This is a genomic window from Candidatus Wallbacteria bacterium (genome assembly GCA_028687545.1).
In the GTDB taxonomy this organism is placed as follows: Bacteria; Muiribacteriota; JAQTZZ01; order JAQTZZ01; family JAQTZZ01; genus JAQTZZ01.
Genome location: JAQTZZ010000013.1, coordinates 1 through 85,634 on the forward strand (window position 1 = coordinate 1; position 85,634 = coordinate 85,634).

Genomic DNA, 85,634 nt, shown 5'->3' on the forward strand with positions numbered 1-85,634 from the left:
TACGGGATGTCTGGAACAGCGCAGACGGAAAGAACTGGACCCAGGTAACTAACCAGGGCCCGTTCAGCGCAAGATTTGGGACCTGCGCAGCTTATGACGGCAGATTGTGGCTCTCCTGCGGGAAAACGACAGGTGGAGGAACAGTTGCCGATGTATGGTATACAAAGGATGGGGTCAGCTGGACCCAGGCTGTGTCTACTGGACTCACCTCTCGATATTGCCATTCTATGACTGCTTTCAATGGCTCATTGTGGATCATTGCCGGATCTACCGGATCTGCTCCTTACCTGAATGACACCTGGAATTATTATGACGCGCCTGTCTTCGGGCAACTGACAGTGCAATTGAACCCAGAAGAAGCAGTGTCATCCGGAGCAGGGTGGAGGCTGGTTGGAGAAACTGGTTGGCGCGATTCCGGAACCAATGCACAGGTGCAGGAAGGAGATGGCTACAAGCTGGAATTCAGACAGACCGGAGGGTATTGCACACCAAATGTTCTGAAAGGCGTGATGCCGATTGACGGCACTGCCGAAAATGTGACGTATGCTGAATACAATCAGATCCTGAGCCATAACCTGACAGTAACGATCCTGCCGTCTGGTGCAGTTTTTTCAGGAGCAGGATGGAGATTATCAGGAGAAAATCTGTGGAGAGGTAGCGGCTCAAGCGTCAGCTTGATTGAAGGCAGTACCTGTACTGTGGAATATCGTGATGTGATCGGCTATAGCCAGCCTGAATCCGTGCATGGAACCATGGAGGCTGGAGATATATCTGTACCCTGCATCTATCAGGCTGTCCCGTGGACCCAGGGCCAGACAGCAGGATTCGGCGGACGCTACGGTCATGGGAACATTGTCCTGAACGGGAAAATGTTCGTGATTGGCGGATACGACGGAACGTACAGACATGATGTCTGGAGCACAATCGATGGTTTGACCTGGACCAAGGAATGCGATGCTCCTTTTAGTTCCAGATACCTATTCGGCTGCACAGTTCATGAAGGTAAGATCTGGATTGCAGGCGGGAATGCTAACACCGTCCTCAAGTCAGATGTCTGGCAGAGCGCTGACGGCAAGAACTGGACTCAAGTAACTGCTGACGGAGGATTCACAGCCAGGAGTGCTGCAGGGCTTGTGTCATTTGACGGCAAACTCTGGCTGATTGGCGGATGCATAACCGGAGGTGCTAGCAGAAATGATGTCTGGAGCAGTGTAGATGGAATTACCTGGACCAAAGAATGTGACGCTCCTTTCACAAGTCGTTTCTGCCATGGCACAGAAGTGTATGCCAATAAAATCTGGGTGGTTGGCGGATATACAACAACCAATAACACTTATTTGAAAGACGTCTGGAACAGTTCAGACGGGAAGATCTGGACTCAGGTGAGCAGCCAGAATCCTTTCAGTGTCAGGTACGGGACCTGTTCCTCATACAATGGAAGATTGTGGCTCTCCTGCGGGAAGACCTATGGAGACACGACAGTTGCAGACATCTGGTACACGAAAGATGGAGTGAACTGGACCCAGGCTTATTCAACAGGCCTTTCTCCAAGATACTGCCATTCCATGACACCATTCAACGGATCTCTCTGGATCATTGCCGGATCTACCGGTACTACTCCATACCTAAACGACACCTGGAGTTATTACGAAGCTCCTGTGCTCGGACAATTGACAGTGCAATTGAATCCTGCTGATGCGGTGGCTTCAGGCGCAGGATGGAGGCTGACGGGTGAAAGCGGGTGGCGTAATTCCGGCACAAGCGCATCAGTGCAGGAAAGCGATGGCTACAGGCTGGAATTCAGACAGACCGGAGGATATTGCACTCCAAATGTTCTGAAAGGCGTGATGCCGATCAACGGCACTACCGAAAATGTGACTTATATTGAATACAATCAGAACCTGAGCCACAACTTGACAGTAGCGATCCTGCCGTCTGGTGCAGTTTCTTCAGGAGCAGGCTGGAAGCTGTCCGGCGAAAACCTATGGAGAAGCAGCGGAGCAAGCGTCAGTCTGAATGAAGGCAGCAGCTATATTGTGGAATATAGAGACATTGTCGGATACAGCCAGCCGGAAATTACTTATGGAACTATGGAAGCTGGAGATGTGACGGTAACTTGCACATATCAACCTGTATCCTGGACCCAGGGCCAGACCGCAGGGTTTGGTGGACGCTACGGGCACGGAAGCGTGGTACTGAACGGGAAGCTGTTCGTAATCGGCGGATATGATGGAACATACAGGCGCGATATCTGGAGTACCGGTGACGGCATTGCATGGACCAAAGAATGTGATGCACCTTTTACAGCTCGATATTCTTTTGGTTGCACTGTGCATAATGGCAAGATCTGGATTGCAGGTGGAGGTGTAAGCACTGGGGTCAAGGCTGATGTCTGGCAGAGCGCTGACGGCAAGAACTGGACACAGGTAACTGCAGACGGAGGATACGGAGCAAGGAATGCAGTAGGGCTGGAATCGTTTGGAGGTAAGCTGTGGCTGATCGGCGGATGCATAACAGGTGGTGCAAGCAAGAATGATATCTGGAGCAGTGTCAACGGAGTCACCTGGACCAAGGAGTGCGATGCTCCATTCATTAGCCGCTATTGCATGGGCACTGCAGTGTATGCCAACAAAATCTGGGTGGTAGGCGGATATACTACAACCAATAACACTTATTTGAAAGACGCCTGGAACAGCTCTGATGGAATGAATTGGACCCAGGTGAGCGGCAGTCAGAATCCGTTCAGTGTCAGATTTGGAACCTGCACAGCATACGACGGAAGATTATGGCTCTCCTGCGGGAAGACCACAGGTGGAACAACAGTAGCAGATGTCTGGTACACAAAGGATGGAGTGAACTGGATTCAGGCTCCTACCACAGGTCTTTCTCCAAGGTATTGCCACACCATGACGGCATTCAACAACTCTTTGTGGATAATCGCAGGATCGACCGGGACCACACCATACCTGAATGATACCTGGTGCTATTTTGATGATCCGGATAAGTATTTGCTGTCAGTAACAATCACACCAAGTGCTGCAATTACTGCAGGTGCGGGATGGAGCATTGACGGCGGAAACACCTGGAAGAACAGCGGAGAATCCCCACAGGTTGCTGCTGACACCACTTTTGAGATTACATTCAAAAATGTTACAAACTACGTCACACCTGCCGGCATTGCAGCGACAATGGAGAACGATATCCAGGAAACAGGCAACTACCTGCCTGTTTATGGAGCACTGTGGCACCAGATCAATGGCAATGCAGAATTCTCACCACGGTATGGTGCAGGTGCAGCTGCCTTTATAAATGAACTCTGGGTCACAGGAGGATTCAATGGCACAGCTTATTACTCGGACGTCTGGCATTCTGTTGACGGCATCAGCTGGAACCAGGCTACTGAATCTGCAGGCTTTACTCCGAGATACGGACACAGCTGCCTCTCATACAACGGCATGCTCTGGGTGATCGCAGGTTTTTCCAGTACAGGCTTGAAGAATGATGTCTGGTGTTCAGCTGACGGCATAACCTGGACTCAGGCTATAGCAAACGCCGGATTCACTTCAAGATACGGCCAGGCCGGTTTCATCTTCAACGGCAAAATGTGGGTGACTGCGGGCTACGACTACACCGGATCATTCAAGAATGATGTCTGGTATACAACTGACGGGACTAATTGGACCCAGGCAGCAGGCAGTGCAGCTTTTGCGGCCCGCGCTTCACTCTCCGGCACAGTCTTTGCCAACCGTGCCTGGCTGATCGGAGGCATGCTGAGCCTCAATTCCAGCGCAGATGACGTCTGGAGTTCAATTGATGGCATCAACTGGTTGGAAGCTGTAAGTTCAGCCAGTATTGGCGCAAGAAGCGCATACTCTCTGGCCAGCTTTAACAGGAAGCTCTGGATTGTCGGTGGCATCAGGCCTGATCACACGATGCTGAGCGACATCTGGGAATCTGAAAATGGCTTGAACTGGATCAGGGCATCTGAATTCTCAGGCATGTCAGCCAGATGCTCACATCAGCTGCTTTATTTCAATAACAAGATGTGGATCATTGCAGGAAACGATGGCATTCCGAGAAATGATGTCTGGTATTCTGAGCTTGAATCTCCGGCCTTCCCGGTGAATCTCTACCTTGATTCCACTGAAATCCTCGTACCTCTGGAAAGTGAATACCAGCTGCCTTGTACTGCAGAGGTTCTATACAACGGCGGCACAAATGAAGCGCACGACATCACCTGGTCTCTGACCACAGGCGGAGGGACTTTAAATGGGAATGTCTATACTGCGCCTGCTGTAGCCGATACAGCTGAACTTACTGCAACATACTCTGAGTATGATACGACGTTGACCACAGAAGTAAGAGTGATAAGCCAGGAGTAGTAACCTTGTGATAGCTACCAAAATATTGAAGAGGTGAAAGTCATGATAACTGGAGCAATCCTATGAAAAAATTTGTGGTGACAGGCGGGGCCGGATTCATCGGGTCCGCACTGGTAAAATTCCTGAAAAAGCAGGAACCTGACAGCAAAATCGTGGTCGTGGACAATCTGAGCACAGGCAGAATCGACAATCTTTTCGAGATCACCGGGCAGTATGACATGGAGCGCCTTGACATCCGGGAGTTTGAAAAGCTGGGCCGGGTGTTTTACGGCGCTGAGGCAGTCTTCCATCTGGCGGCCCTGCCGTCCGTGCAGATGAGCATCGAGGATCCTGTGCTCACTCAGGCCGTGAATCTCGGAGGAACCCTCAATGTGCTTGAAGCTTCGCGGAGGAACAAGGTGAAGAAAGTCGTGTTTTCCTCCTCCTGCGCAATCTACGGAGACGGCGAAAACCTGAGCGAAACGGCTCCGGACAGGCCGCTGTCGCCATATGCGCTTCAGAAGCTGGCCTCCGAGAAGTACTGTCAGCTCTATCATGAATTATTTAAACTGCCTACTGTCTGCCTGAGATACTTCAATGTCTTTGGTCCGGGCCAGGACCCCAAGTCCGACTATGCGGCAGTGATCCCCAGATTCATTACTGCAGCCAAGGTCGGAGAACAGCTGCGGATTTTCGGGGATGGAGAACAGACCAGAGATTTCATCTATCTGAAAGACATATTGCGGGCGAATATCACGGCTTTGAAAAAGGAAGCTGACGGAGGGATTTTCAATGTAGGCAGCGGCACAGCTGTCTCGATCAATACACTCGCTCAGACGATTCTTTCGCTGACAGGCAGTAAGTCGGAAATCAAGCATGAGCGCCCGCGCCCTGGAGATATCAGGCATTCTCTCGCCAGAGTGGAAAAAGCCGCAGCCGCGCTTTCATTTAAAACAGAAGTCTCCCTCAGCGAGGGACTGAAGCGCATGATCGAGAGATTTTGAAGAAAACCTTAAAATATCAGCAGACTAAGTGAGAAGAACAGAAATACACTTGCCAGTATCAGATTCGCTAGTATCGGATTTTGTTTCAACATGTTTTTCCACACCAGCTTTCAAAAAGCTTAAATTGATCAATTCTGCATAATTTATGCCAAGACATTTCATCTGTCAAGACAAAAAATGGACCGCAGACCTGAACTTGTTTTGATATTTTACGATAACTATTAAGAGAGTTAAAAAATCGGACTGAAACGAGGAGACAATATGAATTTTAAAATGTGGGTTCTGATATTTTTCGCAGTTCCGGCTCTTTTGGGATTTACCTCACAGAAACCGGCTGATACCGGCAATTCGCAGCCTCAGGTAAATCAGAAAGTCAGAAAATCCACCCAGACGGTCGAAATCGGAGTCATACGGGGGAAAACTTTTTCAACTCTGGATGAACTTCTGCAGGGAGTTCTGAAGAAGCATCATGCCTATATCAAATCCCTGAAGAAAGATAAATCCGGAAGATATCAGCTGGATGCCATAGCCTGCTCATCAACGATCAAGAGCGTGAGCGGTTTTTATACTGATCTTTCAGATTCGAAGCAGGTCAGCGAGATTTTTCTCAGGCAGGCCAGCAAGCTTTCTGATCACAGCTGGGAGTTCTGGCTGGAATTCAGGAGTGAGCTTCCGGCAGTGAAGATCTGCACAAAATAATGTACAATATCTTTTGTGGCTAAGAAAGTCAGTTTCCTAGATAAATTCCAGTTCGTATTCGGTACCGCTCTTTTCTGTTTCTGCATTTTTCTACTGGTGCGGTCTCTGGGACATTTCCGTTACCGTGACATCATGCGGGAGATCGGCAATCTCCCGCTTGAAAATATTCTGCTGGCAGTTATTTTAACATTCGCCAACTTCATGGAATTTATCGTTTATGATTTCCTGGCGATCAGGAATTTTCAGCACAAGGTAGGGACCCGCAGCCTGGTTTTCGGGACTTTCGTAAGTTTTTCGGTGGTGAACACAGCCGGTTATTCGTTGATCACAGGCTCAACCCTGCGCCGCTTCCTGTATCGTGATGCGCAGCTGACTTATCTTGACTGCCTGAAAATAGTGGTTTTCAACGGTATCACATTATTATTGGGCTTGATCCTGATGAACGGGATCGGATTTTTGTTAAACGGAGGTTATATAGCCGGCAGGCTGCAGATCCCGAAATCCAATGTCCAGGTCGCTGGTTTCGTATTTTTGCTGATGATCTGCCTGTATGTTCTGGCAACAATATTCTATAAGAAGCCTTTAATCATCAAGACTGCTGAATTCAGACTGCCTTCACCGGCAGTGACTCTCGGGCAGTTCCTGCTGGGTGCGCTTGATCTACTGCTGATCGGTTCGGTCCTCTACTGCTTGCTGCCCGCCAGATTCAATCCCTCATTTTTTCAGTACTTCAGTGTTTTCCTGCTTTCCTTCCTCTCCGGAATCATCAGCACTGTTCCCGGGGGTCTGGGAGTGTTCGAACTGTGCATGGTTTATTTCCTTTCCCCGCATTTGTCGCAATCGGCGATTCTGGGTTCTTTACTCGCTTTCAGGGGGATCTATTACCTGTTTCCCCTGCTGCTGGGGCTGGCCACTTTCACGATCCACGTGCTTGTGACAAAAAAGTGAAGTGATTTAATGGGTTTCAGATCCTGGATCAGAGAAAAGTCCGCTCAGTTGAAGACACGGATCAGGGTCATTTCCGTCGCTGCCCGCGATCCGAGGACTCCATGGTATGCCAGGATGCTGGCGCTGACCGCAATCGGTTACGCTCTCTCCCCGATCGACCTGATACCGGATTTCATACCTGTGCTTGGACAGCTTGATGATCTGATCATAGTCCCGCTGCTTCTTTATTTTGCAGTGAGGCTGATTCCACGGGAAGTGATGGCAGAGGCCGAAAAAATGGTCTCAGAACCTGCTCCATAAGTCTGCTTCAGTCTGACAATTTTGCACTGGATTTTTTATAAATATCTGATACATTATTACAAATTATAAAAATACAGAAATTGAGGAGGGCAGGTGCAGGCGATTTTCCGCACTAAGAGTGTTGATCAGCTGGTCAGCGATACCCGGGAAAAAGGGCAGATTCTGAAGAAGGTTCTGGGTCCGATGGATGTCACAATGATTGGAATTGGTGCCATTATCGGAGCAGGAATATTCACGATGGTGGGCCGCGCAGCAGTCGGATCCGCCGATGGATCCGTGACTGGTGCCGGACCTGCATTGATTATTTCATTTATCATCACTGCAATTGCCTGTGGCTTTACGGCATTCTGCTACGCAGAATTTGCCTCGATGGTACCTGTTTCAGGAAGCGCATACACATATTCCTATGCCACAATGGGAGAACTGGTAGCCTGGATCATCGGCTGGGACCTGATCATCGAATACGCGATAGGCAATGTGGCTGTCGCCATAAGCTGGGCAGGATATTTCAACGATTTCATCAAGAGCATCTTCGGCATGGAGATTCCGATCTGGCTCAGGATAGATTACAGGACTTTCATGCAGAAAGGGTTAGATATCAATACGGTACCTCACATCGGCGGGATTCCGATCATTTTCAATCTGGCGGCAGTTGGCATCATAGTGCTTCTGACCATTATCCTGGTGCGCGGGATTAAGGAAAGCACTCGCTTTAACGATTTCATGGTGCTGATCAAGCTTGCGGTTCTTGCGCTCTTTGTAGGTATCGGTATTTATTACTTCAAGATTGAAAACTGGCAGCCGTTCGCTCCAGGTGGCTTTACCGGCATTCAGGTCGGTGCGGCGACAATCTTCTTTGCCTATATCGGGTTTGACGCTGTGTCAACTGTTGCGGAAGAATGCAAGGATCCGGCCAAAGATATGCCGATCGGTATCATCGGCTCTCTGGTGGTCTGTACTATTGTCTATATCCTGGTCACCATGGCCCTGACCGGCATGGTGCCTTTTGCCGAACTGCGCAACAAAATCGCCGAACCTCTGGTAGCAGGACTTGAATATAATCATGTGAGTTACAAGCTGATAGCCTTGGTTTCACTGGGCGCGATTGTGGCTCAGACTGCGGTACTGCTCGTCTTTCAGATGGGCCAGCCGCGTATCTTCTTTTCCATGAGTCGCGACGGCCTACTGCCTGAATTTTTTGGCCGTGTACACAAGAAATTTCAGACCCCGCATGTTGCCACAATCATTACCGGAGTGGTTGTCGCCATTCTTTCGGCGTTCTGCAATATTGATGAAATGGCAGATCTATGCAATATCGGCACACTTTTTGCCTTTATTCTGGTTTGTGCAGGTGTGATGATCCTGAGGATCAAGGATCCGGATCGGCACAGGCCCTTCAAGGCTCCAGGCGGACTTTTGTTTCCGATTCTGGGCATTCTGTTCTGCGTCTATCTCATGTTCGGGCTACCCTGGATTACTTGGAAGAGATTCATAATCTGGCTGGTGATAGGGCTGTTGATTTACTATTCATATGGTCAGCATCACAGCAAGCTTAGAAAAAATCCAGCTGATAACTAATTGATTTAGAATTTCAGGTTTGAAGTTCAGGTTCATGGGAGGATGCGAAAAACTGCCGCTTTGATCTGTTTTTCAGATGAAGTACATGTTAAGTTTGAACTTAGAGGAGCTTCCATCTGCAGAATCAGATGCCTAGACTTTTTTTAGATATGCGGTCAGTTCCAGCGCTTGGGTTTTATACCAGCGGCGCAGGTTGAACAAGTCGCGGTTTTTGTCTATATTGAATTGATTCTCAGTGCATTTAAGATGGCGGTAAACCCACCACTCCAGTTGATTCACGACTGATTTTGTGTCTGAGTCGATCAGCGGAAAATTGAAATTCTGGCCTGAACCTTCGAGCATGTAATTGATCTGATAGAGTTCCGGCCTGAGTTCCGGATAATTCGGAAAAACAGCCAGAAATTCATTCTTCATTTTCAACAGCAGGGTACCATATCCGAAGCGGAGATTGACGTCCTTTTCCATGAAACGGGTTTTAATTTCATTATATGGGGAATAATCGCCCTTGATCATCCTGTCGATGATCCGGGAGGCGAGATTGTCGGTTTCCCTGTCAATCTCTGCAGCTGTCAGGGAGTATCCTGCCTGAACCCTGGCTGTCTCTGCCGGTATTTTCTGCTCCAGCAGTAAGAGATGCGCAGAGATCTGAATCAGGCTTTCAGTGAGATCCATTTTGTTACGGATGTCCAGCGCTCCGTTATCATCCTGCACCGGCTTTGTGTAGCGGTAATTTTTAATGTCAGAGAAAAAGGGCCGGCCCGGAGGGTCGGCGGAAGACTGGAGAATAGAGACAATTAACCAAAAAAATAAAACCGCACCCTTCATGGCGCCTCCAATGCAGGCTTTTATATGTTATCGCATGAATATCCGGCGTAATCAAATAGGGGTGAACAGTTGAAAATCCACTGTGTTTCCGCTACCATCCAGGATATGAAATTGCACCGGCTGTTCAGCGTATTTCTCTTTTCCACCCTGCTCTGGAATTCCCTGGCAGTTTCAGCACTTACCGGCACCATCCCCTTACAGACAGGCTGGAATCTGATCAGCCTGGGCCTTGAACCATCCAGTCCGTCAATTGAAGTGATCTTTGCCGGTGTCCCAGCCATGAAATATGTAATGGGTTTTTTCAGGAGTCCTTCGGACTCAGGGGTAGAAGGGTTCAGAACCTACATGAACATTGACGGGTTGCGGGATTTTTCCACACTTACTGTGATGGATGCATTTCATGGCTACTGGGTCTATCAGACTGCCTGCGGAACCCTGGAAATTACAGGCTTAGCAATTTCTAATTCCACGGAAATCATTTTATCCCCTGGCTGGAATCTGGCAGGTTACTGGCTCCAGTCCGACAGCAGGCTGCCGCTCACGCAGGAGGAAACCGGAACTGTGATTGATTCCGTCTTCAACCAGACTGCAGCGAACGGGACTGTTAAATACATCATGGGATTTTACAGGACAGACCTGGGCGCAGGAGATGGATTCCATACTTTCATGAACAATCAGGCGATCTCATTTTCCACGCTTTTCTCCCTGGACCCTTGGCATGGTTACTGGTTTTACATGAATGATCAGGCTGATCTGAAATACGGCCCTGACCTGGCCTGGGAATTAAAGATCCTGGACTGGATTGCTGTCTCGCCTGATTCGATCAGCGTCGGGACTGATGATGTGCTTGACCTTCAGAATCTTTCCGTAACCGCGCATTATACTGATGAATCTCAGAATCCTGCCTTTGGTTCGAGCTGGACAGTGAAGAGCGGAAGCGGTGCTATAAATGGAAGAAATTATCTTGCTCCTTCGACAGCCGGTTCTGCAATCCTGCTGTGCAGTTATACAAAAGGCGGGATCACTGAAACCGCCGAATTATCGGTGTCAGTGTTTGAAAAAAAACGCAGCCTGACAGTCAATCTCAGCCCTGAAGACGCCATCCTGGCCGGCGGCAGGTGGAGCATCAATGGAGGAGGCACCTGGCTTTCCAGCGGATCAGTTGAAAACCTGGCCAAAGGGACAGAGTATCTGATCACTTTTAAAAATGTCGGTTATTTTACTACCCCTCAATCTATCTCAGGCACAATTACAGCAGACACGGTTGTTACGGGAGCATACATCTTTCAGGATCCGTATCCGAGCGTTGCAGTCACGGACATCAACGGCACTGCAGTCACAATGAGCACCCCTGCCGGCGATGCCTCAGCTATTGACAGCATCCCTGCTTTTGAGATTCCACAATATTCAAGCTCAGTCACACAGCTTTTCTCAACCACATTTGACACTTCAGGCAACACGAAGAGCTTTTCCACAGCGATCCAGTATGTAATCACAGGCTCGGTCAGCAGAGCCACAGTTGAGCTTTCGAGCCTGAATTACAACGTGCAGACAGGGATGTTCAGTATTCCGAATGATGCTAAGGTCTATGTCTCTATCAACCAGAACGGGACAGTGGGAGCCGTTAATTATGACAATCTGTACGAAAAAATCTTTACCATCTCAGAGCACAAACTGAATCTGAATCTGACTCAGCCCTTGCTCAATTCTCTCAATTCCATGATCAACGGGACTGTCCAGAGCGGGCGGATCTATAATTTTTCGCTGATTATCAAGAACACATATTTTTATGCCAGAGGCGGCCGTTACAACCGCGTCAACGGTTCAATCCAGTATTTACCGCAATAAAAACAGAATGAATATGATCCCACTTAAAAACTTACCAACATACTAACTTACCAACTTCTTGCAGGAAACAAGGAGTATCAGAGTTTCGTTACCACCATTATTTCACATTCCTTTTCCAGAAAAATATTGCTTCCCGCTGGTATTTCGGGTCGGCCTCAAATCCGTTATAGCGTTCCGGAGCGAGCCGCACAGCGTCGATCCTGCCGCCCAGTTCCATGATTTTCCGCTTGGCCTGATGCAGGTTGTCCACTGCAGTGGAATCCCTGACGCCTGCGAAAAGATAAAAATTCTTCAGGGAAAGCGGCAGGTCGCCATGCAGGGGGTTGTTCAATTCAGGCATCACTGTTCCTTCCTCATAACCGTAAGCTGAGATGAAAAGCTTGTATAGCCCGGTCTGCTTTTTCGTGTCGAGCAGGGCCAGCGCAGGGCAGATGGTGGCTGCGCGTCCCGGGCAGTAAAGAGCAGAGCTTTTCAGATCCCCATACTCACTTTCCATCAGATAAGAGAGAGCATGTTCTGCCGCTTTGTAGACTGTTTCATAACCAAGATAATCGAAGTAATCCAGACTGTCGTGGCTTTCATTCACCAGATCAGCTTCGGGATCGGTGTTCTGCTTTTCGGATTGCCGGATATCGGAGAAAAGGCGTTCTGTGCTGCTTTTTTTACTCTTTTTACTGGTCTTGGTCAGAGAGGATTTCGGCCATCCCCACTGAAGGGAAATCAGAGCGAAATTCTCCAGCCTGGCAGTATCAAGCAGATCCAGGATGGTCTTATAAGCGCTGCCGTTCGCCCCATGCAATGCCACCATCATCAATCTGTCCGGAAGATTCTTGAAATCCGGGGGCAGCCAGTATACGAAAAAGGTTTTCTCAGAAGGCAGATTGACGATTCTGCAGCCATTGAGTTTAGCCTGCCGATAGTTGGCCGGATCCCCTTTGCAGATTTTCAGGCCGTCTTCCTTGGTTTCATATGGAAGCGGGACTTTAGGCGCAGGCGCGACTTTATGGCGCTTCGATTTCGCAGCGCAAGGTGCTATCAAAATCATGATTAAAAAGTACAGCAGGTATCTCATTTTCCCTCCAGGAAAGATCTATGATAATTTTTCACGCTACCTGAAAAATCTGAACAGCCAGTCAGTCAGCAGGCCCAAATGGTCTACTTTTCCGGGAGTTTTTTCAGTGTAAGGTTTTTTCAGGAAAGTGATGGCGATCAGCGCGAACGGAATCAAAACCAGCACTACCAGAAGTTTTAATAAAAGAGCCATTATATGCTTGGGAATACTTTCTTCAGATCTTTTTCGACATCTTCAGGCTTGCCGTACTGGCCGTATTTTTCCACCAGTCCGTCGATCTTTTCAAGTTTCTGCTGGTCGATCTTGAAATAGTCGGCTACGAAATAAATAAAGTCTTCCTCACCTTCTGCCAGTTCCTCGTCAGCTCCTGTCAAAGAGAGCAGTTCGTACATCAGTTTGACCTGCGATCCCAAGTTGCCGAAAGGCTTCAGAGCCTGGCCGAAGTCGAAATCCCCATTATCCAGATTGGATATGCCTGTTTCCTTTTTGATCCTGGACAGGTTTTTTTCTTCCTCTTCAGTCAGGATATTGTCGGACTGGGCGATCCGCTTCGAAAGTGCCAGAAGCGATTTTTTCTGCTCAGGGTTGAAAGATTTTTCAAACATTTGCACCACCTGGAAAAAATAAGATTTTTCTAATGATAAACGGGAAACAGGGAAGATTCAATCCCCGCAGTTTACAGTGAGCTGCATGAGAAGTAGAATATCAGAATCAAATTTGATACCTGAACCCATCGGCTTTGGAGGAGGATTTGTGAGCCATGCTGTTGTGACGATAGTGGAGGGGATTCCGAAAATCCTGCCCAAGATTATCCATTATCAGGCGGCTCCCAGCCAGGTCGACATCATGTCCAAACTGCTTTATTCGCATACAGGCGCGCTGGGGGCTTTCGCCTTTCTGGCAGCCGGTGCAGGTGCAGCACTTGCCAAGGGGTACATTGAAAAAGAAATTCTCAAGCGGGAGCTTGCGCGGCTGCAGGTGCAGCTGAACGGCAGGGCAGCCTGCCTGGAAGAGGAAGACCGCGCCAAGCTGAAGCTGGAACTTGGCGAACTGGAGAGATTCGGTTCAGAGCTGCTCTCAGAATGCGACTGCTGCATGCTGGAACTGAAACAGGCAGCTGATTCATTGAAACTGATTATCAAACAGTATCAGTTGACCAAACAGAAAATTGAATTTCTGAAGCTTGAAGAGCTGGAACATGGAGTCCTCGTTAAGGCGTCTGAAGCGGAAGTGGACGCTCTGTTCCTGGCGGCTGAAAACCTGCCTGAACTCAATCAAAAGAAGGAAATCCAGCAGCTGAAGAAAATCCGGACTGAAAAAAGCACTGACAAAGCAAAAGAATGTGTTAAGCTCGACCGAATCCGGCAAAAGCTTCAAGAACTGATCAGTATCAATCAAGTGCAGAAAGAAACGGCTGGAATCGGCTTCGCTGAAGCCGCAGCCCTTGCTGTGAGCCGCAAGTCCGGTAAGATCAGGAAACTGAAAGCCGATTTCCGTAAGTTTTACGGGCGGATCGGGGAACTGGACCCGGATACCCAGGCTTTATTATCAGAACTGGCCGCAGAAGCCGAGGGAACAGAATCCCACGAGCGTCTGCAGATGATCAGGGATGAAGCGCAGTTGAAATATGGAAAGCTCAAGGAAGATCTGGCCTGGGACAAGGTCTGCAGGGAAGAGCTGGAATGGCTGGTGGAGCAGTTGATTGAAGTTCCGCAGGCCGGGGCGGTCCTGGAGAAAGTGCGGAAGTTACTCGCATCCAGAATCGTCACCAGGCAGGAAACTGCCGGAATCTCCAAGCTGGTAAGCGAATTTCTGGCAGAGCAGGCAATGCGGGAAGCCAAAGAACAGGAGCGGGTAGCTGATTCAGTCCGCCAGGCATTGGAAGCGCTGGGCTATGAAGTGCTGAAGGATTTTCCAGGCGATGATCTGGCTGCTAGATTAAGTCGGGGTGAGGCGGTTTATCTGGATTCGAAATGGAGCGGATATAAAGTGCTGCTGAAAATGAGCCGGAATGGAGAGCTGATCACCAGGCTGGTGCGGGTGGTAGGAACACCGGATGAGCAGAAAAGGATCAGTGCGGATCAGCGGCAGAAGGACAGGGAAATCTCCCTGGAATGGTGCAGGGACTATGACAGATTCAAAGCGAAACTTTCTGAACTTGGCTTCAAGCTGGAAACAAAACTGAGACTTGAACCCGAGGAAAATGAAATCCAATACATAGTGGATGAAAAGATTGCCAGCCGGGACAAGAGAGCCGTCAGTCAGAATGAAAAAAAGGAAATTTGAACTGAATTATTATGGCTAAACTGGAAGACTTGTCTGATCGTACGATTGCTGAAGAGCGGACTTTGAATGAATCCGAACGCACCCTCTCAGATCCGCAGACACAGCCGGATAAAAAAATCAGTGCATTCCGCAGCTACAGGGTGCTGGAACTCCTGCCTGCCTCCGGGGCTGAGGCTGATATTTACAAAGTCACGAAATCAGGCCGGGATTTCATCCTCAAATTATACAGATACGGTAACACTCCCAATACAGAGGCTCTCAGGAAAATCATGGAAATCAGCCGGAAATTTCCCGGGGACGTGATCCATGTTTTTGAATCTGAATTCGACGAGGAATCCAGGCGTTATTTCGAGATAATGGAATATGTCCGTTTCGGATCCCTGAAAGATCTCATGGCTGACCGGGATTATTTCACCCATGACAGGATGCTCGAATTGGTCCCTGCATTGATGAAAGGATTGAAAACCCTTCATTCCAACAATCTCCTGCACCTTGACCTCAAGCCCTCCAATATTCTGGTGAGAAACCGTTCCCCGCTTGAATTGATTTACACGGACTTCGGAGTTTCTTCGGTGATTGACGACGAGATCTCCCGGAAAATGACCATGAATCTGAAGGGTACACCTATGTACTGGTCGCCTGAGGCTTTTACGCAGGTGGTGGGAAGGGAATCAGATTTCTGGTCAGTCGGAGTAATCATTCTGGAAATCCTGAAAGGCAGGCATCCGCTGCATGGGCTGGACATGCGGAACATCATGTACAGCCTGTCCACGAAAGGGCTGGAGGTCCCTGGAGACCTGCCCAAAGCCTATCAGCAGCTTCTGAAAGGTCTATTGACGAGAAACCCGGGCCGAAGATGGTCTTTCGCAGAGGTCGAACGCTGGCTTTCCGGCGGGACTGAAATACCGGTGTTTTTCGATTTCAAGCCTGAATTCAGAGAGTTCCAGAGTCCGATTTCATTCAACGGCAAGGATTTCAGTTCCCTGGAGGAACTGCTGCATGCTTTCATTCTGGACGAGGAGAGCTGGATAGAAGGCAGGGAACTCATAGCCGGCGGCAGTCTTGAGGAATGGCTCAGACGAAACGGAGAGTATGATTACTGCATCACGATTGAGAAACTCAGAAAAATGGCCAGGAACGACAAGGATTACATGCTGGTGAAGATCACGCTGGCCTATCTTAAAGGAACTGGATTTGTTTTCTACGGGAAATTGATATCTTTTGAAAACGTTTTTCTCTTTGCCTCCAGGGTGCTCTCCGGAAATTTTTCCCACGGGGAGCTTTGCATAGTCAAGGCCCTGATGAGCGGAGCGCTTCTCAACTATTACAAGGATTATCTGAGGGCGATCCAGAAAGATGAAGACAGGGACGAGTTTCATCAGCTGCTCTCCGTGATGCGCTCCGAGCATGCGAAAGAATCCTTTGAAAGCAGTCTGGCCGGACTGCTGCAGATTTTCGATTTCTGGTGGAAACCAGAGGAATATTATTTCCCTGCTGACTGCTCCATTCATGAGAAGGTTGTTTTCCTGCGCGAGCACGCCGGTTGCATGATGAAGAAAAAAGACTTCCTGCTCCTCAGGGAGCAGTATTTTATCCCTATGGAAATGGTGGAAGGGCTGCAGAGCGGGGAACTCCAGCTGGTCCATAATTATCTGCAGGAGTTGAAGAGGCTCAGGGAGGAACGGCTTCTGGTGGAGCGTGAGAAAGTCGGGCCGAATGTGGTCACGCTCAAGGAATATCAGGAATTCGGAAAACTCTGCAAGAACAGGGTCGACATTTCTCTATACCTGATCATTCCATCGCTTCTGAAATCTCTTTCCAGTCCGAGATTTTTCAGGTATGAATTCTGCAAGTTGAGCCAGTATCTGAAGAGCCTCAGGCAGGCAGAGATAGAATGGAGCAAATATGACAAGCGGCTGCTGCGGGAACTGGAAGACGTTCTTCAGGCTCCCCGCTTTGCGGATGTAAAACTGCATGAATTGCTGATTACGGGTTTGATGAGCGCATTTCTATTTCTGGAACTGCAGTATCTGCTGAAACCGTTGTTCCCGGAGTCGATCCAGGCAGAATCAGGTCTGAATGCAGGATTGATACTTCTCGCGGCTGGAATCGGGCTGTTTTCCGGAGCTTACAAATGGGTGGATTCCCTGGAAGGCGAGAGAATGGTTTCGTTCGGCAAAGGCTTTTTCCTCGGTGCATCTTTGTCACTTTTATTTTTATTCCTGTTGAAATGGACCGTGCCCGGCACAAGCATGTTTGTCACTGCAGCCAGCGGTTTTGTTTTCGGTTTTGCGATCTGTTATCTGATCTATGATTATTACGGGGCAAAAAAAATAGCCAGGATTTACGAAGATTATCTCTACCGGATTCTGGCAGTGGAAGCGCAGAACAAGTCAGACAGGCTCAGCGACCGGAAAAGGTGATTTTAAGCGGCAGTTTCCCGCCTGCATTGAAGAAACGGAAATAGGCCAGCAGCCGTTTTCCCGGTAGTTTGAGTTCCTCATCGGGTTTCGGTTCCACTGACTCGATTTTTACTTGATCAGTTACAGTCACCAGCACTGCGTGATGCCTAGACGCGCAATACGGATAATCCAGGGCTGAAAAGATGGCTTTACTGCCGTTCCTGACGATCAGATCTGAGCCCTCGAATTCAGCAGCCATGAAAACAGCCTCACCGTTATTCACGGGTTCGGCCGGGATTACTTGGGCTACAAATCTGCCGAACTTGGAAGAAGTTTTCTTGTATTTTACTTCGAGAATCCTGCCCCTTGAGTCAGTGAAAGGAGTGAGCGGAACATTATGCAGCATCAGGGGAATCGATTTGACCTGTTCAGAGGCATAAATATAATCAGCATAGATTTCCAGCAGACCGCATTTTTCCCCTTCGATCTGGTAGCTGGAAATCCGGCTGTAGCTGAAGTGCTTTGAGAATGCCTGCGGATTCATTCTCTGAAAGCAGGCGCGTTTGGCGAATTTCACCGAGATACTCAGGAGTTCAGGTGAGATCCCTTCAGCCGAAAAACCGTCCATCGGCCAGTTGTCGATCCGTTCCCGGATTTCTTCCATGGTGAGAAAATCGAACTCTGACCCGGTGTTTTTGGCGATCTGGAGATACTTGAGGGCTTTTTCCTCGTCCCCTGTCAGGCGGTTGATCCGATAGAGGAGATAGTAATTAAATGCTTTGCCGGAATCGTTGCGGTCGAGGCCGATGGCTCTGCGCAGCTCATTGCAGGCTGCTTCGTTCCTGCCGAGGGATGCATAGGCCCTGCCCCGGTATGCCGCAGCCCAGTCCAGCGACGGATCGGTTGTCGCGATGGTGTCGAGTCTGGCTAGGGCGTCCTCAAACCTTCCGACATACAGCAGCTGCTGTATGATAAGCAGATTCAGGTTTGGGAGATCCGGGTATTTCCTGACCCGTTCCTCGAGCAGGGAGATGGCCGATTCGGTCTCGCCCAGGACCATCAGGTTTTCAGCCATTCCGAGATAGGCAGCGTTGTTTTCAGGATTCAATTCAATGAATCTGGACAGGCTGGACATGGATTTGTCGAAATCAGTGACAGCTTCCAGTACCATGAAATTCATCCAGTGCATCAGAATATCGTTTGCATAAAGTTGCAGGTAACTGCTGCAGAGCTTGGCTGCAGCGGAATAATCATGCTTCAGGGCTTTCTCCAGAATATCGAGTTTCAGCCTTTCCTGTTCTGGCAGCGAATCGTAAGCTTTTTTTGCTTCAGCCAGGAGAGGTATGGTTCTCTTCGATTCTCCGATTGTATTATACGAGAAATACAGAAGCAGGAGAGAATCCACGAGCAGCGGATTCATTTCCAGGGACTGGACAAGCTTGTCGATGGCCTGCTCGTACCAGAAATTCACGAAATAATCGGTCTTCGCTTCCTCGAACAGTGCCCTGGCCGCGGAATCAGAGCGCACGGCTGATTTTGCCGGCTTTCTGGCTGTGGAAACTTCTTTCCTTTCAATCTGGGGTATTTCCGAGATTATTTTAGGGGAGTTCCCGGTCATGTTCAGAAAGAAATCACGGATACCCTGGAAAATCGGACTGATCCGGTCTGCGGAGCGGATCTCATCCGCCAGTTCTGAGGTGGATTGATACCTCTCTTCCTGTTCGCTTTCCAGGCATTTCATGATGATGTGATTGACCTGAGAGGGGATTTTCGGGTTAAGGGTGCGTGGTTCGGGAAAATCAGCCCTGGTGATGCGTCCGATGGTAGCTGCCAGTTCCTCTTCCTCCACGGGTCTGCGCAGGGTGCACAGCTCATAATAAACTACACCCAGGCTGAAAACATCGGTCTGGGGTGTAATCTTTCCTTTCTTTCCCATGAATTGCTCTGGAGCCATGTAATTCATTGTGCCCAGGATCTGGTCTGAGCGAGTCAGATCGTGCCCGTCCCCGGTTTTAGCCAGGCCAAAGTCCACCAGTTTGACTGCTCCGTTCCGGCAGATGAGAATATTGGAGGGCTTGATGTCGCGATGAGTGATTCCCAGTTTGTGTACTTCAGACAGGGTATCCGCGATTCCTGCGATCAGGGAACTGGCTTTACCGAGATACTCCGGATCTTCCAGAGGATCCGTCAGGGGATCGCGCAGAAAATATGGCTGGTCTGGTGTTGACTCTTTCAGATAGCCCATTTCCAGAAGTTCTTCTGGTTTGTATTTCCCTTCAGAAAACAACTGGGCTTTTTTCAGGAAACTGTCCAGCGAAGCTCCTTCCACGTATTCCATCACATAATAGGGATGATTCAGATGTTCACCGAAGGCGTAAATCTGGACCACTCCCGGATGCCTGCATTGAGCAAGCAGCTTGGCTTCCCTGAGAAACCGCTCCCTGCTCTTGTCGTCAGCGGATGTCCCCATCAGCTTGATCGCTACCAGGCGGTCCAGCGCAGGATCATGGGCCTTGTAAACAGCACCCATCCCGCCTTCGCCGATCTTATCGGAGACTGCACAGCCGGAGAGGGTTGTGCCACTCTGAAGTTCAATTTCTTTCATACTTTCAGATTAACAACGCAGGCCGTATTTGTCAAAATGACAGGGTGCTGCGAGTTTACAGGGTTCCGGAAAAAATGTAAGATGAATTCAAGGGGGAAAAATGAGCCATGCCGTCGTGCTGACACCCACCCAGGTGCTTGGCAACTTACTTTTCACGCCGACTACTGCGGGTGCTCTGGCTTTCATAGCTGCCGGCGCCGGCGCAGCCCTGGTCAAAGGTTACATTGAGAAGGAAATGCTGGGAAAGCAGCTGGAAAACCTCCAGATCGAGCAGCGTTCCCAGATCAGGGAACTGGAAGAGACAGATGGCAGGATGATTTCCGTAGAGCTTGAAAAGCTGGCTCTCAGGAACAAGGAACTGCTGACCGAGTGCTGCGCAAACAATATTTTTCAATTAAAGGAAAAAGGGTGTCTTCTTAAGATGATCATCCACGAACATCAGGAAGTGAGGCAGAAAATCGAGTTTCTGAAGATTGACGCCCAGGAATGCAGGAGGCATCTCGAGGTCGTGGAATCCGCCATCTGTGAATGCTTCGATAAAATCAAGTCTTTCCCGTCCAGCGATGGTCTTGCCAGGGAACTGGAAAGGCTGGAACAGCTCCGTCAGGAAGCCGGGAAATCCTCCCTGCGACAGAAATGCGCATCCCTGGATGAGATCAGGGAGACGCTTGAAATGATCATCCGGATTTACGAGACCACGAGAGAAACTGAGAAGATCAATCTCAGCGAAAAATTAATGAATCTGGAAAGCCCTAAAGCTTCCAGAATCAGAATCCACAGAACAGAAATCTCGAGATTTTTCGATAAAATCGGACAGCTGGACCGTGCAACCCAGAGTTCCCTGCAAAGTCTTGTAAAAGAGTCCGGGGCTGAGGAATCCCTTGACCGCCTGCAGCTGGTTGAAAATGAAATCAAGCTGAAATACAGCCGGCTCAAAGGGGAGCTGTCCTGGGACAAAGTGCACAGGGAAGAACTCGGCCGGCTGCTGGCTCTACTTTCACAAAACCCGAGGGCCGGAAAAATTACGATGGCGATAGAAAAAGTCCTTTCAACTCCCCTGATTTCCAAGGAAAACGCAGACCGGATCTCGAAATCGGCAAGTGATTTTCTGATGAAGGAAACCGGAAGCGACATCCGGGCGGATGAAGCGATCGGCAAGGTCGGGCAGGCCCTGGCAGCTCTAGGATATGACGTCATGACCGGCAGTGATGGAGAGGTAGCGGGAAAACTGAAGCGTGGAGAAGTAGTCTATCTCGACACAAAGTGGAGAGAGTATAAAGTAATGCTCAAGTTCAGCGGAAACGGGGAAATTGTGACCAGAATGGTCCGGGTTGTAACTGCTGCACAGGCGAAACAGGAAATTTCCATGCATCAGAAGCTCAAAGACCGTGAAATAGCATCTGAATGGTGCAGTGAGTACGATCAGTTCCTGGCTCAGCTTGCCAGCCTCGGACTCCCGATGGACGTAAAAATCCGCAAGGAACCTGACGAAGACCTGCAATATATTGTGGATGAAAAACCGGCAGGAAAGGAGAAAGGCGGACGGACGGAACGGAAGTCGCTGAAAGCCTGAAAACTTGAATGTCCAGTCAACCGGAAAATTCATCTGAAATCACCCGTTGCGAAGATAGAACCATCATCGAATCAGATAGAACTGCCGGCGGCGGCCCGGGCTCAGACACTCCCAGGAAAATCAACAGCTTCCGTGGATACCGCGTGCTGGAAATGTATCCGGCCGCTGGTGCGGAAGCCGATATCTACAGAGTCGGGAAAGACGGCCTGGATTTCATTCTGAAATTGTATCGCTTCGGCAATACCCCGAATCTGGAAGCATTGAGCAAAGCCCGGGAAATCGGCGAGAAATTTCCAGACGACCTGATCCGGATTTATGAATCTGATTTCGATCCGGATTTGAAGAGATACTTTGAGGTGATGGAATATGTCCGTTTCGGTTCCCTGAAAGACCTGATTGCCGAACGTTTTTTTTCAGGAGACAGGTTTAACCTGCTGCTCAGGGAAATGCTCAATGGTTTGAAAATCCTTCATTCCAACAATCTGCTGCATCTTGACCTCAAACCATCCAATGTGCTGGTGCGCAGCCTGGAACCGCTGAAACTGGTCTTCACTGATTTCGGAGTTTCTTCAGTAATCGATGACGAAATTTCCCGCAAAATGACCATGAATCTGAAAGGCACTCCTCTCTATTGGTCACCAGAAGCCTTTACCCAGGTGGTGGGACGCGAATCTGATTTCTGGTCCCTTGGCATTGTCCTGCTCGAGATTCTGACACTTAAGCATCCGTTTCAGGGCCTGGACATGAGAAACATCATGTACACCCTGTCCACCAAAGGAGTTGAGGTGCCGGTAATTCTTGAACCGTCGCATCAATTACTGTTGAAAGGCCTGCTGACCAGAAACCCCAAAAAAAGATGGGGAATCGCTGAACTTGAACGATGGCTTTCAGGTGAACTGGAAATTGATATTTTTTTCGACTACAGGTCTGAATCAAAGGAATATCAGATCCCTTTTTCATTTCAGGGGCTGGAGTTTCATTCCCTGACCGAACTGGTGCACGCCTTCATCCGTGACGAGGAATGCTGGAATTCTGCCAAGCAGCTCATAGCCAAGGGATTCCTGGAAGACTGGCTAAAAAAGAACGGTGATTACGAGAACTGCGTGATCTGCGAGAAATTACGAAAGCTCGCCAAAAACGACCCGGACTTTACCCTGGTCAAGATCATGCTGGCATATCTGAAAGGTACTGGTTTCGTGTTTTACGGCAGGCTGATCACTTTTGAGAATGTGTTCCTGTTCGCAACCCGGGTGATCGCCGGGCGAGCCGGACAGGGAGAGACTGCCATTGTAAGGGCTGTCGTGACAGGAGCCCTGCATACTTATTACCTGGATTACCTGACCGCAGTCCAGAAAGATCCTGAACAGGATGATTTCAGCCAGCTGCTTTCAGTGATGAAATTCAATCTTCCGAAGATTTCTCTTGAAGACAGCCTGACCAGCCTGTTCCGGATTTTTGATTTCTGGTGGAAACCAGGAGAGTTTTTTTTTCCTGAAAAACACACGATCAAGGAAAAGCTGTCTTTTTTAAAAAACCATGCCGACAGCCTGCTCAAGAAAAAGGAACTGCAGCAGATACAGGAGCGGTATTTCATCCCGCTGGAACTGGCGGAAAATCTCGGCAGTCAGGATCTCCAGGAAGTGATCGATGCCCTGGAAATACTGAAAAAAATGCGTGAAGACAAGGCCCTGATTGAAAAGGACAGGATCAGCGATGAAGTATTTTCCGTGAAAGACTATCTCCAGATCGGGAAATTCTGGAAATTCAAGGTGGAAGTCCAGCTCTACCTGAAAATCGCGAGCCTCCTGCAGGCAGTGGAAAGGCCCAGATTCAAGGGGCATGAATTCCACCAGCTGCGGGAGTATCTGATGGTCCTGAGAGGCCCTGATGTGGAATGGACAAAATATGACCTGGAAGCCTTGAAAAATCTGCTGCAAGCCATCAAACCGCACCGTTATTTCAACAGTTCTGTTTTTCTGACCCTGTCCTCCGGGATTGCGCTCGCCCTGATTTTTGTGATTCTGGACTCTATCTGCCTTTACCTGCTGGGAGATATGCTGATGGGTAATTCCCTGCTGGGTTCTATGGTTCTGCTTGCGCTTGGCTGCGGATTGTTCCTTGGCACCTATTCGACCATTGACGCATTTACCGGGGACAGGATCGCATCATTCGGCCGGGGTTTCTTCTCCGGTGTGATCGGAACTCTGGTATTGGAGTTTATGCTGAGATCGATACTCAGAACCATGGGGCCACTCTCGCTTCTCTGCAGCGGATTTCCGGCAGGTGCCGGACTGTATCTCCTCTGGTGCGACTATTACAGGGAACGCAGGATCAGCCGTGTCTACGAGAGTTTTTTATACAGAATCACCGCAGTAGTGAATCAGGATCTGAAATATGGGGCACAGTCCCAGGGGAAATAAGAAGGCCATGCAAATCCGGTTTATTTTATGCTCAGGCTGTCCAGGCTCTGCCCGTTGAGGACGCTGCTGATGGCCTCCCGCACTTCATCCCGCACAGGTTGAATTTCTTCATTCAGGTTCGCTCCCAGGTATTTCAGGATGCAGGAGTCGATTTTCAGTTCAGGCAGGTTGTGGGCTGTGGCGAGCTGTGAGAAGTGTTCTCCGACTATTTCCTTCAGCGAAGCATAGTCCTCATACAGATTTTCCAGAGTGCGGTCAAAGTTGCCGGCTCTGATCAGTGATTTTTCCGCCTGTGCGATGCAGGAAAGCTCAGCCATTGTATAGACGAGCCTGGCTGTGTCGTCGTTGTCTTTGCCTGTGCTGAGTTTCTTCTTGAGTTTTTCTGCTTCCTGAGCTGTAAGCAGTTTCCGCTTCACCGCGCTGTCAATGCCGCTCAGAATGCGTTTTTTGATTCTGTCTTTTTTCTGCTGGGAAACAGTAGTGGGCAGATTCAGGTAACGCTGGATCCTTCTGACATAGAAGTTGTACGCGAATTTTCCGCGGTCCTGAGTGCATTTGGCGAGAGTATCAATCGATGGATCAATCTGAGGATCAGGTTCTGTCAGTTCGAAGCCCAGCCCTTTGGCTTTGATCTGGGCTGTCAGTTTGGCTGCCTCGTCCTTGGTAAGGATTCCGGCTTTCACTCCTTCATTGATCGCTGTGATCAGGGCATTTTTCAGCTCTGCCTTGACCTGGGCCGGAGTACCAGCAGGCAGGTTGTTGTAATTGTCGACCATGGTCTGGTAGACCTGGACTGCCGTCGTATCTCTGGTGTCTGCATAAAGGATGCCTGTCAGAAGGATGAATATTGTGAGAATCAAAATTGAATTTTTCATACGGACCCCCCTCGATACTGTATACCTTATATTTTAATTATATTTGGAAAATGACCTTTGTCAATTTCAGAATAATTTTTCACCTGAAAATGGGTCGTCCGATTTTAAAGACAAAATTTACAAAACCGTTAAAGACGGGTAAAATGCTGCCAGTCAAATGAACAACCTTCACAATCAATCGGGAAAAAATGGTATCAACGATCAGACAGTCTACGAATCAGACGCTACAATTTCCGAATCCCTGGATGCTTTGCACCCTGAGAGTTTAAGCCAGTTCCGCTCTTACCGGGTTCTGGAGCTTTTTCCTGCAGCCGGAGCAGAAGCAGACATCTACAAGATCTCAAAAGATGGCCGGATCTACATTCTCAAACTATACAGATATGGCAGCAACCCTAATCTCGAAGCCCTGAAAAAAGTAAAAGAAATAGGGGAAAAATTCCCCGGAGATGTGGTCAGGATTTATGAATCCGATTTTACCGAGGATTTGAAGAGATATTTCGAGGTAATGGAGTATGTAGAATATGGTTCCCTAAGGGACCTTCTGGCTGATAAAAATTACATGTCAGGGAACAGATTGAAAGATATACTCGCTGAGATCTTGAAAGGGTTGAAAACCCTGCATGCCAACAATCTGATCCACCTGGATCTCAAACCTTCCAATGTGCTGGTGAGAAGCCGCGACCCGCTGGACCTGGTGTTCACTGATTTCGGGGTTTCTTCAGTGATTGACGATGAAGTTTCCAGGAAAATGACTCTTGGCCTGACTGGAACTCCAGCCTACTGGTCTCCTGAAGCCTTCACCCAGATTATTGGAAGGGAGTCTGATTTCTGGTCCCTGGGAATGATCATTCTGGAGCATTTAAGCGGCTGCCACCCTTTCCAGGGGCAGGACATGAGGAATATCATGTACAGATTATCCACCAAAGGAGTGGAAATCCCTGCAGGGATCGATGGGTCCTGGCGCTTGCTGCTGAGCGGCCTGCTGACCAGAAATCCCAGGAAAAGGTGGGGATTCGAGCAGGTCCGGAAATGGCTGGCAGGAGAGCGGGAAATTCCGACTCATTTCGATTTCCTGCCTGAAACGAGGAAATATCAAAAGCCATTTTCCTTCCGCGGCGAGGATGTGTTTTCGCTGGAAGAACTGCTTCATTCAGTGATCCGCAACGAAGATCATTGGGAAGTAGGCCGTACTGCTCTGGGAAAAGGATTTATCGAAGAATGGCTCAGGATAAACCGGGATTATGATAATAACCTGATTGTGGAAAAATTACGCAAACTCGCAGGATCTGACATTGATTTCGCCCTGGTCAAGCTTGTACTTGCCTATCTGAAAGGCAATGGATTCGTATATTACGGCAAACTGATAACTTTTGAGAATGTTTTCCTTTTCACTTCCAGAGTGGCTGCCAGAAAGAATACCCAGGGAGAGGCCTGCATAGTCCGGGCAGTGATCAGTGGAGCATTGCTCGTTTATTACAGAGATTATCTCCTGTCCATTCAGAAAGACCCTGACAAGGATGAATTTCATCAGCTGCTCGAAGTGATGAAGTATAATCTGCCGAGAGTTTCATTTGACGAGAGCCTGATCAGTCTGTTCAGAATTTTTGACTTCTGGTGGAAACCCGGGGAATTTTATTTTCCTGAAAACTGCACTGTACGCGAGAAGGTTTTCTTCATAAAAAACCATGCGGACTGTCTGTTGAAAAAGAGGGAACTTCAAGAGATCAAAAAAAAATTTGCCGTTCCTGAGGAACTTGAGGAGAATCTTCTCAGCCGGGAGATTGAGACTGTGATCGATTCTCTGCTGATCATGAAAAAAATCAGAGAAAACAATGCCCTGATTGAGAAAGATAATATTCCTGAGGTTTTTTCCGTCAAGGAATATCTGGAAATCGGCAGGATCTGGAAGAACAAGGTCGATCTGTCTTTGTATCTGAAACTGCCTGATTTGATAAAAGCCCTGGAGTCCCCCAGATATCAGAATTATGAGATAGGAAAGCTCAGGGAATATCTTCAGATCCTGAAAAGCCTGGATACTGAATGGAAACCCTTTGACAAGGAAATAATCCGGGAAGTTTTGAAAGCAGGTGTGATCCCTTATTCCTGCCGGAATAAGGCGATCTTTTCAATCCTGTTCGGGATAGCCTTCTGGTTGATTTCTTCAATCGTTTTTATTTTTTTAGCTGCATTTGTCTCCCTTGTTTCCAATCAGATGCCTTTCTCAGAGAGCACTTTGAATCTTCCTGCCCTGGCTGTCGGCCTCTGGGCAGGAACATATTTTGCGATCGACTCATACAACGGGGAGCGCGTAATTCCTTTCTGCAAGGGATTCCTGATCGGTACTATCTGCACCTTGCTGATTGAGTACTCAGTCCAGTGGCTTGTCGGGAGCGGAGACAGCCTGGCCATTCTCGGGTGTGCCGAATTCAGCCTGGGCTTCATCTTCTACTTTTTCTGGCGGGAATACCATCTTGAAACCAGATACAAGCATGTGTATGAGCGTAATCTTTATCGGATCCTGGAGATCGTCAACTTTACCATCCATTGATACCATACAGGCGGTTATTTATTGCATAACGCCTTTCCTTGTGATTGAATATTGGCATGAAGATAAGGCAATTTTTCAGCTTTTCAGTGATCTGGATTCTGACTGCGGTTTTAATCACTTTGTCTGCAGCTTCCTCTGAGGAAAACAAGAAGTTTCCCATTCTTTACACAGGCAAGCTTCCTGATCATCAAAAGATCGTGGCCAGGACCGAAATTGATACCCATTACCTGCAGGAGCGGGTTGCAGACCTGCTGAAGGACCAGAAAATCGGCGAGAACGACTACCAGCTCCAGCTTTTCTCCGAATCAGGGGATCTGGTAATCCGTGCCGGGAATGAAAAGATCAGGGACCAGGTTCTCGAGATTCTCAGAAACGTGGAAAAGTATTATTACACTGTCATCCAGACCAAAACCATTGCGCTCCATTATGCCAATGCAGTGGAACTGGCAGAACTTCTCAGCAATATTTACAACCCCAAAACTTACATACAGCAGGATGACGGCCAGTTCTTCGTCAAACGTGACCCCTCAGGGATCGACATCTCGCCTGACAACCGGACCAACTCGATCGTGGTGACTGCTCCGCTCAATCTGATTAATAACCTCCAGGAGACTGTCGCTTCCCTGGATCGACATACCACACAGGTGTTGATCAAGGTTCTGATCGCGGAAGTCTCACTTGACGAGAATAACCAGTTCGGGGTGGAATGGAATTTCACTGATGGCACATTTCTGGGGAATGACGCCAGCAAGGGCAAATCAGTGGTCGATTTTGGCTATCAGTCCCAGACCAGCCAGGATGACCTGCTGGGATTAAAGTACAGCGTGCTTTCCGCTGACAGGCTGAAAGCCTTGCTGCAGATGCTTAAAACCACCAGCAAGATCGATGTTCTCTCCTCTCCGCAGCTTGTGACCTCAGACAACAGCCACGGTTATTTTCAGGAGTCTGTCCGGATCCCGGTGCTCAAAACCACAGCTACAGCGACAGGAGTGATCAGCACTTCAGTCGAGTACCAGGAAATCGGAATCAAGCTGGAAGTCACACCCAAGATCAATGTCGACGATTACATCAAGCTCGACGTGGAGCAGACGATCCAGAATATTCTCGAATCAGCCACTGTGCAGAATGCACCTACTTTTTCCAACCGCGTTGTCCATACCAGTGTACTGGCTAAAGACGGCAATACAGTAATCATCGGAGGCATGCTTAAGAATAATGAGTCTGTGACCCGCAGGAAGGTCCCTGTTCTCGGGGACGCTCCCCTGATCAAAAATGCTTTCCGCAGGAACTTCAAGACTTCCCAGAAGACAGAGCTGATGGTTTTCATCACTCCCAAGATCATCAGGACGGATAAGACAATCCAGGAAACAGTAGCAGATTTGAATGCCCCCAGACTGAAAGAAAAACTGGAGAATTCTTCCAGGGATTACTTTGCACTGAGGGAAGAGGCGGGCAGCAAAGAGATCAAGGTCACTGACGTGGGGGAAGACAGGGTCGTGATCAATGCAGGAAAGGCCGACAATGTCGGGAACAAGGACGAATTCATTCTGGTGCGGCCCAGCAAGGAATATTACCATCCCCAGACCAACCAGTTGATCGCTGTTGACGAGCTGGAAATCGGCAGGATCAGGATCGAAACCGTCAGTGATAAGACATCGATCTGCAACATCCTCTATCTGAACAAGGACGAGAAAGTGCAGCCTGGCGATCTGGTCAGGCCCTCGGCAGGCATGGATTTCGACAGTTTCAAGATGATTTCCACTGATTTTTCACTGAAATTCCTGGCAGACAGGCTGCAATGCGGGATAATTTGCGAAGTGCAGAACAGTACCAATTCTCCGCAGATCAAGACGGAATTTCCCTGGAAAACCAATGAAGTGCAGTTTTCGATAAAATCCGGAGAGGTTTTTGCCCCTCTCAAATCAGTCTGGAAAGGAGACAGGTACGAAATCTTCTTCGACAATGTGGTCGAGCCCTTGGAAATTATCAACCTGAAAGTCACTTATTCCCTGCCTATGGACGAGACTGAAGTACTCAATGAGCAGATTAACAATTCCGAAGCTTATGCCAGGTTCCATTCTTTTGTCGGAGGCAGTACGGGAAATTACCAGCTTTCGATTTCAGCCTGGTTCAGGGGACGCCTGATACTTAGAAATTTCGATATTCCTCCGGCAGTGATCGACAATCCTGACGGAAGCTGCACTCTTGTCTGGACCCATCTGGGGTCGGTCCAGTCAGTGGAAGGACAGTTCAGATACGCTGAACCTGAAAAGCTGCTCAAAGCTCTGAAACAGGTAAAAAAACCTTGAGGACAATCATCGCCCTTTTATTACTGTTCATCCAGTGCGCTTCAGCGGAGGACCTGCCTGCAGTCCTGCATGGAAAGCTCGTGGAACTGGGAAAATCCTATACAAGGACTTCAGCAGGGAACAGCGGGATTCTCGAACGGGTGAAAACGATCCTCGCTAAAAAAGGCATTGCAGAAAGCGAATACAGGATTGAACTTTATCCCGAATCCGTGGATGTGCTGATCAGGGCTAAGAACGACAAGATCAGGGACGAAGTCTATTATACTTTCCATGATGTGGAAATCTATTATTTCGGCTCTGTCCAGACCAGGACTTTTACACTTCAGTATGCTTCTGCCAAGGACGTGGCTGCCACGCTGAGCAATATCTATGCCCCGCTTTCCTTTTCCCAGCAGGACGGAAAAACTGTAATCAGGAGGCAGGATGCCCAGAATGACGTGTCAGCCGACTTGCGCACCAATTCCCTGGTGGTGACTGCCCCGCCCTGCGTGATGGACGGCATCAGAGAAACGATCCTGGCCCTTGACAGGCGTACGACACAGGTGATGATCAAAGTGCTGATTGCCGAGGTCTCCCTTGATGAGTCCAGCCAGTTCGGGATTGAATGGAACATGCTGGACAGCTCTCTTTTCGGCGGAGAAAAGGAAACCACCAACACTAAAATCGATTTCGGAAACCAGACCCAGGACAAGCAGGATGAGCTGATGGGTTTGAAGTATTCCATACTGAGGGAAGACAAAATGCGGGCCATGCTGCAGGCCCTGCAATCCTCCTCCAGAATCGACGTGCTTTCATCGCCCCAGCTGGTGACAGCCAACAACAATCAAGCTTATTTCGAAGAAACAGTCAAGGTGCCGGTCGAGAACACCACCACTACTGCTACAGGTGTAATCAACACTTCCATAGATTACCAGGAGATCGGGATCAAGCTCAATGTGCGGCCGCAGGTCAATCCGGATGAAAACATCATGCTGGACGTTGAACAAACCATTCAGAATATTCTGACCTTTACTAATGTCCAGAATGCTCCCACTTTTTCCAACAGGGTGGTGAAGACCAAAGTGCTGGCCAGGGACGGCCACACAGTCGTGATCGGCGGCCTGCTGAAAGACAATGTCACCATCAACCGGAAAAAAGTTCCCCTGCTAGGCGACCTGCCGCTTGTCAAGGACGCGTTCAGAAGAAACACCAGAGAGACCAGCAAAACCGAACTGATGGTATTCATCACACCACAGATTTTCAAGACAGATATGAAAATGGAAGAGGTCATTCCCAAGCTGCATACTCCTGAACTCAAGGAAAAACTCAGTAAAATCTCAGATGATTTCCTGACAATCAGGGAATCAGAAGGGCCAAGGGAATTCTATGTGATCGATGTCAACGGAGATGAACTGCTTCTAAATCTCCGTAAAAGCGACGAAGTGCGGATCGGAAGCGAATTCAGAGTGGTCAGGCCCGGGCAGCAGTACTTTGATCAGAAAACCAACCGGATGGTGACAGGAGAAGAGCAGAAAATCGCCAGGATCAAAATCATGTCGATCAGGGAAAGCACTTCACTGGCATCTGTGATCTTCGTAATGGAAGGCGAAAAAATCCAAAAAGGGGACCGGGTGCGGCGCCCTGACGACAGCAATTTCGCTTTCAGCGAGTTCAAGGTGCAGGAACTGGAGATAAAGCTTGATCTCAGGCTGGATAGCACCGCAAAATTGATCGCTGTCCTGAAACTGAAGAATATCAGCAGTTTTCCTGCGATGAAAACAGAAGAACAGGAGGGAACCTCCGGTGAAGTCAATCTCTCCATTAAAAAAGGTGAAGAATGGATTCCTTTAAAGACTGTCAGAACATCTCCGGCAGAAGACAGTTATAAAGGTATGATCTATTTCAACCGCTGGATTCAACCCGGTGAAGAGTTCAGCATGAAGATCGAATATGTCGCAGCAGCCGGAGCGTTTTGTAACGTCAAAGAGAAATGCCTTACGGAAATCAAAGACCTGAGCAGCTTCGATCCTTTTGAGATGAATTTTGGTCCATATTCCGATGACTGCAAGGTCAATGTGGTAATCCATAATCCTGGAGAACTGCTGGTGCGTGACTTTGATTTCAAGCCATTTGTGATGACACACTCCGATAAAACCACTTCCCTGATCTGGACCCATATCGGGGCCCCATTGAGAATAAAGGGCAAAACCAGATTCAAGGACCCGCAAGCAGTCTTGAAAAACTTACTTGAACAATAAGGGGAGCTTTCAAGATTTGACTGAGAAAATTCCATCCCTTTACAGAGAACTGGAGCTGCAGATCGGTTTTACCGACTTCTGCGATCTCAATTGCCGGATGTGCGTGCAGTCATTTGACAGATTTGGAGTTTACGGGAAAGAGGAATTGAAATTAGCAACTCTGCATCAGGGGAAGAAAGGCTTCATTTCCGAAAAACTCCTATCTAAAATAGTTGATGATCTCGAAAAATCGCAGCTGGATTTTCGTTTTATTCTTCTCCACTGGCTGGGTGAGAGTCTGCTTCATCCGGAATTCCCGCTCTTTCTGAAGGCTCTTTCGAAAATCAGATTCTCCGGAGAATTCATGCTCTTCACCAATGCTTTGCAGCTTTCGGAAAAAACAGGGAAAGAAATCCGGAATATCTTTACTGAGTCAGGCCATAAAATGATTCTGGTCTTCTCCCTGGATGCTTTCTCTCCAAAGACCTTCAGCCTGATCAAAGGAGCTGCCGACTTCAACGTGATTCTGCATAACATCAAAAATTTCATTACTAAATTCGACCTGCCAAACTTCAGATACATCTTCCGGTTTTTAGTCTTACGTGAAAATTTCAGGGAAGCGGAAAAATTCCTGGAATTCTGGAAACATTTTGTTTCCGGTGAACTGGGGTCAACCGATCTGGCAGTTAGCTTTAATGAGGAAAAGCCCAGGGACATAGGGAATAAATTCATCATCAACTTCAGACGCGCCGCTGCGATCATGCAGGAGGAAATGGAGCTTCTTCATAAGGAAACCGTGGTCAGGCTGGGGTTGGTACAGAACCAGCCAGGCAGGATCACTGATTTCGGAGATCTGATTTCAGGGGAAACCGTGAGGCCTCCCTGCCCGGCTCCATTCAGAACCCCGGTAATTCATTGGGACGGCCGGGTTACTGCCTGCTGCGCAGACAGCGAACTTGAGCTCTGCCATGGGAATCTGGAAAAAAGCACTTTTTCGGACATATTTCTTAGTGATCAAGCCGGACTGTTAAGAAAAGCGCATCTTTTCAACCGGAAATTACCTCCGCGTTGTGAGCGCTGCGGAAATCTGATGGGGAAAGGACTCAGCTGGAGTCAGATCACTGAACTGAAATCATTTTATTCTGAATCGCAACCCTAAAGATTTGAATCAGGAGGAAACATGGATAATGGGAAAAAAGTAGTTCTCGCTTACAGCGGAGGTTTGGACACATCCGTAATTTTAAAATGGCTGGTGGAAAAGGGATTTGAGGTGATCTGCTTTGTGGCAGATGTAGGACAGAGAGAGGATTTTGATGCAGTCCGGGATAAAGCCGTGAAGACTGGAGCTTCAAAGGTCAGGATCCTTGACTTGAAAAAAGAGTTCGTCACTGATTTTATTTTTCCGGCTCTGTGGGGTAATGCAATCTATGAAGGACGATACCTGCTCGGTACTTCCCTGGCCCGGCCGCTGATCGGGAAATACATGACAGAAACCGCCAGAAACGAAGGTGCAGGATACATCTCTCATGGAGCAACCGGCAAGGGCAATGATCAGGTGCGCTTTGAGCTGACCTGCTTCGCGCTGGATCCGAAAATCAAAGTCATAGCTCCCTGGAAGGACCCGGAGTTCCTTTCTGCATTCAATGGGAGGAGTGATCTGATCGCATATGCTGAAAAGCATGGGATCCAGGTCAAAGCGCAGATTTCCAAACCTTACAGTGAAGATGAGAATCTGATGCACATCAGCCATGAGGCCGGAATACTGGAAGATCCAGGGTTCCCGGCTCCGGAAAATGTATACAGTCTGACAGAGTCACCCAGAAATGCACCGGATTGTGAAACCAGGATTGAAATTCAGTTCAGGGATGGCAACCCGGTACTGCTGAAAAACCTGGAAGACGGAACCGAAAAGCAAGATCCGCTGGCTCTGTTTTGCTGTCTGAATGAACTTGGAGCCAGAAACGGAGTGGGAAGGCTGGACATGGTTGAAAACCGTTTTGTGGGTATCAAATCACGAGGTGTTTACGAAACTCCAGGAGGCACCATCCTCTGGGCTGCACATAGAGACCTGGAATGCATTGCTATGGACAAGGAAGTGATGCGTCTGCGGGACATGCTTTCCCCGAAGTTTTCTGAGCTCATCTACAACGGCTTCTGGTTCTCCCCGGAAATGGATTTCCTGCTGGCTGCGTTCTCCAAGTGCCAGGAAGCCATCGACGGCATAGTTACTGTCAGCCTGTACAAAGGGAATGCTTATGTTACCTCAAGAAAGTCTCCGACTTCCCTTTACAATCAGGACCTGTCCAGCATGGAAGTTGAGGGAGGCTTTGACCAGACGGATTCCAGGGGATTCATCAATATCAATGCGCTGCGGCTCAAAGCCCACAATCTGGTGCTCAGGAGCACTGACCCATATGGCTGGCGCAAAACGCTCACTTCCAGGAGCGGAAAATGAGGCTCTGGGACAAAGGGATTGATCCGGACGCGATGGTTGCGGAGTTCACTGCCGGCAATGACCCGGAAATCGACCTTGAGATTTTGCAATTCGACTGCCAGGCTTCTGCTGCACATGCCAGGATGTTGAAAAGCCTGAACATATTTGATCAAGTCGAACTGGATGGAATTATCACAGAGCTGGATGCGATCAGGAAAGAAGCCCTGGCAGGAACTGTGACAATCCCTCCTGAAATGGAAGACTGCCATACTTATGTCGAGGACAGGCTTACCAGAGTCCTGGGCGAGCCTGGCAGGAAAATTCACACTGCCAGGTCACGTAATGATCAGGTCCTTACCGCTGTCAGACTGTATGAAAAAGACAGACTGGAAAAAATCAGGGAATCATTATCAATCCTTTCCAGATCGCTTGAATCATTCAGCAGGAAGCACAGCGATATCCCCATGCCCGGCTATACCCATACACGCAGGGCTATGCCCTACTCAGCGGGATTGTGGGCCGGATGTTTCTTGGAAGCACTTGCCGATGATCTGACGATCGTCGCATCTGTGGCAGCCCTGATCGACAGGTCGCCGCTCGGCACAGGCGCAGGCTATGGCGTCCCCATGGAAATCGACAGGGAAATGACGGCCAGGGAACTCGGGTTTGCGGGGTTGCTTGAAAATTCCTCGTATGCCCAGCTGACCAGGGGAAAATATGAAGCTGCAGTCCTGCACGCACTTTTTCAGGTCATGCTCGACCTGAACAGAATGGCATCAGATATCATACTTTTTTCTTCGGCTGAGTTCGGTTTTTTTATCCTGCCTGAGAAACTATGCACCGGCAGTTCGATCATGCCGCAGAAAAAAAACCCGGATCTGCTGGAACTGGTCAGAGCACGGCTGCATCTGATTTCCTCCTGCGAAATTCAGGTCAGGGGGTTGATCTCAAACCTGACCAGCGGATATCACAGGGACATTCAGCTCTCCAAGGAACCTGTGATCAGGGCATTCAGGATCACACTTGACTGTCTTGCCGTAATGACAAAGATTTTCACTGAAATGTCGGTAGACAGGGAAGCCTGCCAAAAGGCTCTCACGCCAGAGGTGTTCGCTACTGCCAGAGCGTACGAACTCGTCAGGCAGGGTATTCCGTTCCGGGAAGCCTACAGAAGAGTTGCGGCTGAGCTTAATGCAGCGGCAAAAGATTCATAACAAACTATTCTGACTGTCAAGTATATATGATATCTTAGAAGTAATTTCATAACATGGAGCCGTCATGAAACCTTTCCTGCTGCTTGCCGTCATTTTATCCGGAGGGACAGCCATGGCTTTTAATGTCACTTTTTCAGTCACAGCCCCTGCAGGCACTGAAAAATTATTCATCACAGGCAACTGCCGCAATCTGGGCGACTGGAATCCTGGACAGGTGGAAATGACGAAAACAGGTCAGGTATTTCAATTCAGCACAACCCTGGAAGGGAAAATCGAGTATAAATACACAAAAGGCAGCTGGGATGGAGTTGAAAAAGACGGAAAAGGGCAGGAAATCGGGAATCGCACTTTGGAAATAACGGCAGATATGGTCATCAAAGATGCAGTTGCCGTTTTCTCAGACACAGCAAAGGCCAAACCAAAAAAGAGCCTGACAGGCAGCATCGAATTGATCGAAACCCTGAAATACAAGCTGATTGTCTATCTTCCTCCTGGTTATCGCAGAAGTAAAAAGAACTATCCGGTTTTTTATCTCCAGGACGGCCAGAACCTGTTTGACGCTTCCACCAGTTTCATGGGTGTGGAATGGGGCTGCGATGAAACTGCAGAGAAGCTGATCAAGCTGAAGAAAGTCGAACCATTGATTATGGTCGGTATTTACAACTCTTCTGAGCGGATCAGCGATTATACCGCATTTCCGGATCAGAAAAACGGCGGAGGCAAGGCTGATCCATACCTTGATTTTATCGTTAAATCTGCAATGCCCTTTATCAATTCCCATTATCGGGTAAAAAGCGGGCCTGAAAACTGCGGAATCGGCGGCAGTTCGCTCGGCGGTATTTTTTCACTTTATGCCGCTTTTTCCCATCCTGAGCTGTTCGGCAAATGCGCAGTGATCTCACCATCATTATGGTGGGCTGACCGCGCCATTCTGAAGTGGCTTTCCGGAAAAGGACCCGGGAAAATCTGGCTGGACATGGGAGATCAGGAAGGTGAGCCTGGCGAGGAAGCCGTTCAGTCCATCCTGAATCTGCGCAGCTTAAAGGAAAAATTGATTGGCATTGGTTATGCCGAATCGGATTTAAGCTATCTGGAAGTCAAGAATGCTGCTCATAACGAAGCAGCCTGGGCTGCAAGGTTTGACAGGGTTTTAAGCTTCCTGTTTCCAGCCCTGGAATAAACATTTCAATACTTCTGACCCTGCAGAATCTCCTTTTTATCCAGCAGATCCTGGAATCGTGCCAGAAACTGAGCAGGGGATAATTCGAATGATGGGGAGAGCAGAAATTCTTTCCTGTGATGCCCGTAAAGCCGCTGGATCACGATATCCGGTCTCAGATTTTGAAGGAATTCAGCCAGTAGATCCATGTATTCATCCACAGAAAACAGGTGGAACTTCTGTTTCTGATAGTCATTGCCGAGTACTGTATTCCTGAAAACATCCAGCTGCTGGATTTTCAGAAAATTCACCGGAAGTTTGGAGATCACCCGGGCGGTCCTGATCCAGTGCTCACGAGTTTCCCAGGGAAACCCCAGGATCAGATGCAGCCCGGCCTGAATGCCTCTCACTGAGGTTTGTTCAAGAGCAGTCACCAGACACTGGAAATCATGGCCTCGATTGACCCTCGCCAGCGTATCGTCCGAAATTGAAGGCAGCCCGTATTCGAGTGTAATATCCCAGGTCCTGGCAAGCAGGGCCAGATGATCCAGTTTCCATTCGTCTACGCAATCAGGTCTGGTGCCGATGCAGAGCCCGCTGACCTGCGGCAAAGACAGTGCTTCATTGTAAATTTTGATCAGTCGCGACAAAGGTCCGTGTGTATTGGAGCCTGACTGGAAGTAGACCAGGAATTTTTCCGGATTCTGCCTGACTCTGCTGACCATGATCCCATGCCTGATCTGTTCAATGATTCCGAGTCTGCGCACTGATTCAGGTGCTGAAAAAGCCGATGGATCGCAGAATGTGCAGCCGCCGTGCGTGATCGAACCATCCCGGTTGGGGCAGGAAAATTGAGCATCTACCGTGATCTTCTGCACCCGGCAGCGGTATTTTTCCCTCAGACAGGTAGAGTAATCGAGATATCTTTTTCCCATGTCCTGTTATTTTACCATGGTTGGGAGTAGAATTAATAAGCTTTAGAGCAATTTTAGACTGCTTGAAAAAAATGGCTGACAAGAATAAAAAAAACCTTCAAGACAAGACGCTGATCGAGGATCGCACTATCCTGGAATCAGACCGTACACTGGCCGGAAAAACTGGCGATCCCGGGCACAAACTGTCCAGTTTCAGGGATTATTCAGTGCTGGAGCTGCTGCCTGCCGCGGGATCAGAAGCAGACATCTACAAAGCGGCAAAAAACGGTGAAGTCAGAATTCTGAAGCTATACAGATTCGGAAACAATCCCAATCTGGAAGCTTTGAAGAAGATCCACGAAATCAGCGGCAAATTTCCAGCTGATGTGGTCAGGATCTTCGAATCGGATTTCGACGAGGAATTGAAGCGTTACTATGAAATCATCGAATATCTCCCGCTTGGATCACTGAGAGAACTTTTTGACATGCTGCGGGGTAACGACCGCCTTCTGATTGATGTGATCCGCTGCTTCAACAATGGACTCAGGCTGCTGCACTCCAATAATCTGCTGCACCTGGACCTGAAACCTTCCAACGTGATGCTGCGGACTCTGGACCCCTTGAAACTTGTTTTCACAGATTACGGAGTTTCTTCCGTGATTGATGATGAAATCTCCAGAAAAATGACGGTCAACCTGAAAGGCACTCCCATTTACTGGTCCCCGGAAGCTTTCACTCAGATCGTAGGCCGCGAGTCAGACTTCTGGTCTCTGGGCATGATTGTGCTGGAAATCCTGCTCGGCAGGCATCCCCTGCAGGGGCAGGATATGCGGGTAATCATGTATACTCTTGCCACCAAGGGGATCGATGTGGATCAGTCTCTCCCTGACAGATATCAGCTGCTTCTGAAAGGGCTTTTAACTCGAAATCCCAGAAAGCGCTGGGGCTATGATCAGGTAGCCCGCTGGCTGGCCGGGGATTCGGAAATCCCGGTCTTTTTCGATTTCTGCCAGGAAATCAAGGGCCTTCAAAAACCTTTCGGTTTCAGAGAAGCTGACTACCATTCCCTGGAGGAACTGCTGCATGCCTTTGTGCATGACGAAGACTCCTGGGAGACGGCTAAGATCATCATCGGACACGGATATCTCGAAGACTGGCTGAAGCGGAACGGCGAGTTCGACAAATGCGTAATCATCGAAAAGCTGAGAAAACTTTCCAGGAATGACCTGGATTTCCTGCTTCTGAAACTGACCCTCACTTTTTTGCGTGGCACTGGATTTGTAGTTTTCGGTAAATTGATCAGTTTCCAGAGCGTTTATCAGATTACCACCAGGGCTTTAGAAGGCAAGTGCACTCCAGGCGAAACCAATGTGATCAAATCTGTGATTTCAGGAGCGCTGCTGACTTATTATACTGATTACCTGACTTCGATCCAGCGTGACCCTGAAGGGGACGAGTTCTGCCTGCTGCTGCGGGTGATGAAATTCAATGTTCCCAAGATGCTGTTTGAAGACAGCCTGAACAGTCTGCTGGAGATCTTTGAATTCTGGTGGAAACCCCAGGAGTTCATATTTCCTGGAAACTGCGGAATCAAGGAAAAGATCGCCATGTTGAAAAACCACGGCGAACTTCTTCTGCGCAAGACCGAGCTCGAGGCCCTGTCTGAGAAGTACTATCTGCCGCTCGAAATCATGGAAAACCTGGGGGCCAGTCAGCCGGATGTGGTGGTGGATTATTTACGAATCCTGCAGAAGCTGCGCCAGGATGACTCGCTGATCGAAAAAGCTAAAATCAAGGAATCAGTGTTTTCTGTCAAGAAATATGTGGAAATCGGCAAGTTCCGGAAGAACAAGATCGACCTGTTTCTGCTGAGCAGGCTCCCGCTCCTCTCACAGCATTTATTCGCAGTCAGATTCAAGACTTACGAATTCAAGATGCTCAGGGAGTATCTCGAGATCCTGAAAGGCTGCGATCTGGAATGGACCAGAGCGGACAAGGAAGCCATCGACGACCTGGCCGAGAGCATGGAACCAAGGTCTTATCAGACCAGGAAGTATTTTTTCGCCTGCCTGAACGGACTGGTCTTCGGCTGGGTCTTCGCCATGTTCGGCATTCTCTACCTGGATTTTCTGGCAGGAATTAAATACTATATTCCTAATCCCAGTTCCTCTTCCGGGATGCTGGTGCTGGGGTTGGGATTTCTGGTGGGGATTGTCCGCAGTTTTGAGGAACCGGAAGGGGAAAGGCTCAACGAATTTGTGAGATGGTTTCTGGCAAGTTCGCTGGTGCTGTTCGCTTTTTTCCTGTTGATGTGCAGGCTGATTCCATGGAGCGGACCCTATGGAGCAGCTGCAGTCGGGTTCCTGCTCGGCAGCTTTTTTTATTTTATTGTGAGCGAGTATTACACAGAGATCCGGGTCAGCAGGATTTACGACAAATACCTCTACCGGATACTTGCGGTCAGAAATCAAACAACAAGGGAAGTGAAAAATGAAATTGGAAAATCTGCCTAAATGGGCTAGAGAGATTGTCAGATTCCTTTCGATCAGACCCCAGTTCGCACTCTGGGGAAACATCTATGACATCTACCCTTTTGAAAAGGACGGACGGATCGTCACCTTTAAAATAACTGATTATCTGAGGGAAATTTTAAAAAGCGAGGGCTTTGACCTGATCCTGGAATATGAACCTCTTTATGGATTCTCAATGCTTGACGGAGATCCTGAAGTATTCAAAAAAATCATGGAAGGCAAAGTAGAACAGAAAGTATCTGAACACAATCCGCGAACTGCTCAGGGCATCGGCATGGCAGCGACTGCTGTGATGGCTCCAGTACTTGCCGTGGGTGCTGCGGCGATCAAGGGCACTGACTGGCTGATCTCCAGGAATAAACCCCTGCTCTGCTCCCTGTCCAAAGGATATGACATCATTGAGAAACTTACCCACAACGACCTGGCATATGTGGCTGTGATCCTTAAATATGTTTCAAGGCTTTCCGACATCTGCAGCCCTGTTGATCAAAGCGAGTTTTACTACCGGCTGTTCCGACTGCTGCACAATTCCAGCCCTAAGATGATCGGTGGCTCCCGCTATCCAAAATTCAATACCACGATCTTCGTGATGGACAAGGAAAACGACATCCCTGCCTGGTTCACGATCGGGAACCCTAAAATGAAAGTGATCTCGATCCCCAAGCCGGACAATCAACTCCGGAAGGCCATCGTGCAGAACGTGGCTAAGAATCTGGGCGGATTTGAAACGATCGAGGAAGTCAAACGAAAAGATTACCTCTCTTTGTTCGTGGATCAGACAAACGAGCTCTATGCCAGCGAAATAATTTCCATCGTCAACCTTGCCAAAAAAGAGAACATCTCCTTTGCAGATATCGGGGACGCAATCAAGCGCTATAAGCTCGGCATCATAGAAAATCCCTGGTCAAAACTTGATCCTGTTAAGATCAATGACTCTGAATCCATTCTGATGAAAAGGGTCAAAGGTCAACCCAGGGCTCTGCGCAAGGCTGCTGACATCATCAAACGTTCGGTCTACAATCTTTCCGGTTCTCAGTACTCCAAATTCTCCCAGAAACCGAAAGGTGTGATGTTCCTCGCCGGACCCACAGGAGTAGGAAAGACGGAGCTTGCCAAATCTTTGGCTGAACTGATCTTCGGTTCTGAGACCAGTTATGTGCGTTTCGACATGAGCGAATTCTCCAGGGAGCACACTGACCAGAGAATGATCGGAGCACCTCCCGGTTATGTCGGTTACGAAGTCGGAGGAGAGCTGACCAATGCAGTCAAGCAGAATCCGTTTGCAGTCCTGCTGTTCGACGAAATCGAAAAGGCACACCCTAAGATCCTGGATATATTTCTCCAGCTTCTCGATGATGGCAGGCTCTCTTCCGGCCGGGGTGAAACTGTTTATTTCTCTGAATGTCTAATCATTTTCACCTCTAATCTTGGAGTTTATGAAATCGGGCCTTCAGGCGAAAAAATCCAGCGGATCAAGCCTGAGATGGGTTATGAGCAGATCGAGCAGAATGTGCGCAACGCCATTGAGGATTATTTCAAGTTCACGATCCAGAGGCCTGAAATTTTGAACAGGATCGGCGAAAATGTGGTGATTTTCGATTATATCAGGAAAGAAGTGGCAGGACAGATCTTCGAAAAAATGCTTTCCAATGTGGTGGGAAAGCTTACTGAAACCTTCAGGATCGATATCAGAATGGAGCCTGAATTCAAGGAGAAATTGAGAAGCGTCTGCTGTGAAAATCTGGCCATGGGCGGGCGCGGCATAGGCAACAAAGTGGAGGAGATCCTGGTGAATCCGATTTCACGTTCATTGTTCCAGCTTTCAGCCAAAGAAGGGGAGATTTACACACTGACGGATATTGAAAAGGAAAACGGCTCATGGCAGCTGAAAATGAAAAAAGTGGCCTGATCAATCTGATCCATTTCCCTGTGCTGACCCTTGGAATCGGGAAACGCATCGGGATCTGGTTTCAGGGCTGCTCAATCCACTGCCCTGACTGCATCGCGCGGCACACCTGGGATTTTTCCGAGGAGTACCGGATTGAGATATCTGAAGTGATTGTGTCTGTCAGGAAATACGCTGCCGATTCTCCAGAAGGGATCACGATTTCCGGAGGCGAACCTTTTGATCAGCCTGAAGCTCTGCATGGACTGCTTGAAGGTTGCAGAAATGAAGGATTTGAAGATATCATGGTTTATTCAGGATATGAATTTTCGCGGTTGCAAAAACTTTATAAAAAGACTGTTTCTCTGATCACGACTCTGATTGACGGCAGATTCGTGTCAGGAGACGCTACCAGGAGTGTCTGGAAAGGGTCTGAAAACCAGAAAATGCATATTATTACCCGGAAAAAGGGACTGCGTGAGAGATATCTGGCCTTCCGTGAAAGTGAAACAGGGAAGAGATCTTTGCAGATTGTGGAAAACAGTGGAAAAATATTTGTGGTCGGGATTCCTGACCAGAAAGACGCTGAGGTGATCAAACATGGGCTTGTTTAAAATCTGTCCCTGCTGCGGACACAATTAGGTTGGGCGCAATCCTTTCGGCTACGCTGAAAAAGGAAGATACCAAGGATTTCAAGCTGATAGGGAATTCATTCCAGATTGTTTAGAAGTTCGTGGGAACAGGTGGCCATGGCAGGGTAGTAACAGTGTTAGACATACACTTAGCATTCAAACTGAGCAAAGTGTAGGCCTGACACTCTGATCTGATCCAGCGGAAGCTGGAATCAAGGGAAGTTCGGGGTCATGTCGTTCCCAATTTCTCACCCTAACTACGACTTGACCTCGTCGGTAGGAGCTTTCGATTCTTAAGTTACCCAATATCCAGGTTGCTGCAGTTGCACTGGAAGCGGTAAGAGCACAATTCCGAACAATTTATTATCATGTACTGATAATGTAGTGTTAACGAGTAGTATACGCTTAGTCAACGGTTCGTCAACGCTAAATTAACATTATATGATATAATATATACAAGATCGGGGTCATGTTGTGCCCAATTTCTTACCCAAACCACAACTTGACCTCGTCCAAATGCGATCAAAAACCATGTAGGGGGAATCCTGGATGGCAATCGTAAAATGGAATCCAGCAATCGAATCGATCAAGGGGAAAGTCAAAGGTTTTGTCTACACCAAAAACGGGATCGTCAAAGCTGACTTGCTTAATCAACGATGATAATTATCCAGTTGACAAAGCCCAAGAATGGCATCAATCTGAAGAAGACACTCCTCACTTTCAGTCTATGATGAAAAAAGTGCTTAAATATGAAAGATTTTCATCCTTGGATAGAGAACTCCAATGGAAAGAATACATACGTTTAACTTACGGGGCTATCTGCGATATTGTCCATACGAAAGGACAAGAGGCAGCGCAAACTTATTTTCATTCTGTTATCAGTTCATCATTCGATGGAATCAATGTGATGAGTTTTGAGGAAAAAAGTTGTGCTGAGGCGTTAGATAGATTTCTCGAAGTTGTTGGACACATAGCTATCATGTTGTGCGCCAGCAATCCGATTATCACTGTCGGATTAGACCTTGAATCCAAATTCGGCCTTAATGGCCCTGTTTCGGGTTTTTTCAACCCTGATCAAGCTGCGCGTTTGTTTGAGTTGTTGCCAACCTCTTATAGAGAATTTTTCAAGAGGCTGCAAGAGAATGACGCTGAAGTGAAAGCGTGTCTTGATGGATTTAACAATCTGCCGGATATTACGGAAGAAGAGATAGAAAAACAGATGGGAAATGATTGTTTTAACATTGTAAAAATGGAATAGCTGGTTAGAATCCAGGGAGGGCGGGGAAACGGGTAAGACTATCAAAGAAAATTTGAAGGGTATTGGATATGAGTTCTAAAACAACTTCCTACAGCGAGCTGTTTTCGCAGATCAGAAAACTGATTCTTTCTGCTCGTAAAGCAGTAAGCCGTAATGTAGATACGATCCAGGTTCTGACTTGTTTTGAAATTGGCCGTAGGATTGTGGAACATGAGCAGCAGGGGCTTAAACGTGCAGAATACGGCAAACAAATACTCAAGGATCTCTCTAAACGCTTGACTGATGAGTTCGGCAAAGGTTTTTCTGAGGATAACCTTACTAATATGCGTAAATTTTATCTTGCCTATCGTGAACAAAAACAGATTTCCGAGACACCGTCTAGGAAATTGGCAACGCTAAAAGATACGCCGGAAACACATGCACAGCTCACTCTCAGCTGGTCCCATTATGTTTTCTTGATTGGTGTTAAAGATGAAAATGCCCGCAGATTTTATGAAATAGAAACCGCGCAGCAGGACTGGTCATTGCGTGAACTCAAACGACAGTTTGATTCCGGCTTGTATGAACGACTGGCGCTCAGTCGTGATAAGGCAGCAATCATGAAGCTGGCACAGGAAGGGCAAACCGTTTCCAATCCCAAAGATTTACTTAAAGAACCTTACGTTTTAGAGTTTCTTGGACTTGACGAGAAATCAAAATATTCTGAAACCGATCTGGAATCGGCAATTATTGATAAGCTGGAACATTTTCTGCTAGAACTTGGAAAAGGGTTTCTTTTTGAGGCACGGCAAAAACGATTTACCTTTGATGAAGACCATTTTTTTGTTGATCTGGTTTTTTACAACCGGCTATTGCACTGCTATGTATTGATTGATCTCAAAATCGGCAAGCTAACCCATCAGAATATTGGACAGATGCAGATGTATGTCAATTATTTCGACAGGTTTGTAAAATCAGAAGATGAAAATCCTACTGTGGGAATTATTCTCTGCAAAAAAAAGCACGATGCTCTGGTGGAAATCACCTTACCCGTAAATGCCAATATTTTTGCCTCTGAGTATCAGCTTTATCTGCCGACCAAAGAAGAATTAAAGCAGAAACTGATGGATTGGGCGGAAGAATGAAATTGACAGGACGGATAATGCAAATCCAATTTAAGGGAGTGAAAAATGGAATCATTTGATTCTACAAAAAAGAGCCTATATGAAATCCTCAAAGATGTTAAACTCGGTAAAATTCAGCTTCCTGACTTTCAGAGAGGTTGGGTTTGGGATGACAACCGAATCAAAGGAATTTTAGCAAGCATTGCAAAATCATTTCCCATTAATCTTTCCTACGAAAAATTGACACTCTCTTAATGTTAACTAGAAATCGGAGGGCAAGATGGAAAATGTAAAAGGAGAATTTCAAGAAAATGTTCAGGGCAAAGTGGAAGTGGAGATAGGAGACGCTCCTTATCCTATGGCATTCCTGACCAGAAAGACGCTGAGGTGATCAAACATGGGCTTGTTTAAAATCTGTCCCTGCTGCGGGACCAGGAATTCGACTGAAGAAATGATGTGCACTTACTGTCTGGGGGATATTTCCCACATCAACCCCTCGGACGATTCCGAGTCTGTGGCAAAGGCAGAAGTGCAGGTTCCCGCTGCTCCGGCTAGCCTGGTTCTGATTGCGGCAGACGGCAGCAGGATCAGCCTCGGTTCAGGCGAAATCATAGGCAGGAGCGCGAAAGGCGCTGAGATTTTCCAAAAGGACAGGCAGCAGGGCAAGACTGTTTCCAGAAAACACGCCAGATTCAGCCAGGAGTCAGGCGGCTGGACTGTGACTGACCTTAATTCAGGAAACGGGACATTTCTGAATGACGCCAGGCTCACTTCAGGAGAGAAGAAAAAACTTAATGCTGGAGACAGGCTGAGTTTTTCCTCTTCCTCAGTCGAATTCACTGTGAAATTCGAAATTTGAAGTTCTACCCGCATTTTCTTTTCCTGTTTGCACTTTTTCTTTCTGGCGCTGCGGGACTCATCAATGAGATCGTCTGGCAGAGAGCGCTCAAAATCTATTTCAGCGGGGCTGAGGCTGTTCCTGCCATGCTCGTAGTCCTGTCCTTCATGGCCGGGCTCGGGCTTGGTTCACTAGCAGCCGGTCGGCGCTCCCGCAATCTCGGAAATCCGGTCAGAGCGCTCAGTTTGATCGAAATCCTGCTTTTTTCGATCAATCTGCTGATCTGTCTGCTGCTTTCCCTGAATTTCGGGGACAGTCTGTATGCTGTTCAGCGGATGGCCCTGCTGACAGGCATTCCACTCAAAGTGGTCTATGGGGTGTGCTCCTTTTTACTGCTTTCAGTGCCCTGCTGCCTGATGGGTCTGACTCTGCCCATTGCGGCTGAAGTCTTTCAGCGGCAGTTCGGATTCACAGACAGGCGCAAACTGGATTTCCTGATCTTTTTCAATACGGCCGGGGCAACACTCGGGTGCCTGCTCTGCGGAATCTACTTTCTGCCGTATCTGGGCCAGCTGAGAAGCCTGATCCTTGCTGCAGTCTGCAATCTGTCTGCTGCGGTGATCTTCGCGCTGCTGAAAAGCAACCGACCCTCATGTTGCGAATCACCTTTACCCGCTCGTTCCACATCTGGATTGAAAAAAGAGGAAATCCTGGGATTTCTGCTTGGATTCCTGGCGCTTTCATATGAAATGTATCTGTTCAGGATCCTGCAGTTAAGCCATGGTCCGCTTCCATACACCTTCACAGTGATCCTGTTTTATTTCCTGCTTTTCTGGAACCTGGGGGTTTTACTGAACGAGTTCGTGCCAGGCGGTACGATCCCCTGCCTTGCAGCTGCCGGTGCCATGATCATCGCCATGCCCAGGGTTTTTGAATACGAGCGCTTCAGCCATCAATTCAGCCTTTTCTTCGGGATCACGATCTATTTTCTGCCCTGCCTGGTCTGCGGAATAGTGTTCGCGCGCATTCTCAAGCGGCATACTGAGCTCTGGGGAAGCGACGTCGGCAGATTCATGGGTCTGAACACTTTCGGGAGCTGTCTCGGGATTTTTCTGGTCACTATCTTCGGGCTGCAGCTGAACTTCGATTACCTGGGTCTGATGATCGGAATCGGGTATCTGTCGGTCTGTCTCCTGGAATCAGATTATTCCAAGGCCAGGCTGAAATTTGCTCTGACAGCTTTAATCGTTCTGGAGATCGCCATTTACTGCGCTGCCCTCTCGCAGCCTGTTGAAGGAACAGGTGCCAGAAGATACTTCGGCCGTGAGGGAGTGGTTGAAATCCTGCGTCAGAGCCTGCTGGTAATCTGGAACGGGCTCGGGCATTCATCCCTTTCTGTGAACCAGAACCATCTCGGGTCCGGGAACTGGTATCTCGGGGTGATCCCTTTTTTATGCCATGAACCGGATAATTCGCTGGAAGTCCTGGTGGTCGGACTCGGGGCAGGAATCACTTCCGCCACCATCGCAAAATCCGGGAGTGTGGCGTCAGTGGACAATTATGAAATCAACGAAGTCCTCAAACTGATCCTGAGGGATTATCCTGATGGCACCTTGAGAGTAAGCGAGAATCCTAAGTGCAGGATTTTCTGGCAGGATGCCAGGACTGGACTTGCGCTCAATCCGAAGAAATACGACCTGATAGTGCAGCAGCCCCTTTATCTGATGCAGGCCGGCAGTTCCCTGCTCCTGTCACGCGAGTATCTGTTGCTTCTCAAATCAAGGCTCAGAGAGCGCGGTCTGATCTGCATCTACTGTAACAGCATGGGCTGTCTGGAGCAGTATTATCTGGTGCTGAAAACCGTGCAAAGCGTTTTTTCCCATTGTCTGAGTTTCGGGGGTTTTTATCTTCTGATTGCTTCAGACTATCCCTTTGAATACACCAGGGAGAGCGTGATGTCCCGCCTGAGCGCGGATGATGAACTCTGCAGGGAGATACTGGGATATAAGATAGAGCAGGTTCTGAATTACATGGACACCCGGGAATTGTCTTACAGCTGCCCATACCTGATCACAGATGATTCACCACTGGTTGAATATCCGGAAATAGTGAAGAAGCTGGTCAGGATCCAGTGATCACTGAATCACAATCCCTTCAGCCTTCAGGGCCTCCCACCATTCATCGAAATAGGTGAAATTCAGGCCGGCAAAGATCAGGGTAATTCCCCAGAAAAATTCCAGATCGAATCTGTCCCCAGTGAAGATAAACATGACAGCACCCATGACAAAGGGGGTGACTGCCAGAGAAACCGAAAGAAAAGAGGCTGTATAAAGTTTCCTGATCAGGGGCATCAATCCATTTTCAGCGGCCGGCATGGAAGAGAGAAGTTTCTTCTTCAGGAATCTGGCGGTAGCGAATTCCACGATTGTAAGCAGCAGCAAGGCTGATCGCAGGATTTTCAGGCGCTCTGCCGAAAACAGGAAGGCCTGGTTATGCTGGTGAAAATAAAACATGATGGCGATCACAGGGAGCATCGCCAGGAAAAGCACCAAACTGCTGAGCCAAAGATAGCGCCTGTAATAACCGAAGAGTTCTGTCCTCAGATCTTCCATTTATTTTCTTCAGGCCTCCTTTAAATCGGGCGGCGGGTAGCCGATGATCTCCTCTACCAGAGCAGGGTCGCGGATGATTCTGGGCATTTTACTGTGGCCAAAATCGGATTTTCTCTTCTCCAGCCAGGACTGGAATTTTTCTTTGTCCACGAATCTGACCTCAGCAGGGTCGAAGTTTTTATACAGCAGGCGGTACAGGCTGCTGTTTTCCTGAAGGTATTTGTCCAGTCTGGCTGAGATCCATTCCGGATCATGCTTCTCCCAGGCTTCGTTCTTCTCAAATACCCAAAGGTACCTGGGTTTGGGACCTGTTTTTCCCAGCACTAAAAATTCCCCTGGCTGTGATTTCAGCTCAACAGATAAGTTTTCCACTGTTTTTTCAATTACGTGAATCGAAGTCTTCTCTCCTGTGAGATTCAATGTCAGGACTGTGCGGCCCATGATCTGGAACAGCGGAATTTTCGGATCAAGACACTGGATCACGTCACCCAGTACATAGCTGAAAGCCCCGTTACCGGTGGTCACAGCAGGAACATATTCCACTCCTTCGGACAGTTCGGTGATCAGTTTCCTCTGGCGGTAATTCTTGTTCTGGTAATCATCAAATGGGATGAATTCATAGAAATTATGGTCTGTGAAAAAAAGCATGGATTCAGGATTATCCGGGGATTGATGCCCGAATATTCCTTCTGTGGCAGCATAATACTCTATGATGCTGACTTTCTTCCCCAGAGCTGCATAAATCTTGTCGTCGTAAGTACGATAATTGACGCCTGTACAATAGATCACTTCCAGATTTCTGGCAAAGCTCGCAAATTCAGACCTCGTGAAATAGGAATGCCTGGCTTTTTCCAGGAAGTCCAGAATCGATGCGGGAATCCCGAATATTGAGCCAATGGCTTTGCCTTTGATTTCCCTGGCAATGGTTCTTGTTTTCTCGTTCCAGTCCTGGATGTTGATGGTAGCAGGGCAGGGGATTATCCGGCGTTTCATCAGGTGAGGGGCTGCTTCAGCCAGAATTCCTGAGATCGGGCCGTAAGGTATTCCCCCGGTCGTCAGTCCCAGGGAACTGCAGCCTGAAATTGCCAGGATTTTTTTGTCCAGGACTTTTGAATTCGGGTATTTTTTTATGAAAAGGGAAAGAAGATAAAGCTCTTTTTTTCGGAAATCCTTCAGGATCGATCCTGGCACAGGAATCAGCTTGGGCTTGCCTGTAGTTCCTGTGGATATCCCGAAATGCCCTGCTTTCTCTCTGATCGCCGCGCCGGACCTGCCTGCAGCTTCCTGTTCCCACATTTCCCGGATGTCTTCATAATGCTGGATCTGGACCCTTTTCCAGTAATCTGAGACGCTCCTGATGCTGCCGAGGGAAAACTTTTTATAGATCTTTGTATCCCTGGAATCATCTATCCTGGACAGCAGGGCATTTTCCTGGAGCCTGAAAGTGTCTCCCTCAATCTTTCTGGAGAAGGCTGTGAAAATTCTGTTTTTAACAGCAGACCATTCCATCAGGCCTCCATTTTTCCGATTATATCTTCAGCGATCCTGGGATCTTTGATGATTCTTGGGATTTTACTGTGCCCTAAATCCGCATTCTTCCGTTCGAACCAGGCTTTGAAACTGTCCCGCTCTATCAGCAGCACCTGAGAAGGAGAAAAATTGGTGGGATAGAGCAGTTTATAAAGATTGTTGTGTTCCTGGAGAAAATGATCCAGCCTGGATGCGAGCCTCTCAGTTCCCTGGCTGTCCCAGATCGAGTTTTTCTCTATGACCCACAGATAGGACTGTCTGCCATTGATGGTCCTGCCTGTGACAAAAAACTCACCTGGTTCAGAGTTCAGTTCCCGAGACAGACTCTGCACTGTTTTCTCCACCACCGAGATCGCGGTCTTTTCACCGGCCAGATTCAGAGTGAGCACTGTGCGTCCCTTGACCCTGAACAGCGGGACTCTGTGATCCACGCACTGGATCAGGTCTCCAAGGACATAGCTGAAAGTGCCGTTTCCGGTGGTGACTAACAGGGCATAATCTTCACCGTCTTTCAGCTGATGCAGTAATTTCCTGTTACTGTAGTCCTTCTGGAGATATTCGTGGAAAGGTATGAATTCAAAAAAAATCGTATCTGAGAAGAATTCCATTGAATCAGGGTCAATTGCGGACTGATGGCCGAAAATACCTTCACTGGCAGCATAGTAATCCAGAAAATTCACTTTCCTGCCGAGCAGACTCTGAATTTTGTCCTGATAACTTCTGTAATTCACACCACTGCAGAAGATGGCTTCCAGATTCGAGGCGAAAAACTCAAAATCGCTTTTGGAATAGATGCCCTTAATTTTTTCCAGGTAATTGAGGATCGTAGCCGGGATACCTAAGATCAGCCCAATGTCCTGGTGCCTTGCCTGCTCCGCGATGGAGTCAGCTTTCTGGTTCCAGTCGCAGAGATTGATCACTTCGCTTGTGGGAATTCGTTTGTGCCTCATGAGCAGCGGTGAGCCTTCGGCCATTATCCCTGAAATTGTGCCATAGGGAATCCCGGACTGCGTTTTTCCCAGAATAGCGCTTCCGGTGATGGCGAGGTGTTTCTTGGAAAGAATTCTGGATTCGGGATGTGCTTTCAGATAAATGGAAACAAGCTGCATCCCGCGCCTGCGGAAATCCCTCAGCAGCTTTCTCGTGACAGGAATCAGCTTGGGGATTCCTGTGGTGCCGGTGGAAACAGCGAACTTGTGGATCCTGCTTCCGACAGTAACGTTTATGTTCCCTGTCGATTCCGAATCCCAGTATGGTTTCAGGTCCTCATAATGATGGACCGGTACTTTCTGCTGATAGCTCTGAGTCGATGAAATTTCTCGAAAGCCGTATTTTTTTCCCAGGACAGTCTCTGCCGAGTCATTGAGGCGGGCGAGCAGGGCTTTTTTCTGGAATTTGGCAGTACTGCCGTTTTTTTTTTCTGTAAACAACGAAAAAATACTGTTTTTAGTTCTTGTCCATCTCATCTGATCACCTGTAGTCCTTGTTTCTGTATCTGCCTTGCCATGTAATCGAAGGCTGATATCTTTGAATCAATTTTACCGGTTAGTCATGTTTTGTCAAGAAGATCGCAATTAACAATAGGGTTTATTTCCCGTTGAATTTTCTGAGCCATTCTCCGGCCAGTTTGTGGGCTTCAGAGATCTGTTCCCTTTTCATCAATGAAGTGAGGACTTCCCGGTTGGCGATTGCGGATTTTTTCAGGTCGTCGCTTCCAGCGACCAGCGAGAGTTCGAACCACATATAGGCCTGGACCAGGTCCTTCTGAACCCCCTGACCGTTCTGATAGAGGCAGCCCAGGTTGAACTGTGCCTTGGAATAACCAAGATCTGCCGCCTTGCGATACCAGCCGGATGCCTCGAACAGATCCTGCTTTACGCCCTGCCCGGTTTCATACATCAGGCCCAGATTCAGCTGAGCTCCCGGGTCGCCCTGCAAAGCTGCCTTGCGGTACCAGGCTGCTGCTGTGGCGAAATCCTGCTTGACTCCCAGCCCATTGTCGTACAGCAGGGCCAGGCTGTATTGCGCATCCGAAAGGCCGAGTTCAGCGGCCTGCTGATATTGCTTCGCAGCCTCGGCATAGTTTTGTGGAACGCCGGTTCCTTCCTGATAGAGGCAGCCAAGAGAATACAGTGCGTCCGGAAATTTTTTTTCTGCTGCCAGGCGGAACCAGAGCGCGGCAGTTTCGCATTCCCTGGTAACTCCCAGACCCTGCAGATACATGTATCCGATGCTGAACATGGCTTCAGGCAGACCCTGGTCGGCAGAGAGCAGATAGAATTTGAGAGCCTGGGTATGGTTTCCTGCATGGAAGGCATCCAGGCCCTGCTTGAGCCAGACTTCAGCCGAGGTATCAGCTCTGCATTCCAGAGCCAGGCAGAGCAGGAGCAGCAGCATGATTCTGGGCACTGTGCCTCCTTGGAGGATTTTCAATCCTATGATAACATATTCCAGGGTGATAAATGAAAATCCATCTCCGCCGTGCCAGAGGCTTGTCACGCATCTATCTGAAAGTGATGAAGTTCAGAGCGCTGGCCTGGCCTCCTGACACTGTCTATTTTGTCGGTGACCGGCCTGACAAAAGGCTTTTAGGCCACGAATGTGTTCATTTTCGCCAATACAGGCGGGAGGGTCTGATCCGCTACTTTTTCCGCTGGTGGTGGCAATATTTCAGAGTAAGCTACGAAAAAATCGACTATGAGCTCGAAGCTCGTGCCGCAGAAATCAAGATGGACTTTCAGAGGAAAGAAACATGAGAAAATCAGGGATTCCCTTATTTATTTTTTTACTGATGACTTCGCTGCCGCTTTATGCCAGATCTCACAACAGTAGCGGAACCGAAGAGATCGAGGGGTTTCTCTGCAATGTCTCAACAACCCAGTTTGTCCGTGACGATCAGGAGAAGAACGATTATTCGGTTTTTTTCCACGATCTGTATTCTCCAGTAGGATTTCCCGGAACCGCGGAAGCAATGGCTGGAATGTTTTCAGGAATTGTGGCAAAGCTCAAACAAGTTGAGTATGAACAGAACCAAGACAATTATGCCGCAGCTTCAAATCTTCTGGAAGATGAGATCCGCTCAGCGCAGGGAGTGTTAAGGGAGATCCTGATCCTTGATCTTCTCGACAACTGCATCTGTTCAGCCATGAAATACCAGGGTTTCACCCTGAGCAGGGAGGTTTTTTCAAGCTTCAGGGCTGAAATCAGCTTGAAAAAGTCGCGCTCCAGATACCTGGAATTATGCTATAAACAGCTGGACTGCATGATTTACTATTACCCTGATTATCAGGATTCAGGGGATTGCGCAGATCAGATGGCTGTGACTGAGGCTGCCAGGCTGATCAGGGATTCCGGATTCGACGATGCAGTCCGGTTAATAGACACACATAAACTGCTGAATGATTCAGGAGAAGTGTTGGACTGGCTGCAGACAATGCGTTGTTATGCTGCATTCCTCTCCGGGAAATCAAGAAGTAAAGAGTTGCTGTCGGATGTTCAGCGGACTGGCATGGCTGCGCTGGACAACTTGTTCGATTTTCTGGACAAGAAGTCGGAACTTTCTCAGGAAATCGGATCTCTTTGCGAAAGGCTGAAATCAAGTCCTAAGTCAGAGGAGTCATATGCCAAAAGCGATCTGGCCGGGAAGCTGATTTCCTGGACTCTTAAAAATTGCAGGTTTAAGCTGACATTGGAACTTGTCATTTTTTCCCAGGATGCAAGAACGCTTTTTGTGGTCAATTCTACCGTTTTATTTTTGGTGATCACGATTCCCTTCATTGTGTTCGGCCTATGGAAGAAAAGGTCATCCAGATGTTTTCCGGACGATGACATGCTGGAGCGGCACCTGAATTTTGGAAGCCGGGTCAGATTTGTGCTCTGCGTGCCAATGATCGCTTTCTTTCTTTCATGGCTGCTCGAACAGATAGAGGGATATCTGATCAGCCTGGTGTGGGGTTCAGAGCTGCTGGACAGATTTACAGCTGAAGCTCTGGATGCTCCGTCGCTGTTCGACAGGTTTGATGTAATGGTAATAGCTGCTCCATGCGTGGAAACTCTCATTCTGATGGGCATGCTCTGGTGGTTCGGAATGCTGGCGTCCACCAGGAAGCAGCAGCTGATCAGTTCCGGAATCTTCTGGGGTCTCCTGCATGCCCCCAATACCCTGCTCGCTCTGATCCCGGTCGGGATCGGATTCATCATTGATTCGTTCACTTACCAGAAATGGCGCAGGGAAGGGCGTTTCATGGGTTTCCTGATGGCTTTCCTGATCCACGCAGGACACAACTTCATCTGCTATCTGATTATCTTCATGTCTAAAATCGGTCCTGCTGTGCCCTGATCTTTTGTCACTTTCTGATCAGGCTGACCCTGCCGCTGATCCTGTATCCTGTTTCTCCGTGTGATCTTCTCAACAGCCCGTCCACATTCACGAAATAGGATCCAGGTTTGGCAGGGATGATCCTGAGCGCAGTAGTTCGGAATATTTTCACTCCCAGTTTTTCCTGCTGTTCGTTCAGCGTTCCTTTCCAGGAGTGGATCAATTGTTCCAGGGTTTTCAAAAACCCAAGGTCACTGGCCACTACTGCCAGAAAATCCCCGCTCGCCAGTGGGATACCTTTGGCGACCGGCAGATGTTCGCCCAGATCCCCGTTCATGATCAGGATGAAGCTCAGGTTTTCGAATTCAGTCTCCAGATCATCAGCTATGACTTTGAATTCAGTTGTTTTCCCGAAGAGTTTCTGAAAATAATGTTTTAGGATCGCTAAAAACACGCCTACTATGAACGGACCCCTGTCTCCCAGAAGATAACCCAGGAATCCCTTGTAGTATTTAATAAATCTGTTTTCAGTGAAAAAAGGCACATCACCGAAGATTCCCACTCCCCCGAAACCGATGAAATGATATTTTCTGCGCCAGCCGGAGCTGTCTTCAGTCTTCACTTCCAGCACGTCGCTCTCCATGATGCGGTCTTTCGAGAAACCATCGCAGATGATCGCAACTGCCGGTTCCAGTTCGTCCGGGATCTGCAGGGCTTTACCGATCAGGTCGGCAGACCCTTTCCGAAGAAAGGCCAGCCTGAGTCCGCTTTTTAAGCCAACAGAGCAGCAGGCTTCCAGGATGCTGTTGAAGGTACCGGCACCTCCGGCTGAGACTATCTTCAGGCAACCTGATTTCAGCACTTCCCGGGCTTTTTTTCTGGCGGCCTGATGCGTATCCACGATCTGCACGGAAGTATGCGGGCTGTGTTTGCAGAATTCCTCTTCCAGATGGTCCAGTTTTTTCCAGTCTTTGACAGATCCTGAGATTGAAGTTGCGATCACGCTGATTTCCGGGATTTGTTTCTGGGACATGATGATCTCCTTGGTTTTTTCCAGTACTTCAGCCTGGGTCAGACTGTCAGTGCAGATCGGAAAGACCCGCACTCCGAATTTATCTTCGAGGATCCTGAGCGTAAATTCATATGCTTCCTGAAGTGTTCTGAGAAATTCCCGCTGTTCGTGGGACTGGGTTTTCCCGCCTCTCTGCTCGATCCTTTCTAGAGCTGTCTCTGGAGCAACCTTTAAAAAAATGACATTACCTGGGATCTGAAGTGAGGTTCGGAAAATCCAGCCGGCCCACACGATTTCAGGGATACTGCTTAAATAGCGCAGGCCATTACTCAGGTCGAGCTTTTTTCCGCCTGAAAGATAGGTGATGCATCTTTCATATTCCGCTTCATTGAATGCCTCAGGCCTGTAATGTCTGCCCCAGCCCATGATGTTGATCAGAGGAGCGCCGTCGGTGATGATCAGGTCAGGCGAGAATCCATTCACAATTTCATTCTGGATTCTGCTCCTGCATAACAGCTCTGTCAATTTTCCGATCTCATACAGGTATTCATTCCGGCTGAACTTGATCAGGCTGCCGATCAGATAACCGACCCTCAGCCTGTTAAGTCCTTCGGGTTCAGTCAGCCTGCCGTTGAAGCCCGAGATGACTGCCTTTTCCCCGATACCTGCGAGAGAGAATTTTCCAGCCAGGGCTGTCAGAATTCCATGATAGCAGGAACTTTTCCCGCTGCCGTCGATTCCCACTACTGCGAAGTGCCTATCAGTTCTCATGTTTATCCACCAGACTGACCACCGCATCCCGGATCTGCCTTGAAATCAGCCTGTATTTTTCGTAGTCAGTCCCGCATCCGGACATGTCCATCCGGCCGGCCTGAATCTGCGGGCCGATCAGGATCCCTACCTTAGCGGGTTTCGGAATCATTGCACCTTTGGGAAGGGATTTATCAGCTCCATAGATATACACCGGAACTACCGGTATTTTCAACCGGAGAGCCAGGGCACCAATCCCGGGCTTGAATTCCGTCAGACTGCCGTCCCTGGTCCTGGTGCCTTCCGGGAAAAGGATCACTGATTTTCCGAGCAGGATCAGCTCCTCGCAGATCCTGAGCCCTCTGACGAAATCACCAAGCCTGTCGAAAGGGAAGGTATTGAAAAAAAACCTGACTGCACTTCCCTTGATTTTTTTAGAGAAAAAATAATCCCTCGCTGCCGGCGCGAGTATATCCCTGACCCTGTTGAAAGGCAGGGCCGTCAGTATGAGGGGGAAATCCAGCAGGCTGGCATGATTAGCTGCCACGATGAAGGATCCTTTTTCAGGTATGTTTTCGAGTCCTTCGACCCTGCAGTCTAGAAAAGTCTTGAAGATTGATCTGAACAGCAGGTATGACATCTGATGAAAGACGGAAAATTTAGCGTTCGTTTCCATTATTTTCCGGGCTTCATCCCTGAAATCATCGTCGTTTTCCCGTTCAAGCGGACCACTTATCGCAAATCTGCAGAGTTCCTCCATGGTATTAATCTCAAACGCTGAACTCTCTGGAATCGAAATGCCTTTTTCTCTCTGCAGTGCTGAGAACACTTCGATTTTCATCAGCGAATCGATCCCCAGATCCGCGTATAGATTTGACTGCATGGAAATCTCTATGCCGGATCCTGAGATCCTGGCCACTATTTCCCTTAAATCATCGGTGAATTCATTGCCTGTAGGAATGTTTTTCCCGTTTTCCTGGGAAGGAATTTCGGTTTTCGCATTCTTCACGAGATCGTTCACCAGAGCCCGTTTGATTTTTCTGGAAGCTGTCTTCGGAAGTTCCTGATCCCAGATTTCAAAGCTGGAAATCCGCTTGTAATCAGCGAGGTTGCGGCTCAGCCTGTTTATCTCTGCCGCAATGGTCTTCCTGACCAGGTTTTTACTTCGGTCCGCAGGCTCAAATCTATCCAAGTCCGGAAAAATCACGGCATGGACTTTTTCGCTCCCTTTGCGGGAACCCTCCGCGGCTTTTCCCAGTACGCAGATTTCTCTGATAAACTCGCTTCTGCCGATCACCTCTTCCACCTCTTCCGGATAAACCTTTTTCCCTGCTCCAAGCACGATCAGGTTCTTTTTCCTGCCTGACAGGAAAAGATATCCATGATCGAGATAACCCAGGTCTCCGGTGTGAAACCAGCCGTCCCTGATCACAGAAGAGGTGAGGTCCGGTTTTCCGCTGTAGCCTGACATCAGATTCGGTCCGCGGACCAGCAGTTCTCCTGTGCGGGGATCGCTCGCGTTGCTTCTCTCGATTTTCACTTCCACACCAGGCAGGGGCTTTCCGACAGATCCCAGCCGGTTGTCTCTAAAGGTGTTGACTGATACCACAGGTGAGGTCTCGGTCAGACCGTACCCTTGAAAAACGTTGAAGCCCATAGCTCTCAAGTCTGATTCCAGGCTGATGTCCAGGGGCGCTCCTCCGCAATAGAAACATCTGAGGCGGCCTCCGAATTTCCGGTGAATGGTGCGGAACAGAAATCTGCCTGGATTGATTCCGAGTCTGTTTAAACAAAGAGAAAATTTCAGCATCAGGTCAAAGGCTTTGCGGACAGGGTCCGGCATTTCCCTGATCTGGCGCAGGATACCGTTGTGGATCATCTTCAAAATCAGGGGCACACAGACGATCATGGTGGCCTGCTGCTGATTCAGCAGAGCGGTGATGGAGGGTGCGCTGAGGCTTTCGCAATAGGTGATACCCGCTCCCCCATAGAGAGGGCCGATCAGGCCTGCGACCAGTTCGAACATGTGGTTGAGGGGCAGGATGGAGATGAAATGATCATCCGGGCTGATCTCAAGTACAGAGTTCAAGGCACGGGTTTCGAAGAGGAGATTGCCATAGGTCAGTTCCACTCCCTTGGCTACGCCCATAGTGCCCGAAGTGTAGACGATCAGGGCAGTGGCGTCGGGATCAGCATGCGGAGCGCAGCCGTCTTCTGAGCTGGAGCTTTGGAAATCTGCGATCTGAATCAAATTTTCGTCGGTCCGGTCCAGACAGATAACCTGTTCCAGTAATGGAAGCGCCTGCCTGTGATTAGAAATGCCCAGAAAGGGTGCGGAGACGAAAATGCACCTGCACTTCGAATCATTGAGGATGAAGATGATTTCCGGCCAGCTCAGTCTGCTGTCGATCGGAACTACGATCCCGGACATGGAGACGATTCCGAAGAAAGCTGCTGCCCATTCCGGTCTGTTTTCCGAGAGGATGGCGATCCTGTCCCTGTCTCCCAGTCCATGCCGGCACAGGATTCCGGCAATGGCAGCAGCCATGTTCCTGAGCCCGGTAAAGGAAATTTCCCTGTCTTTGAGCCTGAGCGCAGTCCTGTCACCGAATCGGCTTACTGCTTCGTGGAAAATCTCAAGAATCGAATTTCTCATTGATGTATAATAACATAAACACTCATTTGTCACCGACGGGATCGATCAGGTAAAATGATTGTAAATATTAAATAATGTGATTCAGGGGAGGATGGAACGGGGAACTCAAGGATGCTGAATGTTTTGATTTTCTGGTTCTGGCTGTGCTGCCTGAATTGCCAGGCAGCAACCAGGATTCTAGTGCTGGGAGATTTGCAGATTCAGGGGACTGTTCCCCTGGAATTGAACCGTGAAACAGCGGTGACCGACTGGAAAGGGCAGAAACTGGCCTCTGAAGAATTCGGTAAATCGCTCAAAACATTGATCACAGCTTCCATGCCGGACATGATTTTGCAGACCGGGGATTTCGTGGAATTCAATGAATCTTTGAAAATCGCCTGCACCGGCGAAGCCGGGACGCTGGAGATCATTCCTTATCCTGTGCAGGAGTGGAGAGATACACTGCAGTTTTTCCCGGGAGGGACAGACATATACACTACTCCAGGCAATCATGACACTCTGAAGGAAACACTGTTCAAAGCGCACTATACTGATCCGGGAAAATCTAAATTCGTGGTGGATGGGCTTAACCGACCGCCGTCTTATCTCAGTTTTGAAGAGCGGAAAGATCTGCAGGAGCTGAGATTTCCCAATCTTAAAGGCAAGCTGCGGCTGGTCCTGTCTCCATCCAGCTACCTGGCCTATTTTTCTGAGTTTAATCTGTTGTCGCTGGATGGAGATGAGATCCAGAAGAGTAACTCTGTATTGGAATTTTTTGCCTCGCAGATGCCGGCAGGCGATCAGAAACCTCTGATCATACTCTGCCATTATCCGATCTATCCCGGCAGGAAGAAAAACAATGCCGTCTCAGGCAAGATAGCACAGGCTCTGCTGCCGTTTCTGAATACTCACAACTGTGTTCTGTATTTAAGCGGGCATGAACATTATTATCTGCGCTATGCCGACGAATCGCTGCGCAACATGTACACTGAGATTGATGCACCGACCGCCAAATTCGTGACAGTGGGTAATTTCTGCTGCAAAGAACCTGACAGATACGACTTCAATCCAAAATTCGGTAATAAAAAAGACTATTATCTTTACGAAGGTCCAAATTATGCGGAGATCAACATCGACGAGGAAAAGCTTGAATTCAAAGCCTATGGAAAATACACGGCAGGCTGGGAGAAAATCGACAGTTTCACGCTTGTTTTCAAAAGCGAAGCTGCTCAGAGTGCCGAGACCGAGGAAGTGAAGAAGAACGAGGAAACAAGCCCGGAATAATCCCGGGCTTTGTCAAGCGCTCTTCAGATTACTGCTGGGGCTTGTTTTCAGGTTCCGGCGTCACGGTACTTGCATCCTCCGAATCCCGGCGGCGGATCGGCCGGTAGATCGTAGTCACTACGAAAAGCAGGTACAGGCCTACCCCGATGCCGCTGATGAAACCCAGTGCCACGAACATGATGCGCACAATCACAGGGTCGATTTCGAAGTATTCACCGAGCCCTCCGCAGACTCCGCTGATGACCCGGTCCTCGCGCGAACGGTAATAACGTTTTGCAGCCATGTTGCCTCCTTTAGCTGGTTTCTAATTACAGTTTAGCTCAAATCCTGGATCTGCGGAATATTTACCTTGCAACAATCCGCAACAATCGGATAGATCAGAAACCGCGGGAATAGAGGGTGAAATCAAGAACTGCCTGACTGTAAATTAATTTATCTTCTTATCTTTACAATGGTTGCATCTGGTGATTTCTTTTCTGGAACGGTCATTAGTTTTGGAACAAACGGTATCAATCCGCATGTCGATTAATGATCGAACATTAATGGCATAAATGCATCTTTTGCCCATGGTCTCTCCTTTCTCCCCCAATTAGAGATTCTCCCGACCATGGCTTCACTGCATATCGCTATTGTACCCATGTTATGTTCAATGTCAACAGTATTGCGGACAAAGTCACAATACGCACTTCACCATCTCCCAGGCATTCGGAATTTACCGCATTGAAAAGTCCAGGTCATGGCTGGAACCGTTCAGCTTAATATTCCCCCGGCCGCCTCATTCTTGTGTTGCTTTTAGACTGCACTGCCAGGTTGTGGCGGGAGTCGGAATAGCTGCAGCAGGTCCAGGGCGGGTTGATCGAGGCATCGTTCATCCGGACATAAATATCGGCTTCAAATGATCTGCAGCCTGCGCCGTTGTTCCTGCCCACCAGCAGGCTGACGAAGTTGTAGTGGCCGTCCAGAGTGCCGGCATCAATGCCGGTTGCCGGTTCCTGCAGCGTCAGCGATCCGATGCATCCTGCCATCGGCTGCCCGGTCGGATCCTTGCCAGTATCATTTGTCGAACTGTCGCCTGTCGTAAAAGTGACTGTCGCTGCACTTGTATTATCATAGGAACCTTTGAACTGGAAATCAGCTCCATTTACAGCGGCTTTCATCGGATATTTCGGAGTTTTGCTGAAATAGATGGTGATCACGTCCCCGTTGTCGAGCTGGCCGTTGCCGTTCACATCACCGCTCTGGGCAGCATCGTATATAGCCAGGGGCGGCAGGTAGGAAACGATCAGATTGTCTCTGTTGGCAGGATCCATGATGTCCATGGACACCTTGCCGTCAGGTCCGTTGGACATGATGATTCCGTCGGTGGGTAAGATGGAATACTGGTTGCCCCATGGGTCTCTTTTGTTTTCCGTCAGATATCTTGGCACCAGCCAGTCCAGGGTCTCGCATTTCCTGGATTCCTGGGCCTGGAAGCGGACGATAGCGTCGCGGACCCCGTTCATGGAGCTCTGGGCTGTGGAGATTCTGGCCCTTGTGGCCATGTCCCCCAGTTCAGGGAGCAGCACAGCGATCAAGATTCCGATGATCGCAACGACGATCATCAGCTCGACCAGTGAGAAGCCTCTAATTTTGTGAGACATGATTCTACCCCCTGATAAACTTAGTATTTGTAAACTGATCAAGCAGATTGAATGCCATTTTAAGGCTGGTTAACAACCAAACACTGTGCAGACGAAGATGAGGTGGAATCATTGCAGGACAGGCATTTAAAGCCGGCGGTTCATGAATTCAGGACTGGTCCCTGCTGGAACAGGCATTGAGTTCAGGGTTATTTTAGCGGTTTTTGTTCAGAAAAGTGTAAACTTTACCCAAGTCTGGCACACTATCAAGAATCATCTCCTGCTGACTTTTGATAGGCAAGAGCTGATTTTATGATCTGAGTTACTTCCCAAATACTTTTACCGGCTGTAAATATTTGATACAATAGGGGAAGGCAATTAGAGAGATGGTGCCGAAGGAGGGACTTGAACCCTCATGGGCCTAAGCCCACCGGATTTTGAGTCCGGCGCGTATGCCAATTCCACCACTTCGGCACTGCTTAAATACTATGGAAATTAGTGGAACATGTCAATACCGGGAATGAGGTAGGAATGTCGGAAGTTCTGTCTGTCAGCGGAAAAAAAATATTGATGCTGTTGCCTTTTCTGGCAGGCCTTTTACTGACAGGCTGCGGGAAGCAGAAAGTCAGAGCAGTCTATCCGGATTTTTATCCTGATCCGCTTGCCATGTTCGAGGAAGTCTGGAAGCAGAACGGCAAACCGGATACAGCAGTGACCAAAGGGAGCGGTGAAGTGTCAGGAAAGACTCTCCCGATGTTTTCAGCGGATAAGGAAAAAATCCGTAAAATGGTTAATCAGGGGGATTTCAGCGAAATCAACAACCTGGTCGGAAGCGGTAACATGGACCAGGCTATCAGCAAATTGAAAGCAATGAAATCCGCCTACAGGGACGATCCTGAGAAGTACAACCCTTTCCTGGTCATGCACTGCTCCTTCTATCTGTCGGATCTCTATCACAAGAAGAACAGCCCGGAATGGAAGAGCGAAATGGACGACGTGATGAAATACTACACTAATATCAGCGAAAACCCGGATGTGAAGAAAGTGGTGCAGGACATGCAGGATGTGGACAAATTCATGCAGCAGTTCCACCCGGTCAACACCACAGAGGTCGAAAACAACCAATAATGTTCATCAATGATTCGATCCATGGCCTGATGAAGCTCTCGGAGCTTCAGAAGGACCTTCTGGTGCTGCCTGAAGTGCAGCGGCTGCAATGGATCAGGCAGCTGGGGCTCTCCTTCCTCTGCTACCCTGGAGCCGTGCATACCAGGATCTCCCATTCGCTCGGGGTTTCCTATCTCGCCGGCAGGATCGCCCGTCACCTGGACCTGCCGCAGAAAGACATTGAACTGGTTGAAGCAGCAGGGCTTCTGCACGATATTGGACACACCCCGTTTTCCCACACCCTTGAATCGATGCTGGAAAAAGGGCATATGGAAATTTCCAGGGAAATGGTGACAGGAGCCAGGGTCATACCTATGGAAGGGGCGGGGAAAATCCCGGAAATACTGGAAAAGCATCAACTGGACCCGGTCAGGATTGGGGAACTGATTACCAACCGCTATCGCGGAAGCGAACCGCTGCAGCAGATCATTTTCGGTGATTTTGATGCAGACCAGCTGGACTACCTGGTGCGCGACTCTTATTTCTGCGGGATCGCCCACGGCAGGATCGACATTTACCGGATCATTTATACCATGGCATTATCTGATGACGGCTCCAGGCTCTTTCTCAGGGAAAAGGGGATCGAAGCGATCGAAGAGATGCTGGTAGCCAGAGAGCATATGTATTCGAGCGTCTATACCCACAAGACATCCCGCAGCGCCGAGCTGATGCTGCTTAGTGCAGTCCGGAAAGCCGGCGCCAGGCTCGGTGCTTTCGATTCCATGGTGGATGCGCAGCTTTTCTCAGCGCTGGAAAATGCGACCCCTCTGGGTCGGGATACAGTCTCCAGGCTTTTAACCAGAAGACTTTTCAAAATGGCGTACGCCCTTTACAATCAACCTGATCTGCGCAGCCGGCTGCAGGCTGTTTCGCAGAAATACAGCGAGAGCGATCTGGAAAAGATCATCGCAGAGCGTGCCGGAATTTCTGCGGACCAGGTGATTGTGGACATGCCTGTGGAAGCGCTCAAGCTTGGGGAACCCCGCCTGAAAAAGATCAACATCACTGTTCTGACCAAGGAAATGCAGGAAAAGCCGCTCCAGGAAGTCTCTACTCTGATCCGCTCTCTGCTCGAAAAGGAGGGCACCAATGTCATACTCGGAGTTTACTGCGTTCCGGAAAAACGCAAAGAGGTCAGAGAGGCGGCTCTGGAAGTTTTAAAGAGTGATTCAGTTTAATCGCTGGTTCTATGCTTGAAGTTGGTATGTTAGTAGGTTGGTATGTTAGTAAGTTGGTATGTTAGTAGGTTGGTATGTTGGGAAGATGGGATGTTTTACGGGACTATTACAGGGGGAAAATGGAACAACTGAAATACATGGTCAAACTGCCTCTTGGGAAAGACCTGGCAGGCCGGATACTGGCAAAGCCGGTGATCGGGCATGATCAGGTGCTGCTCGAAGAAGGCACCAGGCTTGAGCCAGCTCAGCTTGAATCTCTGGAAAAAACCGGGATCAGGGAACTCTTTCTGGAATCTGATTCAGGCATGGAAGTTGTTCTGGAAGGCCATCCCGGTCCGCTGGAAGCAGAGGCTCTGGAATTAGTCAGCAGCTATCAGGAAACGCTGGATCTGGTGCTGGCAATCCAGGACTCTGTGAAAAATGACGACAAGATCGAAATCGGATCCTGCCAGCGGCTGGTGGAATATTTCAGCCGCAAGCTGGGCTCAAAGCGGAGCCATCTGCTGGAACTTCTGTCACGTAAGACACCTTATAATTATCTGCTGTCTCACTCGCTCAACGTCAGCATCCTGGCCATGCTCCTGGGCAGGCGGCAGGGAGTGGCGGATCTGGAGGTCACCTCCCTCGGCCTGGCCGGCATACTGCACGACCTGGGCATGGTCAAAGTCAAACAAGTCTGGGATAAGGAAGAGAAAATCACACAGGCGGAATTTTTCCAGGTGATGAGACATCCCATTTACAGCGCTGACATTATCGGGAGACTTCATGGAGTGCCGGGACAGGTCGGAGTCATCAGTTATCAGCATCACGAGCGGCTGGACGGCAGCGGTTATCCGCGGGGTCTCGGCAGAGCCAGGATTCACAAGCTCTCCAGGATTTTCATGGTTGCGGATGCTTATGAAGCCAGTTCCTCAGAGCGCCGCCATAAAGACACCAGACACAAGTTTTACAGCATCAGTGAACTGATCAATCTGGCAGGCACACAGTTCGACCGTGAGGCAGTACGCGCACTGGTGACTGAACTTTCGCTCTTCCCCCCAGGCAGTTATATCCGCCTCTCAAATGGCAGGGTAGCGAGAGTGATCGACACGAATCCGGAGCGGGCCGACAGGCCGATGGTGGAAATACTTCCTGATACTGACGGACACAGGAAACGGGAATGGGTGGATCTGTCCGATGCCAAGGAGTTGAAAATTGTCGAAGTCCTCCAATGTAATGTCTGAAATCGGAATCGATTACCTCCAGGTGGAATCACTTGATTCCTCCCTTTTCGGTAATCAGAATCCGTTCTGCCTGGAGATCGGATGTGGACAGGATCCCTTTCTGCTCAAAATGGCAGTCAGGCATCCGGAGTGGAACTTCATCGGGATCGAACTGGAGAACTGGGTGCTCGGCAAGCTGCTCAAAAAGGCCCGCAAAGTGGCCCTGCCCAATCTGAAGCTTCTCCGTTCGGATGCCAGGACCGCAATCTTTGAAAAAGTAGCTTATGAATCAGTGCACGAATTTTACATCAATCATCCTGACCCCTGGCCTAAGACGCGGCATCGCAGGCGCAGGCTGGTCAAGGACGAGTTTCTTGAGATGCTGATCAGCAAGCTTGTCCCTGGAGGGAAACTGTTTTATTCTTCGGATTTCGAGGATTATGCCTTGCAGGTTGCAGGGAAGCTCCACAGCACAGGTTTAACGACCTCGCTGTTTCCAGGCAGGCTTTATTCCACTGATTTCCCGGATTATCCCAGAACCCGCTTCATGAGGCGGTTTCTTAATCTCGGTCAGCCGATTTATTTTGTGGCTGTGGAGAAGAATTATCAGAAGTGAGTTCATATCATGCACATCCTGACTGTCGACCTTGAAGACTACTATCATCCCAATTTGATGGGAGATAAGGGGACGCCATCACTTAATTCTACCGAATTAAGTGTGGCGTCCCCTTATCTCCCTAGGATTGTGCAGTCCACAGAAACTGTGTTAGCTATTCTGGATCAGTATAAAGCCAGAGCCACTTTTTTCGTGCTTGGAGAAATCGCGGAACTGGAGCCAGGGTTGATCAGGAGGATTTCAGCGGAAGGTCACGAGATTGCCAGTCACGGCTATCAGCATGAGCTTTTGTATCAGCTGCCGCTCCCGGAAGCCGTTTCCCAGATCGAACGCTCAAAAAAAATGCTGGAAGACCTTACAGGCAAACCAGTGCATGGATTCCGCGCGCCAAGCTGGTCGATCCTGCCTGGAAACATCCGGCTGCTGGATGAACTTAAAACAATGGGATTTACCTATGATTCAAGCCTTTTTCCGGCCAGGACCTGGCTTTACGGAGATTTCAGCTTTTCCAGGGAGATCAGGCAGCTTGAAAACGGGCTCCTGGAATTCCCGCCCTCCTGCCTGAACCTTATATTCAAAAGGATTCCATTCAGCGGAGGTATTTATTTCCGCACTTTGCCGTTTTCTCTGATCAAAATGGGCTTCAGGCAGGCTGAGAAAGACGGCAAAAGAGTGGTCACTTATTTTCATCCCTGGGAATTCGACCAAGATCAGCCCCGCTTGAATCTGAACATCATGGATTCATTCATCCATTACCACAATCTCGCCAAAACCGGAGTCAGACTGAAAAAACTGCTGAGTATGTATCAGTTCGTGCAGATTCACTCAGTAATTCCAGTTGATCATAGTTTTACGGTCTAAGGCTCTTTGAAAGAAATCCTGGGTATTGAAGATGAATAAAGTTGCATGATTCAAGAAATTTGATGATAATTTTTGCATGGAAGATGCAATGAATGTCAAAAACTTTCCTGATAAAAATTCAATTCCGCACGCTGACAGACCTCTGATCAGGATTTTTCTCGTAGAAGATCATAAGTTGGTGCTGAAAAGCATGAAAATGCTGATCGATCAAATGGAAGGAATAAAGGTTTGTATGGAAGCAGAAACCGGACAGGACTTCCTGCAACTGGCTCAATGCTCTGACTATGACCTGGTCTTGCTTGATTATGGCTTACCGGATGGAAATGCCGACTTGCATCTCATGGAGTTCCGCAAAACAAACAGCACCCCAGTATTAGTGATGAGCGGATACAATCTTGGAGACGAAGCCATAAACTCTTTGAGGGACCTGACCAATGGATTCATTTCCAAGGGTAAAGAACCATTTGAACTGGAAGCAGCAATCAGGACAGTGGTCGGGCATAGTAACTGTCAGCAGATTGTCGAGTCAAATAAAGTGTCTACCGATGAATCAGGTGCAGTAGTTACTGATGCTCTTTCCCCGCAGGAGCGTAAGGTTCTTGATCTGTATATCCAGGGAAAAGGGACAAGAGAAATAGCAGACTCTTTGTGCATCAGAGAAAAGACAGTATTGACATATAAATACAGGATGCTTTCAAAAACAAAATCCAAGAATTTAGCAGAATTGGTTAATAAAGTGATGATACTAAGCTTATTGGCCTGTTTTCAGACATTGTTAGTTACAAGCTTAATTCACATATAATATCGTGTACGAGAATTGCCATATTGACAAGGCATCTAGTCCGGGTACCATTAGATAAATACACTAGAAAATTCGCTTGGTTTTTAACTAAATATTCGCATAAAAACTAAAAGAGGTTGATCAATTCAGCCCGTATGTATGCAGAAATGCCAGTAATAACGGCATAGGTTTATTGAGGAGGGCGTTGTGACTGTTGGTCACAGAAAACCATATGATTTTCTGAATTACAATCAAATATCAACTTGTTATATTATTACTGATCAGGCACAAATCACCTGTACTATCGATTCCAAATAGACTGTTTCACTGAAAACAAATCCCTGGAGGATAAATGAAAAATCGCCTGAAAATCATCGTAATGGCAATTCTTGTGTCTCTTGGCCTGTATTTTCTGATCAGGCACACATTGACGTATAAAACGGGAGGTCGGGACGACCTCACCCAAAAGGTCGCACAAGTCCCGGTGCAGACTGGTAATCAGCCTCCGATTCTGCCGAAATCTTCCGGGCAGACACAGGGGTCCCCTACAGCAACTCCTGCTGCCATTTCACCGACTGCTGATGTCGCTTCCACCGAAGAGGTTGATATTGATAAGGTGGTCTGGGCGCGGGATTACTTGAAAAAATACATAGGGAAAGTACCAGACATTCTGCTTAATAAATTGAATGATCTGTTGAAAGCTGCTGACAGTAAAGACGGGAAAAGATTCCGCGAGCTTTTGGATGAACTGACTGTTAACTTCAGTTTACTGGCAGAGCCATTATCTGAGATTGCTAAAGACAACACTGCTGACGAATATTTACGTGGCGTGGCTATTGAATTGTTAGGTTTGAATGGTGAATCGAACAAGAACTCGGTTGATACGCTGATTTCAATGACTAAGAAATTGTTTCCTAAAAAGGTCAGATCTAATTCAGTGAAGATGCTGGGATTAGGGAATTATTACGATCAGAAAACAAAGGATACTATCTACGAGGTCGCAGCGGATAAAAATGATGAAACCCATACTCTAGCGCTTTCTTTTGCCTGGAAATGCAAAGATCAGAAAACCGAGAAAATGCTGCAGGAAGTATTGGAAAATCCGAATTCTTTGCAAGACGATAAAGCTATGGCTGCATATTCTCTGAGTGTATTTCCGCCTTCAAAAAGATCCACTGACGCTCTGAGCAATGTCATCAATGATGATAAAAATTCGGAAATGACCATAGGCTGCGCGATCAAGGCTATTGCTCGGATGGATTCAGATGCTGCCATGAGCATTGTGGAAAAAAGAATCGATGATCCAAGTAGTGTAATCAGCGGTAATGCATTTACAGCCATCTTGGTGATGAGAACAGTCAGCGACAGCCTGATCAACAGATTACTGGCAATCGTCCTTGACCCACATATATATAGAAGCATAAGGACAGATGCGTCAATTGCCTTGACAGTAGTAAATACCTCTGCTCCTTATGAATTAAGGTCAAATTTCGGAGAATATAAAATCAGAAGAGGAAAAGGCTCTGCTTTATTAAAGCATGAGAGGGTGGATGCGGTTTTAAGGGATAAGTTTTCATCATTGGATGATACTGGGGCAGACTGTGCTGCACGGGTATTTGCCGCATACAAGGACAAAGATGCCTGTGCTTTGATAAAAGAGCGAATTAACAGAAATGATAATGAAGATAAGGGTGATTTAAAAGAATTTTTAGAAGCCATTGAGGTGGGTGAATGAAAAAGGTTTTTTTACTGGTTATTTCTCATTTTTACGTTGATGCAACCTTCTTTTTCGCTTCAATCACCAGGCCCTGGTGAAATCGGAGACCTGATCTTTAGAGACGGAATGTTTGCCCCATGGTGGTTTGTTGATCCGGAAATCGGGCATTGCGGCATATTCATCGGATATCATGCTCCAGCCACTGTGATTCCGAGAATAGTTGAATCAAACGACGACTTCCCGGAATATCATAAAATTCAGATGGCGCTTTACTCAAATTTTGAGACTTCCGGGCAACCGCCGCTATACACTGGAACTTACCGTGGAGCCAAAACCTGGTGGAACGATCTGTCGTATAAAAATAGAGACGCGATCTGTAAGTATGTGGAAGAAAAGGCTAAAAATGCACCGACATATTATATGGATATTGGAGTTCTACCTGAGTGGGTGATGGCCTTATCTAAAGGAGCATCATTTGATGGGCTTACTATTGAAATTGAAAATTGGCTTCATACAAGTTTTAGGCATTTCATGGAAGAACCTGAACACTATTACAATCCGGCCCATCCTTTTCAACCATATTCAGACAATACCGGAGATGGCGATCTGAACTTGATGAATTGTGCCTGGTTGTGCGAATATTCCTATAGAAAACCATTAAATTCATTTGTTGTCAGTGATCCGAATTATGCAATTTACTGCAAACCCACACCATTATCTCATTGGCAGGATTTACTCATATCTAACAAACCCACTATGTTACATCCAAAGCAAGTGTATGATTCCGGTATGCTGCGTTCGTCAGAAGCTATCAAACCCACGCTACAGATTGGCATTGACAATATTCAGTATCCAGATAAAAAAGATGTGACCAAAACTGTCATACAGAATTGTGAGCTGAAGTTAAAAGCAACTGACGCAGGTGGTATCTATAAGATCAAGTTGCTCGTTGATGGTTTAGAGAAACCCATATTACTCGACAGAGGCTTGACTGAAGTCACAGCATCATACTTTGTTGATATCAAAGGGAAAAAAATTGGGGAATTTTTCTTGATTCAAGCGACTGCCATTGACATGGCTGGAAATGAAAGCGATAAATATCTTGTAAATCTGATTGTTGGTGGGACAAAACTGAAAGTCGACATCCAACCGGATGAACTCCAGGACGGGAAAATCCCAGACGGAAAATGGCAGTATCGGAAATATGACGAGATAACAATGTTTTATGGCCCGTGGAGCGACCCGGCTGCCTCTGGAATTTTTGAACTTATTCCAGGCATTTATGAACTTCAAGCAAAGGACCTTACTGCCGATGGCTGGGAATTTGATAATCCATCCAATGGGAATATGGTAGTGGATCTCACAGCGAGTGATGAAGATAGAAACCCACCTGATGGTGGAAGCCCACCGTTAGCTGCAATTGCCAGACCAGGAAGCATATGCCAAAAGAGTATTGGTTCAGATGGCTCAGTTGGTAAGGAAGTTACTTTCATCTACAAGCAGATATACAAGGACCTCACTGTCTACATCGAGCCACCTGAGGTACAGAAAACTGCCCGCTGGTTCCTGGCAAACCATGAAGGATTGTTCAAACACTGCGATCAATTGCCATTACAGGATAATGATCAAACTACTGTCTGCTTTACTGAAGTGGCAGGCTATAAAACGCCGGAAGACATTGAAGTCACAATGGCACAAAATCAGACCGTGACGGGCACTTATGTACCTGATACATCCAAAATACAGAGTACAACCCTGAAAGTGACGCTGCTGCCTGAGGAGATCAATCAGATGACCGGCTGGAAGACATCGGTGGATACTGCTGAAACCTGGCACAAGAGCGGCGACATAGTGAAAATCTCGCCTCCAGGATACGTGGATGTCTATTTCAAGCCTGTGGAATATTGGATTGCACCGCAGGATCAAAAAGACGTGGATATGAGAATATCCCGTGAAATCACTGCGACTTACATAAACAACCGGGATACGCTGAGTCCGGTCGTCAGTCCTGGATACTTATACCAATGGGTGGTCAAAGGCGGAGGGAGATGGAAAGTAAGTTACGAGGGCGGAGACACTGGCTGGCTGGCTTTTGATCAGGCCGTACCTTTGAATGCGGGAGTTGCATATACAGTCTCTTTTGCCGCTGCAGACAAATTCGTCGGCACACCCGAACCGGTAAACGGAGTGATGCAGAATTATCCAACATATGCCTATGCTTCATACATGCCTGAGCGTCACTGGCAGTTTGTGCAGTCTTTTCCAAAGCGTCCCCGTATAGTAGGTGAGCACATAGTTTCTGATAATTGCACTTACAAAGTTGAGAACGGATCGCTGCAACCAACCTCAGATCCTCTGCCATTGATTTACACGAGAACCAATCAGACATTGAACTGGTTGAATCATGAATGTGAATGCGGACGCAGAGGTGATAAGGCATACAAGTGGCCTTGGTATAGTCACAGTGATACTGGTTCCGGTTGGTTGTATGGATTTTATTATACGACAGATTGCGTGTCCCAGCAGATCCAATCGTTCAATTTACCATGGCATTCTTCAATCGACTGGTTTTCCATAGGAGAACATTACAGCTATTTTAATATGGCTGAGCTATTCTGGTTCCTCGAACCTCCCTGGGGCCCTGTCCTCAACGATCATCTGGTAGATCAAAATGCCCTAGTAGGCACATCAGGACTTAATACCTCATTGATCTGCAACAATGAATATCATCTGGTAGGGAGTAGATTTCATTATCACGGGACCCCGGGAATTGTTGAATTTCCAAATCTTCATAAATCGAGTGAAGCATCAGGAATTATAGAATTGATTCATTCTTCATTTCCGTATGATCAATACTTTTTTGAAATCGGTGGTTCACTCTTTGCTTTGATCCCTCGGGGCACTAATATAACCGATTTGTATAAGCTTGGAAGCGGCGGAGGCGACTTTGCCATACTTGCAGGCGAGAATTTCGTTGCGGCAAATGGGAAATGGAGACTATTTCACGAAGGCTGCTGGCGCGATCCTGGTATCTATAAAATTTCTGATGGATGTAAGCTGGAACTGGAATACAAAGTCGATGAAGGCTATGACATAGAAGGTCAGTCTTCTTTCATTACGAACGACAGAAACGATTCAGTTATAGTAAAAGCTATTCCAAAGAGAAATATCTGCCTTTATCTGAACCCATCTGATGCCCAGTTCCGCTTCAGCACAGACCCCAAATGGCGCTGGCGATCGTCTGGCTGCTATCCGTTTCCCAGTGATGGAAACCCTGCGACTCAATATGTCACGATTTATTTCAAGGACATGCCAGACTGGGAAAATCCAGGTCCATATTCCTTTATTCCCTATGGCACCAGTGAAATCAGCCTGAATATAAGTTACAAGCCTAAGCGGTATCTGACGGTCAGGCTTCAGCCTGCGGGAGCGACCTTGTGCGGTGCAAAGTGGAGAGTGAGCGGTTACACAGACTGGAAGGCAAGCGGCGATACTGTGGAATTATCTGACGGATTTTCCGCAGCCATTGAATATTATGGATTATCCAGCAGTAGCGGCTGGATCAATCCCATGCCGCAAGTGGAAGAAGTGGTGATGAATGAAAGCAAAGTGCTTGAGCGAACCTATGGGATGAACGCGAAAACATTGAAAGTTCTTCTCGGGCCTGATGAGTATGCCGTCTACCAGGGGCGCTGGAGATTGAAAGGCAGCGAGGTCTGGCACCAGAGCGGAGAAACAATGGAAGTCAGATCCTATTCGCAAGTCTTTGTGGAATTCATGGACATCCAGCGCAGAACCACTCCTGGAACAGTCACCTGCACCATGAGCCAGAATCAAACAGTTTGGGGTTATTACACCGGATATCATAAACTCCAGGTGTACATTATCCCTCAGGAAGCAATAGCAGCAGGCGCTAGATGGCGCTTTGCCGGTGGCGAATGGCATAGCAGCAGCGATGCCTATGACCTGGCTGAAGGCGATACCTATGAGATAGAGTTTGCCGCTGCTTCGGGAGATTTTGCCGCACCAGATCCTGTAAAAGGAACAATGGAAGCCCAGGTTCAGATTGTTACAGCCGAATATTCACATTCCGGATCATATTGTTATCAGCTGACAGTCATGGCCACACCCGAAGCGGCAGTCGCCTGCGGTGCAGGCTGGCGGCTGACAGGTGAGGAAGACTGGCATTTCAGCGGCACAGGTATTAGGCTGTCTGTAGGATCGAGCTATGAAATCGAATTCAAGCCTGTTTTCGGCTATCAGACACCGGATTCTGCCTCTGGCACGATAGAATCATCAGACCTGACGATCAGGCCGGAATACACTCCTGCTTATGGATTGATGTCGGTCACAACTACGCCAGGCAAGGCAAACCAGGCAGGCGCTGCCTGGAAACTGAGCGGAGAAGTCGAGTGGAGGCAATCGGGCACTACGGTGGAAATGAGGATCGGAAGCGGATATGCCATTGATTTCAAACCTATTCAGGGCTGGACTCCGCCGAAGCAGCTTACAGGCACAGTCTGGTCTGAGAATACTGAACAAACCGGTAATTACTGCCTGATCGGCTCGACTCTCTGCGTGCAGATCATGCCTGAGCGGCTGAAGTCATATGCCTCCTGGCGATTGACAGGCGAAGACTGGCAAAGTAGCGGGGCATCAGTAATCATACCAGTTGGGGCGACTTTTGAACTGGAATTCGCAGATTATCAGGGATTTGATACTCCTGCGCATATAAAGGGCAGGAAAAGTTCATGGTCAGAAACTGTGAATGCTGTGTATGAACCTGAAGCAGGGTCATGGAAGCTTGTAACTGATACAGTGGAATTTCCCCAAAGATTCGATTTCGCCGCATTAACATTTTCCTCGGAAATTTATGTGATCGCAGGCAGGCATGACACGCAGGAGCTGGCAGATGTCTGGAAATCTTCTAATGGCGTTAACTGGACTTGCGAAACTAGTTCTGCAGCCTTTGGAGCCCGTTCCCTGCACTCCTGCGCAGTATATGATGGAAAGATCTGGCTGGTCGGAGGCTGGGACGGCAGCGTGGAATTGGGAGACGTCTGGGCAAGCTCAGATGGAGCTGATTGGACGCTTGTAACCTACCAGACAGCCTTTGGTACAAGAAGAAATACACATCTTGTAGAACATGACGGGGTCTTATGGTGTTTTGGCGGCAGGCGGGATTCCCTTGAGCTGACTGATGTCTGGAAATCGATAAACGGAAGCGATTGGACGCTTGTAACTGCTGAAACAGGAGTATCCTTTGCTTCCGCCACCACAATCATTTCTTATCACGGTTCCTTTTATCTTATCGGAGGCAGCGAACAGAACGGCTGTTGGAGCAGTCCAGATGGCGAGCACTGGACAAGTATAGTTGTTTCGGCTGGATTCGGAAACAGGTATGGCGCTGCAGTAACAATCTACAATAACTTGATCTGGTCGGCTGGAGGTCTTGAATTTATAGAAAACGGAATTTCTGCTTCAGACGATGCTTGGCATTCAACGGATTGCTCGGTCTGGGAGGAGGATACCGGTAAGGCTGGATTCGGCCTGCGCTATGGTCATGTTCTTGTTTCTTTCCAGGATAAAATCTGGCTGTTGGGCGGCAGCGATTATTCGGGCACACAAAATGATGTCTGGTGTTTTGAAGCAACAAAAGAAGTGCTTTCTGTGCGGTTTCATCCTGTATATGTAGTAAATGCAGGAGCATTTTGGCGTGTTGACGGAGGAGAATGGATCTCTAACTGCGGAACACTTGAGGTTCCGGCCAGTCGGCTATTCACACTCGAATGTAAAGATATTTATTCCTGGATTGCTCCTGCACAGCAATCTCTGGTCATGCCTTCCTGCAATATGAGAGTTGACGTCACCTATGAAACTTCACTGCGTCCGGTGGTAGTATTGATCTCACCGGATCAAGCTGCTACAGATGGTATGAAATGGCGACTTTCCGGCGAGACTGCCTGGCATGATAGCGGTAGTTTTGAGTTATTGGATAGCGGAAGCCCATGTACAGTAGAATGTATTGGATCGGTTTTAGGGTGGAACAAACCTGACCCGGTTTCCCTGACTGTTGATGAATCAGGTTCTACGGTCAGTGTGACCTGCACTCCTGTTCATCATACCCTCACCGTGAACCTCGGACCTGACGAAGCGGTGCAGAGCGGAGCAGCCTGGCGGAGCGTGGGAGCAGAGGAATGGAGGTTTTCAAATTGCAGTGTCGTAGTCCAGGCAGGCAAAGCTTATATCCTGGAATTCAAAGCAACCCCAAGACATCTGACTCCAGCCGGATTATCAGGAATAATGCTTGACCATGACGCTTCAATCACTGTGATTTACTCAGAGCAGACCTGCAGTCTCACCGTGAATCTGGCACCTGAGAAAGCGATACAGCTTGGAGCCGGCTGGAAACTTTCCGGCGAAAGCGAATGGAGAAATTCCGGGACTTCGGCTGCAATACAAATAGGAGACACTTATTCCGTAGAATTCAGTCCATTATCGGATTTGAACAGACCTGCGTCGATTTCCGGAACAATCAATTATTCTCTTACAATTGAACCGTTGTACACAGATAATTTCTGGGATGTGGCGTCAGCCAATGCCGGATTTCAGCCACGCTACGGTGCAGCGGCAATTGCCTTATCGTCTGAAATCCTTCTGACAGGCGGCAGCAACGGTATGTCTGCTCTCAGCGATGTCTGGCATACTCAAACCGGCTTTACCTGGGAAGTCATTACTGCAGAAGCAGGTTTCGGCAATCGTTTTCTGCATTCCCTGCTTGTGCTGAACGGAGAAGCCTGGCTGCTCTGCGGAACCAACGGCTCAAATATTTACGGTGATGTCTGGCATTCAGGAAATGGCAGTGATTGGCAGTGCGCCACCGAAGAGGCGGCCTTTGGCCCCAGATACGGCCAGGCTGCGGCATCGTTCGAGGGCAAGCTCTGGGTTATCGGTGGTAATAGTCCCACAGGTTTGAAAGCTGACGTCTGGTATTCCGAAAACGGTGTCGACTGGAATCTTACAAATGCAACACCCGGCTTTTCAGCGAGATACGGCGCGGCTCTGGCTGCCTATAACGGCAAACTCTGGCTGATTGGTGGAAACGATGGCAGTCCTTTATCCGATGTCTGGTCATCAGAGGACGGCAGCAGTTGGACAGTGGTTTCCCAATCCGCAATCCCTGCCAGATATTATCACAAAGCCATAGGATATGGCGGCAGCCTGTGGGTGATAGGCGGATTTCTCTCCAATGGCAATAGCGGGCTGGAGTCAGACTTCTATTTCTCCACGGACGGAGTGGATTGGACTGTTCATCACGACATCGAAGGTTTTTCAGCCAGAGCGCTGCCCTGTCTGCTCGAAAAATCAGCCAGACTTTGGCTTTTCACAGGTATCAGGCCTTCAGGGCCGATGTCCGACGTATTGTATTCCGCTGATACGGTCGGTTATCAATGCCTGACCGTGGAGATCACGCCTCAGGCGGCAGTTGCTGCCGGGGCTTGCTGGAAACTAGCTTCTGATTCGGCCTGGCGTCAGTCCGGTGCATCTGCCTTGATCGCGGAATACTCTTCCTATGAAATCATGTCCAAAAACATTCCGCATTGGATTGCTCCTGAATCGGTATCCGGAAATATCGGCACTGCCGAATTGAGCATATCCAGGGATTACATTCCGATCATGAAGAGCCTGACAGTCATGTTCGAACCTGTTGCTGCTGTTAACGACGGTGCTGCCTGGAAACTTTCCGGAGAAAGTGAATGGAGATCAACGTCGGCAGTGACTTTGCAAGAAGGGATATACACGATCGAAGCCATGGATGTGAATGGCTGGGTGACTCCGCAAGCCGCAACAATTGATCTTGAGCAGGATTCCTCAGAAACGTTCATCTATCAGTTGCAGAAATATCAGCTGTCAGTGTCTCTTTCTCCCTCACTTGCAGTCAATGAAGGCGCTGCCTGGAGATTTTCTGGAGAAGAGGCATGGAGACAGGCCGGTAATGTAAAACTTGCTCGCGGAACCGACTATGCCATTGAATATCGCGATGTATCAGGCTGGTCTGCACCGGATATCTCATCAGGATCTGTAGGATATGAAAATATACAGATAGTTTCTGAATATGCGGCAAAAAATTACTCTGTTTTCGTGACAATAGATCCATCCTGGGCAAAAGATGCGGGAGCGATGTGGAGATTGGTCGGTGATTCAGTCTGGCACCCCAGCGAAGATACTGTGAATTTACCGCACGATTCAGAATATGCGGTCGAGTTTTCCACAACCGAGGGCTGGATAAAACCTGAAACTGTCAGCGGCACTGTCGGCACGGCAGAGATAAATCTGGCAATGCAATACAAACCGAATAAATACGTGCTGTCTGTCTTGATAGGTCCGGATCTGGCAGTATCCGAATACGTGGGCTGGAGAATAGTCGGAGAAGAAAGATGGAGGACAGCCGGAGATTTGCTGGAAATAGAAAATCATACTCATTATCAGGTGGAATTCAGGGACGTGCAGGGTTGGTCCAATCATGGCTGGCAGGTGGGGGACATTGTGAATTCAGATGTGACTCTCACAGAAGAATGCATTCCTTCAGAGTATGAATTATCCATGAATCTGAATCCGGAAAAGGCCAGGAACGCTGGTGCCAGATGGAGAATTCTGCCTGACGGGGAATGGAAGACTTGTCAAGACAGCCTAACTTTGACACACGGCACTCGATTCTCGCTCGAGTTTTCCGACCTGAACGGCTGGGTCACACCGCAGATCATCGATGGGATAATGCCTGCGGAAAGCACGGTGTTGGACGGAGACTATGCTCCGATCATGCATGCTATTTCCGCAGTTATTCAACCTGATGAGTCAAGAGGAGCTACCTGGTCACTGGCATCTGACATGATCCCGAGAAATAGCGGAGATGCTGCGCAAGTTCAGCAGGGTGACGATTTCCAGGTGATATTCGGAGAACGATATGGCTGGATCAAACCAGATGCAGTTACAGGTAAAGTGGGTGCAGAGGATCTGACCATAACAGGCGAGTATATGCCGCAAAACCAGAGACTGTGCCTGCAGATAGAACCACAATCCGCAATTGATCAGGGAGCGATGTGGCGGCTTGGTGACAGCACTGAACTGCACTATAGCGGCATCGGCGTTGACCTCAGACGAGGAACGTCCTTCGAGATTTTCCTGAGTGACATTATTGGATTTTCTACTCCTGCATCTGTCACTGGTGAGATAGGTGAAGACGATTGTACTTTGACTGCTTCATATACTCCGATAATGCACACCTGCAGCGTTGTGATCTTGCCTCGATTTTTTGGAGACTCTTTTTACGCAGCATTCCAATAGCAACCTCGTAAATATTCCTGTTCAAACTCAAAGGGCGTTTTGTAGCCCAGACTCGAATGCATTCTCCTCCTATTATAGAAGATTTCGATGTATTCGAATATCTTCAGTCTGCATTCCGCTTTCGACCTGTAACTTTGTCCTCGCACCTCCTCTGTTTTCAATGTGTGGAAGAATGATTCGGCTGGCGCATTATCCCAGCAGTTGCCCTTCCGACTCATGCTCTGCTTGAAACCATAGCCTTTCAGAACTTTTCTGAATTCATGACAGGCATATTGAATACCTCGATCTGAATGGAAGATCAGTCTGTCGCTGGGCCTGTGGTTAGCCCAGGCCACTTTCATGGCCTTGATCGCAATCTCTGCTGTCAGATTGTCCTCCAGCGACCATCCAACAATGCCCCGGTTGTACAAATCGATTACTGTGCATAGATACATCCAGCCTTCTTCCGTTTTCAGGTAAGTCACGTCAGAAACCCAAGCCATTCCTGGCCTTTTTACCACAAAATTCTGCTTCAGCCGATTCGGTGAAGCCGGAAATTTGTGAGAAGAGTCGGTTGTGATCACGTATTTGGCTGCCGCCTTTGCAACCCAATTGTTTTCCTGCATGATCCTCGACACTCTACCTCTGCTGACGCGCCAGCCATTTTTCTTTAATTCCTCAGTGACTCTTGGGCTGCCATAGGTTTCCCAGCTTTCAAAGAAAATATCCTTGATCGCTGCTGTCAACTTGATGGTTTCTATTTCACGTTTACCCAGTGGGTGCTTTTTCCGGTAATAATAAGCGCTGGCCGATATGCCGAGTATTTCGGCCACCTTCTCAATTGCGTATTCACCGCGGTTTTCATCGATTATCATGCATTTCATTTCTGCGGTTTTGAGAAGATGGCCACAACTTTTTTTAACACGTCTCGCTCCATTTTCACTAGGGTCAGCTCTTTTTCAAGCTCTTTGATCTTGATTTCTTCCGGTGTTTTTCCACCAGCCAGGTAGAGCTTTTCTGCTTTGTCCATGAACTCGTGCTTCCAGCCGGACAGCGTGGTCTGATGAATTCCAAGATCTCTTGCAACTTCCGCCTGATTGCCTCTTTCAACACTCAGCTTGAGTGCCTGCAATTTGAATTCCTTGTCATAAATCTTTCGGGGTTTCTTAGCCATAAATTTTCCTCCGTCTTTTACATGTACCCTACGCTAACGGAGTCTCCAAATTTTTCAGGCAAGATCATCTTCTGAAACGCGATATTCAATGGCAGTAAATCTATTTCCAAGTTCTGCAGTGGATTCAGGTGCGAAGTGGCGATTATCAGGTGAAGATTACTGGAGGGATTCTCTGAGCACCATAGAATTGCCTGAACATCAGTCATACAAACTGCTGTTTTCCGATGTGCAGGGATATCATACTCCGATGGCTGTCAGCGGTACACTGAACAGTGATACTGTGATAAACGCTGATTACAGACAGGCGCATAGGATTGATGTTGTAATTTCTCCGGAGGATGCTGTCTATAAAGGAGCGCAATGGAAAGTGGCAGGCGACAATCCCTGGAATTACACAGGGAACTCTGCTTACATCTATGAAGGTGATAATTATTCTATTGAACTCAAACCAGTGGACGATTACTACCAGCCTGCAGCCATCTCTGGAGTCATGCCTCAGGATGATCTGACTGTAGAAGTAATCTATACCTGGAAAAACTGGACCAACCTGAACGAGGAGGCGTTCATACCACCCAGATTTGGTGCTGCAATGACAGTATTCAACGGGAAATGCTGGTTGATCGGAGGTTCTGACAATACTTCGGAATTAAATGACGTCTGGTGTTCAGACAATGGGTTAACCTGGAATGTATCTGAGGAATGCATTCCAGGCAACGGTAGATTCGGACACACTCTTACAAGCTGGAATAATAGCCTCTGGCTGATCTGCGGCATATCCGGGCAAAATTATCTGACCGATGTCTTGAGATCATCGGACGGCAATACCTGGATAACAGAGACAGAAGCCGCTCCCTTCGGTCCCCGTTTCGGCCACTCCAGCTACGCATTGAACGGGAAACTTTGGGTCGTTTGCGGCAGTGACGGAACATCACTCCACAGCGACATCTGGAGCACGAGCAATGGTAGTGATTGGACTCTGGAAGTGCAGTCTTCCCTGTTTGGAGCACGATACGGGCAATGCGTGGTTTCAGATGGGAATAAAGCTTACCTAATCGGTGGCTGCGACGGAACAAATTTGCTTGATGATGTGTGGAGCACTGACGATGGAATTAATTGGACACTTCTGACTCAAACTGCGGGAATTGGGGGAAGATTCTTCCATTCAGGTGGTGTTATAGGAGATACACTGATTATTGTCGGTGGGACACTGGATCCTGATTTTACAATGTACGATCCTAGTTATTATAAAAGCTCAGACGGCTTCATCTGGCAGCAGATAACAGATTATTCCGGCTGCTGCGCAAGAGCTATGGCTGGTTCTGTGACATTCAACGGTTCCATGCTGATAGCCTGTGGCTTATGCCAGCAAGGTGTTCTTGGGGATCTCTGGGTGGAAGCGGCCAGAAGAAGTTCCCAGAGCCTTTCAGTAACACTGCAACCTGAAGCTGCGGTTGCAGAAGGTGCGAAATGGCGCTATACAGGTACCCAGGATTGGTGCGATTCAGGCACAGTATTGTTTATGGCACAGGGCACTGCCTATGAGATCGAATTCAAACCTATACAGGGCTGGCAGACTCCTGCCAATATCTCTGGCACGGTTGGTTCCCAGGAAACTGTAATTGTCCAGGATTACATGCCCATCACGCATACTTTCACTGTGAATCTGACGCCGCAGGGAGCTGTGAATGCAGGCGCTTCCTGGAAGTTCCTGGGTGAATCCGGCTGGAGATCAAGCGGAGACGCAGTTTCAGTGCGCGAAGGCGGGACTTATGAAGTTCTTTTCAGAAACGATCTTGCCGGATGGGTTGCACCTGCCAGTATCAGTGGGACCATGGGTACTTCAGATACCACTGAATTTGCTGCCTATTCAGTCATACCTTCTCATAAGTTGACAGTCAATATCAGTCCTTCAGTTGCATACAACGCAGGCGGCAAATGGAAATTGTTGGGCGAGAGCAACTGGAGAAGCAGCGGCAGCTATGTGGACCTGCTGGAAGGAGCCACTTACGAGATCACTTTCAGGGACATTATAGGATACGAACCGCCTGCAAATATTACCGGCACAGTGAGCACAACCGACAAGTCTGAAACAGGAACTTATTCAGCACCTGCCTGGAGCAGGCAAACTGCAAGTGCTGCCTTTGGCGGACGCTATGGGCATGGAAGCGCTGTCTTGAACGGGAAATTGTTCGTGATCGGCGGCTATGACGGAACATACAGGCGCGATATCTGGAGTACCGTTGACGGCATTGCCTGGACCAAGGAATGCGACGTACCTTTTGCAGCTCGCTATTCTTTCGGCTGCACAGTGCATGACGGCAAGATCTGGATTGCAGGCGGAGGTGTAAGCACTGGAACCAAATCTGATGTCTGGCAGAGTCCGGACGGCAAGAACTGGATTCAAGTGACTGCTGACGGAGGGTACGGAGCAAGAAACGCAGCAGTGCTGGAGTCGTTTGAGGGTAAACTATGGCTGATCGGCGGGAACATTGCCGGCTGCAGCAAAAACGATGTCTGGAGCAGTTACAATGGAGTTACCTGGACCAAAGAATGTGACGCTCTGTTCACAAGTCGATATTGTCATGGGACTTCAGTGTATGCTAATAAAATCTGGGTGGTAGGTGGATACACTACTACCAACAATACCTATTTGAGGGATGTCTGGAACAGCGCAGACGGGAAAAACTGGACTCAGGTCTGCAGTCAGGGCCCGTTCAGCGCAAGATTTGGGACCTGCGCAGCATACGACGGCAGGCTGTGGCTCTCCTGCGGGAAAACGACAGGTGGAGGAACAGTTGCCGATGTATGGTATACAAAGGATGGGGTCAGCTGGACCCAGGCTGTGTCCACTGGACTCACCTCGCGATATTGCCATTCTATGACTGCTTTCAATGGCTCATTGTGGATCATTGCCGGATCAACCGGATCTGCTCCTTACCTAAACGACACCTGGAATTATTATGAAGAGCCTGTTTACGGACAATTGACAGTGCAATTGAATCCTGCTGATGCCGTGACTTCCGGTGCAGAATGGAGATTGATTGGAGAAAGCAGTTGGCGCGGATCAGGATCGTGCGCATTAGTGCAGGAAGGCGATGGCTACAAGCTGGAATTCAGGCAGACCGGAGGGTACTGCACACCAAATGTTCTGAAAGGCGTGATGCCGATTGACGGCACTACCGAAAATGTGACGTATGCTGAATACAATCAGAACCTGAGCCATAACCTGACAGTAACAATTTCACCTCCAGGTGCGGTTTTTTCAGGAGCAGGGTGGAGATTATCAGGAGAAAACCTGTGGAGAGGTAGCGGCTCAAGCGTCAGCTTGATTGAAGGCAGTGCCTGTACTGTGGAATATCGTGATGTGATCGGCTATAGCCAGCCTGAATCCGTGCATGGGACTATGGAAGCAGGAGATATCACTGTAACCTGCGTATACCAGGCTGTCCCTTGGACCCAGGGCCTGACAGCAGGATTCGGCGGACGCTATGGGCATGGGAACGTGGTCCTGAACGGGAAAATGTTCGTGATTGGCGGATACGACGGAACATACAGACATGATGTCTGGAGCACAATTGATGGTTTGACCTGGACCAAGGAATGCGATGCTCCTTTTAGTTCCAGATACCTATTCGGCTGCACAGTTCATGAAGGTAAGATCTGGATTGCAGGCGGGAATGCAAGCACTGTTCTCAAGTCAGATGTCTGGCAGAGCTCTGACGGAAAGAACTGGACACAAGTGTCTGCTGACGGTGGATTTACTGCAAGAAGCGCAGCAAGTCTGTTGTCGTTTGAAGGCAAACTCTGGCTGATCGGCGGATGCATAACCGGAGGTGCTAGCAGAAATGATGTCTGGAGCAGTGTTGATGGAATTACCTGGACCAAAGAATGTGACGCTCCTTTCACAAGCCGTTTCTGCCATGGCACAGAAGTGTATGCCAATAAAATCTGGGTTGTCGGCGGCTACACTACAACCAATAACACTTATTTGAAAGACGTCTGGAACAGCACAGACGGGAAGAACTGGACCCAGGTGAGCAGCCAAAATCCATTCAGTGCAAGGTATGGGACTTGTACTTCATACAATGGAAGGCTCTGGCTTTCCTGCGGGAAGACCTATGGGGACACGACAGTTGCAGACATCTGGTACACTAAGGATGGAGTGAACTGGACCCAGGCTTATTCAACAGGCCTTTCTCCAAGATACTGCCATTCCATGACAGCATTCAACGGATCTCTCTGGATCATTGCCGGATCTACCGGAACCACGCCATACTTGAACGACACCTGGAGTTATTACGAAGCCCCTGTGCTCGGACAATTGACAGTGCAATTGAATCCTGCTGATGCAGTGGCTTCAGGCGCAGGATGGAGAATGACAGGAGAAAGCGTTTGGCGTAATTCAGGCACAAGCGCATCAGTGCAGGAAAGCGATGGCTACATGCTGGAATTCAGGCAGACCGGAGGATATTGCACTCCAGATGTTCTGAAAGGTGTGATGCCGCTCATCGGCACTACCGAAAATGTGACATATGTTCCTTACAATCAGAATCTTAGCCATAACCTGACTGTTATACTCAATCCTGTTGGTGCAGTTTCTTCAGGAGCAGGATGGAGATTATCCGGAGAAATTCAGTGGAGAAACAGTGGAGTAAGCGTCAGCCTGATTGAAGGCAGCAACTATGTTGTGGAATACAGGGACGCTGTCGGATACAGCCAGCCGGAGTCTGTGTATGGAACTATGGAGGCTGGAGATGTTAATATAACCTGCACTTATCAGGCTGTAGCCTGGACCCAGGGGCAGACTGCAGGATTCGGCGGACGCTATGGACATGGAAGCGCGGTACTGAATGGGAAGCTGTTCGTAATAGGCGGCTATGACGGAACTTACAGACATGATGTCTGGAGCACTGGTGACGGCATTACATGGACCAAGGAATGCGACGCACCTTTCACAGCCCGTTATTCTTTCGGCTGCACAGTGCATGACGGCAAGATCTGGATTGCAGGCGGAGGAGTAAGCACTGGGCTCAAGGCCGATGTCTGGCAGAGCGCTGATGGCAAGAACTGGACCCAGGTAACTGCTGACGGAGGATTCGGAGCAAGGAATGCAACTGGACTGGAATCGTTTGGCGGTAAACTCTGGCTGATCGGCGGATGCATAACAGGCAGTGTGAGCAAGAATGATGTCTGGAGCAGTGTCAATGGAATTACCTGGACCAAGGAGTGCGACGCTCCATTCGCGAGCCGTTATTGCCTGGGCACTGCAGTGTATGACAATAAAATCTGGGCGGTAGGCGGATACACGACTACAAACAATACCTATTTACGGGATGTCTGGAACAGCGCAGACGGAGCCAACTGGACCCAGGTATGCAGTCAGGGACCATTCGGCGCAAGATTCGGGACCTGCGCAGCTTATGACGGCAGGTTGTGGCTCTCCTGCGGGAAGACCACAGGCGGAACAACAGTAGCAGATGTCTGGTACACAAAAGACGGAGTGAACTGGATTCAAGCTCCTGCTACAGGGCTTTCTCCAAGATATTGTCACTCCATGACAGAATTCAACGGGTCTTTGTGGATCATAGGAGGCTCGACCGGATCTACCCCATATCTGAACGACACCTGGTGCTATTATGACGATCCTGAAAAATATCTGCTGTCAGTGACTATCACACCGAGCGCTGCAATCACTGCAGGCGCCCAATGGAGCATTGACGGAGGGAACACCTGGAACTACAGTGGGGAATCGCTGCAAATTGCGACAGCAACTACTTTTGAGGTCAGCTACAAAGATGTGACAAACTACGTCACTCCTGCCAACAGTGCAGGTACTATGGAAAATGCTGATATTCAGGTGGCTGGGAACTACCTGCCTGTTTATGGAGCTTTATGGCATCAGACCAACGGCAATGCGGAATTCCCGCCAAGATACGGAGCAGGTGCAACTGCCTTCACAAATGAACTCTGGGTCACAGGAGGATTCAACGGCACAGCTTATTACTCGGACGTCTGGC

At 48.4% G+C, this 85,634-nt stretch carries 54 protein-coding genes, 1 tRNA gene and 1 pseudogene; 38 read left to right on the top strand and 18 right to left on the bottom strand.

The window, feature by feature from the left end; all coding sequences use genetic code 11:
- The 6 genes and pseudogenes from PHW04_07785 to PHW04_07810 all read left to right on the top strand — a co-directional run.
- Positions 1 to 4,382 (top strand): hypothetical protein (locus PHW04_07785; GenBank protein MDD2715776.1); only part of this gene is annotated, 4,382 nt, incomplete at its 5' end.
- 62 nt (positions 4,383 to 4,444) lie between these two features.
- A complete protein-coding gene (locus PHW04_07790; GenBank protein MDD2715777.1) occupies positions 4,445 to 5,365 on the top strand; it encodes an NAD-dependent epimerase/dehydratase family protein in 921 nt (306 codons plus the stop codon).
- A 261-nt stretch (positions 5,366 to 5,626) separates the two neighbouring features.
- Complete coding sequence (locus PHW04_07795) at positions 5,627 to 6,064, top strand: hypothetical protein (protein ID MDD2715778.1); 438 nt, start codon at positions 5,627 to 5,629, stop codon at positions 6,062 to 6,064.
- Between the two features lie 15 nt (positions 6,065 to 6,079).
- Positions 6,080 to 7,012: a lysylphosphatidylglycerol synthase domain-containing protein gene (locus PHW04_07800; protein ID MDD2715779.1), complete on the top strand. Its 933-nt coding sequence runs from the start codon at positions 6,080 to 6,082 to the stop codon at positions 7,010 to 7,012.
- Between the two features lie 48 nt (positions 7,013 to 7,060).
- Positions 7,061 to 7,279 (top strand): annotated as a pseudogene (locus PHW04_07805) (YkvA family protein).
- Positions 7,280 to 7,405: 126 nt separating this feature from the next.
- On the top strand, positions 7,406 to 8,890 hold the full coding sequence (locus PHW04_07810; protein ID MDD2715780.1) for an amino acid permease: 1,485 nt from the start codon (positions 7,406 to 7,408) through the stop codon (positions 8,888 to 8,890).
- 132 nt (positions 8,891 to 9,022) lie between these two features.
- On the opposite strand, the gene PHW04_07815 is transcribed toward PHW04_07810, so the two are convergent.
- Entirely contained in the window at positions 9,023 to 9,715 is a 693-nt protein-coding gene (locus tag PHW04_07815) for a hypothetical protein (protein MDD2715781.1), read from the bottom strand.
- 105 nt (positions 9,716 to 9,820) lie between these two features.
- Between PHW04_07815 and PHW04_07820 the strand changes: the two genes are divergently transcribed.
- Complete coding sequence (locus tag PHW04_07820; GenBank protein ID MDD2715782.1) at positions 9,821 to 11,563, top strand: hypothetical protein; 1,743 nt, start codon at positions 9,821 to 9,823, stop codon at positions 11,561 to 11,563.
- A gap of 97 nt (positions 11,564 to 11,660) precedes the next feature.
- On the opposite strand, the gene PHW04_07825 is transcribed toward PHW04_07820, so the two are convergent.
- Genes PHW04_07825 through PHW04_07835 form a run of 3 tightly spaced genes read right to left on the bottom strand, consistent with a single transcriptional unit; the run spans position 11,661 to position 13,240 of the window.
- Positions 11,661 to 12,635, bottom strand: coding sequence for a hypothetical protein (locus PHW04_07825; GenBank protein MDD2715783.1), 975 nt, complete (start codon positions 12,633 to 12,635; stop codon positions 11,661 to 11,663).
- Between the two features lie 36 nt (positions 12,636 to 12,671).
- Positions 12,672 to 12,827, bottom strand: coding sequence for a hypothetical protein (locus PHW04_07830; GenBank protein MDD2715784.1), 156 nt, complete (start codon positions 12,825 to 12,827; stop codon positions 12,672 to 12,674).
- Positions 12,827 to 13,240, bottom strand: a complete 414-nt coding sequence (locus PHW04_07835; GenBank protein ID MDD2715785.1) for a hypothetical protein — start codon at positions 13,238 to 13,240, stop codon at positions 12,827 to 12,829. The genes PHW04_07830 and PHW04_07835 overlap by 1 nt, the downstream gene beginning before the upstream one ends.
- A 148-nt stretch (positions 13,241 to 13,388) precedes the next feature.
- Between PHW04_07835 and PHW04_07840 the strand changes: the two genes are divergently transcribed.
- Positions 13,389 to 14,921, top strand: a complete 1,533-nt coding sequence (locus tag PHW04_07840; protein ID MDD2715786.1) for a hypothetical protein — start codon at positions 13,389 to 13,391, stop codon at positions 14,919 to 14,921.
- Between the two features lie 11 nt (positions 14,922 to 14,932).
- Positions 14,933 to 17,344: a protein kinase gene (locus tag PHW04_07845; protein MDD2715787.1), complete on the top strand. Its 2,412-nt coding sequence runs from the start codon at positions 14,933 to 14,935 to the stop codon at positions 17,342 to 17,344.
- On the opposite strand, the gene PHW04_07850 is transcribed toward PHW04_07845, so the two are convergent.
- Entirely contained in the window at positions 17,325 to 19,928 is a 2,604-nt protein-coding gene (locus tag PHW04_07850; protein MDD2715788.1) for a protein kinase, read from the bottom strand. The genes PHW04_07845 and PHW04_07850 overlap by 20 nt on opposite strands.
- A gap of 100 nt (positions 19,929 to 20,028) precedes the next feature.
- On the opposite strand from PHW04_07850, the gene PHW04_07855 reads away from it, so the two are divergent.
- Positions 20,029 to 21,501 (top strand): hypothetical protein, encoded by a 1,473-nt coding sequence (locus PHW04_07855; protein ID MDD2715789.1) that lies wholly within the window; start codon positions 20,029 to 20,031, stop codon positions 21,499 to 21,501.
- A gap of 8 nt (positions 21,502 to 21,509) precedes the next feature.
- Complete coding sequence (locus PHW04_07860; GenBank protein ID MDD2715790.1) at positions 21,510 to 23,921, top strand: protein kinase; 2,412 nt, start codon at positions 21,510 to 21,512, stop codon at positions 23,919 to 23,921.
- A gap of 20 nt (positions 23,922 to 23,941) precedes the next feature.
- On the opposite strand, the gene PHW04_07865 is transcribed toward PHW04_07860, so the two are convergent.
- Complete coding sequence (locus tag PHW04_07865; protein ID MDD2715791.1) at positions 23,942 to 24,796, bottom strand: hypothetical protein; 855 nt, start codon at positions 24,794 to 24,796, stop codon at positions 23,942 to 23,944.
- A 157-nt stretch (positions 24,797 to 24,953) separates the two neighbouring features.
- Between PHW04_07865 and PHW04_07870 the strand changes: the two genes are divergently transcribed.
- The 7 genes from PHW04_07870 (at position 24,954) to PHW04_07900 (ending at position 36,697) form a co-directional block, all read left to right on the top strand.
- Positions 24,954 to 27,344, top strand: coding sequence for a serine/threonine-protein kinase (locus PHW04_07870; protein MDD2715792.1), 2,391 nt, complete (start codon positions 24,954 to 24,956; stop codon positions 27,342 to 27,344).
- Positions 27,345 to 27,400: 56 nt separating this feature from the next.
- Complete coding sequence (locus PHW04_07875; GenBank protein MDD2715793.1) at positions 27,401 to 29,653, top strand: secretin N-terminal domain-containing protein; 2,253 nt, start codon at positions 27,401 to 27,403, stop codon at positions 29,651 to 29,653.
- A complete protein-coding gene (locus tag PHW04_07880) occupies positions 29,650 to 31,890 on the top strand; it encodes a secretin N-terminal domain-containing protein (protein MDD2715794.1) in 2,241 nt (746 codons plus the stop codon). The genes PHW04_07875 and PHW04_07880 overlap by 4 nt, the downstream gene beginning before the upstream one ends.
- Positions 31,891 to 31,906: 16 nt before the next feature.
- The gene (locus tag PHW04_07885) at positions 31,907 to 33,028 is read left to right on the top strand and encodes an SPASM domain-containing protein (protein ID MDD2715795.1); all 1,122 of its coding nucleotides are present in this window, start codon (positions 31,907 to 31,909) and stop codon (positions 33,026 to 33,028) included.
- A gap of 21 nt (positions 33,029 to 33,049) precedes the next feature.
- Positions 33,050 to 34,324 (top strand): argininosuccinate synthase, encoded by a 1,275-nt coding sequence (locus tag PHW04_07890; protein MDD2715796.1) that lies wholly within the window; start codon positions 33,050 to 33,052, stop codon positions 34,322 to 34,324.
- Complete coding sequence (argH, locus tag PHW04_07895; GenBank protein MDD2715797.1) at positions 34,321 to 35,517, top strand: argininosuccinate lyase; 1,197 nt, start codon at positions 34,321 to 34,323, stop codon at positions 35,515 to 35,517. Before PHW04_07890 ends, argH begins: the two co-directional genes overlap by 4 nt.
- Positions 35,518 to 35,581: 64 nt before the next feature.
- Positions 35,582 to 36,697: an alpha/beta hydrolase-fold protein gene (locus PHW04_07900; GenBank protein MDD2715798.1), complete on the top strand. Its 1,116-nt coding sequence runs from the start codon at positions 35,582 to 35,584 to the stop codon at positions 36,695 to 36,697.
- A gap of 5 nt (positions 36,698 to 36,702) precedes the next feature.
- Here PHW04_07900 and PHW04_07905 read toward each other — a convergent pair whose 3' ends face one another.
- Positions 36,703 to 37,611, bottom strand: coding sequence for a TIGR01212 family radical SAM protein (locus tag PHW04_07905; protein ID MDD2715799.1), 909 nt, complete (start codon positions 37,609 to 37,611; stop codon positions 36,703 to 36,705).
- Positions 37,612 to 37,682: 71 nt separating this feature from the next.
- Here PHW04_07905 and PHW04_07910 point away from each other — a divergent pair, with 71 nt between their 5' ends.
- From PHW04_07910 to PHW04_07945, 8 genes are all read left to right on the top strand, one after another.
- Entirely contained in the window at positions 37,683 to 40,103 is a 2,421-nt protein-coding gene (locus tag PHW04_07910) for a protein kinase (GenBank protein MDD2715800.1), read from the top strand.
- Complete coding sequence (locus tag PHW04_07915) at positions 40,081 to 42,030, top strand: AAA family ATPase (GenBank protein ID MDD2715801.1); 1,950 nt, start codon at positions 40,081 to 40,083, stop codon at positions 42,028 to 42,030. The genes PHW04_07910 and PHW04_07915 overlap by 23 nt, the downstream gene beginning before the upstream one ends.
- Positions 42,000 to 42,620: a 4Fe-4S single cluster domain-containing protein gene (locus tag PHW04_07920; protein MDD2715802.1), complete on the top strand. Its 621-nt coding sequence runs from the start codon at positions 42,000 to 42,002 to the stop codon at positions 42,618 to 42,620. The genes PHW04_07915 and PHW04_07920 overlap by 31 nt, the downstream gene beginning before the upstream one ends.
- 745 nt (positions 42,621 to 43,365) lie before the next feature.
- The gene (locus tag PHW04_07925; GenBank protein ID MDD2715803.1) at positions 43,366 to 43,896 is read left to right on the top strand and encodes a hypothetical protein; all 531 of its coding nucleotides are present in this window, start codon (positions 43,366 to 43,368) and stop codon (positions 43,894 to 43,896) included.
- A 68-nt stretch (positions 43,897 to 43,964) separates the two neighbouring features.
- Positions 43,965 to 45,020 carry a PDDEXK nuclease domain-containing protein gene (locus PHW04_07930; GenBank protein MDD2715804.1) on the top strand — a complete coding sequence of 352 codons (1,056 nt, stop codon included), beginning with the start codon at positions 43,965 to 43,967 and terminating at the stop codon, positions 45,018 to 45,020.
- A gap of 45 nt (positions 45,021 to 45,065) precedes the next feature.
- Complete coding sequence (locus tag PHW04_07935) at positions 45,066 to 45,254, top strand: hypothetical protein (protein MDD2715805.1); 189 nt, start codon at positions 45,066 to 45,068, stop codon at positions 45,252 to 45,254.
- Between the two features lie 142 nt (positions 45,255 to 45,396).
- Entirely contained in the window at positions 45,397 to 45,858 is a 462-nt protein-coding gene (locus PHW04_07940) for an FHA domain-containing protein (protein MDD2715806.1), read from the top strand.
- Positions 45,855 to 47,972, top strand: a complete 2,118-nt coding sequence (locus PHW04_07945; protein MDD2715807.1) for a hypothetical protein — start codon at positions 45,855 to 45,857, stop codon at positions 47,970 to 47,972. The genes PHW04_07940 and PHW04_07945 overlap by 4 nt, the downstream gene beginning before the upstream one ends.
- On the opposite strand, the gene PHW04_07950 is transcribed toward PHW04_07945, so the two are convergent.
- From PHW04_07950 to PHW04_07965, 4 genes are all read right to left on the bottom strand, one after another.
- The gene (locus PHW04_07950) at positions 47,973 to 48,449 is read right to left on the bottom strand and encodes a hypothetical protein (GenBank protein ID MDD2715808.1); all 477 of its coding nucleotides are present in this window, start codon (positions 48,447 to 48,449) and stop codon (positions 47,973 to 47,975) included.
- 9 nt (positions 48,450 to 48,458) lie between these two features.
- Complete coding sequence (locus tag PHW04_07955; protein MDD2715809.1) at positions 48,459 to 49,958, bottom strand: GH3 auxin-responsive promoter family protein; 1,500 nt, start codon at positions 49,956 to 49,958, stop codon at positions 48,459 to 48,461.
- Entirely contained in the window at positions 49,958 to 51,445 is a 1,488-nt protein-coding gene (locus PHW04_07960) for a GH3 auxin-responsive promoter family protein (protein MDD2715810.1), read from the bottom strand. Before PHW04_07960 ends, PHW04_07955 begins: the two co-directional genes overlap by 1 nt.
- 121 nt (positions 51,446 to 51,566) lie before the next feature.
- On the bottom strand, positions 51,567 to 52,388 hold the full coding sequence (locus PHW04_07965; protein ID MDD2715811.1) for a tetratricopeptide repeat protein: 822 nt from the start codon (positions 52,386 to 52,388) through the stop codon (positions 51,567 to 51,569).
- A gap of 53 nt (positions 52,389 to 52,441) precedes the next feature.
- Here PHW04_07965 and PHW04_07970 point away from each other — a divergent pair, with 53 nt between their 5' ends.
- Both PHW04_07970 and PHW04_07975 read left to right on the top strand, forming a co-directional pair.
- Entirely contained in the window at positions 52,442 to 52,735 is a 294-nt protein-coding gene (locus tag PHW04_07970) for a hypothetical protein (GenBank protein ID MDD2715812.1), read from the top strand.
- Positions 52,732 to 54,318 carry a CPBP family intramembrane metalloprotease gene (locus PHW04_07975; GenBank protein ID MDD2715813.1) on the top strand — a complete coding sequence of 529 codons (1,587 nt, stop codon included), beginning with the start codon at positions 52,732 to 52,734 and terminating at the stop codon, positions 54,316 to 54,318. The genes PHW04_07970 and PHW04_07975 overlap by 4 nt, the downstream gene beginning before the upstream one ends.
- A 7-nt stretch (positions 54,319 to 54,325) precedes the next feature.
- On the opposite strand, the gene PHW04_07980 is transcribed toward PHW04_07975, so the two are convergent.
- A complete protein-coding gene (locus PHW04_07980) occupies positions 54,326 to 56,080 on the bottom strand; it encodes a diacylglycerol kinase family protein (GenBank protein ID MDD2715814.1) in 1,755 nt (584 codons plus the stop codon).
- Complete coding sequence (locus PHW04_07985; GenBank protein MDD2715815.1) at positions 56,070 to 58,715, bottom strand: AMP-binding protein; 2,646 nt, start codon at positions 58,713 to 58,715, stop codon at positions 56,070 to 56,072. Before PHW04_07985 ends, PHW04_07980 begins: the two co-directional genes overlap by 11 nt.
- Positions 58,716 to 58,826: 111 nt before the next feature.
- Here PHW04_07985 and PHW04_07990 point away from each other — a divergent pair, with 111 nt between their 5' ends.
- Positions 58,827 to 59,978 carry a metallophosphoesterase family protein gene (locus tag PHW04_07990; protein MDD2715816.1) on the top strand — a complete coding sequence of 384 codons (1,152 nt, stop codon included), beginning with the start codon at positions 58,827 to 58,829 and terminating at the stop codon, positions 59,976 to 59,978.
- Positions 59,979 to 60,006: 28 nt separating this feature from the next.
- Here PHW04_07990 and PHW04_07995 read toward each other — a convergent pair whose 3' ends face one another.
- The 3 genes from PHW04_07995 to PHW04_08005 all read right to left on the bottom strand — a co-directional run bounded on the left by PHW04_07995 (position 60,007) and on the right by PHW04_08005 (position 62,071).
- Positions 60,007 to 60,261, bottom strand: a complete 255-nt coding sequence (locus PHW04_07995; protein MDD2715817.1) for a PspC domain-containing protein — start codon at positions 60,259 to 60,261, stop codon at positions 60,007 to 60,009.
- Positions 60,262 to 60,733: 472 nt separating this feature from the next.
- Positions 60,734 to 61,618: a prepilin-type N-terminal cleavage/methylation domain-containing protein gene (locus PHW04_08000; protein MDD2715818.1), complete on the bottom strand. Its 885-nt coding sequence runs from the start codon at positions 61,616 to 61,618 to the stop codon at positions 60,734 to 60,736.
- A gap of 366 nt (positions 61,619 to 61,984) precedes the next feature.
- Positions 61,985 to 62,071, bottom strand: a tRNA-Leu gene (locus PHW04_08005).
- Between the two features lie 57 nt (positions 62,072 to 62,128).
- On the opposite strand from PHW04_08005, the gene PHW04_08010 reads away from it, so the two are divergent.
- From PHW04_08010 to PHW04_08045, 8 genes are all read left to right on the top strand, one after another.
- On the top strand, positions 62,129 to 62,725 hold the full coding sequence (locus PHW04_08010; GenBank protein ID MDD2715819.1) for a hypothetical protein: 597 nt from the start codon (positions 62,129 to 62,131) through the stop codon (positions 62,723 to 62,725).
- Positions 62,725 to 63,942, top strand: coding sequence for an HD domain-containing protein (locus tag PHW04_08015; GenBank protein ID MDD2715820.1), 1,218 nt, complete (start codon positions 62,725 to 62,727; stop codon positions 63,940 to 63,942). The genes PHW04_08010 and PHW04_08015 overlap by 1 nt, the downstream gene beginning before the upstream one ends.
- Before the next feature lie 119 nt (positions 63,943 to 64,061).
- On the top strand, positions 64,062 to 65,165 hold the full coding sequence (locus tag PHW04_08020) for an HD domain-containing protein (protein ID MDD2715821.1): 1,104 nt from the start codon (positions 64,062 to 64,064) through the stop codon (positions 65,163 to 65,165).
- Positions 65,158 to 65,760 (top strand): tRNA (guanosine(46)-N7)-methyltransferase TrmB, encoded by a 603-nt coding sequence (gene trmB / locus PHW04_08025; GenBank protein MDD2715822.1) that lies wholly within the window; start codon positions 65,158 to 65,160, stop codon positions 65,758 to 65,760. Before PHW04_08020 ends, trmB begins: the two co-directional genes overlap by 8 nt.
- A gap of 9 nt (positions 65,761 to 65,769) precedes the next feature.
- A complete protein-coding gene (locus PHW04_08030) occupies positions 65,770 to 66,621 on the top strand; it encodes a polysaccharide deacetylase family protein (GenBank protein MDD2715823.1) in 852 nt (283 codons plus the stop codon).
- An 88-nt stretch (positions 66,622 to 66,709) separates the two neighbouring features.
- Positions 66,710 to 67,423: a response regulator transcription factor gene (locus PHW04_08035; protein MDD2715824.1), complete on the top strand. Its 714-nt coding sequence runs from the start codon at positions 66,710 to 66,712 to the stop codon at positions 67,421 to 67,423.
- Positions 67,424 to 67,754: 331 nt separating this feature from the next.
- Positions 67,755 to 69,137, top strand: coding sequence for a hypothetical protein (locus tag PHW04_08040; protein ID MDD2715825.1), 1,383 nt, complete (start codon positions 67,755 to 67,757; stop codon positions 69,135 to 69,137).
- Positions 69,138 to 69,176: 39 nt separating this feature from the next.
- A complete protein-coding gene (locus PHW04_08045) occupies positions 69,177 to 78,464 on the top strand; it encodes a hypothetical protein (protein MDD2715826.1) in 9,288 nt (3,095 codons plus the stop codon).
- On the opposite strand, the gene PHW04_08050 is transcribed toward PHW04_08045, so the two are convergent.
- On the bottom strand, positions 78,446 to 79,327 hold the full coding sequence (locus tag PHW04_08050) for an IS3 family transposase (protein ID MDD2715827.1): 882 nt from the start codon (positions 79,325 to 79,327) through the stop codon (positions 78,446 to 78,448). The genes PHW04_08045 and PHW04_08050 overlap by 19 nt on opposite strands.
- Complete coding sequence (locus PHW04_08055; GenBank protein ID MDD2715828.1) at positions 79,324 to 79,617, bottom strand: transposase; 294 nt, start codon at positions 79,615 to 79,617, stop codon at positions 79,324 to 79,326. Before PHW04_08055 ends, PHW04_08050 begins: the two co-directional genes overlap by 4 nt.
- Positions 79,618 to 79,705: 88 nt before the next feature.
- On the opposite strand from PHW04_08055, the gene PHW04_08060 reads away from it, so the two are divergent.
- Positions 79,706 to 85,634, top strand: a 5,929-nt coding sequence (locus tag PHW04_08060) for a kelch repeat-containing protein (protein ID MDD2715829.1), incomplete at its 3' end; no start/stop codon positions are given.

Coding starts and splice junctions, on each gene's coding strand:
- PHW04_08030 (MDD2715823.1), top strand. CDS start 65,770: ATGCACATCCTGACTGTCGACCTTGAAGACTACTATCATCCCAATTTG.
- PHW04_07815 (MDD2715781.1), bottom strand. CDS start 9,715: ATGAAGGGTGCGGTTTTATTTTTTTGGTTAATTGTCTCTATTCTCCAG.
- PHW04_07850 (MDD2715788.1), bottom strand. CDS start 19,928: ATGAAAGAAATTGAACTTCAGAGTGGCACAACCCTCTCCGGCTGTGCA.
- PHW04_07955 (MDD2715809.1), bottom strand. CDS start 49,958: ATGGAATGGTCTGCTGTTAAAAACAGAATTTTCACAGCCTTCTCCAGA.
- PHW04_07790 (MDD2715777.1), top strand. CDS start 4,445: ATGAAAAAATTTGTGGTGACAGGCGGGGCCGGATTCATCGGGTCCGCA.
- PHW04_07975 (MDD2715813.1), top strand. CDS start 52,732: ATGAGAAAATCAGGGATTCCCTTATTTATTTTTTTACTGATGACTTCG.
- PHW04_07920 (MDD2715802.1), top strand. CDS start 42,000: ATGGCAGCTGAAAATGAAAAAAGTGGCCTGATCAATCTGATCCATTTC.
- PHW04_07875 (MDD2715793.1), top strand. CDS start 27,401: ATGAAGATAAGGCAATTTTTCAGCTTTTCAGTGATCTGGATTCTGACT.
- PHW04_07925 (MDD2715803.1), top strand. CDS start 43,366: ATGATGAAAAAAGTGCTTAAATATGAAAGATTTTCATCCTTGGATAGA.
- PHW04_07980 (MDD2715814.1), bottom strand. CDS start 56,080: ATGAGAACTGATAGGCACTTCGCAGTAGTGGGAATCGACGGCAGCGGG.
- PHW04_07845 (MDD2715787.1), top strand. CDS start 14,933: ATGGCTAAACTGGAAGACTTGTCTGATCGTACGATTGCTGAAGAGCGG.
- PHW04_08020 (MDD2715821.1), top strand. CDS start 64,062: ATGGAACAACTGAAATACATGGTCAAACTGCCTCTTGGGAAAGACCTG.
- PHW04_07820 (MDD2715782.1), top strand. CDS start 9,821: ATGAAATTGCACCGGCTGTTCAGCGTATTTCTCTTTTCCACCCTGCTC.
- PHW04_08035 (MDD2715824.1), top strand. CDS start 66,710: ATGAATGTCAAAAACTTTCCTGATAAAAATTCAATTCCGCACGCTGAC.
- PHW04_07985 (MDD2715815.1), bottom strand. CDS start 58,715: ATGAGAAATTCGATTCTTGAGATTTTCCACGAAGCAGTAAGCCGATTC.
- PHW04_07910 (MDD2715800.1), top strand. CDS start 37,683: ATGGCTGACAAGAATAAAAAAAACCTTCAAGACAAGACGCTGATCGAG.
- PHW04_07830 (MDD2715784.1), bottom strand. CDS start 12,827: ATGGCTCTTTTATTAAAACTTCTGGTAGTGCTGGTTTTGATTCCGTTC.
- PHW04_07795 (MDD2715778.1), top strand. CDS start 5,627: ATGAATTTTAAAATGTGGGTTCTGATATTTTTCGCAGTTCCGGCTCTT.
- PHW04_07865 (MDD2715791.1), bottom strand. CDS start 24,796: ATGAAAAATTCAATTTTGATTCTCACAATATTCATCCTTCTGACAGGC.
- PHW04_07995 (MDD2715817.1), bottom strand. CDS start 60,261: ATGGCTGCAAAACGTTATTACCGTTCGCGCGAGGACCGGGTCATCAGC.
- PHW04_08015 (MDD2715820.1), top strand. CDS start 62,725: ATGTTCATCAATGATTCGATCCATGGCCTGATGAAGCTCTCGGAGCTT.
- PHW04_07860 (MDD2715790.1), top strand. CDS start 21,510: ATGTCCAGTCAACCGGAAAATTCATCTGAAATCACCCGTTGCGAAGAT.
- PHW04_07855 (MDD2715789.1), top strand. CDS start 20,029: ATGAGCCATGCCGTCGTGCTGACACCCACCCAGGTGCTTGGCAACTTA.
- PHW04_07905 (MDD2715799.1), bottom strand. CDS start 37,611: ATGGGAAAAAGATATCTCGATTACTCTACCTGTCTGAGGGAAAAATAC.
- PHW04_08045 (MDD2715826.1), top strand. CDS start 69,177: ATGCAACCTTCTTTTTCGCTTCAATCACCAGGCCCTGGTGAAATCGGA.
- PHW04_07935 (MDD2715805.1), top strand. CDS start 45,066: ATGGAATCATTTGATTCTACAAAAAAGAGCCTATATGAAATCCTCAAA.
- argH (MDD2715797.1), top strand. CDS start 34,321: ATGAGGCTCTGGGACAAAGGGATTGATCCGGACGCGATGGTTGCGGAG.
- trmB (MDD2715822.1), top strand. CDS start 65,158: ATGTCTGAAATCGGAATCGATTACCTCCAGGTGGAATCACTTGATTCC.
- PHW04_07900 (MDD2715798.1), top strand. CDS start 35,582: ATGAAACCTTTCCTGCTGCTTGCCGTCATTTTATCCGGAGGGACAGCC.
- PHW04_07960 (MDD2715810.1), bottom strand. CDS start 51,445: ATGAGATGGACAAGAACTAAAAACAGTATTTTTTCGTTGTTTACAGAA.
- PHW04_08040 (MDD2715825.1), top strand. CDS start 67,755: ATGAAAAATCGCCTGAAAATCATCGTAATGGCAATTCTTGTGTCTCTT.
- PHW04_07930 (MDD2715804.1), top strand. CDS start 43,965: ATGAGTTCTAAAACAACTTCCTACAGCGAGCTGTTTTCGCAGATCAGA.
- PHW04_07915 (MDD2715801.1), top strand. CDS start 40,081: ATGAAATTGGAAAATCTGCCTAAATGGGCTAGAGAGATTGTCAGATTC.
- PHW04_08055 (MDD2715828.1), bottom strand. CDS start 79,617: ATGGCTAAGAAACCCCGAAAGATTTATGACAAGGAATTCAAATTGCAG.
- PHW04_08050 (MDD2715827.1), bottom strand. CDS start 79,327: ATGAAATGCATGATAATCGATGAAAACCGCGGTGAATACGCAATTGAG.
- PHW04_07870 (MDD2715792.1), top strand. CDS start 24,954: ATGAACAACCTTCACAATCAATCGGGAAAAAATGGTATCAACGATCAG.
- PHW04_08000 (MDD2715818.1), bottom strand. CDS start 61,618: ATGTCTCACAAAATTAGAGGCTTCTCACTGGTCGAGCTGATGATCGTC.
- PHW04_07835 (MDD2715785.1), bottom strand. CDS start 13,240: ATGTTTGAAAAATCTTTCAACCCTGAGCAGAAAAAATCGCTTCTGGCA.
- PHW04_07825 (MDD2715783.1), bottom strand. CDS start 12,635: ATGAGATACCTGCTGTACTTTTTAATCATGATTTTGATAGCACCTTGC.
- PHW04_08010 (MDD2715819.1), top strand. CDS start 62,129: ATGTCGGAAGTTCTGTCTGTCAGCGGAAAAAAAATATTGATGCTGTTG.
- PHW04_07990 (MDD2715816.1), top strand. CDS start 58,827: ATGCTGAATGTTTTGATTTTCTGGTTCTGGCTGTGCTGCCTGAATTGC.
- PHW04_07940 (MDD2715806.1), top strand. CDS start 45,397: ATGGGCTTGTTTAAAATCTGTCCCTGCTGCGGGACCAGGAATTCGACT.
- PHW04_07890 (MDD2715796.1), top strand. CDS start 33,050: ATGGATAATGGGAAAAAAGTAGTTCTCGCTTACAGCGGAGGTTTGGAC.
- PHW04_07950 (MDD2715808.1), bottom strand. CDS start 48,449: ATGGAAGATCTGAGGACAGAACTCTTCGGTTATTACAGGCGCTATCTT.
- PHW04_07970 (MDD2715812.1), top strand. CDS start 52,442: ATGAAAATCCATCTCCGCCGTGCCAGAGGCTTGTCACGCATCTATCTG.